Origin of the sequence: Streptomyces sp. SAI-135, from assembly GCF_029893805.1 — a bacterium.
Classification (GTDB): domain Bacteria; phylum Actinomycetota; class Actinomycetes; order Streptomycetales; family Streptomycetaceae; genus Streptomyces.
In genome coordinates this window covers 920,808-1,033,327 of sequence record NZ_JARXYP010000002.1, presented here as the reverse complement: position 1 = coordinate 1,033,327, position 112,520 = coordinate 920,808, and the positions used below count along the sequence as shown (strand labels likewise).

Below are 112,520 nucleotides of genomic sequence, written 5' to 3'. Positions count from 1 at the left end.
GCCTTGAAGGCCTCGATCGCCGCGGCCGGCACGTCCTGCCCGCCGTACGTGCGCACCTCCCCGTCGATGAGCACCACGTCCTGGGTGTCCCCGAACGCCAGCCGGGTACGGCCGCCGTCGCGCAGGTTGCGCCCCGTGGGATTGGTGATCCGCGTGGACAGCCAGACGGACCCGCCGTCCCAGACGAACCACAGCGCCACCAGGCACGGCAGCCCGTCGGCGTCCGCCGAGGCCACCCAGATGTCCCTCTCCCGCTCCAGTCGGTCCAGTACGTCCCGCTTGCGCTGCTCGGCGCTGCGGCTCCCGATGATCGTCATGCCGGGACGCTACCGCCCCCCACCCCTCCACCGCCTCGGCCCAGAGCCCTACGACCACCGGGAGCGGCTGCGAGGGGACTCGGCGGCCGGGGGGCGTCTTCTCGTGTTCGCCCGTGTGCCGAGCCGGTGCTGGGGGCGGTGGGGGCGCGGTGCGTCTGCCAGGGGGTGCCGCTGTCTGTCGCGTCCGTTCTCACCCACAGTGAGCGCAGTCTTTCGGGCTCATCCGGGTGCCGAGCCGGTCGCGCGGCCCGAGGGCCCCTGTGAGGGGCGCCGCCCTGCCCCGCGTCCGTCTCCGCCGGCCGCCTCCCCCTTGTCGCCGGCACCCCTGGCACCGACCCGGCGGACCGTTATGGTCGCGCGCGGCTCGACGCCCTGAGGTCCCGGCCGACTGCCCTCACGTACGGCCTCACCGGTCGGCGTCGCCTCCGCGCACGGATCGACGGCACGCACCCGCCGTCGCCGTGCCGCTGGACGGGCCGGGCTCGCTTGACGACTGTGCGGCTGAGGTCTCCAGGCCCTCGCCCGTCCCCCTGCCTGCGGGCGGGCCTGCGGGTGCCGGCGCCTGTGAGTCCGGGACAGGTCGGGCCGGGAGGGCGGACCTTGCCGTCGGTCGGTGCGCCGCGGAGCGGAGCGGACGGTTGTGGCCGGAGGCCGGCCCCTGGCCGGCGGGCGTCGGGGCTGCGCGGAGGACTGGCCGACTGGGTCACCGGGTTACATCGGAGTCTGCGACTACCCCAGCCGCTCGTGCAGGAAGGGCACCGTGGCCTGCCACGCGCGGGCGGCGGACCCGGGGTCGTGGACCTCCGGGCGGCCGTCGTTGAAGAAGGCGTGGTTCGCCGGGTAGAGGCGCAGGTCGGGAGTGATCCCGGACTGCTCGCGGACGGTCTCGCGCAGGGCGTCGAGGCTGTCCGCCGGGATGCTCTCGTCGAGCTCGCCGTAGTGGCCCAGGATCTCCGCCTTCAGGCCCGAGAAGTCCGGCAGCTCCCCCTGGATCACCCCGTAGAACGGCACCGCGGCCCTCACCCGGGAGTCGGCCGCCGCCAGGTACAGGACGAATCCGCCGCCCATGCAGAACCCGACCGCGCCGACGGAGTCCGAGGTGACCTCGTCCAGCGACAGCAGGTGGTCGACCGCGCCGGACAGCAGTTCCACGCCGCGCGAGACCGGCAGTTCCCGCATCATCCGCAGGGCCTCCGCGCTCTCGTGGGCCACATTGCCGCCGTACAGGTCGGGAGCGAGCGCGACGAAGCCCTCCGCCGCCAGCCGGTCGGCGACGTCGGCGATGTGGTCGGTCAGTCCCCACCACTCCTGGATCACGATGACGCCCGGCCCGCTCCCGGACGGCGGCAACGCCAGATAGCCGTGCGCGGTGGTGCCGCCGCTCGGGAACGTGACGTTCTGGCGGGCGGGTGCTCCGGTCGACTTCGGCAGTTCGGCCATGGTGCTCGACTCCTGTGCGGTCCGGTGGAAAGGGGGTGCCGGAGCCGTGACCCCGGCGGTGATCACCAGCCTGCCACGCACCCCACGGCCCGCGGGACGGAGCCCCCGGGAAGCGGACTGGCGCACCCGTAGTTTTACGTATAACCTCTCCCGTCAACCACCCGTCCCGAGAGGTTCGCATGAGACGCGTCGCCCTGGTCACCCTCGTCGTCGACGACTACGACGAGGCGATCCGCTTCTACACCGAAGCCCTCGGCTTCCGGCTCGTCGAGGACGCTCCCCGACCCGACGGCTCCCGCTGGGTCGTCGTACGGCCGGACGAGCGCGAAGGCGGCACCGACCTGCTGCTCGCCCGCGCCAAGGACGAGGCCCAGCAGGCGCGGGTGGGGAACCAGACCGGTGGGCGCGTCGGCTTCTTCCTGCACACCGACGACTTCGCCCGCGACCACGCCCGCATGCTCGCCGCGGGCGTGACCTTCCTGGAGGAGCCTCGCCACGAGCCCTACGGCTCGGTCGCCGTCTTCCAGGACGTGTACGGGAACCGCTGGGACCTGCTCCAGCCCGCCGCCTGATCCTCCGCCACCCCGCTCGCCGTTCGAAGAAAGACCCCGCCATGACCGCTACGCGCGTAGACGCCGATCTGATCCGCCGCCTCCCCAAGGCCGTCCTGCACGACCACCTCGACGGCGGCCTGCGCCCCGCCACCGTGGTGGAGCTCGCGGCGGAGGTCGGCCACACCCTGCCCACCACCGACCCGGACGAGCTCGCCGCCTGGTACTTCGAGGCCGCCAACTCCGGCGACCTGGTGCGCTACATAGCCACCTTCGAGCACACCCTCGCCGTCATGCAGACCCGCGAGGGCCTGCTGCGCACGGCCGAGGAGTACGTCCTCGACCTGGCGGCCGACGGGGTCGTGTACGGCGAGGTGCGCTACGCCCCCGAGCTGAACACCTCCGGCGGCCTGACCATGGCCGAGGTCGTCGAGACCGTCCAGGAGGGCCTGGCCGCCGGTATGGCGAAGGCCGCCGCCGCGGGCACCCCGGTGCGGGTCGGCACCCTGCTGTGCGGGATGCGGATGTTCGACCGGGTGCGCGAGGCCGCCGACCTGGCCGTCGCCTTCCGGGACGCCGGTGTCGTCGGCTTCGACATCGCAGGAGCCGAGGACGGCTTCCCGGCCGCGGACCACCTGGACGTCTTCGAACACCTGCGCCGCGAGAGCGTGCCCTTCACCATCCACGCCGGTGAGGCCCATGGCCTGCCCAGCATCCACCAGGCCGTGCAGGTCTGCGGCGCCCAGCGCATCGGCCACGGCGTCCGCATCACCGAGGACATCCCCGACCTCGCCGGCGGCAAGCTCGGCCGGCTCGCGGGCTGGGTCCGGGACCGCCGTATCGCCCTGGAGATGTGCCCGACCTCCAACCTCCAGACCGGCGCGGCCGGCTCGATCGCCGAGCACCCGATCACGGCCCTGAAGGACCTGGGCTTCCGGGTCACCCTCAACACCGACAACCGGCTGGTCTCGGGGACCACCATGACCCGCGAGATGTCCCTGCTGGTCGAGGAGGCGGGCTGGACGGTCGAGGACCTGCGCACGGTCACGGTGAACGCGCTCAAGAGCGCCTTCATCCCGTTCGACGAGCGCAGGGCCCTCATCGAGGACGTCGTCCTGCCGGGCTACGCGCTCTGAAGCAGCCCCCGCAGATAGGCGGCCTGTCCGACGTGCTGGAGATCGTCGGACAGGACGCTGACCAGCCGTACCCCGAGGGTCACCGGCGGGTCCCAGTTCTCGTCCACCACACGGTCCAGGTCCTCGGAGGTCAGCCCGCGCAGGGCTTCGAGGCTCTGGGCGTGCACCGCGTCGTAGTAGCCGGTCAGCAGGTCCGCGGAGTCGACCCGCACCTTGGCGACCTGCGCGGAGCTGTGGCCGTAGCCGATGTCACGCGGCTTCAGGTCGAGGCCGAACCGCTTCTCCCAGTCCTGCGTCAGCCACACCTGGTCGAGGCCGAGGGCGCCGGCCACGTGGTCGTCCTGGACGCGGGTGAGATGCCAGACGAGCCAGGCCACGGAGTTGGCGTCGGGTCCGGGACGGTGGTTGAGGTCGTCGGGGCCGAGGCCCTCGACGACGGCGTGGACTTCTTCCTGGATGCGGCCGAAACCGTCGATGAGGATGTCCTTTGCATGCATGACATCCACCATCGCGCATCGCGCCGCGTCGCGCGCACGAATGCCGCCCCGACGTCACGCGTCGGAACCGGCCCCGACGTCACGCGTCGGGAATCCAGCTCCCGTGGAAGCCCAGGGGCACCCGGCCCGGCAGATGGATCCGGGCCACCGGCTCGCCCGTGAAGTCCTGCGCCGAGAGGATCAGCAGGTCCGAGGCCCCGCGCTCGGGATTGTGGACGTAGGCGATCGCGTACCCGTCGTCCTCGGCGGCCCGGCCGTCGCACGGGTCCGACGGTACGAACACGGCCTCGCTCGCCGCCGCGCCCCGGGGCAGCCGGTGCACCTGCGAGGTGCCGCGCAGCAGGTCGTGCTTGATGAGCGCGTTGCTGAACGCCCGGTCGGGCGGCGGATCGCCGTCGACCGCCTGATAGGCCACCGCCATCTCCGCGGATTCCGCCGCGTACCCGTAGCGGTGCCGGCGGGACACCAGCGCCTCGTGGACCCGCGGGAACTCCTGGGGGCGGTCGTCGAGGGTCCGGGTCCGCACCCGCCCCTGCCGCAGGTCGACCGTCCAGCGGTCCAGGCGGGGGGTGCCCGCCCCGTACGGGCCTCCGGAGCCGTTGCCCGCCACCAGGAAGGGCGCGTCGAAGTTGGTCATGTCGACGACCAGGCTGTCGCCCTCCTCGTAGGCGTTGAGGGTGTGCGAGTAGTACACCGGGTCGACCTCGAACCAGCGGACCGCGCCCCCCGCACGTGGGAGGACACCGACCCGTGCCGGATGGCGGTCGTTCCAGACGTAGGGCACGACGTCGCCGCGCTCGGCGCCCGCCGGGTCGAAGGTGACCGGCATGTCGAGGACGATCACGTACCGCTCGGTGAGCGCGAAGTCGTGGATCATCGGCGCGTCCGCCACCGGGATCCGCGTGCTGCGCGAGACACGTCCCGCCGGGTCCACGACCAGGTGCCGGACGTGGTCCCAGGTCGGGTAGTAGGCGAGGGCGTGCAGTTCACCGGCGTGCACGTCGAACTTGGTGTGCGCGGTGAACGCGCCCTCCAGGGTGCCCCGGAAGTCGTAGGTGCCCACGGTGTTCAGCTCGCCGTCGAGCTCGTAGGGCAGCGGTCCGCTCTCCTGGAGCGCCAGGATCCGCCCCCGGTGGCCGATCACATGGGTGTTGCAGGGGAAGTCGTCCGGCGGCACCGGACCGGGGTAGGGCTCGCCGAGTTTCCTCGCCACCTGGGAGGAGCGCACCCAGCGGTTGCGGTACCACTCGGCACGGCCCTCGCGCAGCCGCACGCCGTGCACCATGCCGTCGCCGAGCATCCAGTGATGGGCGCGCGGGTCCTCAAGGCCCAGCACATTGGGGCCGGTGCGCAGGTAGCGGCCGTTCAGCTCGCGGGGGACGCGCCCGGTGACCGGCAGGTCGAAGGCGGTCAACTCCTCGGTGACCGGCTTGAAGGCGCCCTCCAGGAAGGGGAAGTGGCGTGCCGGCGCGGGGCGTTGGGCCGCGGCGGCGGAACCCGCCCCCACTCCCGTGCCCGCCAGGCCGCCCGCGGCGGCGAGCGCCGCCGCGCCGCGCAGCACGTGCCGTCGCGTGGGGGACGTAGATCGTGTGGAATCCGTCATCTGCCCTGCTCCTGACCGCAGTTGTCTTCGGTGACGGTCACGAGTCTGTGGCGTGCGACGGCTCGCGTCAGGAGTGGTGGACCCCGTCCTGGGGGTGGTGCCGGGCCCCCTGTTCCCCGCGGCGGCTCAAGCGTCCAGCAGGGCCATCAGGGCCCGCGCCGCCGGACTGGTGGCCTGCGGGGGCGGCAGCAGGGCGACGGTCTCGTACACGGTCTCCCCGGTGCCCTTGACGGGCAGGGCCGTCAGCGACGGCCGCTTGTGCCGGAAGTGCTGCGGTACGACCGCCACGCCGAGGTTCTCGTCCACCAGGTCGAGGAGGCTGTGCACGTCGTTGACCTCCAGCGCCACCGTCCGGCGCACACCCGCCCCGGCGAAGACGGCGTCGGTGGTGCGGCGCGGTCCCCAGTCCGGGTGGAAGTCGACGAAGACCTCGCCGCCCAGGTCCTCCGGGGTCACGGCCGCGCCGGCCGCCGCGAGCGGGTGGCTGGGGTGGCACAGGACGGTCATCGGCTCGCCGGTCAGTGGTACGGCCCGCAGCTGGTCGCTCTCCTCCCGCGTGCCCCGTACGGCGAACGCCAGGTCCAGACGGCCGGCGGCGACCTCGTCGGCGAGCGCGCCCGAACCGGCCTGCCGCAGGCAGATCTCCACGTCGGGATGCTGTCGCCGGAACGCGGCCAGCAGCCCCGCCACATGCACCCCGGCGATGCACTGCTCGGAGCCCAGCGCGAGCATCCCGCGCAGCACCCCCTGCACGGCGGCCACCGCCTCGTGGGCGGAACGCACCTGTGCGAGGATCCGCTCGGCCTCGCCGAGCAGGGCCCGCCCGGCCGGGGTGAGGGTCACCCGGCGGGTGGTCCGCACGAACAACGGGGTCTGCAGCTCCCGCTCCAGCGCCCGGATGGACGCGGACAGCCCGGACTGGGACACCAGGAGCCGCTCGGCGGCCCGGGTGAAATGCTGGTCCTCGGCGACCGCCACGAAGTGCTGGAGATGACGCAGTTCCATGATTGAGAAGCCTAGCCGCTGAATTCCATCGGATTCTTCTGTTGGACCAATGCCCCCAGGTCGCCAAAGATGGGGCGGAGGTCCATGACCCCTGGTTCCACCGTGCCAACCCCACTGGAGTCGCGTTGTACACCGCACACCCCGACCGCTACGCGGAGATGCCCTACCGGCGTACCGGACGCAGCGGCCTGAAGCTTCCCGCGATCTCGCTCGGCCTGTGGCACAACTTCGGCCCGGCGAACCGTACCGTCGAGACCCAGCGGGCCATCCTGCGCCGCGCCTTCGACCTCGGCGTCACCCACTTCGACCTCGCCAACAACTACGGTCCGCCGCCCGGCGCCGCAGAGTCCGCGTTCGGCGAGGCACTCAGGGCCGACCTCGCGGGCTACCGCGACGAGCTGATCATCTCCACCAAGGCCGGCTATCTGATGTGGCCCGGCCCTTACGGCGAGTGGGGTTCCCGCAAGTACCTGCTGTCCTCGCTGGACCAGAGCCTGACCCGGATGGGCCTCGACTACGTCGACATCTTCTACTCGCACCGCCCCGACCCGGACACCCCCCTGGAAGAGACCATGGGGGCCCTGCACAGCGCGGTCCAGCAGGGCAAGGCCCTGTACGTCGGCATCTCCAACTACTCGGCGGAGCAGACCCGCGAGGCCGCCCGGATCCTCGGCGAGCTGGGCACCCCGCTCCTCATCCACCAGCCGCGCTACTCGATGCTGGACCGGCGTCCCGAGGACGGGGGCCTGCTGGACGCGCTGGACGAGCTCCAGGTCGGCTCCATCGTCTTCTCCCCGCTGGAGCAGGGCCTGCTCACCGGCCGCTACCTCGACGGCATCCCCGAGGACTCCCGCGCGGCGAGCGACAGCCCCTTCCTGAGCTCGGACGCCCTCACCGAGGACCTGGTCCAGCAGCTCCGCGAGCTCGACGACCTCGCCAAGGGCCGCGGCCAGACCCTCGCCCAGCTGGCCCTGGCCTGGGTCCTGCGCGGCGGCCGCGTGACCTCGGCCCTGGTCGGCGCGAGCAGCCCGAAGCAGATCGAGGACAGCGTGGGCACCGTCGCCAACCTGGACTTCGACGCGGAGGAGCTGGCGAGGATCGACGCGATCGTCAATCGCTGACCCGCGCGGCCGGCACGGCCGAGGAGTCGCACGCACCGGGCACCGGCGTCACGCCGGTGCCCGGTGCGTGTTCCGCCGCGATCAGCCGGTCCGCTCCTCGATGCGCACGGTCACCGTGTCGCCGGCGTCCTTGCCGATCGCCTTCCGCACCTCGGCCTTCACGGGCAGCATGTGCGTGCCGTCCCCGAGGGCCATGAAGGAGCTCCGGAAGGGGTGCCCGTCGATCGTCCCGCGGACCTTGACGAGACCCCGGGTGCCGAAGAACTCCACGGAGGCGGGCCAGCGGACACAGGTCCACCCGCCGTTCCCCGGGTTCCTGCTCAGGACGGCGGTGAATTCCGCGTCCACCTTTCCGGTCGTGGCCATGATGTCCTCCCTCGCCGACGGCTTCCTCAGGGGAAGACTGCCGACGGGGTGAGAAATCATCGCGGCCGTCCCTCACGCCCCGGCCGGCACCCGGTCCAGAAACCCGTGCACGCTTCGGATCCGGTCGTCCCCGGCGAGCGTGACCACATCGGATCCGGCGACGGGCGCCGAACCGTCGCCCTCGCTGACGAGCTCCCAGGAGAACCGCGCCGTGTCGTGATGACCGTCGACGGCGCCGGTGATCCGGAAGACGAATCCCGGGAACTGCTCGTGGACAGCCGCGATCACCGCGGCGATCCCGTCGTGGCCCACCACGTCGGCGAGGGGGTCGGTGTAGCCGCCGTCCGCGGTCCAGGCGGCCGCCACGGCCTTGGCACGTGCCTCCGGCTCACGCGCGTTCCAGGCTTCGAAGTAGCGGGCGACGGCACTCTCGTAACGGTCGGTGTTCTCGGTCATGGCAATTCCCTCCATCGAGGTCGTCCGTGCTGGTGGGACCTGGTGGGACAACCCTGCCCGCGGCGCCCGTGACCGTCGATTACTTCCGGGGTCATGACGTTTGAACGAGGACCCGTCAGATTTCGGCCAGGAGGGTGGGTGAATATGCCAGGAGACTGGCCAAAAAGATGTGGTGACAGTGTTTCAGTAGTGAACATACTCGACTGACAGGTCCTTCACATCGAGCGAAGAGCCCGTCACATAGAGCAGCAAGAACCGCACAGCGCACATGAGACGCACGGAAAGCGAGGCCCTGCCGGCAGTCGAGGGAGCAAGCGGGGGAGTGGATCGTGCACGACGAATTCCTGTGCCATGTCACGGGGTACGGCATCTGCGACGGACGGCGCATCGGCGTACCCCTCGGAACCTATCGCGCGCCCACCCTCGCCCTCGCCCTGTGGTGGTTACGCGACCGGGCCTCCTGGATCGCCGACCGACTGGATCCCCAGCCCGAGGCCGAGTACCTCCCGGCGGGCGCCCTCGCCCCCGTCGCCGACGGTGTGCTCGACGTACCCGCCGTGATGCGGGCCTGGTGCACCGACCTGTACCAACAGGAGCTGGTCGCCGACGAGTTGGCGGCCGGGCGGCTGGTCAGGATCGCCGCGAGCGACGACACCACGGAGTACGAACTGCTCGCCGAGTCCGTGGACGCCCTGAGAATGCACCGGATGGCCTCGGCGCTGTTCACCCCTGTCGCCTGAGTCGCCCCGGCGCATCCCGCCCCCGTCGCACCCGATCACCGCCGCCGGGCGACCAGATCACCGCCACCGGGCGGCCGAAGGGGTGAATCGGTAGAATTCAGGCATGGCGGAGCGGTCGGTCGCACCGACGGCGCCCGAGCTCGTCCTGGAGACCGACACCGGCTCCACGGTGATGAGCCCGGGCCACGACTACCACGTCGGGCGCGACCCGTTGAGCGACATCGTCATCGACGATGCCCGGGTCTCGTGGCACCACGCGGTGCTGCGACCCGAGGCCGGCCATTGGACCCTCGAGGACGAGAACAGCACCAACGGCACCTATGCCGACGGCCGCCGCGTCCACGAGTGGGACGTCGGCCCCGGCAGCGTCATCCACTTCGGCAGCCCCTCCGACGGCCCCTGCGCGGTCCTGCTGGGCCGGCCCGCCCCCGAGCGCCCCTCGGCGGTCTCGATGCCCGGTCTCACCGGCACCTTCCGCAGCCCCACGGCGGTCCGCCCGCTCCCCACCCGCACGGTCCGCATCGGCCGCGCCGACGACAACGACCTCGTCGTCGACGACCTGGTCGTCTCCCGCCACCACGCCGAGCTGCGCGCCCCTCCCGGACGGCACCTACGAGATCACCGACCTCGGCAGCCACAACGGCACCTACCTCAACGGCCGGCCCGTCACGAGCGCCCCCATCGGCCCCGGCGACATCGTCGGCATCGGCCACTCCGCGTTCTGCCTCGTCGGCGACACGCTCCAGGAGTACGTCGACACCGGCGAGGTCTCCCTCGACGTCCAGGACCTCACGGTCGCCGTCGACCACGGCCGCAGGACCCTCCTCGACCACGTCTCCTTCCCGGTGGGGGAGAAGTGCCTGCTCGCGGTCGTCGGCCCGAGCGGCGCCGGCAAGTCCACCCTCCTGAACGCCCTCACCGGCCAGCGCCCCGCCGACCACGGCACCGTCCTCTACGACGGCCGCGACCTCTACCGCGACTACGCCGAACTGCGCCAGCGCATCGGCCTGGTCCCGCAGGACGACATCCTGCACGCCCAGCTGACCGTGCGCAGCGCCCTGTCCTACGCCGCCGAACTGCGCTTCCCGCAGGACACCGCGAAGGCCGAACGCCGCGAACGGGTCGACGAGGTCATCCGCGAGCTCGGCCTGGAACAGCGCGCCCGACAGCCCGTGCACAGCCTCTCCGGCGGCCAGCGCAAGCGGGTCAGCGTGGCCCTGGAACTGCTGACCAAACCCTCCCTCCTCTTCCTGGACGAACCGACCTCCGGTCTCGACCCCGGCATGGACCGCTCGGTGATGCACATGCTGCGCGGCCTCGCCGACGACGGCCGCACGATCATCGTCGTCACCCACAGCGTCCTGAGCCTCGACGTCTGCGACCGCCTCCTCGTCCTCGCCCCCGGCGGCCGGATCGCCTACTACGGCCCGCCCGAGGACGCCCTCGCCTACTTCGGCTTCACCCAGTGGCCCGAGGCCTTCGAAGCCTTCGAACGCGACCAGGACCGCGACTGGGCGGGCGACTTCCGCTCCTCGGCCTTCCAGCACCAGTACGTCGACGAGGCCACCGCACAGCCCCGCACGCCCCGCTCCGAGCCGGTCATCATCGCGCCCCCGCCCAGGCCCCGCAGCCGCGGCGCCCAGCTCGGCACCCTGATCCGCCGCTACGGCGCCGCCCTCGCCGCCGACCGCACCTTCCTCGTCATCATGGTCGCGCTGCCCTTCGTCATGGGCGCCATGGCCCGGGCCCTCGCGGGCAGCGAGCTCACCCGGGACACCGCGATGAACGCGCTGCTCATCCTGTGCGTCGGCGGTGTGCTCACCGGCGCCGCGAACGCCGTGCGCGAGCTGGTGAAGGAGCGGGTCATCTACCAGCGGGAACGGGCCGTGGGCCTGTCCAGATCGGCGTACCTGATGTCCAAGGTCGTCGTGCTGGGCACAATCACCGTCGTGCAGGCGGTGGTCCTGACCCTGGTCGCCCTCCTGGGCGTCGACCTCAACGCGCCCGGCGGCGAAGGCGTGGTGATGCCGCCCCTTGCCGAGATCACCCTCGCGGTCGCCCTGCTGGCCTTCACGGCGATGATGCTCGGCCTGCTCGTGTCCGCGCTGGTGCGCAAGGAGGAGGTGACGATGCCGCTGCTCGTGCTGCTCGCCATCGTCCAGGTCGTCTTCTGCGGGGCCCTGCTGAAGCTCGACGGCGTCCCCGGTCTGGAACAGCTGTCCTGGCTGGTGCCCTCCCGATGGGCGCTCGGCGCGATGGCCGGCACCATCGGTCTCGCCCGGATGGTGCCCGGCGACCTCACCGGCGATCCGCTCTTCGAGCACTCGGCGGGCGTGTGGCTGCTGAACATCGGCATGCTCGTCGTCCTCTCGGTGTTCTTCGGATTCCTCGTCTCCCGGCTGCTGCGCCGCCACGAACCCGCGGTCATGCGGAAGTAGGCCGCCGATGACGACCCCCGGCTTCCGGCCCACCCATGTCGTCCCCGGGTACGGCATGCCCGCCTGGGAGGCACCCGACCCCGCCCGCCCCACCGTGCCCCTCGACCCGCTCCTGCCCGTCCAGCTCGCCGAGCGGCGCGGCGACTGGGCACACGTCCTGTGCGCCAACGGCTGGTCGGCCTGGGTCGACGGCCGCCACCTGGTCGCCGTACCCCAGGACCCGCCCGCCCCCGACAGCCCCCTCACCCGCGCCGCGGACCCGCGCCCCCTGCTGTCCCGTGCCGACGAGACCCTCGCCCGCTACCGGGCCGCCGTCGAGGAGCTGGCCCGCGGCGGCCTCGACGGGGAGACCTTCCGCGGCCGCACCCGGGGACTGCGGATCGGGGTCGTCGTCGACGGGGAGCACATGTGGCTGTACGACGCCCAGCACGGACGCTGGGTCTACGCGGACGGCACCCGGCTCAGCACGTACGCCACCGACGAGGCGCCCCGCGCGGCCGCCGACGGCCCCGGTCACGCCCCCACCCAGGTGGTGACCCCCGATGGCCCGTGAGACCAGCCTCTTCTCCGGCAGCCCCTCCGAACTGGTCGGCCGACAGGTCGCGAGCTACCGCATCGAGCAGGAGATCGGGCGGGGCGGCATGGCCGTCGTCTACCGAGCCCGTGACCTGCGCCTGGACCGCACGGTGGCGCTGAAGCTGCTGGCCCCGGAGCTCGCCCGCAACGACACCTTCCGCAAGCGCTTCAGCCACGAGTCCCGGGTGGCCGCCGCGATCGACCACCCGCACATCGTCCCCGTCTTCGAGGCGGGCGAGACGGACGGCGTGCTGTACATCGCCATGCGGTACGTGGCCGGCAGCGATCTGCGCCATCTCCTGGACCGCCAGGGGCCGCTGCCGCTCCCGACCGCGCTGCGGATCGCCGCCCAGGTGGCCTCCGCGCTGGACGCGGCCCACGAGCACGGCCTGGTCCACCGGGACGTGAAACCCGGCAACATCCTGGTCTCCCGTGGCACCGACCGCGACCATCCCGAGCACGTCTACCTCACCGACTTCGGCCTCACGAAGAAGTCCCTTTCCCTGACCGGGTTCACGACGGTCGGCCAGTTCGTCGGGACCCTGGACTACGTGGCCCCCGAGCAGATCTCCGGCCGCCCGGTCGACGGCCGCTGCGACGTCTACGGCTTCGCCTGCGTGGTCTACGAGTCGCTCACCGGACACCCGCCCTTCCGCCGCGACGACGACATGGCCCTGCTCTGGGCCCACCAGTACGACGCCCCGCCCGCGCTCTCCGCCTCGCGCCCCGGCCTGCCCGCACCGCTCGACGCCGTGTTCGCCAAGGCCCTCGCCAAGACACCCGACGACCGCCACGACTCCTGCCTCGACTTCGTCGCGGCCCTGCGGTCGGCGGTGACGGGCGGCCACCCGCCGACGGAGGTCGCCGTGCGGACCGTGGAACCGCCGGAAACCCGGCCCAAGCCACCGCCGCACTGGGCCCAGCCGGTGATCCGGGGACGGTAGGCGGCCCACGTCGTACGACGGCGTCCGCGCGCCCGGCTTCCGTCAGGTGCCGTCAGCCGCCGTCAGGTCCGATCTCCCCCGTGCGCCGCACCGGCCGCGCCGCCAGCGCGCCGAGGAACCCCGCGACCAGGCCCCACAGCGCACCGAGGCCCACCGCTGGCCACAGCTGCGGGTCGAGGAAGAGCCGACCGCCCAGGCCGCCGCCGAGGTCTCCGATGCCGAGGATTGACAGACCGTAGTGGGCGGAGATCCGGCCCATGAGGCAGATCATGAGGACCGTCAGGGCGAGGGCGACCCCCAGGTGCACGGCGTGCTGCCAGGCGCGCACGCGGGCGGGGGAGCGGGCCGCCATCAGGAACGCCACCGAGAGCAGCAGGACCGCCTCCACGACCACCAGCCACCAGACCCGGCCGTCGTGCTCGGCCAGGGTGGAGAGGTTCAGCGTGGCCGTGTCCGAGGAGCGCAGGACCTCGTCCAGGAGATGCGGCATGGGCAGTCCGAACGGGCCCTCCACCCGGCCGTTCCAGGTGGCGCCGAGACCGATGGTCAGGGCGAGCCACACCAGGTTCGGCAGGCCCAGCAGGATCACCGCGAGAGTCTGTTGCGCGTGACCGCGGGTGGCGGCGACGACCAGGGCGACGAGGACGCCGAGCACCACGTGGGCGAGAAGGAACACGACCATGGCGTGTGCCGCGGGTCGCACCGACTCCTGCAGGCGCAGCAGCCGTCCGGGCAGCGGAGCGCGGCGTGGGACCAGCAGGGCCAGCACCAGGACACCGGCCATCCACAGCAGGCCGAACAGCACGGTCTGCGGCACGTCCGTGGTGAAGCCGGCCTTGGGGGAGACGCCGAAGAGATCGCCCAGGTCGTTCAGCGTGTCGTCACCGAGGGGAAGCTCGAACGTCTGGCGGGCCGCGTACGCCAGGGCGAGCAGTCCGAGCAGCCACAGAACGGCGATCCGGGCGGCCCGTCCGGCGAGCTCCCGGCCGCCGGCGACGGCCCGGTGCCGCAGCGGCCCGAGGAAGCCCCCGCCGAGCGCCAGGGCTCCGGTCAGGGTGACGGAGAGAGGGATCACGGTGAGTCCGGCCTTGCTCTCGGCGAGGCCACCCGCGTCTCCCGACAGCTTGATCGTGCCGCCGACGGCCGTGACGACGGTCGCGGCCACCACCCGGGGGAACGCGTTGTCCGGAAGATCGGCCGCCCCCGCCGCCCACAGTCCCAGCGCGGCCACCACCCCCATGGCGATCAGCGTCAGCAGGACCGTGGCCAGGGCCTGAACCCAGCTGTGGCGAGCGACGACCGCCTGGTCGAGGGGGGTTTGCCGGTTCACCCTGCCACGCTAAGCAGCGCGCGGACGGGCCGCCTGCCGGGAGGTCCGTCCGCGTCCGCTTGCGGGCGGTACCGGGCCCGAGCAGACAATGGGTGTGTCGCGGAAGAATGCGGCTAATCGGGGCAATCGGATCGCGCCGCAGGGGTCCCGCGTCGGGAAGAAGAGCTCGTGAGCGTCGAACCGCCCTCGTCGGGCCGCCCCACCGGGCCGCCCTCCGGCCCGCTGTCGGGCCCCTCGCAGCCGCCCACGGGGCCGCCCTCGCAGCCGCCGTCCCAGCCCCCGGGCAGCAGCGGGGGAGCGCCCGCGCCCGAGCCCCGCCGCCCGTGGTGGAGGTCGGCTCCCCGGGTCGCGGTGATCGCCACCCTGGTCGTCGCCGCCGTGGTCCTCGCGGTCGTTTTCACCCGCTCCGACGGCGGCTCCACCCAGGCCGGCGGTGACGGCGAGATCTTCCTCCAGGCCGCCGGCAAGACGGGCCCCGAACCCTTCACCGAGTCGACCGCCAAGGACAGCTCGGTGCCGCCGGTCTCCGCGTCCCCGACCGGCTCCTCCGAGCCCGCCAACGCCGTGCGCGGCGTGGACGGCGCCGCGCCCGGCCTCTACGGCGGCACCCGCAACGTCTCCAGCTGCGACGTCGAGAAGCAGGTCGAGTACCTGCGGGCGGACCCCGCGAAGAACAAGGTGTTCGCCTCGGTCGCCGGCGTCCGGCCGTCCGGGGTCCCCGCCTTCCTGCGCTCGCTCACACCCGTCCAGCTGCGCATGGACACCCGCGTCACCAACCACGGCTACCGTGACGGCGCCGCCACCAGCTACCAGGCCGTCCTCCAGGCCGGCACCGCCGTGCTCGTCGACGACCGCGGGGTGCCCCGCACGCGCTGCGCCTGCGGCAACCCGCTGACCCCGCCCGTCGCCCAGCAGTCCACTGCGAAGCGCACCGGCGACACCTGGGCGTCGTACCGCCCCTCGAACGTGGTCGTGGTCGCGCCCTCGACGACGGTCATCAACATCTTCGTGATCTACGACCCCGACAGCCGTGACTGGATCGCCCGGCACCGCGGCGACACCGGGGGAAAGGACCACAAGACCCACCCGCCGGCCAGGCCCTCCCCGCCGGTGAGCGTGTCACCGCCGGCGACGCCGAGCACGCCGACGTCCCCGTCGCCCTGTGTCTCCACGTCCACCGGAGCACCCACCAAGCCCCCCTCCGGATCGCCGGGCGCCTGTCCGCCCGCTCTGGTCAACCCGTCCTCGCCGCCCCCGAGTTCGCCCTCGTCGCAGCCGCCCGGCAGTGAATCCCCAGGTGAGTCCGTCACACCCGATTCCTCGACACCGCAGCCGCCCCTCGCCTCCGACACCACGCCGACGAGCAGCCTGTCCGCGCCCGTGGCCGGCGCGGCGGTGTCCTGGACGGTGTGACGCGTCTCCTGGACTGGGGAGGCCGACTCGGGGTACGAGGACTGGTGCAGCAGCGTCCGGCCAGTCCGGCTTCCGAGAGAGAAACGCATGATCGATCACCTGGACGGGGCAGTGATACCGACTGGTTTCGACGTGCCCGTGGAACCCCTGCGGGAGGCGGCGCACTACACCGGGGAGCCGGGCAGCATCGCCGAGGCGCGGTCGTTCGCCGCGGGCTTCCTCGGCAGGCTCCGCACCGAGTGGTGTGCCGCGATCGGTGACCGTGCCGAGGAGGAGGTGCTCCTCGTGGTCAGCGAACTCGTCACCAACGCCGACCGGCACAGCAACGGACCGTACATCCTCGAGCTGGAGGGCACCGACAGCACGGTCGCCGTCACCGTCTACGACAGCAGCGCCACCCTGCCCCGCAGGTTCCCGCGGGATCCCGAGCGGGTCGGCCGCCACGGCCTGGAGATCGTGCACGTCCTGGCGCGCGAGGTCGCGGCGGAACGCGTACCGGTGGGCAAGCGGGTCAGGGCCGTGCTGGCGTTCGGCGCCAAGGACTGAGCGAGCGTGTGAACGTGCAGCGGGTGCCGTCCACCAGGACGGCACCCGGGTCGTTCACTGTCCGTGTGTGTCAGGCGCAGCCGAGCTCGCCCAGCATGCCCTCGCGCAGCCGCGTGATGATCCGCTTGATCAGCCGGGACACGTGCATCTGCGAGCAGCCGAGCCGCTCACCGATCTCCGACTGGGTGGCCTCCTCCACGAACCGCATGTGGATGATCTGCCGATCGCGGTCGCTGAGCTCGGCCATCAGCGGGGCGAGCGACTGGAAGTCCTCGACCAGGCGCAGCCCGTCCTCCTCCACGCCGATGAAGTCGGCGAGCACCGCTTCGCCGCCCTCGGGGCCGTCGCCGGTCAGGGCGGCGTCCAGGGACGAGGAGTTGTAGCCGTTCGAGGCGATCTGGGCCTCGATCACCTCGTTCTCGGAGATGTTCATCAGGGTGGCGAGTTCGGCCACCGTCGGGTCGCGGTCCAGCCGGCTGCCCAGTTCCTCACGGGCCTTGGCCAGCTCGACGCGCAGCTCCTGAAGGCGCCGCGGGACGTGCACCGCCCAGGTGGTGTCCCGGAAGAAGCGCTTGATCTCGCCGACGATGTAGGGCAGCGCGAACGAGGTGAACTCGACCTCACGGGACACCTCGAACCGGTCGATGGCCTTGATCAGGCCGATCATGCCGGTCTGGACGATGTCCTCCATGTCGTCGCCGCGGCCGCGGAACCTTCCGGCCGCGAAGCGCACGAGCGACATGTTCATCTCAATGAGGGTGTTGCGCGCGTACTGGTACTCGTGCGTGCCCTCCTCGAGCTCGGTCAGACGCTGGAAGAACTGGCGGGACAGCTCCCGTGCGTCCCGCGGGGCGACGGACCGCGGTTCCTCGACTCCCGGCAGGGGTGTCCCACCCGTCCTGGTCCCGCTGGCGTGCTCGGCGACGTGTGCCTCCGAACGGTTCACGGCGGTGACGGCGGTATGCATTACCTCTCCCACGAAAGTCACGGCTCGACGTCTGCCTCTTCGGCCTGGGTTGTCTCGGGTCCTGCAGGTGTGGCCTGCCGTGTACCCGGATGGTGACAACATATGCCTCCCCGGACCACCGGCTGAATCCACCGCCCGCAGCTCCCTCGCCCTGCGCGTACCCGAAGAGTGACGAGGCATGCCCGGCAAGTGGACCAGTGGCCAGAAGTCGCCGGTCCCATGGGCAATCCCAGCGTTGGTAGTGCTCCTGTGCCCGTCGTCGATTCCACCCAGGGCAGAATGCCGACCCCTTCCCCTGACGGCCACGGAATCTAGGCTGATCCGGTGAGCAACGAAGCGCCGAACCAAGCCCGCGTGATCCCCCTGCGCCCGCAGTCCGCGCGCCCGGGGACCGTCCGCCCGGTGTCCGACCGCCCCGCCGCCACACCGCCGAAGGAGTCGGCCACCAGGGAGACCAGAGAACCCCTGTGGCGTGACCTCGTCGGAGACGTCCTGCGCCGCGAGCGGCTCGCCCAGGAGCGCACGCTCAAGGACGTGGCCGACGCGGCCCGGATCTCGATGCCCTACCTCTCCGAGGTCGAGCGCGGCCGCAAGGAGGCTTCCTCGGAGGTCCTCGCGGCCGCCGCCCAGGCCCTCGGCCTCGGCCTCGGCGATCTGCTCTCCCTGGCCCAGGGGGAGCTCACCCGGCACTCCGCACGCAGCCGCCGCGCGGTGCCGGGGTCGCCGTACAACAACGGGATGTGCCTGGCGGCCTGACGCGGCGCGGCCGGTGCCTCAGACCGTCACGAGGCGCCGGCTGACCACCTCGTCGGCCAGCCCGTACTCCACGGCCTCCTGCGCGGTGAACACCTTGTCGCGGTCCATGTCCGCGCGCAGGGTCGCGATGTCGTGGCGGGTGTGGCGGGCCAGCACCTCCTCGACCTGGGAGCGGATGCGGACCATCTCCTTGGCCTGGAGGGCGAGATCGGAGATCGCGCCGCGGCTGCCGCCGGAGGCGGGCTGGCCGAGCAGCACGCGCGCGTGCTCCAGGACGAGCCGCCGCCCGGGGTCCCCGCCGGCCAGCAGGACGGCCGCGGTGGAGGCCGCCTGCCCCACGCACAGCGTCGAGATGGGCGCCTGCACATAGGTCATCGTGTCGTAGATCGCCATCAGCGAGGTGAACGATCCGCCGGGGGAGTTGATGTAGATCGAGATCTCGTTCTCCGGCGCCGCCGACTCCAGGTGCAGGAGCTGCGCGATCACGACGTTGGCGACCCCGTCGTCGATCTCGGTGCCGAGGAAGATGATCCGCTCGGAGAGCAGCCGGCTGAACACGTCGGAGGACCGCTCGCCGTGCGCGGTGCGCTCGGTGACGTACGGAATCGTGTAGTTCGCCATGTCAGAGCCCCATCCGTCGCCTGGAGGCGGCCGGGCGGACGTCCGCGAGGGACTCCACGACCCGGTCCACCATGCCGTACTCCCTGGCCTCCTCGGCCGTGAACCAGCGGTCGCGGTCGCCGTCGCGGGCGATCGTCTCCGGAGTCTGGCCCGTGTTCTCGGCGAGGAGGCGCTCCATCGTCTGCTTGCTGTGATCCAGGTTCTCCGCCTGGATCAGGATGTCGGCGGTGGTCCCGCCGATGCCCGCGGAGCCCTGGTGCATCATGATCCGCGCGTTCGGCAGGGCGTACCGCTTGCCGGGGGTGCCCCCGCAGAGCAGGAACTGGCCCATGCTCGCCGCGAAGCCCATGGCCAGCGTCGACACGTCGTTGGGGATCAGCCGCATCGTGTCGTAGATGGCGAGGCCCGCGTACACCGAACCGCCCGGACTGTTGATGTACAGGCTGATGTCGGTGCGCGGGTCCTCCGCGGACAGGACCAGCAGCTGGGAGCAGACGCGGTTGGCGGAGACCTCGTCGACCTGGGTGCCCAGCAGCACGATGCGCTGGGCGAGGAGCTGGGCGGCCAGTTGGTCGTCGAAGCGGGTGGGAGGGGTGTCGCCGTCCTCGGCCCGGAGGGAAGTCATGGGCGGTCCTCGTGGTCGTAGGGATGCCGTCGGCTCCACTGTCGACCTCGGGCGACGCCCGGCAGCGGTTTCTCTGCCGGTGGCAGATTCGCCACCGGCAGAGCACTGCCCCGGGGGTGTGCTCAGCCCGTCTCGCGCAGCTGCCGGAAGAACGCCCGCACGTCGCCCACCAGCAGGTCCGGCTCCTCCATCGCCGCGAAGTGGCCGCCCCGGTCGAACTCGGTCCAGCGCACGAGGTTCTCGGTGCGCTCCGCCCTGTGCCGCAGCGGGACCTGGATCTCGGCCGGGAAGACGGCGAGGGCGGTCGGCACGGTCGACGGCTCGGTGGGCCGTGCCGCCCGGTCACCGGTGGCGTGCGCCCGCTCGTAGTAGATCCGCGCGGCCGAACCGGCGGTCCCGGTCAGCCAGTACAGCATCACGTTGGTCAGCAGCCGGTCCCGGTCCACGGCCTCCTCGGGCAGCTCCGCGGAGTCCGTCCACTCCTGGAACTTCTCCACGATCCAGGCGAGTTGGCCGACCGGCGAGTCGGTGAGGGCGTAGGCGAGGGTCTGCGGCCGGGTGGAGTGCAGGACGGCGTACCCGGTGCCCTCGCCGGACCAGGCGCTCCAGCGGCGCCACGACTCCAGGGCGCGCTCCCGCTCCCCGGGTCCGAGCGCGGCGAGTTCCTCCTCGGTCGGTTCACGGGTGGCCTGCGCGCCCGGCAGCAGATTGAGGTGGACGCCGATGACCCGCTCGGGACGGGCGCGGCCCAGCTCCCGGGAGATCGCCGCGCCCCAGTCACCGCCCTGCGCGCCGAACCGCTCGTAGCCGAGCCGGGTCATCAGCTCGGCCCACGCGGCGGCGATCCGGCCCGCCTCCCAGCCGGTGTCCGCGGGCGGCCCGGACAGTCCGAACCCCGGAACGCTCGGTACGACGACATGGAAGGCGTCGGCCGGGTCGCCGCCGTGGGCCGCCGGATCGGTCAACGGGCCCACCACGTCCAGGAACTCGACGATCGAGCCGGGCCAGCCGTGCGTGATGACGAGGGGGGTGGCGTCCGGCTCGGGGGAGCGGACGTGGGCGAAGTGGACGGTCGTGCCGTCGATGACGGTCGTGAACTGCGGCCATTCGTTCAGCCGGGCCTCGGCCGCGCGCCAGTCGTAGGAGTGCCGCCAGTGGTCCGCGAGCTCACGCAGGTAGCCGGCCGGCACGCCGTACGCCCACCCCGTGGCCGAGAGGTCGTCGGGCCAGCGAGTGCGGTCGAGGCGCTCGTGGAGGTCGTCGAGGTCGCGCTGCGGAATGTCGAGGCGAAAGGGCGTGATGCTGCCGGTTGACGTCATGCGGGGATGCTAGGTCGCACCGGTGTACAAGCCACATGGATTAACCGGCCGCCCGACCGATGAGTTCTGCGCCGGGGACCGGTCCACAGAGATGACCGCACCACGACCCTTCGGGAGGACCCCATGGCGAGCAAGCCTTTCACCACGTGTCTCTGGTTCGACGGCCAGGCCGAGGAAGCCGCGCACTTCTACGTCTCGGTCTTCAAGGACTCCACCATCGGCAGGGTCACCCACTATCCCGAGGGCGCGATGCAGCCCGCCGGGACCGTCCTGACGGTGGACTTCACGGCCAACGGGCAGAACTTCGTCGCCCTCAACGGCGGACCGCAGTTCACGTTCACCGAAGCCGTCTCCTTCCAGATCTTCTGCGCGGACCAGGAGGAGATCGACTACTACTGGACCAAGCTCACCGAGAACGGCGGCGAGCCCGGCCCCTGCGGCTGGCTCAAGGACCGTTACGGGCTGTCGTGGCAGGTCGTGCCCGAGGGGCTCGCCGACATGGTGGGCGACCCGGACCCGCAGAAGGCGGCCCGCGTCACCAAGGCGTTCATGGCGATGAGCAAGTTCGACGTGGCCGCCCTGGAGAAGGCGTACGCGGGCGAGTGAGCGTCAGCCGGCTGGCGTCCGGCCGACCACCCGTGTGATCTCCCGGGCGATCCGCAGGATCCCGGGGGAGCGCGCCGGGCAGGGCCGGGGCGTGGAGGTCGTGGGCGCCAGGCAGAAGTGCAGGTAGTCCTTGTCGAGATGCAGGGCGGTGCGATCGCGGTCCGGCTGGGTGCAGTAGTCGGGATGCTCGTGCTCGTAGGAGGTGCACGGCAGGTACTGCACCCAGGAGTAGCGGGATCCGGCGGGCGCCACCGTCGCGCCCGCGTCGGCGACGACGTCGCCCGAGGCGGCAGCCTGCTCGGCGTACAGCTCGTTCACGCGCCGGACCCGGTCGGGGGTGATCGGGTCCGGGCCCTGCGCCACCCACACGATCCGCGGCCGACGCTCACCGCCGGCCGCGGCGATCTGACCGGTCAGCCTCCGCAGGTCCGCCCGGTACCGGCTGAAGTACTGCTGCGGCGAGGCGGCGTGGCTGATCCCGTCCATGCACCAGGTGTAGTCCCACGCGTTGCCCCAGAACTGCAGCACCACGAAGTCCGGGTGCCGGGCCCGGACCAGCGCGGCGGCCTTGTCCCGGTCGGGCACCAGCGACTTCTTCCCCGTGTCCTCCAGGTAGTCGCACAGTGTGGTGCCCGAGTAGGGCGCGCTCGTGTACGTGGCCCGCAGTTCCCGGCGCAGCTCCTGCCCGAGCACCCGCTGGGCCTCCATGGCGAGCGAGTCGCCGAGATACAGCACCCGCGGGGCGACCACGGCCGCGGAGGCGTGCGGGGAGGACTGGGCGCGCTGGTGCGTGGTGGCCGCGCGGGGGACGTCCGGCGTCGGGGGCGCCGGCTCGGGCCCGTCGGAGGGGTCGCCGCAGGCGCCGAGCAGCAGCACTGCGGTCAGTAGTCCCACGATCCACCGTGTCCGCATGCGCGACTCCCGCCCCGGTCGCCGAAAAACGGTTCCCCAGGCAAGCACAGCCGGGTCCAGGGGGGAAGACGCGCGGCACGGTTCAGCCGCCGTCCCGGCGCTCCAGGACGTCCGTCAGTTCGGTCAGCGGCAGCGGCTTGGTCAGATGGGCGTCGAACCCGGCCGCCCGGGACAGCGCGCGGTCGGTGCCCTGGCTGAAGCCGGAGAGCGCGATGAGCCGCAGCCGCTCGCCGCCCGGCCTCGCCCGCACCCGGCGGGCGACCGTGTGACCGTCGATGTCCGGCAGGCCCAGGTCGCACAGCACCACGTCGAACGCCTGCGCCCCGGTCGCGGTGAGTGCGGCGGTGCCGGTGTGCACGGTCGTCACCCGGTGGCCCTGCCGTTCCAGCAGCGTGTGGTAGGTCGCGGCCAGGTCCTCGTTGTCCTCGACGATCAGCACGGCCAGCCCGCGGGACGCGGACCGGGCGGGCGTCGAGCGGGGCAGCGGCAGCGCCGGGGCGCCGTCCGCCGGCAGGACCACCGTGAAGGTCGCCCCTGTGCCGGGCCCGTCGCTGTGCGCGCCGACCCGGCCGTGGTGCAGTTCCGCGATCGTCCGAGCGACGGCGAGCCCCAGCCCCAGGCCCTCCGGCGTGTCGGGACCGGCGGGCGCCGCCCGCATGAACACCCCGAACAGCTCCTCGGCCTGACCGGGCGCGAAGCCGATGCCGTCGTCCCGCACGGTCAGCCGCGCCTCACCGCCCCCGTCGGCGAGCTCCACCTCGGTGCGCCCGCCGGGCCGGGTGTACTTGAGCGCGTTCGACAGCAGGTTGGTCAGGACCTGCGCGAGCCGCAGCCGGTCGCCGTCGACGACCAGGGGCGCGTCGGGCAGTCGTACGTTCAGGGTGCGGCCGTCGTGCGCGAAGAGGCCGCGGATGTCCGCGCAGGCCCCCTCGACGACCGAGCGCAGGTCGACCGGTTCCCGCACCAGCTCCAGCCGGCCGGTCACCGCCCGGGTGCCGTCCAGCAGGTCGTTGCTCATCCGGGCCAGCGTCCCCAGTTGCCGCTCCAGGACGGCCAGCGCCGGATGCCCCTCCGGCATGTCCAGGGCGAGCAGTTCGGTGGCCGCGGTCGCGGCCGCGAGGGGATTGCGCAGCTCGTGCGAGAGCGTGGCGATGAACCGGTCCTTGGCCCGCTGCTCCTCCCGCAGCCGGCGCCCCGAGGCGTCCAGCTCGGCGTTGACCCGGTTCAGCTGCTCGTTCACCTCGCGGATCTCCCGTGCCCGCACGAACAGGTCGATCTCCATGCCCTCCGCGCGCATCTGCGCGTCGGCGACCGCCCGCTGCTGCTCCCGCCCCACCCGCCGCAGATGCACGAACTCCGTGACGTCCTCGACCCGGTGGATGATGTGCGTCAGCCGGCCCTCGTCGTCCAGCACCGGCGCGTTCACCGGGCTCCAGTACCGCTCGGCGAAGACGCCCGGCTCGCTCGTCGGGATGTCGTAGCGCTGCAGGGCCATGGTGTCCGTACGGCCGCTCGCCACGACCGTCTCCAGCGAGCGGCGCAGATTGGCCACGCCGTCGGCCGACGGGTCCTCGGGGTTGTCCGGGAACACGTCGAAGATGGGCCGCCCGACGATGGAGCGGTCGGTGCGCGTGGCCGTCAGATAGGCGCGGTTGACCTCGACGATGACGAAGTCGGGGGTGAGGACGAGCAACGGGGACAGGTTCGAGTCGAACAGACGCCGGAAGTCCGGGGTGTCGGGCATGGGCGGACCTCCTGGCCGGGCCGTGTCTGAGGAACCCCCGTCCCGGGGATCCCCGTCTCAGGGGTCGAGGCGGTAGCCGTAGCCGCGGACGGTGGTGATCCGCGGTGCGGGGGCGGGCAGTTCGGCGAGCTTGCCGCGCAGCCGGTACACATGCTCGATCACGGTCGCGGGCTGCTGCCAGGACGCACCCCAGATCCGCTCCAGCAGCTGCGCCGCCGAGAAGACCCGGCCGGGCGCGGCGGCCAGCATCTCCAGCAGGGCGAACTCCTTGGGGCGCAGGGTCAGCGGGACGCCGTCGACGGAGACCTGCCGGGCCGCCGTGTCGACGAGCAGGGAACCGGCCTGGATCACGCTCGGCGGCTCCGGGGGCTGCGAGCGGCGCAGCACGGCATGGATCCGGGCCACCAGCTCGCGCTGGGAGAACGGCTTGACCAGGTAGTCGTCCGCGCCGATCTCCAGCCCAGCCACCCGGTCCGCCTCCGCGCCGCGCCCCGAGACCACGATGACGGGCAGGCGGCTCGTCGACCTGAGGGCCCGCAGCAACTCGAGGCCGCTGCCGTCCGGGAGTCCCAGGTCCAGGATCGCGAGGTCGACGCGGCTCTCGTACAGCACGGACTTTCCGGCGCGGGCGTCCATGGCCCAGGTGACGGTGAATCCGGCCCGCTCCAGATAGGAACGGCACATCAGTGCGAAGTCCGGCTCGTCCTCGATCAGGGCGAGGTGCGGGCGCATTCCGCATCACCTGGCCCGCCCGGTGCCCGCCCGTTGTGTCGCTGGTGAGGGGGCGTTGATGCCCAGACCATGTGGCGAAGGTAGAACAGTAAGCACCACGGTTCAAGGGGGGAGCCGCCCGGGGGGTCCGGAGCGGACACGTGCGGCGCGGGGAACGTGAAACCGCCGCACGCGTCCGCGCCGGAGCGCAGGTCCCGGCGCGGAGGCACCGGCACGCGAGCGGGGACGGTACACAGTGCACGACAGCGACCCGCCCCCCGTCGTCACGGCGTCCTGGCCACCGCCGCCCGGAGACCACGGACTCGTGCGCGACCCGGACGGCCTGGTGCTCGCCGAACTGCACGGCGACATCGACCTCGCGACCGCCCATCAGCTGCGCTGCTGGCTCGACTCCCTCGTGGCCCTCGCCGCGCCGGCCTACGTCGTCGACCTGCGCCCGGTCTCCTTCGTCGACTCCACGGGCCTCAACCTGCTGCTCCGGCTGCGTCGCCGGGTGATCGAGGGCGGCGCGACCTTCTCCGTGCTGTGCGGCCCCGGTACCCGGCGGCTGCTGAGGGCGCACGGCACGCTGGACGTGTTCGACCCGGCGACCACGTGGGACGAGGTGGCGGGCCGCTGACTCAGACCCGGTCGGCTGCGATCAGCAGGTACTGGAAACTGCCGTTCCGGTAGGCGGTCACAAAGGTCTCCTCGATCCCGGTCATCAGATGGTCGGCCTCCTTGCGCAGCTCCCAGTAGGGCAGGGCCGCCTCGGTCAGGTCCTCCACGTGCACCGGCACCAGCCGGTTGCGGGCCATCGCCCGGAAGTACGCCGAGCGCGGATGGATGTCGCAGATGTAGTGGGCGTTGATGAGCGAGACCTCACGGGAGGCCTGTCCGTAGGTGTCGTTGTAGCAGCCGGTGATCACCACATAGCGTCCGCCGCGGCGCAGCAGCCGGGCGTGCTCGGCGAACAGCAGGTCCAGCTCGACGTACATGGTCGACTCGTTGTTCCAGGAGGCCGCGTAGGCGCCCGACGGGAGCCCGGTGTCGAGCATGTTGCGGTGGTGGTAGCGCACCCGGTCGTCGATGCCGCGCTTGCGGGCCTGGGCGTTCGCGAACTCCGCCTGCTTCTCGGAGATGGTGACGCCGTCGGCGTGGCAGCCGTAGGTCAGGTGCGCCACGACACTGCCGCCGCCGCGCCCGCACCCGGCGTCGAAGACCCGGTCCTCGGGGCCGAGCGGGCCGAGCCGGGCGGCGAGGAGCTCGGCCTGGGCGTGTTCCAGGCGGTGCAGTTCGGCGGTGATCCGCTCGCGCCGCCGCACCGGATCGGGTTCGTCGAGGACGGAGCGGTCGGCCGCTCCGATGCCGTAGTGGTGGTGGTAGAGGTCGTCGAGCTTGCCGAGTTCGAGGTTGACCGGGTTCTCCTCGGCGTTCCAGTAGTCCGCGACACGGTTCTGGTACGTCGACTGGGTCGGCACCCGGGTGGTCCCGGTGCCGGTGCGGGGGGCGGTGGTCAACGGTGACTCCTCGTGCTGGTGCATGTGGCGTTGCGTCATGTGCGGTCGGGTTACCAGTAGTTGGGCAGGTGGTAGCGGTGGCTGTTGGTGGCGTGCCACTCGTGGTTCCCGGCGACCCAGTCGGACAGGCTCCGGGTGTAGCGCTCCACGAGCGGCGAGCCGGCGGACAGCAGGGCCGACTCCTCGTCGAAGGCCGCCATGATCCGGTTGTGGATCTCGACGGACTTCAGGTAGGCGGCCTTCAGCCCGCAGCGGTCGTTGGCGGCGACGACCTGCGGCAGGTTGAGGTGGGTGGGGTCGCTCGCCAGTTCCTTGGTGAAGGAGTAGAGGTCGTTGACGATGGTGGTGGCGTTGCAGGCGAGAGCCGTGACGCGCTGGATCTCGGGCCGGGCGTAGAGCGCCTCGGGCAGTTCGCAGCCGTCGACGGCGTCCACGATCGACAGACAGGGCCGGAAGTTGTTGAACTGCCGCATGACGAGGTACTCCCAGACCCGCGGCATGTACCGGGTCTCCGCCCAGGCGGCCTCGGCGAGGTAGCCCAGGTGCAGCCGGGCGATGTCGTGGACGAAGCGGTCTCTCTGGCTCGGGGTGGCGAACGCGGAGTAGTCCTCGAGGGCGAAGTGGTAGGAACGCAGGGGCCCGTCGGCGCGTACGCCCTCGCGCCACTCCTCCTCCAGTTCGGGGATGCCGTGGTACGGGTCGATCGCGGACTGGGCCATGACGAGCCGGCCGCCCAGGCCCCGGCGGGCTCCGCCGCGGCCCTCGTCCTCCTCGCAGTAGCAGGAGTCGACGACGTTCTCCGCGAGCAGCAACTCCCCGGCGACCGTGAGCCGTTCGAGATCGACGGCCCGCGGATGCTGGAGGACCACGGCCCGGCCGAACTGGAACCCCGAGAAGTCCCCCTTCCAGGCTTCGGGGAACAGGTCCAGGCGACGGGCCCAGGCCTCCAGCCTGCGGTCGATCTCCGCGGCCTTGACCGGATCGGCGGGCGCGACCTGCCGGTGTCTGAGCCCGGGGACCGCCCCGCCGCGCCGAGGGGTGCGCAGGCTGCTCGCGATGTCGGGCGGGCCGGGCAGGGGCCGGGTGTTCGTCGCGGTCACTCTGGCGTCCGGCCGATCTGGGCGTTCTCCAGGATCCCCACCGCGTCGGGGACGAGGATGGCCATCGAGTAGTAGGCGGTGACCAGGTAGCGGATGATCGAGTTGGCGTCGATCCCCATGAACCGCACGTTCAGGCCCGGTTGGTACTCCTCGGGGATGCCGGTCTGGTAGAGCCCGATGGCGCCCTGATCGCCCTCCCCGGTGCGCAGCGCGATGATGCTGCTGGTGTGCTGCCCGCTGACCGGGATCTTGTTGCAGGGGAAGATCGGCACACCACGCCAGGCGGGGATCTCGTGTCCCTCGACGCTCGCCGTGCCCGGCACCAGACCGCGCCGGTTGCACTGCCGGAAGAACGCGGCGATGGCCTTGGGGTGGGCGAGGAACAGCTTGGTCTTGCGGCGCATGGCGAGGAGTTCGTCCATGTCGTCCGGGGTCGGCGGGCCGGTGAAGGTGCTGATGCGCTGGCTGTGGTCGGCGTTGTGCAGCAGTCCGAACTCCCGGTTGTTGACCAGCTCCCACTCCTGGCGCTCCCGGATCTCCTCGATGGTCAGGCGCAGTTGCTGCTCGGTCTGGTCCATCGGGTTGTTGTAGAGGTCGGCGACCCGGGTGTGGACCCGCAGCACGGTCTGGGTCAGGGACAACTCGTACTCGCGTGGGGAGAGTTCGTAGTCGACGTAGCCGCCGCTGATCGTCGGTTCCCCGACGTGGCCGGCCTGGACGGGGACGTCGGCCTCGCCCTTGCGGTTCATCGGCAGGCTCTGCCGGCGCGCGTAGGCCTCCAGGTGGTCCGCGAGGGACGGCACCCGCTCGGTGAACTCGGTGACCACGGACCAGGGCAGGACCAGCACGGTGCCCGCGGTCTCCGCCCGCACCGAGCTCAGCCACAGCGGGTCGGGCCGGCCGATGGCCTCGTCGCCCATTTGGTCGCCGTCGGTGACGACGCCGACGATCTCCTCCTCGCCGTACTTGCCCTCGGCGAAGCGGGTGAAGCGGCCGTGCACCACGAGGTAGGCCTCCGTGACCGGCTGCCCGGCCTCGACCAGGACCTGGCCGGCGCGGATGTGCCGGATCCGGAAGCGGGTCGCGATCTCCTTGAGCACGTCGATGTCGCAGTAGCCGCGCAGGGCGGGCAGTTCGGTGAGCGTCCGGGGGATGACCCGGATGTCGTCGGCGCCGTTCTGCTCGAACTGCACCCTGCCCCGGCCGACCCGGAGCTGGAGGCGCCGGTTGACCCGGTAGGTGCCGCCCTTGACGTCCACCCACGGCAGCATGCGCAGCAGCCAGCGCGAGCTGATGGCCTGCATCTGGGGTTCGGACTTGGTGGTGGTGGCGAGCTGTCGGGCCGCAGTGGTGCTGAGGCTGGTGAACTGGGCTTCGGCGGGCGGATCGGGTTCGTCGACGGCGGGGCCGGTGGCGCTGTCCGATGTGGACACGTTCCCTCCTGGGAGTGAGCTGGGTGGCCAGGCGCGTGTACCAGCCAAACAGCCGGACGGGCCGCCTGAGCAGGGCGTGAAGGGGGCGGCTTCGCGGGTGGGAAGGTGTAAACCCCGCCGGTGAGGCAGTCGGCGCCTCATGAGCGCTCCCGCGCTCCTCAGGACAGGTGAGGTGTGCGCGCTCGCGCACAGCCCGTGCCGGTCTGTCCGGTCTGGAGTGGAATCGTCTGTTCGGCGCGCGGTCGGGCGCGCCCGTGACTAGCGTGTGGAGACGGACCGACCAACGATTCGGGAAGGGCCGCGATCATGGCCGTACAACCTGAGGGAACCCCCTGTTGGGCCGACGCGATGTTCAGTGACGTCGAGGGAGCCAAGAGCTTCTACGGTGACGTCCTCGGCTGGACCTTCGGCGAGGCGTCGTCGGAGTACGGCAACTACACGCAGGCCTACGCGGACGGCAGGGCCGTCGCCGCCGTCGTGCCGCCCATGCCCGGCCAGGAGGGTCAGTCGCAGTGGTGCCTGTACCTGGCCTCGCCGGACGCGGCCGCCACCGCCGGCAAAATCCGTGACAACGGCGGCGAGGTGCTCATGGAACCGATGCAGGTCGGCGACTTCGGCACCATGTGCCTGGGGCGCGACCCGAGCGGCGTGGTCTTCGGTGTGTGGCAGGGTGGCACCCACGAGGGCTTCGAGGCACCGCCCGAGCAGCCCGGCGCGTTCTGCTGGGCCGAGATCTTCACCCGCGAACCGGAGAAGTCCGACGCGTTCTTCCCCGCCGTCTTCGGCTACAGCGCCAAGCAGATGCAGGACGACGCCATCGACTTCCGCATGTTCGACCTCGGGGAGAACACCGTCCTCGGCCGCATGAGGATGACCGACGACTTCCCGCCCGAGGTTCCGGCGTACATCAACGTCTACTTCACCGTCGACGACTGCGACGACGCCGTGGCCCGCGCCACCAAACTGGGCGCCGTCCTGCGGTTCGGGCCCATGGACTCGCCGTTCGGCCGGTTCGCGGCCCTCAGCGACCCGCAGGGCGCGAGCTTCTCGGTGATCGACGTGACGACGACCCAGGGCGAGATGCCGCAGATCTCCGACGTGCCCTAGCCGGTGCGCACGGCCGTGACCACCACGGCCGTGTAGTGCAGGGAGAAGCTCCCGCCCAACGCGTCGACCGCCTCGCCGAGGCAGCCGAGCAGGGCGTCGAGCTTCTCGGCGGGCAACTGCCCGTGGCCGCCGAAGGTGGGCACCTGGTCCAGCCACTCGGCGCGGGTGTAGACCCGGTCCCACTCGAAGCGCCACTCCTGCGGCTCGTCGAACGCCGACGCCGCGCGGATCCCGTCGGCCGCCCTGGCGCAGACGCCCGCGTAGGCGTCGGGGCCGGTCATCCGGCGCCAGTCCATCGGCGTGTCGGGCAGGACGCGGGCGTAGGCGTCGGCGAATGCCGCGGCCACGTCCTCCGCAGGCTGGAAGGCGTTCCAGAACAGGGCCAGCCGTCCTCCCGGCCGCAGCACCCGGGCCGCCTGCGCGGCACCGGCGACGGGGTCGACCCAGTGCCAGACGGTGCCCGCGACGACCGCGTCGAAGTCCCGGCCCGCCGGATCCCACTCCTCGAACCGGGCTGTCTCGACGTCCAGCCCCTTCCGACGCGCGAACGCGGCCATCCGCGCGTCGGGCTCGACGCCGAGGACCCGGCAGCCGCGCGCCCGGAACGCCAGGCCGGCGATTCCGGTGCCCGTGCCGACGTCCAGCACCTCCCGCCCAGGGCTCCCTGCGACGATCCGGTCCACCAGGGCGTCGGGGTAACGGGGGCGGGTGCGGTCGTAACGCTCGGCGTCCGCACCGTACGACTCGGCGATCTCGCGGTGTCTTCCAGCAGAAGTGGGCATGCGCCCACTCTAAGTGGGCGCATGCCCACTCGACAAGAATCAGGGAGGATGTCCGAGGAAGAGCGAGAGGTGGGCCGTGCCGACAGGGATCGCCATCCGTGATGTGCGGGAGCAGCTGTTCGACGCGGCCGAGCGGATCCTGCTCCGGGACGGGGCCAACGCGCTGACCAGCCGGGCCGTCACCACCGAGGCGGGAGTGGCCAAAGGGGTGCTCCACCGCCACTTCGAGGACTTCGACGCCTTTCTCGCCGACCTCGTGCTGGACCGTACCGGCCGGATCGAGGCGCGGTCCCGGAGCCTGCGCGAGGCGGCGGGGACCGGTGACGTCGTGGACAACCTCGCCGCCGCCCTGACCGATCTCTTCGGGACGGTCGCCCTGCGGATCGTCGGCCTGGTCATCGCGCGGGACGCCCTGCGCGCCCGGCTGCGCGAGGCGCGGGGCGGGGGAGTGCCGGTACTGCGGGAGGCCACGGCGATGGTGGCCGGCTATCTCGCCGCCGAGCGCGAACGCGGGCGCGTCCCGGCCGACGCCGACGTGGACCTACTCGCGCCCACCCTGATCGGGGCCGCCCACCTGCTCTTCGCCGACGCGGAGGGCGCGGCGCCCGGGGGCGAGGAGGTCCGCAGGGTCGTGGCCGCGGTCGTCCCGGTGGGGTGAAGGGCGCCCCTGCGCTCATGGCATGATCGGGCGCATGCGTGAACGACTGGTGGCCGCGTGCGACGGGGCTTCGAAGGGAAATCCGGGACCCGCGGCGTGGGCCTGGGTCATCGCGGACGAGTCCGAGACCCCGGACCGCTGGGAGGCCGGCCCGCTCGGCCGGGCCACCAACAACGTCGCCGAACTCACCGCACTGGAACGGCTGCTCGCCGCCACCGACCCGGACGTCCCGCTGGAGATCCGGATGGACTCCCAGTACGCCATGAAGGCCGTCACCACCTGGCTGCCGGGCTGGAAGCGCAACGGCTGGAAGACCTCCGCGGGCAAGCCGGTCGCCAACCAGGAGCTCGTCGTGCGCATCGACGAACTGCTCGACGGGCGCGCGGTCGAATTCCGTTACGTCCCCGCCCACCAGGTCGACGGCGACCCGCTGAACGACTTCGCCGACCGCGCGGCCAGCCAGGCGGCGATCGTCCAGGAGCCCGCGAGCAGCGAACTCGGCTCCCCCGAGCCGCCGCCGTCGCCGGACACCCCGAAAAAGACCGACCGCCCCGCCCGGGCCAAGTCGCCCAAGCGGAGCGGTGGTTCGTCTTCCCGCACGATCAAGGCCAAGTTCCCCGGCCGGTGTCTGTGCGGACGTTCCTACGCGGCGGGCGAGCCCATCGCCAAGAACGCCCAGGGCTGGGGGCACCCGGAGTGCCGTACGGAGGCGGCCGGTTAGCGGTCGGCCGGGACGCGACCGTCAGAGGACCGCGCCGCGCCACTCGCCGGTCTCCTGACCGCGCTCCTCGATGAATGTCTTGAAGCGCTCCAGGTCGCCCTTGGTCTGCCGCTTCACGAACCCGAGCTTGTCGCCCACCTTCTCGGTGATGCTGTCCGGATGGAAGTCCATCTGGAGCATCACCTTGGTGTGGCCGTCGTCGAGCCGGTGGAAGGTCACCGCACCGGCCTGCTTGGCCTCCCCGGCGATCGTGGTCCACGCGACCCGCTCGTCCGGGATCTGCTCGGTGATCTCCGCGTCGAACTCCCTGTGCACCCCGTTGACGTTGGTCACCCAGTGCGTGAGCGTGTCGGTGCGCTGTTCGATGCGCTCGACCCCGCTCATGAACTCGGGGAACGTCTCGAACTGCGTCCACTGGTTGTAGGCGGTGTGCACCGGCACGCCGACCTCGATGGATTCCTCGACCTGCGACACGGGTGAATCCCTCCTTCGTCTTCTCGGTGTGTGCGGCGCGGGTACCGCAGCGCCCGGAGGGCAAACCACCGCAAGCCGACTCCTATGCGGTGTCGAAGGTGTAGAGGGGGGTGTGGTCCAGCAGGTCCGAGGGGCGCACGTCGTTCCACGGCTTCATGGTCTCGTCGAGATCGACGACATCGGGAGTGCCGCCCGCCGGGACGTAGCGGGAGTCCGGATGCCTGCGCTGCCACCGGGCCCACAGCTTGTCCACGTAGGCGTGGTGGAGCCAGAACACCGGGTCGTTGGGGGAGACCCCGGTCGCCATCTGCCCGCCCACCCAGACATGGACCCGGTTGTGCAGGTTGACCCCGCGCCAGCCCTCCAGATGGTTGCGGAAGCCGTCCGACGCGCTGTTCCAGGGGGCCGTGTCGTACGTCGCCATGGACAGCACCGACTCCACCTCGCCCGGGGTCGGCAGCTCCCGTACCCCGCTGCCGAGCGAGCGCCGCAGATACGTCCGGCCGTCGACGCGTACGGTGATCGGCCAGTTTCCGGTGTCCGCGGCGAACGGGCCGTCCATCACCCGTCCGTCCCGGCTGCGCCCGGTGCCGCCGAGGAAGTCGGGGCCCCACAGCGAGGCGCGGGGGGAGCGGTCGGTGCTCCAGTCCCAGTAGGGGAGCGTGACCGAGGAGTCCACCGACTGCAGGGCCTGCTCGAAGTCGAGCAGGAATCTGCGGTGCCAGGGCAGGAAGGAGGGCGAACGGTGGCCGGTGCGCTCCGTGTTGTCGGTGTCGGCCATGATGAATCCGTTGTGCGTGGTGACGAACGTGTCGTAGCGGCCGCTGCGCTTCAGCTCCAGGACGGCGGCGACGAACCGGCGCTTCTCGTCGGTGGTCAGGGCTGCCTGGTTCTTGCGGACGGTCATGTGCGGGTGCTCCAAAAAGGCGTACGGGACGGTCAGTTGGCGGGGAAGGGCAGCAGTCGCGCGCCCTGGAGCTCGTCGACGGCGGCCCGTGCGGCGGCACGCGGGGTGGGCACCGGGTCGTAGTGGCTGACGACGCTGATCCAGGTGCCGTCGGCGTTGCGCATCACGTGCAGCTCCACGCCGTCGACCGTCACCCGGTAGCCGCCGTGGTGGCCCCCGGTGGACCGGCCCTGTATCCGGCGGCCCTTGTAGACCTCGTCGAAGGGGCCGGGGGAGTCGAGGTGGCCGGGGGAGTCGTGGTGGTGCTCATCGGCCACAGCGCGCGGGGCGGCGACGGCCGTCGCGGCGAGGGCGGCCGTCGCGGTGAGGGCGGTACGGCGGGTGAGTTCCGGCATGCGGTGTTCCTCCTGAGTCGTCGGACTCCGCATGCCTATCGGCCCTGGTGAGAGCGGGAGAAATCGCTCGTGGCCGGTTGGCTGTGATCCAGACAATTACCTACATGTCGTACAGCGTTGAACAAAGATGATCTTGCTGTGGAGAGGGCTTGCCGGTACCCGGACGGAGGAATTCCTTCTCCCGCGAGTGGCGGATCCGAAGATCCTTTGCGGGTGAACGCCCTGGTAGTGGCCCGCCTCACGTGCCGAAAGTGGCGCGAACCGGAGCAAGGGTCCGGCAAGCCCCTGCTGCTACTCTGCGTTGCCAATTGACCGCTTTGGGTAATTCCTAGGGGTGCTTGTGAAGGTCGCCTGCGTCGGCGGCGGGCCCGCCGGCCTGTATCTCTCGATCCTGCTGAAACGGCAGGACCCGTCCCACGACATCACGGTCCACGAGCGCGACCCGGAGGGCTCGACCTACGGCTGGGGCGTCACCTACTGGCGCGGACTGCTCGACAAGCTCCACGTGCACGACCCCGAGTCGGCCCGCGCGATCGAGGAGGCCTCCGTCACCTGGAACCAGGGCGAGGCCCGGGTGCGCGACCTGGTCACCCGGCGGCCCAGCGACGAGGGGTTCGGCATCGGCCGCCACCGCCTCCTTGAGATCCTCGCCGCCCGGGCCCGATCGCTGGGGGTGCGGCTGGAGTTCGAGCACGAGATCACCCTCGGGAACCTCCCCGCGGCCGACCTCGTCGTGGCCGGCGACGGCGTGCGCAGCGCCCTGCGCACCGGGCACGCCGAGCACTTCGGGGCCGAGGTCGAAGCGGGCCGCAACCACTACATCTGGCTCGGCACCAGCAAGGTCTTCGACTCCTTCACCTTCGCCTTCGTCGAGACCGACCACGGCTGGATCTGGTGCTACGGCTACGCCTTCAGCCCCGAGCGCAGCACCGTCGTCGTCGAGTGCGCACCGACGACCTGGACCGGCCTCGGCCTCGGCGCCGCCGAAGAGGCCGACGGACTCGCCCTGCTGGAGAAGCTGTTCGACGACGTCCTCGACGGCCACCCGCTGATCGGCCGCTCCACCGGCTCCGGCAGCGCCCAGTGGCTGAACTTCCGCACCCTCACCAACCGCACCTGGCACCGCGACAACCTCGTCCTGCTCGGCGACGCCGCCCACACCACCCACTACTCCATCGGCGCCGGCACCACCCTCGCCCTGGAGGACGCCATCGCCCTGGCCGACGCCCTGTGCACGCACGGCGAGCTTCCCCAGGCGCTCGCCCGGTACGAGCGGCAGCGCAAGTCGGAGCTGCTCTCCGTCCAGAGTGCGGCCCGCCACAGCGCCCAGTGGTACGAGAACCTGCCCCGCTACATCGACCTGCCCCCGGAGCAGATGTTCGCCCTGCTCGGCCAGCGGCACTCGCCGCTGCTGCCCTACGTCCCGCCGCAGCTGTACTACCGGATCGACCGGGCCGCCGGGCGCCTTGAGGTGCTGCGCAGGTTCAAGCGCTGGCTCGGACCGAGGATCGCGCGCGGCGTGCACGCCCGGGAGCTGGCCTCCCGCAAGTAGCCGCAGAACCCGGCAGGAGTTGGGGTGAATGGTGATTCACCGCTAAAGTGAATTGCCATTCACCCGCTGTTCTCCTTTTCGAATCCGGAGCGCCGATGGATCAGCAGGGCCCGATATCCCCGCCCCGCGGAAGCGGCCTGCGGGCCCGGCTCACCGTGCCGGTGCTGGCGATGTGCGGCATGCTCATGGCCGTCATGCAGACCGTGGTCGTCCCCCTGCTGCCGGACCTGCCCCGGCTGACGCACTCCTCGGCGGGCGCGGTCTCCTGGATGGTCACCGCGACCCTGCTGGCCGGAGCGGTCCTCACCCCGGTGCTCGGCCGCGCCGGTGACATGTGCGGCAAGCGCAAGGTGCTGACGGCGTCCCTGGTCCTCATGACGGCCGGCTCGGTGATGTGCGCCCTGTCGTCCGACATCACCGTGCTCATCGCGGCCCGCGCCCTCCAGGGTGCCGCCGCCTCCGTGGTGCCGCTGTCGATCAGCATCCTGCGCGACGAGCTGCCGCCCGAGCGCCGGGGTTCGGCGGTCGCGATGATGAGTTCCACCGTCGGGATCGGTGCCGCGCTGGGCCTGCCGCTGGCCGCCATGGTCGTCCAGTACGCCGACTGGCACACCATGTTCTGGATGACCGGCGTCCTCGGCGCCCTCGGCGTCGCGGCCGTGTCGTGGGCGGTCCGCGAGTCCCCGGTGCGCCGGCCGGGCCGCTTCGACGTCCCGGGCGCCCTGGGACTGGCCGTCGGCCTGGTCAGCCTGCTGCTCGGGGTCTCCCAGGGCGGCCAGTGGGGCTGGGGCAGCCCCCGCGTCCTCGGCCTCTTCCTGGTGTCCGTCGCCGTCCTTGCCCTGTGGTGGTGGCGCCAACTGCGCACCGAGCAGCCCCTGGTGGACCTGCGGCTGGTCACCCGGCCGCGGGTGGGCCTGTCCCATGTGGCCGCCCTGCTCACCGGTTTCGCGTTCTACGCCAACTCCCTGGTGACGGCCCAACTCGTCCAGGCACCGAAGGCCACCGGCTACGGACTGGGCCTGTCGATCGTGGCCACCGGCCTGTGCCTGCTGCCCGGCGGCGTCACCATGCTGCTGTTCTCCCCGCTCTCCGCCCGGATCTCCGCCTCCCGCGGCCCGCGCGTCACGCTCGCCCTCGGCGCCGCGGTCATCGCGTGCGGCTACGGGGTGCGCATCGCGGACAGCCGTGACCTGTGGATGGTCATCCTGGGCGCGACCGTGGTGTCCACCGGCACCACCCTCGCCTACTCGGCCCTGCCCACCCTGATCCTGCGTGCCGTCCCCGCCGAGCAGACCGCCTCCGCCAACGGCGTCAACGTCCTGATGCGCACCATCGGCCAGGCCACCTCCAGTGCGGCGGTCGCAGCGGTACTGGTCCACCACACCAGCCCGGTGGGCGGCGCCCCCATGCCCACCCTGCACGGCTATCTCCTGGCCTTCGCCATGGCCGGTGCGGTCGCCCTCGCGGCCTGCGCGGCAGCCCTCACCATCCCCGGCGACGCCACGCCCGGGGGCCCCCGCCGGGCCGGTGGCGGCACCCGGGGCGCGCGGGACGGGGCGATGGAGGGAGCATGAGTGCGGTGAGGTCGCTGGTTTCGACCGCCGCACCTGGCCGCTACGTGGTGGCCCTGACGATTCCCGGTGACTCCGCGTCCGGGGGCGGTACCCCGGGTGCGGGGGACAGGGTCATGGAGGGAGCATGAGTGCCGTGAGCCCCACGCCCCCCACCGCCGCACCCGCCCGTCGGGACGCCGAGGCGACCCGGGCCGCCATCCTCAAGGCGGCCCGCTACCTCCTGGCCCGCACCCCCCACGCCGACATCACCCTCAAGGCGGTCGCCGAACGGGCCGGTGTCAGCCCGCCGTTGATCGTGAAGTACTTCGGCAACAAGGACGCCCTCCTCGCGCGCGTCATGTCCTTCGCGTCCGACGCGACGGCCCTGCTGGACGCACCCCTGGACGAGCTGGGCCGCCACATGGTCCGCCACGTCCTCACCGGCCAGATCGAACGCGGCGCCGACCCCCTGCTCCGGATCGCCTTCGCCCCCGTCCAGGGCGAACACGGCGACATCCTGAGGGTCAACTTCCGCGCCCAGGTGGTCGACCGCCTCGCGGAGCGGCTGCCGGGCCCCGACGCAGGCCTGCGCGCCGAACTGGCGGTGGGCACCCTCCTCGGCCTGGGCGTGATGTACGGCATCGCCCGGGGCGCCGAGCTGCGGGCGAGAGCCGTGGACGACCTCGTGGACCGCTACGCCCCCACGGTGCAGGCCCACTTGACGCCCTAGCGGAACAGCCGGTCCAGGAAGGCGTTGCCGAACACGCCGTGCGGATCGAGCCGGTCCAGCACGCCCGCCGCCTGCCCCCACACCGCCTCGCCGAACGACCCGGGAATCGTCGTCCCCAGCACCTCCTCGTCCGCCCACACGTCGTCGTCGGTGTAGGCCCAGCCCTTGGACCACTCGACACGCGTCCCCTCCCAGCCCTCGAACAGGAACTGCTCGATCTCCCGCAGGAAGGCCTCCGCGTACGGCGTCCCCGGCAGCGTCAGGATGTCCAGCCACACCGCCGTGTCCCACTCGGGACGCGCCCGGTCCTCCCGCAGCGCCGACAGCAGCGGGGCCCGCGCCCCGTCCAGCTCGGCCTCGGCCGGATCGTCGAGCCCGGTCACCCTGATCTCCACCGTCCCGTTGACCGGGAACTTCCCCCGGGCGGTGTAGGCGGCCAGCCGCTCCCGGTAGAAGTCCGTGAACTCGGAGACCACCCGCTGCACCTGGTCCCGGCCGGTCAGGACCGCGTACCCGTTCGCGGTCACCCGCAGCGTGGTCGGCCTGATGTAGAGCAGCGTGTTCTTGGACGGCCCCCAGATGTCCGCCGACAGCGTCGCCGTGAGCCCCACGGCCGCCACGTCGAGCTGCGCGTTCCCGAGCACCGGAGCCAGGTACCAGGCCGCGTCCGACACCATTCGCCCGGCCAGGTCCGCCACCACGGTCGGGACGTTGTCGGAGAAGGGGTAGTTGTACGGTGAGGTCACGCGCCGCGAGGTCAGCGGCCTGGTCGGCGCCACGCTCCACACCTTCAGCCACGGGAACTCCGTGTAGGCGAACCAGATCGCCTCGACGCGTCCGGCATTCTCCAGGAAGCTCGCGAAGGTCCGCCCGTCGCCGCCGGGCGCGGCGAAGAGCTCCGCGGCCGGGATGTCGACCCGGCTCACACAGCGCAGATTGCTGTTCGCGCCCACCCGCAGCACGACCTCGGTGACGAAGGTCCGTCCCAGATGGGTGAGCAGGGCGGCGCTGTCGGCCTCGGCGCGGCTGAAGGTGCGCAGCGCGTACGCCCCGCTCTCCTCGTCCCACACCACCGCCGTCAGCGACAGGATGCGATTGCTCAGCGAGCCGTACGTCTGTCCCGGCTGCCGTTGCTCCCCGGCGGCCGGTACGGCGGTGCCGTGCGCGTCGATCGCCAGGGCCCCGCCCAGCGTGAGGTCGCCGGGTGCGGGCGCGGCGGTGACCCCGAGTCCGTGCTCCTCCAGATAGGTGAGCAGTTCCTCCAGCGTGACACCGGTGCCGGCCCGCACGGCGGAGGCGGAGTCCAGTGACAGACCGGTGAGGTGGGAGGCGGTGTCGACGAGGAGGACGGGCGCGTCCGAGGTGGTGCCCTCGGTCACGGTGAGGGGTGACCAGCCGTGCGAGGAACCCCGCGCGCGGACCCGCCAGCCGTGCCGCCAGGCCCAGTTGACGACCTCGACCACCTGGTCGGGGCCGGTCGGCGAACAGGCCCACAGCCCGTCGGCGGTGATCTCGCCGACCCAGTTCCGGTACGCCGAACGCCGCAGGGCCACGCCCGCCGGGAAGTCGGGCAGTTCCGCGGCCGCGGCCGCGGGATCGGCCGGCAGCAGGATCGGTACGGCAGTGAGGGCGGCGGCGCTCATGAGGAAGCCGCGACGGGTCCAGGACGGGTTGTCCTGCGGGTGGTTGCTCACGAAACGATCAGTCACGGGGTCACGCTAGGCGGACGTTGACACGTGCATGCCCCACGGGGCTGCGTATCACCCGTGCGAGTGAACAATGCACAGGTCCCGCCCCGGAGCGACCCGTTCCGCGCAGATCGGTGGCGGATGACACACTGACCCCATGGACGAGCGCACATTCGGCAGGTCGCAGCAGCACGCATCCGTCGTCGGACTCGGCACCTGGCAGCTGGGGGCCGACTGGGGGGACGTCGACGACAAGGAAGCCCTCGCGGTGCTGGAGGCGGCCGCCGAGTCGGGGGTCACCTTCTTCGACACGGCGGACGTGTACGGCGACGGACGCAGCGAGCAGACCATCGCCACCTTCCTCAGCAGCCGGCCCGACCTGCATGTGCTGGTCGCGACGAAGATGGGCCGCCGCGTCGACCAGATCCCCGAGAACTACGTCCTCGACAACTTCCGCGCCTGGAACGACCGTTCCCGCCGCAACCTCGGCGTCGACCGCATCGACCTGGTCCAGCTGCACTGCCCGCCGACGCCCGTGTACTCCACCGACGAGGTCTTCGACGCCCTCGACACCCTGGTCGAGGAGGAGCGCATCGCCCACTACGGCGTCAGCGTCGAGACCTGTGAGGAGGCGCTGACCGCGATCGCCCGGCCGGGTGTGGCGAGCGTGCAGATCATCCTCAACGCCTTCCGCATGAAGCCGCTGCGCGAGGTGCTGCCCGCCGCCCAGGAGGCCGGCGTCGGCATCATCGCCCGCGTCCCGCTGGCCTCGGGCCTGCTGTCCGGCAAGTACACCAGGGACACGGTCTTCCCGGAGAACGACCACCGCGCCTACAACCGGCACGGCGAGGCCTTCGACGTCGGCGAGACCTTCTCCGGCGTCGACTACGCCACCGGTGTCGAGGCCGCCGCCGAGTTCACCGCTCTCGCGCCCGAGGGCTACACCCCGGCCCAGCTCGCGCTGCGCTGGATCATCGAGCAGCCCGGCGTCACCACCGTGATCCCCGGCGCCCGCAACCCCGAGCAGGCCCGCGCCAACGCGGCCGCCGCCAAGCTGCCGCCGCTGTCCGAGGACACCCTCGCGGCCGTCCGCGACCTCTACGACCGTCGCATCAAGGACCAGGTCGAGAACCGCTGGTGACCGCCGCCCGGCTCCGGGACCCGGCAGCTCGCCGGTCCCGGAGCCGGGCTGTTTGAACGATCAGCCACCGGATACCCGTACCGCATGGTCGACACGGTGAGACGGACAGGCCGCGACGAGACCGAGGAAGAGCGCGCGGACCGCATGTGGGGCGAACTCATCCAGGAGATACGGGTCGCGCAGACGGGTGTGCAGATTCTGTTCGGCTTCCTGCTCACCGTGGTGTTCACCCCGCGGTACACCCAGCTGACCGACACCGACCAGGTCATCTACATCGTGACGGTCGTCCTCGGCTCCTGCGCCACCGGTGCCCTGATCGGACCGGTCTCCCTGCACCGCCTGGTCTCGGGGCGGCGCATCAAGCCCCAGGCCGTGCGGATCGCCTCCCGGCTGACCTTCGTCGGGCTGGTCCTGCTGCTGACGACGATGACCTGCGCCCTGCTGCTGATCCTGCGGGTCGCGACCCACGACGACTGGGTGCCCTGGCTGGTCACGGGAGTAGTGGCCTGGTACCTGACGTGCTGGTTCGGCGTGCCCCTGTGGACCCGGCGCCGCTACACGACGGAGTGACGCGCAGGCCCTCCAGTTGCCGGTCGTGCGGGCGGCCCAGCACGAGCACGGACACCGTGGCGCCGATCAGCGCGCAGAACATGTCCCACTGGGTGTCCCACACATCGCCCTGCGTGGCCAGGTAGGCGTCCGCCGCCTGACCGCCGGTCACCGCGGCCGCCCACTCCAGCATCTCGAAGACGGCACTGAAGGCCAGGCACGCGCACACCGTCAGCGGTGCCGACCAGCGACTGCCCCGCAGCGGGGACGTACGGACGAGGAGCTCGCGTACGAGGACCGCCGGCACGAAGCCCTGCATCAGGTGGCCGAGACGGTCGTACGGATTGCGGTCGAGCCCGAAGGTGTCGCGGACCCAGTCGCCGAGCGGGACCTGCGCGTAGGTGTAGTGACCGCCCACGATCAGCACCAGCGCGTGGACCGCCAGCAGACAGCACAGCAGGTCGGTCAGCGGGAAACGGCGCCACGTCAGCACGATCAGGGGCAGTCCGACCATGACCCACACGGTCTCCAGGAACCAGGTGGTGCGGTCGCGCGGCCCCCACGCGGACAGGGCCAGCGCGGCGACCACGGCCCAGGCGAGCAGGACCGGCAGGGGCCGGCGCACAGCGGTCATGAGGTGCTCCTTGTCGTAGGAGCACCCATCGTCGGGGCAGGGGGCGGCAGCGGCATGAGTACGGCTACTCAGGCCCGCGTGCGCACCGGACCCGGTCTCAGCCGCCCGCGATGACCGAGGCCAGGAAGTCGTCCACTCTGACCTCCTCCTGGCCCGGCGGCACGATCTCGCGGGTCTCGCGCAGGAAGGACGCCAGCGCCGGGGCCCACGCGAAGACCACGGCGTGCTGGCGGCCCCCGTCGGAGCGGGCGTCACCGAAGAACTCCATGCGCAGTTCCTCCCAGACCCCGGTCGAGACCGGGCTGAACCGCACGTCCCCGACGCCGACCGGACCGCTCAGACCCTCGGCGAGCATCTCCCGGTCCAGCCGCCACCGCGCCAGCACCCGGCCGTCATGGCTGAACACCGCGGTGACGGCGAACGGGTCCGTGGCGTCGTACCCCAGGTGGGCGAGCACGGGGCACCGGCCCGTACCGCCCGCTTGCAGCTGCACGACGAGGGTCTTGTGCGCGGTCCTGTGGACGAAGCGGTTCACCTGGGGGCCTCCGGGGAAACGACGTAGAGCCCTCTAGTACCCCTCCCACGGCCAAGATGCTCAGCCGTCCGGGTGATTCCCCTTCGCGGTGCGCAGGGCCGTGATGCACGAGGCGATGGCCTGCTGGAGTTCCTCCAGCTGCTGGACCATGTCGTCCTCGTAGAAGTCCTGGGCGTCGTCGAAGGTCAGCTCCTCGAACACCTTGGTGGCCTTCTGGAGGCTGTTGTAGAACTTCGTCCGCCGCTCCTGGACCCGGAGTTCGGGATCGGCCTCCACGGCCTCGGCGACGAGGGACTTCATGGTGTCGAACGCCTCGGCCGCCCACTCGCCGGTGTCCTCGTCCTCCTCCAGCTCCTCCAGGAGGGACAGGTGCCGCTCGGCCTCCTGGCGCAGGTCCACGGGTGCGTCGATGGTCTGCCCGGCCGGCGTCTTCACCTGCCCGGACTCGGCGATCTGCCGGACGTATCCGATCCGGTCGGCCGCCCTGCTCTCGGTGGCCACGGCCTTCTTCAGATCGTCGGTGCGCACCACGTCCCGGGCCAGCGAGGCCTGGAGCTCCGGGTCCTCCTTGATCCGGTCGAGCAGGGCGCTGCGCGCGGCCCGGGCCGTGGAGGGGTCGGCGAGGATCGCGGCGCGCAGCGCGGTCGGGTTCTCGGCGACCTCCAGGGCCTTCGTCGGGCGGATGCCCTCGGCCTCCGCGGCCTCGGCGATGGCGGTGCCGCGCTCGGATGCGGCGCTGCTGCGGGAGACGTAGTAGCCGAGCCACACGTCCGCGTCCGGCAGCTCCACCTCCTGGCCCGGCGCCAGCGCCTCGAAGTGCGGGACCATGCCGTCGTCGGCGGCCCGGTCCCAGGCCTTGTAGTAGCGCATCACGCGCTCGGGCGAGCAGCCGGCGAGCTCGGCGAACTCCTTCGCGGACACCTTCGGCGTCTCGTCCGCGCTCTGGCCGCCGGGCCGCACACTGCGCGCCACCATCAGGCCGAAGGCCCATCCGCCGGTCCGCGCGTACACCCCGAACTCGCGGGCGTCCCGCGCGACGAGGTCACTCAGGGGCGCGGGGGACGCCTCCCGCGGTGGTTCGGAGGAGGAGACGGGGGCCGACGCCTCGGACGGGTCGATCGCTAGGCTCACGGGTGTTTCTCCTGGTCAGGCTCGTTCGGACCGCACGACGTGCGAGTCGGAAAGCCTATTGCACCCCAGGGGACCGCCTCGGCAGGCCCACCGCTCAGGCGAACGCGTCACGCAGCGCGGGCAGCAGGGTCTTCTCCGACCAGTCCAGGAACTCGGGCTGGGACTCGCCGCCGATCTGCACCAGCGCGATCTCGGTGAAGCCGGCCTCCGCATACGGGCGTACGGCCTCGACGAAGGCGTCGGGGTCGTCGCCGCACGGAATCGACGCCGCCACGTCGTCAGGGGTGACGAACTGCGTGGCCGACTCGAAGGAATCGGGGTGCGGCAGCTCCGAGTTGACCTTCCAGCCGTTGCCGAACCAGCGGAACTGGGAGTGCGCCCGCTTGATCGCGGTGTCCCGGTCGGGGTCGTAGCAGACGGGCAGCTGCCCCACCCGCGGCTTGCCCTCGCCGCCATTGCGGTCGAACGCGTCGAGGAGGCCCGCCTTGGGCTCCGTGGCGATGACGAGGTCGGCGAGACGGCCGGCCAGGGCGCACGACTGCTCGCCGGAGACCGCCAGACCGATCTGCGGCGGCTCGTCCGGGAGGTCCCACAGCCGGGCCGACTCCACGTCGAAGTGGGTCCCGCGGTGGTTCACGTGGCCGCCCCGGAACAGCGCGCGGATGATCTCCACCGCCTCTTCCAGCATCTCGTGCCGTACGTCGGCCGAGGGCCAGCCGCCGCCCACCACGTGCTCGTTGAGGTTCTCGCCCGAGCCGAGGCCCAGCCGGAACCGGCCCTCCGAGAGGAGCTGCATGGTCGCCGCCTTCTGTGCCACCACCGCCGGGTGGTAGCGGAAGGAGGGGCAGGTCACGTACGTCATCAGCGGAATGCGCGAAGTCGCCTGGGCAGCCGCCCCGAGCACGCTCCACGCGTACGGCGAGTGTCCCTGCGACCGGAGCCAGGGGAAATAGTGGTCCGAGGTCACCGAGAAGTCGTAGCCGACCTCCTCGGCCCGCACCACATGGCCCACCAGCTCACGGGGGCCGGCCTGCTCGGTCATCATCGTGTATCCGATTTGCACCATGGGGCCCGAGTCCCCGGTGGCCGCAGGAGAAAACGGGCTTCCGCAACACACTCGATCAAGGGCCGGTGGACGGGAGAGGATGCGGCCATGAGTTCCCTGCCCACGAGCACCCCCGCCGCCCAGGGCGTCGACGCGTCCGGCGTGGCGGCCTTCCTCGACGCCCTCGAAGCCGACCCGCACCTCGAACCGCACAGCCTGATGCTGCTGCGCCACGGCCAGGTCGTGGCCTCGGGCTGGTGGGCCCCGTACGCCCCGGACCGGCCCCAGCTGCTCTACTCGCTCAGCAAGAGCTTCACGGCCACGGCCGCCGGGTTCGCCGTCGCCGAGGGGCTGATCCGGCTGGACGACCCGGTGATCTCGTACTTCCCGGAGTTCGAGGCCGAGATCACCGACCCGCGCAGCCGCGCGATGCTCGTACGGCATGTGGCGTCGATGGCCAGCGGTCACGCGGAGGAGACCCTGGACCGGGCCCGCGCCCTGGACCGCGACGAACTGGTGCGGGGCTTCCTGCTGGTCCCGCCCGACAAGGACCCCGGCACCGTCTTCGCGTACAACCAGCCCGCCACCTACACCCTCGCCGCGATCGTCCAGCGGGTCACGGGCGAGAGGCTCACGGAGTACCTGCGGCCCCGGCTGTTCGAGCCGCTCGGCATCGGCGAGGCGGCCTGGATCGCCGACCGCAGGGGCCGCGAGCTCGGCTTCAGCGGGCTGCACGCCACGACCGACGCGATCGCCCGGCTCGGCGAGCTGTATCTGCGCGGCGGGGTGTGGCAGGGCGAGCGGCTGCTGCCGGAGTCGTGGGTGGCCGAGGCGACGCGGGTCCAGATCGCGCACGAGACGGCGACGGTGAACGGCTGGGCGGACTGGCAGCAGGGCTACGGCTTCCAGTTCTGGATGGCCCGGCACGGCTACCGCGGTGACGGGGCCTACGGGCAGTTCTGCGTGGTGCTGCCCGAGCAGGACGCGGTGCTCGCGATCACCTCGGAGACCGTGGACATGCAGCGGGTCCTGGACCTGGCCTGGGAGCACCTGCTGCCCGCCTTCGGCGCCGGCCCGCTGCCCGGCGGTGGCGCGGCGGACGCGGCCCTGGCCGACCGGCTGGCACGGCTCGCCCTGCCGCCCGCCGAGGGCAAGCCCGTCCCGGCCGGCCGCGCGGAGGACTGGAACACCTCCTTCACGCCCCACGGCGGTACGTGCGCCGACCGGCCGGCCCTGACCGGGATCGAGGTGGACCCGGGCGGCCGGGTGGTCCTGGTCGACGACGGCGACCGGCTGGAGGTGCGGTTCGGAGCCGGGGGGAGCGGCTGGACGGTCGTCGACGAGCCCGTGCCCGTCGCGGTGAGCGGCGGCTGGACCGACACGGAGACCCTTGCCCTCGACATGGCGTTCCTGGAGACCCCGCACCACCTGCTGGTGACGTGCTCGCTCGGGGACCGGACCTTCACCGCGCGGTGGCGGACCCAGCCCCTGCACGGCGGTCCGCTGCGGCGGATGCGGGCGCCGCGCTCAGCCTGAGGGCACCCGGAACGTGCTCAGGAAGGTGTCGAGCGCCTCCTGGTTCGCGTCGTCGTTCCAGTCGGCCGCGGGGGCCGAGAAGCGCAGTGAGTAGCCGCGGCCCCCGCCGATGAGGAAGCCCCGGCCGAACGTGCGCACCCGGGTGCCGTCGACGTCCTCCACCCACTGCATGTCGGCGGCTTCGCGGCCCTGGTAGGTCGTGGCCCGGATGTCACCGAGGCGCTCGTAGCCGGGGTCGTCCGCCAGCCCCGGCTCGACGGTGTCGCGCCACACGGCCACGGGGTCCGTTCCGACGGCCTCGCTGTAGGTGACGGCGAGTGTGCGCGGGTCGCCGGAGGCCCCGAAGACGACGCGGTAGGCCAGGTCGTCCTGGCGTGAGGTCTCCAGTGGCTTCCAGCCCTCGGGGAGGGCGAGGGAGAAGCCCTCGGGGGAGTGGTACGTGCGGTATCCGGCGGGCAGGCCCGTGCCCGCGGTGGGGCCGGCCGTCCTGCTCGGGCTCGGGGTGGGCGTCGGGGAGGCGGGCGGGGCGGAGCTCTGGTCGGTGCGGTTCCCGGGCGCGGTGACCGACGGGGAGGGGGCCGGTGGCACCGGGGCGGGGGTGGCGGCGGAGGCCGAGGCGGAGGGGGCGGCCGCCTCGCCGGTGGTCCCGCTGTCGCCGCCGGGCAGCACCTTGGTGACCGTGAGGACGGCCGCGGCCACCGTGACGACGGCCAGGGCGGTCCCCGCGACGAGCAGCCTGCCGCTGCGGCCCGGGGGCATTGCGGTCAGGGCGGCGCGTAGCCGTGGCGCGGGCTCCTCCGGCGCGGCCGCGCCGGGGTCCTCGTCGAGGACGCGCAGCAGCGCGGTGCGGACGGCCGTGCGGCTGAGGCGTTCGTGGGAGTTCTTGCGCAGCAGCCCCTGCACGGTCGGGGTGAGCGGTCCGGCCCGCACCGGGGCCCGCAGCGGCAGCCGGTCGACGCCCTTGAGGGTGGCCGCGGGGCGGTCGCGGTCGCGGAACGGCGGACGTCCCTCGACCAGCGTGTAGAGGATCGCGCCGAGCGCCCACAGATCGGCGGCGGGCCCGATGCGCTCGTCGCGGGCCTGTTCGGGGGAGGCGTACGACGGTGCCGACAGCCGCGGGGCGAGGGTGGCCCCGGCCAGGCCGAAGCCGGTGACGACGACGGTGCCCCGGTGGTGCACGAACACCTGGCCCGGGCTGAGTTCACCGTGGGTGATGCCCTCGCCGTGCGCCGCCTCCAGCACCTCGAGGAGCTCCAGGCCGACACGGGCCGCCCGCCCGTGGTCGAACGTCCCCTGCCGGGCGAGGAGTTCGCCCAGCGGGATGCCGTCGACCGGCTCGGTGACGGTCCACAGGACGCCCTGCTGCGCCACGGCGTCCACGACCGCGGCGATCCGGCCGGGGGACACCACCCGCATGGTCTTGGACATCCGGACCACTCCCGCGGCGGTGCGCGCAGCGGTCTCCTCGGCCGTGCCGGCCGGCAGCGCGATCTCGGTGAGCAGGCAGGAGCGTTCGGCCGAGACGTCCTCGCCGTACCAGCAGGTCCGGTTGGTCTCGCGGTGCAGGACGTCCAGGGGCCGGTACCGTCCGGCGACCAACTCGTGTGTGGAGACGTGCGCCTTGACCATGGTCATCCCTCGCTGAACCCCTGGCTCTCACCTTTCACAGAGGTACGGCGGGTGCGGCGGGGTGCGTTCAATCAAAACGGCAACCGGGGGAATCCGCTTCCTGGTTGCTCGATTTCTGACTCACAGGTCAGTAGAACGGCCGGAATCGATCGCCGCGGTCAGCGCAGCCCGAACCGCCCGGCCCAGTCCATGACGTCGGCGGTGGTGGCGTTCCCGCCGCACACGACGAGGCCCAGCCGGCAGCCGTCGCCGACCCGCTCCAGCACGGTCCGGGCGGCGGGCAGGAGACATCCGGCCGCGGGCTCGCCCCACACCTTGGCGTGGTCGGCGAGGTCGAGGCAGCCCCGTACCGCCTCGCGGTCCGGGACCACGAGGACCTCGGTGACCAGGGCCGCCACGTGGTCGTAGGTGAGCTGTGAGACGGACGGGGCGCTCAGGGTGGACACGACGGAGGACAGCGGGACCGGCACCGGCCCGCCCGCGGCGAGCGCCCGGCTCATGGCCTCGGCGCCCTCGGTCTCCACACCCCAGACCCTCACACCGGGCCGCCGCGCCCGCAGGGCCGCCGCCACCCCGGCGATCAGGCCGCCGCCCCCGACGCTGACGAGGACGTCGGTGAGCTCGCCCGCGTCCTCGGCGAACTCCGTTCCGACCGTCCCCTGCCCCGCGATCACCACGGGGTCGTCGAAGGGGTGGACCAGCGTCAGCCCCTCGTCCCGCAGCCGGTTCACGAGGGAGAAGGCGCCGTCCATGTCGTCCGTCAGCCGCAGCGAGGCCCCGGTCGCCTCGACGATCTCCACGGACCGGGCGGGCGCCGAGCGCGGCATGACCACCGTCGCCTTGACGTCGAGGGCCGCCGCCATGTGTGCGAGGGCGATCCCGTGGTTGCCGCCGCTGACCGCCACGACCCCGGCCGCCCGCTCCGCCTCGCTCAGCGACAGCAGCTTGGCCGTCGCCCCGCGCGCCTTGAACGAGCCGGTGCGCTGGAGCAGTTCGAGCTTGACGGTGACGGGAGCACCCAGGAGCGCGGACAGACCGGGGCTGGGCAGGGTCGGTGTGCGCACGACGTGGCCGGCGATCAGCCCGGCCTGCCGCTCGATGTCCGTGATCCCGATCAAGACGGTTTTCCTTCCGCGAGGTGAGCTCTCCCCGCACCCTGTCCCCCCCTGCGGCGCAGGTCAACTCGGTGTCAGAGATCGCGCCGCACGAGGTAGTCCAGCAAGGGCCGCAGCTCGTGGGCCGTCCCCGCGGACGCCAGGTGACGGCGGGCCTCGGCGAGGGCGGCCGCTCTGCCGCCGCACTCCTCGATCAGGGCCGCCGTCTCCTGCGGGGCCCCGTCCGACTCCAGGAGCCGCGCCAGGCGCGCCGCCTCGGGAGTTGGCGCGTCGAGCGCGCAGAGCACCGGGAACGTCTTCTTCCGTTCCCGTAGATCGCCGTGCACCGGTTTGCCCGTGACCTGCGGGTCGCCCCAGATGCCCAGGACGTCGTCGACGATCTGGAACGCGACGCCCAGGTGCCGTCCCGCCCGGTCCAGCGCGGCCACCCTGCTCGGCGGCGCCCCGCCGAGCAGAGCGCCCAGTGCGGCCGCGCAGCCCAGCAGTGCCCCGGTCTTGTGCTCGGCCATGGCCCGGTACTCGTCGGGCCGCACCCGCTCCGGACCCGTCCAGGGGCGGGTCGCGAACAGGAGGTCGTCCGCCTGGCCGCGCACCAGGCCGGACAGGGCCGCGGACAGCAGCCGCAGGGCGCCGGAGCCGGCGCCGGCCAGCGTCTCGACGGCGAGGGCGAACAGGGCGTCGCCCGCGAGCACGGCGGGTCCGGTGCCGTAGGCCTTCCACACCGTGGCCCGGCCGCGCCGAGCCGGGTCGTCGTCCATGATGTCGTCGTGGAGCAGGGAGAAGACATGCACCAGCTCGACCGCGACCGCCGCGGGCACCCCGGCCCGCCCGGGGGCGCCGGCCCCCTCGGCCGCCAGCACGGCGAGCGCCTGCCGCACCCCCTTGCCGCCGGACGCCGTGGCCGGAGCGCCGCCGACCTCGCACCAGCCGAAGGCGTAGGCGGCCATCTCGCCCACCCAGGGGTGCAGTGTGCCGACGGCCTCCTGGAGTGCGGGGCGCACCAACGCGCGGCACCGGGTGAGGACTTCGGGAGGGGCGACCGTCGTCACAGCACCGCCTCCGTGGCCACGCCGAACTCCTCCTGGGCCCGGGCCACCATCTCGCGGGCGTGCCGCAGCCCGGTCCGCTCCAGCACGCGTGCCAGATCGGCCAGTTCGGCCGCGGTCTCGGCACGGTCGCGGCCGAGGCGGGCCAGCGCCTTGGCGAGCCCGAGCCGCGCCAGGGCCTCACCGCGCGGTTCGCTCATGGCACGGAACTCGGCGAGCGCCCGCTCGTACAGGTCGCGGGCCTCGGCGCAACGCCCGGCCCGGTACAGGACGTTGCCGCGCATCTTGTGGTTGTAGGCCAGCGCGCTGGACAGGTTCATCTCCCGGCACGTCACCTCCGCCTCGGACAGCAGGGCGAGGGCCCGCTCGGTGTCGCCGTCGCGCACGGAGGCGAGATCGGCGAGCCCGCGCAGCGCCCAGGCGTGACCGCGGTGGTCGTCGGCGGCCTCGGCGATCCGGGCCGCCTCCTCGAACATGGCGAACGCGGTGTCGTAGGACCCGGTGTTGCGGTGCATCTGCGCGATGCCGGACAGCGCCCACACCGTGTGCCGTGCCTCGCCGCGCCGCCTGGCCTCGGCCAGCAACTGCTCGTGCAGCCGGCCCACGGCCTCGTAGTCGCCCTGGATGCGCCCGGTCTCGGCGAGACCCGCCAGCGAGTAACCGCGCACGACGACGTCCCCGCCACGCTCGCCGAGCTCGGCCGCGAGCCCCAACAGCCGCCGGGCCAGGGCGAATCGGCCCCGCTGCCGGGCCAGGGTGCCGCCGCTCCACAGCGCCCAGGCCATGCCCGCGGTGTCCCCCGCCCGACGGGCGGCCCGGTAACTCGCCTTCCAGGTCCGGTCGGCGTCGGCGACCTTGCCGAGCCGGCGCTGCGCCTCGGCGACCGCGAGCCCCGAGCGCGCCGCCTCCCCGTGCCGTCCGGCCCGCTCGGCCGCCCTCAACTGGGCGGTGCCGGCGGCCAGGACGTCGTCGAGCGAGGAGTTCACGGAGAGGGCGGTGAGCGCGCCCTGGTACTCCGGGGCGAATGCCTTGCCGTACATGTATGCCTTTCCTTCCGTATACACCTCATCTATACGCGCTGTGTATACATGGTGTGCATAGTGCCTTGAAAAGAAGCCCCGGCCCGGAGGCCGGGGCTCATCCGTCGCCGGTCAAGACGTGGACGGAGTCGGACGGGTTGCCTGTGAGGCGCAGATCACTGCCCGGGACCTCAGTGCTGCTGCGCCTTCTGCGGGGTCGCCTCGCTCGGCCGTACCACGACGTACCCGTTGCCCTGGAGCATCAGCTGGACGGCCTCCCCGGAACCGCCGCGCAGCATCGACCCGATGGACTGCGAGCGGTGCAGCGAGGTGCCCAGGCCCGCGGTCCAGCCGACGACCGCGTCCGTGTCGACGTACACCGGGTACTCCGGCGAGACGGGGATCACCAGCGGGTTGCCCTCGCAGACGAGACCGAGCCTGCCGTGGCCCGTGAAGACGCTGTTGAACAGGCCGCCGCCCGCGATGCCGGCGCCCTTCACGGTCGAGATGCGGTAGGCCAGCGAGGCGTCGAAGCACAGGACGTTGCGGCCGTTGACCGTGAACTCGTCGCCCGGCTCCACGTCGACGATGAAACAGTTCTGGGCCTCGTGCGCGAACCAGGCCTCGCCCTGCCCGCGCACCGCCATCAACGGCAGCCCCTCCCCGGTGACGGCCCGCTTGAGCATGCCGCCCACGCCCTGGCCCTTGCGCTCGAACTGGAGATTGCCGCGGTAGGCGACCATCGCCCCCTGGCGGGCGAGCATCTCGCCGTGCACCGCGTACCTGATGCACTTGGCGTTCTCGACCGTCATGCCCGGCGCGGTGGCCGGCTGCACCATGTGCTCACTGGAAAAGAGGTCACCCTTCATGAGGGCATCCTGGCCCGGAGGGATCCCCTCCGCCAAGATCCCCTCCCTGCGGGAATCAGGCGCCGAAGAGCTGGGTCCAGTAGGTGCCCGCCGGGCCGCCGCCCGCGAACCCGATCCCGATGTGGGTGAAGCCCGGCCTGAGGATGTTGGCGCGATGGCCTGGGCTGTTCATCCAGCCCTCCACGACCTCGGCGGCCGAGCGCTGGCCGCACGCGATGTTCTCTCCGATCGAACGGCGGCCGGAGCCCGCGGCGGCCGCCCGGTCCCAGGGCCGGGTGCCCTCGGGTGAGGTGTGGGAGTAGAAGGCGCGGGCCGCCATGTCGGTGCTGTACGCCTGCGCCGCACGGCCCAGGAGCGGGTCGACGGCGAGCGCCGGCAGGCCGGCCCGGGCGCGCTCACGGTTGGTGAGGCCGACGACCTCGTCGGCGGTCCGGGCGAGGGCGGCGGGCGTGAGCGGGCTCGCCCACAGCGCCGTCCAGTACGTGTCGCCGGAGCGGCCCTTGCTTGCGTGAGCCAGGCCGACGTGACAGACGGCCGGGTCGTGCAGGGTCCGCCGGGGCTGCTCGGCGCGCAGGCAGTACTCGACGAGCTCGGACGCGTTGCGCGGGCCGGAGACGAGGTGCTCGCCGACGGTGAGATACGCGTACCCGGTGGCGGTGAGCCGCTGGAAGACGGACACGCCGTCGGCGCCCTCGACACCGAGACGGCCCGCGGTGGCCATGGCCGAGGCGTGGAGGCGGGCGGCTTCACCGAGCCGGGCGTCGAACGTGACCGGGGGTGAACCAACCCTGGAGCGCGCCGAGTTGACCAGGCTGACGAAGGCGGCCGCTTCGGGGGAGGGAGCGGGCGAGGGAAACGCCGGTGCCGGGCGTGCCGTGGGGGAGGGGGCCCGGGCGGCCGGGAACGCGGAAGCGGGGGCGGCGGATGCCCCCACGGCCGTCGGGGAGGTGAAGGGCGGCCCGGCCGTCGGGGATGCGGAGGGAACTCGGGTCGGCGGCGCTGCTGAGGGCACTCCGGTCGTCGAGGATGCGGAGGGCGCCGCGGTCGTCGGGGTGTCCGCCATGACGTCCACCCCGAAGTCCCGTGCCAGCCCCGCCAGTCCGTCCGCGTACCCCTGCCCGAGGGCCCGCACCTTCCAGCTGTCGCCGCGCCGGTAGAGCTCCGCGAGCAGCAGCACGGTCTCCTGCCGTGGCCGCGGTGGCGCGAACCGGGCCAGCGGCCGGCCGCCCGCATCCGTGACCTGGAGGACCGGGGCGGGCAGCAGGCCCAGGGGAGTGCCGGGATCGGCCGCGGTGACGACCACCGTGACCCTGGTGGCGCCCGCGCGCAGCCGCCGGGGATCCACGGTCAACGTGTCACCGGAGAGTCGGGCCCCGGGAGCGGAGGGCTGGTTGTAGAACACGAAGTCCGCGTCGCCCCGCACCGTGCCGCTCTCGTCGGTGACGAGCGCGCACACGTCGAAGGGGCCGGGCACCCGCACGGTGACGGCCCCTTCGGGGAGGGGCAGATTGCCCCCGGGGACCAACTCGCTCATCGTGCCGCCCTGGTGTCGTCGTCCGCCGGGAGAACGCACACCGGGGGCGAGGGGTTCCCGGCCCTTGCTCAGTTCAGCGTGAGCCCCGGCGCCATGTCCTCGTGCCGCTCGACCGGTGCCTTGCCGCGCGGAGCCCTGACCGCCTTGAGGGTCTTTCCGCAGAACGCGGAGTCCAGGGTGCGCAGCATCGTGTTGAGGACCGTGCCGTTGTTGGACGTGTTCGCGACCGCGGCGAGAGCACGTCCGCCGTCCTTGGAGGCGAACGCGTAGGTGTAGAACCCCTGTACGGCGCCGGTGTGGCCGTACACCGAGATCCCGCACGACAGATCGCGACGGCGCAGTCCGAGTCCGTACGCCTGACCGCTCCCCGTCGACGGCAGCCACCGCTCCATCTGCGCCAGCTGCGCCGCCGAGGTGAGCCGGCCGCCGAGCAGAGCGGACAGGAAGGTGTTCAGGTCCCGGGTGCTGGAGATGAGCGCGCCCGCGCTCTGCGCCCACGACACGGTCTGCTCGGTCGCGTCGACGAGGGGGGCGCCCGCCTGGTCCGGGGTGAGATAGCCGCGGGCGTGCCGGCCGGGGATCGTCATGGTGGGGTGCACATAGAAGGTGTCGCTCAGCTTCAGCGGCCCGATGATCCGGTTCTCGTACTCGGTCCGCACCGGGTTCCCGGTCAGCTTCTCGATGAGCATCCCGGCGACGACGAAGTTGGTGTTGGAGTACGAGTACACCGCGCCCGGCGCGCTCGTGCGCGGACGGGCGAGCGAGAGCTTCACCAACTCCCGGGGCGTGTAGACCTTCTTGCGGACCGCCTCGAACCCCGGGACGGTCCTGGCGAACATGTCGTTGGTGTAGTCGTACAGGCCGCTGCGGTGGCCCAGGACGTGCCGCACCGTGATCCGGTCGTCCGGGAGCAGTCCGGGCAGGTACCGGTCGACGGGCGCGTCGAGACTCAGCTTCCTCTCGTCGACCAGTTGGAGCAGTACGACTGCGGTGAAGGTCTTGGTGACGCTGCCGATGCGGAACCGGTCGGCGTCGTTCATCGCCCGCCCGCTCCCTCGGTCCGCGACGCCCACCGCGGCCCGGTACACCGTGCCCCCGTCGTCGATCCTGGCCATGGACCCCGGTGCGCCCTGCGCCTGCGCGGAACGCAGCACGCCGCGCACACCTGCGAGATCCACCGCGGGCGCGGTGGGCGAGTCGGCGTGGGCGGGGACCGCGAGAAGGGGCAGCAGGACCGCTCCCGCCACCGCCCCGACCCTCACTCGTGCTGATGCCATCCGGCTGATCTCCTGTCGCCTCGTCAGTTCCGGTAAGGATGCGGAGAGTATCGCCGTGAAAAGTGCGAAAAGTGATGATTGGCCGCCTCGGTCGGCGCGGATGTCTCCTCGGAAACGCACAGCCGATTCCTGCTTCTTTTATTGACGAAGGAAAAGAACCCCTCTAAGTTCCCGGCCATGCGCCCCACCCCTCGCGCCGAGACCTTCCCCGCCAACACACCCGCCGCCTCACAGGTGTTCACCACCGTGCTGTCCCAGGGCCCCCTGCCCCGCCTGGAGGTGGCCCGGCGCGTGGGCCTGTCCCCGGCCGCCGTCACCAAGGCGGTCCGCCCGCTGCTCGAGGCCGGATACCTGGTGGAGGGTGTGGACGAGGGCGCCCGTCCGGCGCTCGGCCGACCCGCGAACCTCGTGCGCGTCGACGGGGGACGGGCCCTGTTCATCGGCGTCAAGGTCACCGGCGACGAGATCATCGCGGTCCTCACCGACCTGTGCTGCCGTATCCGCGAGGCCCGGCACCTGCCGCTGCCCGACCGTGAACCCCGGACCGTGCTCGCGGGCATCTCGGACCTCGTCCAGCGGCTGATGGCCGAGGCGGACGGCACCACGGCCGCGGTCCAGGGCCTCGGCATCGCGGTCTCCGGAGACGTCGACCGGGGCGAGGGCACGGTCCGGTATTCGCCGTTCCTTCAGTGGCGCGACGTACCGCTCGCCGAACTCGCCGCCATGACCACGGGGTTGCCGGTCACCGTCGACAACGACGTACGCGCCCTGACGGTCGCCGAGCAGTGGTTCGGCGCCGGGGTGGGCCTGTCCGACTTCGCCGTGGTCACCGTCGGCGCCGGCATCGGCTGCGGCCTGGTGGTGCACGGCCGGGTGGTGGCCGGGGCGCACGGCGTGGCCGGGGAGATCGGCCACGTGACCGTCGATCCCTCCGGCCCGCTCTGCCACTGCGGCAACCGCGGCTGCGTCGAGGCCATCGCCGGGGAGGCCGCGATCCTCCGGCAGGTCCGCGAGGCCACCGGCGCCGAACTCCCCGACGCCGAGGCGGCCCTGGCCCTGGCCCGCGAAGGCGTCGCAGGCGCCCGGGACGTCTACGCGCGCGCCGGCGAGGCCATCGGCCGGGGCATCGCCACCGTCGCCAACCTCCTCGGCCCCGAACGCGTGATCATCTCCGGCGAGGGACTCGCCGCCCACGACCTGTTCGCCGAGCAGATCCGTGACGCCTTCGTCGCGGCCGCGTTCGGCTCCGCCGCCCAGTGCGACGTCCGCACCCACCCGCTGCCCTTCGACGAGTGGGCCCGCGGCGCCGCCGCCACCGCCATCCAGTCCTTCATCGGCCCGGACACGAGCCGATAGCAACCCGCACCCCATTGGAGGCACGACCCATGCGGTCATCCTCGTACTTCGCCCTGCCCGCCAGAGCCCTGCTGGTGCTCGCCCTCACCGCGGTCGCCGTCCCCACCGCCCACGCCGCCGACACTCCGGCGCCCGCCCCCGCAGCCAAGCCCTACATGGGCTGGTCGAGTTGGAGCATGCAGTCGTCCAAGTACCCCGGCCTCAACCCGGACGGCGACTACAGCTACCTCACCGAGGCCAACGTCCTCAAGCAGACCGACGCCCTGGCCGCCAAGCTGAAGAAGTACGGCTACGAGTACGTCAACATCGACGCCGGCTGGTGGATGGACAAGACCTGGAAGTCGGGGTTCGACCAGTACGGCCGCCAGAAGCCCGACCCGGGCCGCTTCCCGCACGGCATGAGGGCCGTCGCCGACCGCATCCACGCCAAGGGCCTCAAGGCCGGCATCTACCTCCCGGCCGGCCTGGAGAAGGGGGCCTACGGCGACGGGAAGACGCCGGTCTGGAACGCAGAGGGCTGCACCACCGCCGACATCGTCTACGACGACCTGCGCACCACCAACGGCTGGGACAGCGCCTACAAGCTCGACTTCTCCAAGCCCTGCACCGACAAGTACATCGACTCCCAGGCCCAGTTGATCGCCGACTGGGGCTACGACTTCCTCAAGCTCGACGGCGTCGGCCCCGGCTCCGGCAAGAGCGGCGACCAGTACGACAACGTTGCCGACGTGGCCGCCTGGCACCGGGCCATAGCCGACACCGGCCGTCCGATCCACCTCGAACTCTCCTGGTCCCTCGACATCGGCCACGCCGCCGACTGGAAGAAGTACTCGCAGGGCTGGCGCATCGACACCGACGTCGAGTGCTACTGCAACACTCTCGTGAGCTGGGAGAACTCCGTCGACGACCGCTGGGACGACACCCCGGCCTGGACCCGGCACGCCGGACCCGGCGGCTGGAACGACCTCGACTCCCTCGACGTCGGCAACGGACAGATGGACGGCCTGACCAAGGCCGAACGGCAGAGTTACGCCACCCTGTGGGCCATCGCCAAGTCCCCCCTCTACACCGGCGACGACCTCACCCGACTCGACTCCTACGGCCTCTCCCTGCTGACCAACCGCGAGGTCATCGCGATCGACCAGGGCCCCAACCCGCCCGCCCAGCCGGTCACCCCGTCCGACCCGCAGCAGGTGTGGGCCGCGAAGAACACCGACGGCACCTACACCGTCGCCCTGTTCAACCTCGCCGACGCCCCCGCCGCCGTCACCGCCGACTGGACCACCCTCGGATTCACCGGCAAGGCGTCCGTCCGCGACGTGTGGAACCACGAGAACCTCGGCACCTACAAGAACAAGGTCACCCAGGCCCTGCCCGCCCACGGCTCCCGCCTGTTCACCGTCACCCCGCGCGGCACCGCGCTCGCCCTCACCGGCTACGAGGCCGAGTCCTCCGGCAACACCCTCGCCGGCAACGCCTCCGTCGGCGACTGCTCCGCCTGCTCGAACGGAAAGAAGGTGGGCAACCTGTACCTCGGCGGCAAGCTGACCTTCAACGACGTCATGGTCGCCAAGGCGGGCACCTACCAGATCAAGGTCTCCTACATCAGCGGTGACGCCCGCTCCGTGGACGTCTCCGCGAACGGCGGCGGCGCCACCCGCCACAAGCTCCCCGCCACCGGCGACTGGGGGACCGTGGCCGCCGTGTACGTGCCCGTGACGCTCAGGGCAGGCGCCAACACGATCACCTTCGACAGCGGCACCGGCTACGCGCCGGACATCGACCGGATCGACGTACCGAAGTCCTGACCGAGCCACCAGGAGCCGCCATGACCCCCACCCCCTCCAGACGCGGTGTCCTCGCGCTGACCGCCGCGCTCACCGCCCTGCCCGCCTTCAGGGCGACCGCCGCGCCGCAGCGACCCGCCGCGTCACCCACCCCCGACACCGACGCACGCCACCGGCTCTGGTGGCAGGCCCCCGCCGACGAGCACTCGATGATCGAACAGGGCCTGCCCGTCGGCAACGGCCGCCTCGGCGCCCTCGTGAGCAACGACCCCGGCCGCGAGCTCCTCCTCGTCACCGACGCCACGATGTGGACCGGCGGCCTCAACGACACCCTGGACGCCGACGGCCAGTTCCCCTACGGCCGCCAGGACTTCGGCTCCTTCACCCTGCTGGCCCGGCTCACCGTGGACCTCCCCGACCACGACCTGTCCGCCGTCTCCGGCTACCGCCGCACCCTCGACCTCGCGCGCGGCGTGAACGAGACGTCGTACGTCCGCCACGGTGTGACCTACCGGCGTGAGATCTTCGCCAGCCGTCCCGACGACGTCATCGTGCTGCACTTCACCCAGAGCGGGGGAGGCCGCTACACCGGCACGCTCACGCTGGCGGGAACACACGGCGAGGAACCCGCGCCCTCCTTCGGCGCCACCCTGCCCAACGGCCTGCGCTACGGGGCGGCGATCACGGCGTACGGCTCCGGCGGCAGCGTCGCCGTCGACGGGCCGCACATCGCCTTCAGCGGGTGCAGGGACCTCACCGTCGTCCTGAGCGGCGGCACCGACTACGCCCCCGACGCCGCCGCCCACTACCGCGACCCCTCCCTCGACCCGCAGAAACTGGCCCGCAGCAAGGTCCGTGCCGCCGCCCGCCACTCGGCGGCCACCCTGCTGCGCACCCACACGGCCGACCACCACGCCCTGTTCGGGCAGCTGGACCTCTCGCTCGGCACCTCCTCCGCCGAGCAGCGCTCCCTCGACACCTGGGAGCGCCTGCACGCACGCGCCAGGGACGGCGTGCCCGATCCGGAACTGGAGGCCCAGTACCTCCAGTTCGGCCGCTACCTGACGATCGCGGCCTCCCGCGGCAGCCTGCCGCTGAACCTCCAGGGGCTGTGGCTCGACGGCAACGACCCCGACTGGATGGGGGATTACCACACCGACATCAACATCCAGATGAACTACTGGGCGACCGACCGCGCCGGCCTGTCCCAGTGCTTCGACGCGTTCACGGACTACTGCCTCGCCCAGCTCCCCTCCTGGACCGACCTCACCCGCAGACTCTTCAACGACCCGCGCAACCGCTACCGCAACTCCACCGGCAAGAACGCGGGCTGGACGGTCGCCATCTCCACCAACCCCTTCGGCGGAGGCGGCTGGTGGTGGCACCCGGCGGGCAACGCCTGGCTGTGCAACTCCCTGTACGAGCATTACGAGTTCACGGCCTCCCGCGCCCATCTGGAGAAGATCTACCCCCTTCTCAAGGGCGCGTGCGAGTTCTGGGAGGCACGGCTGCTGACCATGACCCTCCCGGGCACCTCGCGGGAGGTCCTGGTCGCCGACAGCGACTGGTCGCCCGAGCACGGCCCCCTCGACGCCAAGGGCATCACCTACGCCCAGGAACTCGTGTGGGCCCTGTTCGGCAACTACTGCACGGCAGCGGCCGAGCTGAAGAAGGACACCGGCTTCGCCGCCACGATCGCCGGCCTCCGCAAACGCCTCCACCTCCCGCAGGTCAGCCCCACCACGGGCTGGCTGGAGGAGTGGATGTCCCCCGACAACCTCGGCGAGACCACCCACCGGCACCTGTCCCCGCTCGTCGGACTCTTCCCCGGCGACCGCATCCGCCCCGACGGCTCCACCCCGGCGGGAATCGTCGAGGGCGCCACCGCCCTGCTCACCGCCCGCGGCATGGAGAGCTTCGGCTGGGCCAACGCCTGGCGCGCCCTGTGCTGGGCCCGCCTGAAGAACGCCGACAACGCCTACCAGCTGGTCGTCAACAACCTGCGGCCCTCCAGCGGCGGCAGCAACGGCACCGCTTTCAACCTCTTCGACATCTACCAGGTGGAACAGGGCCGAGGGATCTTTCAGATCGACGCAAATCTGGGTACCCCTGCAGCGATGATCGAGATGCTGCTCTACTCCCGCCCCGGCCACCTGGAACTCCTGCCGGCCCTGCCCGACGCCTGGGCCGCCTCCGGCTCCCTCAGCGGAGCGAACGCCCGCGGCGGCTTCGTCGTCGACCTGCGCTGGCGGGACGGCACACCGACCGAAGCACGGATCCGCAGCACCGGCGGCCGCACCACGACGGTCGCCCACGCGGGAAGCACCCGCACGGTGACGCTGAGGCCGGGCGAGACGGTCACCCTGAAGGGCTTCGACCGTTGAGCCGCCGGACCGTGCGCCGGGCCCGGCTGGTCGCCGTCACGGTCGTGGCGGCGGCCCTCCAGGCCACGCCCGCACCGGCCGCCGTCAGCCCGCCCGACGGGGTGATCACCTGGGGTGCGAGCGCCTACGCCCTCGGTGAGTCGGCCGCCGACCGCGGCTACCGCATGGTCGTCCACACCAGCGTCGGCGGCCGTGACCTGCGCGTGCGGCTCTCCAACGCCTTCGGCCACCAGCCGGTCACCTTCGACAGCGTCTACGCCGGCCGCCGGCTGGAGGGCGCCGCCCTGGTGCGCGGCTCCAACCGGCGTCTCACCTTCGACGGCTTGTCCTCCGTCACCGTGGAACCCGGCGCCACGGTGTACAGCGACCCGCTGCCCGGCACCCTGGCCGCCGGCTCGGACCTGGTCGTCAGCCTGCACACCCCGGACGCGGCGGGCCCGGTCACCGGCCACGGGATGGCCCTGCAGACGTCGTACGCCACCCGGGGCGACCACACCGCCGAGGAGAGCGGAGCCCACTGGACCGAGCCGATCAGCTCGTGGTTCTACCTCGACGCGGTCTCCGTGCGGACACCCGCCGCCACCGGGGCCGTCGTCGCGCTCGGCGACTCCATCACCGACGGCTGGCAGTCCACCGGCGACCGCAACCGCCGCTGGCCCGACTACCTCGCCCGCCGTCTGCAGAAGGCGCACACCACGATCAAGGGCGTGGCCGACGAGGGGATCTCCAGCAACAGGGTGCTGTCCGACGGCACCGCGCCGAGCGCCCTGAACAGGCTGGACAGGGACGTCCTGTCCCAGCCGGGCGTGCGTACCGTGTTCCTCTTCGAAGGTGTCAACGACCTCAAGGCGCGCAGCGGCGTCACCGCCGCGGACCTGATCTCCGGCTACCGCGAGATCGTGGACCGGTCCCACGACGCCGGCAAGTGCGTGGTCGTCTCCACCATCGCCCCCTTCAAGGGCTGGCCCGAATGGAACGCGGACGCCGAGGCGGTACGCCAGGAGGTCAACGACTTCGTCAGGAGCCACGCCGACGAGTTCGACGCGGTCAGCGACTTCGACCGCGTCCTGCGCAGCCCCTACGACCACGAACGGATGCTCCCCGTCTTCGACGGCGGGGACCACATCCACCCCAACGACAAGGGCATGCAGGCCATGGCGGACTCCGTCGACCTGAACAGCCTGGAGTGCGCACGCCGCTGAGGGACCGTCAGCCGTGGGCCGTCGTCTCGGGGGCGATCAGTCCCTCGCGGTAGGCGACGGCCACGGCCTCGGTGCGGCTCGCCGCGCCCAGCTTGGCGAGGATGTTGGAGACGTGCACGCTGGCCGTCTTGCCGGTGATGAACAGCTCCTCGCCGATCTGCCGGTTGCTGCGCCCGCGCGCGAGCAGCCGCAGCACGTCCTGCTCGCGGGCCGTGAGCGGCGGCGCGGTGGGCGCGGCCTCGGCCGGGCCGCCGCGCCGGAGCAGCTCGTCCGTCCGCTCCAGGAACACGGTGGCACCGAGCCGGGCGAACACCGCACGCGCCGCCCGCGCCTCGGTCACGGCCTCATCACGTCGGTCCGCGGTGAGCAGGGCCTCGGCGTACCGCAGGCGGCAGCGCGCCTGCTCGTACACGTCACCGAAGTCGAACGCGGCGACCGCCCGCGCCCAGGCCTCGGCGTCCGGCCCCGACACGGCCCGGGTCCACTCCGCCTCGGCGCGGGCCAGCCAGGCCTGGCCCTCGGGCCCCTGCGGCACTCCGTCGTGCACGGCGAGGGCCCTGGCCGGCGCCAGCAGCTCGGTGGCGGTCTCCGCCCACCGGCGGGCTCCCTCCTGGTCTCCCTCCAGACGCAGGCCGGTGGCCCGGTCGGCGACCGCCGACAACGCGAGGGCGGCGAGCCGCACGGTGACGTGGGGAGGGGTGCCCGCGTCGTCGGTGAGGACCGTGACGGTGGACCGCATCCGCTCCACGGCCGCCTCCGCGTCACCCTTCAGGGCAGCCGCCTCGGTCAGCGCGATGCCCGCGACGAGCGCGGCCATCCAGTCGAACGGCCCCTCCAGGAGCGTCCTGGCCCGGTCGGCGGCCCCGAAGTCACCGCGTGCGAGCGCCACGTAGAGGGCGGGCGCGATCCGGTACCCGCCGGCCGCGGGCAGCACCGCGGCATCGGTGTCCGCCGCCCGGACGCACTCGTCCCAGCGGCCCAGCGTGTACAGCACCAGCAGCTGGAGATAGCGCATCTCCATCGGATACGGCGACGACAGCAGCCCGGCCCTGCGGGCGCGGTCCAGTCCCTCCGTGATCCAGGGCAGGCACTCGTCCAGGTGCCCGGCCTCGAAGGTGCCGATGGCGAGGTTGAACAGCGCGCGCATCTCGACCGCCGCGTTGCCCGAAGCGCGGGCCAGCTCCCGAGCCCGCCGCAACCGCTCCCGTCCCTCCTGCGACCTGCGCCCACCGCCCTCGACGACCGCCAGGGAGATCAGCAGGTCCGCCTGGGCGTCGGTCACGCCCAGCTCCTCCGCCGTCTCCAGGGCCTGCCGCGCGACCCGCAGCGCGGTCTCGTTCTCCCCCACGTGACGGGCCGCCAGCACATGGGTCGCCGCGGCCCACACCCAGGTACGGGACGGGGGGTCCGCGGGGATCATGTCGAGCGCCTCGCTGCTGTAGGCGAAGGCCGCGGTGAGGTTGTCGACGGTCATCAGGTTCCCGGCGAGCGTGTAGCGCACCCGGGCGGCGAGCTCGGAGTCCTCCTCCTGGCCGACGCCGGCGAGCGCGGCACGTGTGAGCGAGACCGCCCGGTGCAGTTCGCCGGCGTGCGCGGCCGCCGCCGAGGCCCGCAGCATCAGCCGGACCCGGTCGACCCCCTCGCCCGAAGGACGCGCGGAGGGCTCCACCGCCGACCACAGGTCCAGGGCCGTCTCCAGATGACGTAGCTCCTCGGCCGGCGCCCCGACCCGCTCGGCGTGGTCCGCGGCCTCCAGGGAGGCGGCGAGCGCGGGGGCCAGGTCATGGCTCTCCCGGTAGTGATGGGCCCGCTCCGCCGCGCTCTCGGCCCGGTGCGCCCGCCCGTCGAGCAGCCGGGCGAACGCCCCGTGCAGCCGGGCCCGCTCACCCGGGAGCAGATCGGCGTACACGGCCTCACGGGCGAGGGCGTGCCGGAACGCGTACGTGTCCCCTTCCCCGGACACCAGGACCTGCCGTCCGACGGCCTCGCGCAGGGCCGACTCCAGCTCCTCCTCGGGCAGTCGTACGGCATCCCGCAGCAGGTCGTGCTCGACGCGCCGCCCGGCCACGGCGGCGGTGCGCAGCACCTCCTGGGCGGTGTCGGACAGCTGCTCGAAACGGATCAGCAGGACGTCGGCCAGCCCGCTGGGCACCCCGCCCTCCCCGCTCCCCGTGGCGGCCAGCAGTTCCTCGGCGTAGAAGGCGTTGCCCTCGGCCCGCTCGACGATCCGCCGCACGGTGGTGTCCGGCAGCGGCCCCTCGCGCAGGGCCCGCACCAGCCGCGCCACCTCGCCGTCGGCCATCGGCCGCAACTCCAGCCGCTCGACGGCGGGCAGCCGCACGAGCTCGGCGAGCAACGGCCGCAGCGGATGCCGGCGGTGCAGGTCGTCCGCCCGGTACGAGGCGAGAACGGCCAGCCGGTGCGTGGGCGCCCCACCTGCCGAGCGCTGGAGGATCCCCCGGCTGAGCAGGAACCGCAGCAGGTCCCGGGACGACTGGTCGGCCCAGTGCAGATCCTCCAGGACGAGCAGCAGGGGAGCGATGTCGGAGAGATCGGCGAGCAGCGCGGCGATCGACTCGAACAGCCGCAGCCGCCCACCGGAGTCCCCGGCGGAGCCGCCGCCCAGCAACCGCTCCACCACCGGGTACGCGGCGAGGGCACCGGTGAACCGCTCGTCCTGCGCGATCGCCCCGAGCACCTCCGTGAAGGGGAGGTAGGGCAGGCCCACATCACCGAGATCGACGCAGTGCCCGCCGAGCACGGTCATCCCGGCCGCCGCGGCCCGCCCCTTGAGCTCGTCCAGCAACCGCGTCTTGCCGACCCCGGCGTCCCCGGCGACGAGCACGGCCCGGGCTTCCCCGCCCCGGGCCCGTCCCAGCACCCCGGAAAGCCGGGCAAGCTCGTCGTCCCGCCCGATGATCGGCGTACTGATGGAGATCTGCGACACGACTACATCCTGGCACGCCACGCCGACAGCGCATGTGGTCCGGCGGCGCGGTGACCTACCCCAGGGGCGCGGGGAACCGCGCGATCAACCCCAAACGGCCCGCAGCCGCCGTAGGACAAACCGAACCGAGCCCGTGGGCGCTCAACGCCGCAGCACCCGCACCCAGTCGGCAGGCACCCGCCCCTCGGGACCCGGCGCGGGCTGGCTCTCGGGGTGGCTCCCCGGCCCGGCCAGCTCCGGCCCCGCCTCGAACATCTCACTCGTCTCGAAGTTCCAGAACCACTCCTCACCCGGTTCGAAACTCTGCACCAGGGGATGCCCCGAGTCCCGGAAGTGCCCGGTCGCGTGCTGCCCGGGGGAGGAGTCGCAGCACCCCACGTGCCCGCACTGCGCACACCGCCGCAGATGGAACCACCAGCCGCCCGCCGCGTCGCACTCCACACACCCCTCGCCGCTCGGCGGGACGCTCGGGTCGATCCCCTTGACGTCGGTCATGCGGTCTCCTCGGTCGAGTCGTTGTCCACGGCGGTCAGCGGAAGCAGCACCTGGAAGCGGGTGTCGCCCGGCACCGACTCCACCTGCAGTGTCCCGTGGTGCTTGTTGACCACGATCCGCCAGGAGATGTCCAGTCCGAGCCCCGTCCCCTCGCCCACGGGCTTGGTGGTGAAGAAGGGGTCGAAGATCCGGCCGCGGATGTCCGGCGGCACCCCGGGCCCGGTGTCCCGGAACTCCACCAGCAGCCGGTCGTGGTCGAGCGCGGTCCGGACCGTCAACGTCCCTTCCCCGCCGACGCTGTTCATGGCCTGCACCGCGTTGTCGATGAGGTTCGTCCACACCTGGTTGAGCTCGGCGGGATAGGCCGGGATCCTCGGCAGGGTCCGGTCGTACTCCTTGACGACCTTGATCTGCTGCCCGATCTTCCCGGACAGCATCAGCAGCGTGCTGTCGAGGAGTTCGTGCACGTCGGCCACCTGATAGGGCGCCCGGTCCAGCTGGGAGTACTGCTTGGCCGCGTCGACGAGATGGGAGATGCGGGCCGTGGAGTCGTTGATCTCGTCCATCAACAGCTCGGTCTCGACGGTGTAGTTGAGCCAGCCGATCGCGTTCGGCAGGATCTCCTCGCCCACGGTCGCCGCGACCTGGTCGAGCCAGTCCACGTCGAGGCCGCCCTGCACGAAGGTCGGCGCGATCCGCCAGCCCTCCTGGATGCCGTGGTCGTCGAGCCAGTCGGCGAGGGCGTCCTCCCGGTCGGAGGCCTCAAGAGGGCTCAGCGTCGGCGCCTTGGCGACGCGTTCGGCCGTGCGCTCCTGCATGTCGATGAGGTTCGCCATCACCTCGGGGCTGTAGGAGCCCTGGGCGATGACGGCGAGCTTGTGCCGCATCTTGCCGACCCGCTCGCGCAGCGTCGACGTGGCCCGTACGGCCGCGGCCGCCGGGTTGTTGAGCTCGTGGGTGAGACCGGCCGACAACGAGCCGAGCGCCAGCAGCCGTTCCCGCTGGCCGATGGCCCGCTGGGTGTTCTTCGAACCGAAGAAGAGCCCCTCCAGCAGGTGCACGGCCATCGGGAACCACTCCTGCATGAAGGCCGCGAACGTCTCCGAGGGCAGGACGAAGAACCGCGAGGGTTCCGTGACCCGCATGGAGCCGGCGTAGGTCTGCTGCACCCGGTCGCCCAGGTAGGCCTGCATGGAGCCCGCGTACACCCCGCGCTGCGAGGTGCGGTTGATCTCGATGTCGTCGCCGCCGACCCGGCGGGAGAGGACGACCGTGCCCTCGATCATCACGTAGAAGCAGGTGGCGGGTTCACCCTCGTTGTACACCGGGCCGGGTTCGAACTTCTCGACCCGTCCCGCGGCGCACAACTGCCCGAGCTGTTCCGGGCTCAGCTTCTCGAACAGGAACAGCGACCCGATCTCCCCGGGACTGCACGGCATCAACTGGCCGCTCACGACTGCTCCAGGTACCGGTGGACGAGCATCACTGCCATGGCTCCCTCTCCGACGGCGGACGCGACCCGCTTCGCGGACTCGGCGCGCGCGTCGCCCGCGACGAACACGCCCGGAATGTTGGTCTCCAGGTGGTACGGAGGCCGGTCCAGCTCCCAGTCCGCCGGTGGCCGTCCGTCGGGGGTGAGGTCCGGCCCGGCCAGGATGAAACCGTGCTCGTCCCGCAGCACCGTGCCGTCCAGCCAGCCGGTGAGCGGGGCCGCGCCGATGAACACGAACATCCACTGCGCGTCGACGAGTTCGGTCTCCCCGGTGTCCACGTCGCGCAGGGTGAGCTGCTCCAGGTGGTCGGAGCCGTGCGCGGCCTCGACGACGGTACGCGCCCGGACCGAGATGTTGGGCGCCTCCTCGATCTGCTGGATCAGGTAGTGCGACATCGACGCGGCGAGGTCGGGCCCGCGCACCAGCAGGGTCACCGACTTGGCGCCCCGGGACAGGTACATGGCCGCCTGTCCCGCCGAGTTGGCGCCGCCGACGATGTAGATGTCCTGACCCTGGCAGGAGGCGGCCTCGGTCAGCGCCGAGCCGTAGTACACCCCGCAGCCGGTCAGGTCCGTGCAACCGGGCGCCTCCAGCTGCCGGTACGACACACCGGTCGCCAGGATCACGCTGTGCGCGGCCACCGCCGACCCGTCCGAGAAGCGCACGGTGCGGGCCGCGCCGTTGACCTCCAGACCGGCCACCTCGCGGGCGGTGAGGATCTCGGCCCCGAACTTCGTCGCCTGCCGCCGGGCCCGGTCGGTGAGCTGGGCACCCGACACGCCGTCCGGGAAGCCCAGGTAGTTCTCGATCCGTGAGCTCTGACCGGCCTGTCCGCCGGTCGCCGAGCGCTCCACGAGCACGGTCCTGAGCCCCTCCGAGGCCCCGTACACCGCCGCGCCCAGCCCGGCCGGACCACCGCCGATGACGACGAGGTCGTAGAAGTCGGCGGTCGGGGTCGTGGCGAGACCCACGTGGGCGGCCAGGTCGGGTGCCTCCGGCTCGACCAGGGGAGTGCCGTCCGGGGTGATCACCACCGGCAGCCGCCGGCCGTCCTGCCCCGCGGCCGCCAGCAGCCGCTGCCCCTCGGGCTCGTCCGTGGAGTACCAGCGGTAGGGCACCTGGTTGCGGGCCAGGAACTCCCGCACGTCCGAGGAGCGCGCCGACCAGCGGTGTCCGATGACCTTGGTGGCGGGCACGGGGCGGTAGTCGCTGCACCGCCACGCCTCCAGGAGGTCGTCGAGGACCGGGTAGAGCTTCTCCTCGGGCGGGTCCCACGGTTTGAGGAGGTAGTGGTCGAGGTCGACGACGTTGATCGCGTCGATCGCCGCGTTGGTGTCCGCGTACGCCGTCAGCAGCACGCGGCGGGCCCCCGGGTACACGTCCAGGGCCTGTTCGAGGAACTCGATGCCGTTCATCTGCGGCATGCGGTAGTCGGCCAGGATCACCGCCACGAGGTCACCGCGCAGCTTCAGCTCCCGCAGCGCCTCCAGCGCGGACTCACCGGACTCCGCGCGCACGATCCGGTACGACTCGCCGTAGCGCCGCCGCAGATCGCGGGCGACGGCACGGGAGACCCCCGGGTCGTCGTCCACGGTCAGGATGACGGTCCGCGCCGATTCGGCGGCCTGTGCCATGCGTCTCCCCACGCCGGGCGGTCGGTCGGGGCCCGGCGCCCCCCGTGGTCACCGGCCCGGTCCCGCCCATCGTATGTTCGATCGCCCGGCTGTGCGCAGATATGGCTGACCCTGCCCTTGTCAGGCTCGGCGCTCGCCCAGCACGCAGAACTCGTTGCCCTCGGGGTCCACGAGCACCACCCAGGGCTGCTCACCCTGCCCCACGTCCGCGTGGCGGGCGCCCAGGGCGAGGAGACGGGCGACCTCGGCGTCCCGGTCCTCGGGCCGGAAGTCGAGGTGGAGCCGGTTCTTGACGGTCTTCGGCTCCGGCACCGGCACGAACAGCAGTCCCGGCGTCCGGTCCTTCTCGGGGCGGATCTCGAACTCGTCCGGTGAGTCCCCGACCACCACCCAGCCCAGCGCCTCGGCCCACCAGCGCCCGAGGGCGGCCGGGTCGGCCGAGTCCACGATGACTTGTTCCCACTCCAGTGCCATACCGGCAGCGTAGTGAAGACTGGACCGCACGCACGCGACCACGACCACGGAGGCCACCGTATGACCCGCCCCATCACCGCAGGCATCGACGGAACCGAGGAGAGCCTCGCCGCCCTGGGCTGGGCCGCCCGGGAGGCGGTCCGGCGGGACACGGGGCTGCGGGTGGTGCACGCCTGGCGGTTCCAGCCGTACGAGGGCGTCGACGCCGGGGACCGGGACACCCAGGCGGGCTGGGCGCGGGACGCCATGACCGAGGCGGTCCGAACCGTCACCGGGCGGTACGCCGGCCTGGAGGTGGACACCGACCTGGTGGAGGGCGGCAGCGTCGACGTGCTGGTCTCGGCCGCGGCCGACGCCGAGATGCTGGTCCTGGGCTCCCGTGGGCACGGACCGGTGGTCGGCTTCCTGATCGGCTCGGTGGGCCAGCAGGTGATCGCCGAGGCGACGCGGCCCGTGGTGCTCGTGCGGGCCGGCGACCAGGCGAGCGCGGAGGCCGCGGGGCGCGAGATCGTCGTGGGCCAGGAGGGCGACCCGGAGGACAGCGCCGAGACCCTGCGGTTCGCCTTCGAGACGGCGGCGGCCCGGGGAGCGGCCGTGCGCGCCGTGCGGGCCTGGACGCTGCCGCCGGTGTTCGCCTACAGCCCGGGCTCGCTGAAACTCCTGGACGAGGCCGGCGGGCTGGAGCCGTACGAGAAGAAGGCCCTGGCCGCGGCGCTCCAGCCGTGGCGGGAGCGCTTCCCCGACGTGCCGGTCGTCGAGCACGTGGAGATGGGCAGCGCGGGCCAGGTGCTGCTGTCGGTGACCGCGCGGGCCCAGCTGATGGTCGTCGGCCGGCGGGCCCGCCGTACCGCCGTGGGCGCGCGGATCGGTTCGGTCGCCCACGGGGTGCTGCACCACGCGGACTGCCCGGTGGCCGTGGTGCCGCACGCGTGAGTCAGTCCTCGGCGGCGAGAGTGGGCTGGAGCGTCTCCCGGGCTCTGGGGAGGATGTTCTTGATGTAGTCGTCCACCACCGTGTCCAGCCCGATGTCGTGCTGGGCCCGCTCGGACAGGTACCAGCGGTGCTCCAGGAGCTCGTGGTAGATCTCGGCCGGGTCCATCGAGCCGCGCATCTCCAGCGGTACGGCCCGCACCGTGGGCCGGAAGACGTCCCGCACCCAGCGGTGCGCGAGCACCTCCGGGCGGGCGCCGAGGGGGTCGCCCGGGGCGTAGTCGTCCTGGGTGGCCATCCAGCTCTCCAGGTCGTTCAGCAGCCGCCGGGCCTGGTTCTCCTCGGTGTCCAGGCCCGTCAGGCGCAGGAGTTGGCGCTGGTGGTGGCCCGCGTCCACGACCTTCGGCACGAACGTGACCGAGTCGCCGTTGGGCGCGTGCTCGATCTGCATCTCGGCCACGTCGAAGCCGAGGTCGTTGAGCCGCCGGATCCGGCGCTCTATGTAGTGGTACTTGCCCGCCGGGTACACGGACCTGCGGGTCAGCTCCTCCCACAGGCTGCCGTAGCGCGAGCAGATCTCCATGCCGAACTCGATCGCGTCCACCGAGGGATGCAGTGCCCCGGAGGCCTCCAGGTCGAGCAGCTCACCGCTGATGTTCACGCGGGCGAGGTCGAGGTCGTAGTCCCGCTGCCCGGGGCTGAGCTGCGGATGCAGGTCGCCGGTCTCGGCGTCCACGAGGTAGGCGGCGTAGGCACCCGCGTCGCGCCGGAACAGGGTGTTGGACAGGGAGCAGTCGCCCCACGCGAATCCGGCCAGGTGCAGACGGACCAGGAGGACGGCCAGGGCGTCCATCAGGCGGTGCATGGTGGCGGGCCGCATGGTCGTCTCGAACATCGAGCGGTACGGCATCGAACCGCCCAGGTGCCGGGTGACCAGCACCGGTTCCAGCGGGGCCTCCTCGGCGTCGGTGCGCCCGGTGACCACGGCGAGCGGGTCGACGGCGGGGATGCCGAGCCGGTCCAGGTCGCGCAGCAGCTCGTACTCGCGCAGCGCCGGCCGCTCGGCGAGTTCCTTCACGGCGATGACCTCGTCACCGGCACGGGCGTAGCGCACCACGTGCCGGGATATGCCGCGCGGCAGCGGGACCAGGACCTCCTCCGGCCACTCCTCCAGCGGCAGGTGCCACGGCAGTTCGAGCAGGAGCGCGGGGTGCTCCGGGTTCGTCGCGCTGATCTGCAGTGCCATGGTGCGGTGTCCTTGTCAGGCCGGTGATCGTCACCTCACCTTAGAGCGCGCGCTCCTTGGCCTGAAGTGCCGATTCACGGACTGGACCGCGGTGGGCCGGGCCGTGTCCGGGCACGAGGAGATCGCCCTCCAGCTCCGCGAACACGTCCAGCGACGCCACGGCCCGCGCGCGCTCGTGGTGGAACATGTCCGGCAGCAGCTGGGGCCCCTTGACCCGTGAGGTGGGGTGGCCGCTCACCAGTCCGTCGCCGGAGATCACCACACCGCGTTCGGGGAGGTGGAAGGCGCAGTGCCCGTCGGTGTGGCCCGGCGTGTGCACGGGCACCGGCCGGCCCGGCAGGTCGAGGGCGCCCGCCACCGGGAAGGGCTGCGGGGCGGCGACCGGCACATGGGCGGTGCCGCCCACCCGGATCGCGTGCACCGCCCACGGCAGGACCCCGGGGCGCCAGCCGTTCTTCAGCACTGTCCCGACGGAGACCTGGTGGAGGAACTCCCGCCGCGCGTGCGGCACTTCGGCCTCGTGCAGGTAGACCGGCGTGCCGTAGGCGGAGCGCAGGTACTCGGCGGACCCGAGGTGGTCGTTGTGGGCGTGCGTGATGAGCACGGCGGTGAGCGCCTCCGGTGAACTCCCCACCTCGGCGAGGGAGGCGAGCAGCTGCTCCCGGTCGCCCGGGTAGCCGGTGTCCACCAGCGTGGCGGAGCTTCCCTCGGTCAGGATCACCCAGTTCGTGTTGCTGCCGTGCACCAGATAGATGCCGTCCGCGACTTGCTGCACGCCTGCGCTCATGATCGCCCCGCCCGGTGAGTACCTGCCCGACGGCACACAGCAAAGCAGACGCTCAGGCCAATCGGAGCGGCGGGTACCGGTCTTCCAGCGCTCAACTTCCTTGCCACCGGGGCGTCCTCGGGCACCGTCCACGCAGCCGCGGCGCGCGCCGGCCGTAGGGGGTGCATCGGGCCGGCGCACCCGCCGGGCCGTCTCGCTGCGGCGGGCTGCCTCCAGCGCCGCCCGGCGGGGTCGGCTTCGCCCGCCGGCCGTGGGAGCCCCACGGGACCGGCGCACTCGCGGAGACCTGTACCTCGGGCTCCCGGCCCGCGGTAGCCGCTGCTCGCCGGTCCGCCCCGTCCGGCCCCTGGCGGCGCGGTCCGAGTGGCTACCGCGCGCCGTGCCGGGCGGTGGGGCCCGTCTTCCTCTTCTGCACGAAGACCACGGGTCAGGCGTGCACGTCGGATCGGGTGCGCTCGTGGAGACCTGCGTCTCGGTCTCCCGGCCCCCCCACGCCCCGGTTCTCGTGCTCCCGGCCTGCTGCCGCAGCCGAGCCCGTCCTGCCCGTCCGGCCCCCGGCGGGGCGGTCCGAGTGGCTACCGCGTGCCGTGCCGGGCGGCGGGGGCCCGTACTCCGTCAGGCGCGCACGTCGCACCAAGTGCGTTCGCGGAGACCTGCGCCTCGGTCTCCCGGCCCCCCCACGCCCCGGTTCTCGTGCTCCCGGCCTGCTGCCGCAGCCGAGCCCGTCCTGCCCGTCCGGCCCCCGGCGGGGCGGTCCGAGTGGCTACCGCGTGCCGTGCCGGGCGGCGGGGGCCCGTACTCCGTCAGGCGCGCACGTCGCACCAAGTGCGTTCGCGGAGACCTGCGCCTCGGGCTCCCGGCCCCCCACGCCCCGGTTCCCGTGCTCCCGGCCCGCTGCCGCAGCCAAGCCCGTCCTGCCCCCGGAGGGACGAGGCCGCGCTTCAGCGCACGCCGTGCGGGCGGAACTGGATGCTGATGCGCGGTCCCGTCGCGCGCGAGGACTTCGGTACGGCGTGCTCCCAGGTGCGCTGGCAGGAGCCGCCCATCACGATCAGGTCGCCGTGGCCCAGCGGCCGTCGCAGCGTCTCGCCGCCACCCCGTGCCGGCCGCAGCAGCAGGTCGCGCGGGGCCCCCACGGAGACGATGGCGACCATGGTGTCCTGACTCGCCCCGCGCCCGACCCGGTCGCCGTGCCAGGCGACGCTGTCCCGGCCGTCGCGGTAGTAGCAGAGCCCGGCGGTGGTGAACGGCTCGCCGAGCTCGTCGGCGTAGTGCGCGGTGAGTGCCTCCCGGGCCTCGTCCAGCACGGGGTGGGGCAGGGCGTCGTCCGCACCGTAGAAGGCCAGGAGTCGCGGTACGGCGACGACGTGGTCGTACATCTTGCGGCGCTCCGCGCGCCACGGCACCTCGGTGGCGAGCTGTTCGAACAGGGCGTCGGAGCCGCGCAGCCAGCCGGGCAGCACGTCGATCCAGGCGCCGTGGGCGAGCACGGTACGGCGGATTCCGTCGAGCGGGCCGAGCCGGAGCTGGTCGGTCTGGTCGAAGAGGGAGCCCTGGAGGTGCGCGGTCATGGATCCAGCGTACTCCTCGTTCGAAAATCTGTTCCCATAAGATCCGCGAGGCGCCCCGCACTTTCGATACATCGCTGTATCGGATACATTCGCGTATCGAACGGAGGGCCGACATGGCGACACAGGACACGGCCAGGCGCGTGACCAGGCGCCGGGTCCGCACCCGTGCCAACCTCCTGGACGCAGCCTTCGCCGTGTTCGCCGCCAAGGGCTTCGGACGGGTGTCGATCGAGGAGGTCTGCGAGGCCGCCGGATACAGCCGAGGGGCCTTCTACTCGAACTTCGACAGCCTCGACGAGCTCTTCTTCGCCCTCTACCAGCAGCGCGCCGACCTGATCGCGGACCAGGTCTCCGGAGCCCTCGCCCTCGACGGACCGGGACTCGACGTGCCGGCCGCCGTCGACCGGGTCACCGAGGTGCTGCTCCTGGACCGCGACTGGCTGCTGGTGAAGACCGACTTCCTGGTGCACGCCGCCCGCGCTCCCGAGGTCGCCCGCACCCTGCTCGAACACCGGGCGAGGCTCCGGCGCGCGATCGCCGACCGGCTGGCACGCGCGCGTGGACACGCCGAACTGCCCGCCGTCCTGGGCGACGTCGAGGGTGCAGCCCACGCCGTGGTCGCCGCCTACGACGGGGTCACCGTCCAACTGCTGCTGGACGCGGACCTGGAGCGGGCCCGGGTCTGGCTCAAGCAACTGCTCACCGCGCTGCTCACCGACGGCAGCGACACCACCGCATGAGGGAAGGGACGGTCGCCATGGATGCCGACGTCATCGTCGTCGGAGCGGGACTCGCGGGCCTGGTCGCCGCGCACGAGCTCACCAGCCGCGGCAGGAGGGTCGCCCTGGTCGACCAGGAGAACGCCGCCAACCTCGGAGGGCAGGCCTTCTGGTCCTTCGGCGGGCTCTTCCTCGTCGACTCCCCGGAGCAGCGCCGCCTCGGCATCAAGGACTCCTTCGACCTCGCCTGGAACGACTGGCAGGGCAGCGCGCAGTTCGACCGCGTCGAGGACGAGGACTCCTGGGCGGTGCGCTGGGCGCGCGCCTACGTCGAGTTCGCGGCGGGGGAGAAGCGGTCCTGGCTGGAGGGGCACGGCATCAAGTTCCTGCCCACCGTCGGCTGGGCCGAGCGCGGCGACCTCACCGCCCACGGCCACGGCAACTCCGTGCCCCGCTTCCATGTCGCCTGGGGCACCGGCACCGGGGTGGTCGAACCGTTCGTCGGTTACGCCAAACAGGCCGCGCGCGAGGGACTGCTGACCTTCTACCACCGCCACCAGGTGGACGCGCTCGTCGTCGAGGACGGCACCGCGCGGGGTGTGCGCGGGACCGTCCTCGCCGAGGACACCTCCGCGCGCGGGGTCGCCTCCAACCGCGACCGGATCGGTGACTTCGAACTCACCGCCCAGGCCGTCGTCGTCACCACCGGCGGCATCGGCGCCAACCACGACATCGTCCGCCGCTACTGGCCCGAGCGGCTCGGCACCCCGCCCGCCGAGATGGTCACCGGCGTCCCCGCCTACGTCGACGGCCGGATGCTCGACATCAGCGCGGACGCGGGTGTCCGCCTGGTCAACCGCGACCGTATGTGGCACTACACCGAGGGCATCCAGAACTGGGACCCGATCTGGCCCGGCCACGGCATCCGCATCCTGCCCGGGCCGTCCTCGATGTGGTTCGACGCCCTGGGCCGCAGGCTGCCGGAGCCTTGTCTGCCCGGCTACGACACCCTCAGCACCCTCAGGCACCTGCGCACCACCGAGGACATCGCCGAGCACGGCCACTCCTGGTTCGTCCTCACCCAGAAGATCATCGAGAAGGAGTTCGCGCTCTCCGGCTCCGAGCAGAACCCCGACATCACCGCCAAGGACCGCGCGGGCTTCCTCAAGGAGCGCATCCTCGGCAAGGGCGCCCCGGGACCGGTGGAGGCCTTCCTGCGCGAGGGCGCCGACTTCGTGACCGCTCCCACCGTCGAGCAGCTGGTCGAGAAGATGAACGCCCTGACGGACAAGGCCCTTCTGGACGCCGCCTCGATCCGCCGCCAGATCGAGGCCCGCGACCTCCAGATCGCCAACTCTTACAGCAAGGACGCCCAGGTGCAGGGCATCCGCAACGCCCGCCGCTACATCGGCGACCGCCTCGGCCGGGTCGCCACGCCGCACCGCATCCTCGACCCGGCCGCCGGCCCCCTGATCGGCGTCAAGCTGCACATCCTGACCCGCAAGACCCTCGGCGGCATCCAGACCGACCTCGACTCCCGCGCCCTGGGTGCCGACGGCAAGCCCCTCGAAGGGCTCTACGCGGCGGGCGAGGTCGCCGGCTTCGGGGGTGGCGGCGTGCACGGCTACAACGCGCTCGAGGGCACCTTCCTCGGCGGCTGCCTCTTCTCCGGACGCGCGGCGGGGCGGGCGGCGGCGCAGCAGGTCGGCTAGGACTCCAGCAGGCGCACCAGCACGGTGGCGTGGCTCTGCTCCGGCGTCTTGGACGCGGTCAGCAGGGTCACGTCACCTTTGCGTGCCAACTCCCGTACTCGATCCAGGAGTTCGACGGCTGCGGGATCGGCCAGCTCCGCCTCGTAGCGCTCGGCGAACTCCTCGTACGAGCCCTCGCCCGCGTGGTACCAGCGGCGCAGCTCGGTCGACGGGGTGAGTGCCTTCGGCCACTCGTCCACACGGGCCGACTCCTTCGACAGACCGCGCGGCCACAGCCGGTCGACCAGGACGCGGACGCCGTCCGCGGGCTCGGGCGGTTCGTAGACACGGCGGATGCGCACGCTCACGGGCGGCCTCTCGACGCAGGGGCGGGTGCGTCGGAGCGTACTGCGCGGCCCCGCCGGGACTTGACCTGATCAGGGGTGAGTTGCGGGGAGGGGGCCTTTAGTGTGAAGCAGTTGTCCACCCCCCGACCGTAGGAGAGCACGTGCCGAAGGCCGTCAGACGCACCTTCGTCCTCGTCACCACCCCCCTCGCACTCACCGCTGTGCTGGGGGCCGCGGCGCCTTCGCCGACGGGCTCCTCCGGAGCCGGCGACCCCTACTTCCCGCTCGCCGGGAACGGCGGATACCACGTCGGCCACTACGACCTGACACTCCGTTACGACCCCGCCGGCCGTCACCTCGACGGCAAGGCGGTCCTCACCGCCCGTGCCACCCAGCGTCTGACCCGCTTCGACCTCGACTTCAAGGGCCTGACCGTCACGGGCCTGACGGTCGGTCGTGCCAAGGCCGGATTCCGCCGCTCCGGACAGGAACTCGTCGTCACCCCCCAGCGCGCCCTGCGCAAGGGGGAACGATTCACCATCACCGTGACCTACCAGGGGAAGCCCGCCCCCGTCACCGACCCGGACGGCTCGCTCGACGGCTGGATCCCCACCGACGACGGAGCCTTCGTCGCCGGGGAACCGCAGGGCGCGATGACCTGGTTCCCGGCGAACAACCACCCCACGGACAAGTCGTCGTACGACTTCACGATCACCGTCCCCCAGGGACGCACCGCCGTCGCCAACGGCGTCCTCCTCTCCCGGCACACCACGCACGGCAGGACGACGTTCCGCTGGCGCCAGAGCGAGCCCATGGCCGCCTACCTGGCCACCGCGACCGTCGGCAAGTTCACGGTGGAGCAGTTCACCACCAGGAACGGGATCCGCGTCTACAACGCCGTCGACTCGCGCGAGGCCGCCGCCGCGGCACCCGTGCTCAGGAAGCTGCCCTCCGTCCTGGAATGGGAGAGCAAGCTGTTCGGGCCCTACCCCTTCCGTGCCGCCGGATCGATCGTGGACCACGCCCCGAACGTCGGCTACGCGCTGGAGACCCAGAGCCGTCCGGTCTACGACCGCGCGCCCGACCTGAGCACCCTCGTCCACGAGAACGCCCACCAGTGGTTCGGCGACTCCGTCTCGCTCACCTCCTGGAAGGACATCTGGCTCAACGAGGGCTTCGCGACCTACGCCGAGTGGCTCTACGCCGAGCAGCACGGCGGCGACAGCGCGCAGAAGACCTTCGACGAGCTCTACGCGAAACCCGCGAGCGACGGCCTGTGGGAGTTCCCGCCCGGCAACCCCGGCAGCGGCGCCAACATCTTCGGCACCCCCGTCTACGCCCGTGGCGCGATGACCCTGCACGCCCTGCGCACGGCCGTCGGCGACCGGGCGTTCTTCCTGGTGCTGCGCGCCTGGGCGTCCGGGCACCGCTACGGCCACGGGACCACCGCCCAGTTCGAGCGCCTCGCGGAACGGGTGTCCGGGAAGGACCTGGACGGCCTGTTCCGGACCTGGCTCGACACCCCGGGCAAGCCGAACCGGCCCTAGAACCTGACGAGTTCCTCAAAAGTGTCGGTCAGAGTCGCCTCATGATCACACGCAGAACCCATGTCACCCTGCTCGCCGCGTCCCTGCTGCTCACGGGATGCGGCGGCGGTGCCGTGGCCGGCACGCAGACCGCGCCCACGCCGTCCCTGGCGCCTGCCAGGGCCACTCCCTCGCCGGAAATCTCCGTCGAGGTCGCGCCCCAGCAGATACCCGGCCTCGGCCCGAGGACCCGGGCGGGCATCCCGGCCGGCGCCCGGCAGGCCGTCGTGGTCACCGGGCGGGGCCGCGACTCGCCGCTGTCCACGGTGGTGCTGTACGAGCGCACGGAGGCCGGCTGGCGGGCCGGCGCGAGCTGGCCCGCGCACAACGCCCTCAAGGGCTGGAGCGACCACCACTTGGCCGGAGACCTGCGGTCACCGATCGGCGTGTACACCCTCACCGACGCCGGGGGACTGCTGAAGAATCCCGGCACGAAGCTGCCGTACGACCGCGGTGTCGGTTTCACCGCACCCGGCACCGGCTTCGAGGGCGAGCCGCTGGCCGGGTCCTTCGACTACGTGATCGCCATCAACTACAACCGCCGGCCGGGTACCTCACCGCTGGACTGGACACGGCCGCTGGGCGCCGGGCGGGGCGGCGGGATATGGCTGCACGTCGACCACGGCGGCCCCACCCACGGCTGTGTGAGCATCGCGGAGAAGCACATGAAGGAGCTGCTCCTCGCCCTGGACCCGGACCTGCACCCCGTCGTCGTCATGGGCGACGCGAAGTCCCTGCACCGCTGAGCGCCTAGGATCCGCCGGGTGTGCGCACATGTGCTGGTCGCAGAGGACGACGAGATGCAGGCCGAACTCATACGGCGGTCCCTGCTCGCGGAGGGCCACACCGCCACCGTGGTCCACGACGGGCGGGCCGCCCTGGACGCGGCCCGGCGGCTCGCCCCCGACCTCGTCGTCCTGGACCTGATGCTGCCATTGATCGACGGCTTCGGCGTGTGCCGGGTGCTGCGCCGCGACGCGGACATCCCCGTCGTGATGCTCACCGCACGGTCCGCCGAGGACGACGTCCTGCTCGGCCTGGAGCTGGGCGCCGACGACTACGTGACCAAGCCGTACAGCCCACGGGAGCTGATGGCCCGCATCCGGACCGTCCTCCGGCGCAGCGGGCGGGCCGCGGTGGCCGACCGGCGCGAGGATCCCGTCGTCCGTGCCGCGGGCCTCGCCGTCGATCCCGTACGGCATGAGGTGCGGTGCGAGGGGGCGCCCGTGGAGTGCACCCCGGCCGAGTTCGAGATCCTGCTGGCCATGGCCGCCGAACCCGAACGGGTCTTCTCGCGGCGGCAGTTGCTGGAGGTCACCCGGGGCACCGACCGGGCCTCCACCGAACGGGCCGTGGACGTGCACATCATGAACCTGCGCCGCAAGATCGAGGCCGATCCGCGCCGGCCGGCGCGGCTGCTGACGGTGTTCGGCGTGGGCTACAAGCTCAGCGGCGGCCGTGGATGAGCGCGCGGATACCGCTGCACAAGCGGCTGCTGGTCCGCCTGCTGATCACGTCCGGGCTCATCGCCGTGTGCTCGGTGGCCGCGACGGCCTGGCTGGCCGTGGCGACCACCACCCAGGCCCTGCGCGAGGAACAGGGACAGGCCCTCGCCGACGACATGGACGTCCTGGCCGAACTCAGCGGCTACGCGGCCACCCACCCGGACTGGTCCCAAGTGAGGGGGACAGTACGGGAGCTGTCGGCGAGGACCGGCCGCCGCATCGCCCTGACCACCTCGGACCGCCGGGTCATCGCCGACTCCGCGCCGCTCGGCACCTCCCTGCCCCCGAGTGCCGCTGCCGCCGTCGACCCCCTGCACACGGACACCTACAGCGAGCGCGGCGCCCAGATCTCCGGCATCGACCCGCGAGCGGTGGGCCCCTACCGGCTCCCCGAGGCGGAACGCGCCAAGGTCGGCGCCCTGGCCCGCAAGCGACAGCTCTGCTTCGCGCGTTTCGGTGTGGAGACCCGGCTGAGCCGCCGACCGAGCGGGCGGACGGTCCTCACCGACCCGGACACCGGTGCCGCCCCCGACCACGTGCCCGACGCCTGCGCCGACGGACTGCTCAACACGCCCACCCCGACCGAGGCGAAGGCCGTGAAGGAGCTCCAGGGGCTCGCCCGCGAGTGTCTGACCAAGGCCGGACTGGAACCCGGCATGGCCGAGCTGGTGGGGATCGAACCGACCGGGCTGGATCTGCGCGGTCCCCTCGCCGGCAAGCTCGCCGCCAAGGAGGCCCGCCTGGTCCAGCCCTGCCTCGACAAGGCCCGCCGCGCCCAGCTGGACCCCTACGTGGCGCCCGCGGCCGAGCTCTTCCTGGGCACCGGGGACACGCCCGCCGTGCTGTTCGACATGTCCCCGGCCAACAAGGCCAAGGTCGTCGGCACCGCGGGTCTCGTGCTCGCTGTCACCGTCGCCGCGACGGCCCTGGTCGCCACCCGGCTGGTGCGGCCGCTGCGCGCGCTCACCGCGGCGGCCCAGCAGCCGCCCGAACTGCATGTCCGCGTCCCCGTCACCACCCGGGACGAGACCGGGATCCTCGCCCTCGCGTTCAACGACCTGACCGAACGACGCGAACGCCTGGAGGCCCAGCGCAAGGCGATGGTCAGCGACATCGCCCACGAACTGCGCAGCCCGCTCACCAACATCCGCGGCTGGCTGGAGGTCACCCGGGACGGGGTCGTCCACCCCGACCAGGTCCTGCTGGCCTCCCTGCACGACGAGGCCCTCGTCCTCCAGCGCGTCATCGACGACCTCCAGGACCTCGCGGACGCCGACGCCGGCACCCTGCGCCTGCACCGGGAGCCCGTCCGCTGCGACGAACTCCTCCAGCAGGTCGCCGCGGCCCACCGCGTCGCCGCCGACGCGGCCCGGGTCGAGCTGCGCACCGACGTCGGCGGCGAGCCATGGCTGGACGCGGACCCGGTCCGCATGCGGCAGGCCCTCGGCAACCTGGTGTCCAACGCGCTGCGCCACACGCCGGCCGGCGGCAGGGTCACCCTGTCCGCGCGGCGGGACGGCGAGGACACCGTCCTGGAGGTCGCCGACACCGGCACGGGCATCGCGCCGGGCGATCTGGCGCACGTCTTCGACCGGTTCTGGCGCGCGGAGAAGTCCCGCAGCCGTCGTACCGGCGGCTCGGGTCTGGGGCTGCCCATCGTCCGGCATCTGGTCGCGGCCCACGGCGGCACGGTCGCCGCGGCGAGCGAGCCGGGCACCGGCAGCGTCTTCACCCTGCGGTTGCCCGGGCGTCCCGCGCCGGGGGCGGACGCCTGATTCCTCTCGTGGCCTGCGGGTACCCCGTATGCCCACGGAAGGAAAGGGAGGACGTGAGATGACCGTGTCGGACGGGCTGCCGGTGGTGCGGACACTCGCCGAACTCGCGGGCCTGGCCGAACGGCACGAGCGTCTGTACGTCCGCTGGTCGCGCGGTCCCGGCGTCGATCTGGCCCGCGCCTCCAGCACCGACGAGCTCACCGGACTGTCCCTGCCGGGACTGTCGGCGAACCCGCTCGACGTGGAGGACTGGTGGCAGGGGCGGCCGGTACAGCTGTGGGTGGCCCGGCGCCTGTACGACTACTCCCATCTGCCGCACGAGAAAGGCCCCGGCGTACGTCCCTGGGTCCTCCAGGGCCGTGAGCGGGGCCGGGGCCCGGACAACGAGCCGCTCGTCGCGGACGTGCGGCCGATGTGCTGGATCGACCCCCGGGTGATCGAGGAGGCACGGGCCGCGGTGGCCCGGCAGGACAATCCCTGGGGTCCGCTGCGCCGCGCGGCCGACAGCTGAACGGGCCCGGTCGACCGGGCCCGTTCAGGCTGCTCGCCCGTCAGCCGGACCTTCTCCGCGCGGCGGCCGCGCGCCGGGCGAGCGCCCGGCGTTCCGTCTCACTGGTGCCGCCCCAGACGCCGATGCCCTGCCCCGTGTCCAGGGCCCACTGCAGACACTGCTCCTGGACGGGACAGCGTCGGCAGACCGACTTGGCCTGCTCCGTCTGGACCAGCGCGGGGCCCGTGGTGCCGATCGGGAAGAACAGATCGGGGTCCTCGCGGCGGCACGCGGCATGGGTTCGCCAGTTGTCCATCAAAGTCACCTGCGATCGAAGTCGTACGTGCCCTCGTGCATGCCTTACTCGCTTTCGGGTCACCTGTCGATGCGCGGTGAAACAACCGAGTCCCATGGGACGCGGCGCCCGGTCACTGCTCCCGCAGGCCCCACGGAGAGCCGTACGCGGTCAGCAGATCCAGGAAGGGGCGGGCCGGGAACGCCTCAGGGCCGAGCACTCCGGCGCCGGACCAGGTGCCGCCGGCGAGGAGTTCGAGGGCGACGACCGGGTTCACCGCGGTCTGCCACACCACGGCCTGGCAGCGGTACTCCGCCATGGACCACTGGTTGTCGACCACGTGGTAGAGGTACACCTCGCGCGGCGCCCCGTCCCTGACGCCCTTCACCCAGGTGCCCGCGCAGGTCTTGCCGTGCATCCGGTCGCCCAGGGTCGCCGGGTCGGGCAGGCACGCGGCCACGACGTCCCGCGGTGAGACGGCGACCGGCCCGGCCGGGCTCGGCACGGTCACCGGCCGGGTGCTGTCCAGGCCCAGCAGGTGCAGGGTTCTCAGCGTCTCGACGAACTCGCGGCCCAGGCCGTACTTGAAGGTGACACGGCGGGCGCCGACCCAGCGGGGGACCAGCAGCACCTCCTCGTGCTCCACGTTCACGCACTCGACCGGGCCGATGCCCTCGGGGAAGTCGAAGACCTCCGGTTCGCTGAAGGGTTCCGTGGTGAACCAGCCGCGGTCGGCCTCGTAGACCACCGGCGGGTTGAGGCACTCCTCGATGGTGGTCCAGATGCTGAAGGAGGGGGCGAAGTCGTAGCCGTCGACGGTGAGGTTCGCACCGTCGCGGACCCCGATCTCCTCGATCACGTCGAACAGTTCGTCGGCCGCGTACCGGGCGAAGACGTCCGACAGGCCCGGTTCCACGCCCATGCCGACCAGGGCCAGCGCGCCCGCCTTCTCCCACTCCTCGGCCTGCGCGAACTGCTCGTCGCCGAGCTTGACCCCGCACTCCTCGTACGGGCGCTCCGGATGCGGCCGCGACAGGGACATCGCCATGTCGACATAGGTCGCCCCGGCGGAGCGCGCCGCCCGGAACAGGGGCATCACGAAGCGCGGGTCGGTGGCGTTGAGGAGGACGTCGCAGGCGTGCCGTTCCAGCAGGGCGGTCACGGCCGGCTCGTCGCCCGCATCGACGCGCTCCGCGAGGAACCGGCCGGCCCGGTCGCCGAGCCCGGCCACCGCCGCCTCGGCGCGGGCCGGGTCGTAATCGGCGACGACCATGGTGTCGAAGAACGGCCGCCGGGCGGCGATCCGGGTGATGGCGGTGCCGACGCCGCCGGCGCCCACGAGCAGGACACGCATGACAGAACACTCCCTCACGGGTCGAAGGTCACAGATGTGCGGGGCCCTTGGGCGAGATACAACGCCGTGCGGTCGTTTAAGGTCAATGGCGTTGGCATAAGGAGGCCGGCCATGCCCAAGCCCGTGGTCCCCGAGGAGAAGCGCCGTCGGCGCAGGCCCACCAGGAGCGGGACCGTGCTCTCCGAGGAGCTGATCGTCGCGACCGCCCTGCGCATGCTCCGCGAGCACGGCAGCACCGGCCTCACCGCGCGCCGCCTGGGCCTGGCCCTGGACGCCGACCCGAGCACGCTCTACCGCTACTTCCGCGGCATGGACGACCTGACCCTGGCGATCGGCGACGCGCTGATCGGCCAGGCGATGGAGGGCTGGGAGCCGACCGGGCAGTGGCGGCGGGACCTGCGCGAGGTGGGGCTCCGCATCCACGACGCGTACGTGGCCCATCCCCAGGCCGCCCTCCTGACCACGAGCAGGGTCACGGGCCGGGCCAACGAACTGGCCGCGGACGAGGCGGTCCTGGGCATCCTGCGCACGGCCGGTCTGCCGCTGCCCGACACCGTCCGCGTCTACCACGCCTTCATCGACCAGACGCTGGCCTTCGCGGCCCTGGACGCGGCGTCCCTGGCCCTGCCGAGCGCGGCACTGCGCGCGGACGAGAACCAGTGGCGCTCGACCTACGCCCACCTGCCGGACGACCGCTACCCGCGCATCGCGGAGGCGGCACCCCTGCTGGCGTCCCGCATGGTCACCAGTGCCTATCCGACGGCCCTGGACATGTTCCTGGACAGCGTGGAGAAACAGCTCGGCGCCGCCCTGTCATCGCAGACTTCCTGACGCCGCCGCGGCCACGGCCTCGGCGACCGCGGCCAGCGCGGGGGAGTCCAGCTTCCACTGCTGCCAGTACAGCGGCACGTCGACGGGCCGGTCCGGCGCCAGCGCGATCAGCCGCCCCTCCCGGAGCAGTTCCACGGCCTGCGCCTCGGGCACCATGCCCCATCCCAGCCCCAGCGCGACCGACTCCACGAACCCCTCCGACGTGGGCACCGCGTGCCGCACCCGACTCGCCCCACCGCACCCCAGCCCGCGCAGAAACCCGTCCTGGATGTCGTCGCTCCGGTCGAACGTCACCACCGGCGCCTCGGCGAGCGCCTCCCGCAAGGGCCCGCCGAGGTACCGCGAGGCGAACTCCCCGCTCGCCGCCGCGAGGTACCGCATCCGCCCCAACGGCCGTACCGAACACCCCGCCACGGCCTGAGCCGAGGACGTCACCGCCGCCATCACCACGCCCTCCCGCAGCAGCTGTGCCGTCCGCGTCTCGTCCTCGCGCCGCAGCTCGAAGCAGAGCCGCCCCCGCCCGGGAACCCGCGCCAGTGCCTCCAGGAACCACGTCGCCAGCGAGTCCGCGTTCACCGCGACCGAGACCCGCGTGACCTCCCCCTCGCCCGGCAGCCCCAGTTCGGCGAGCGCGTCCCGTTCGAGCCGGGCGAGCTGGCGGGCGAACCGCACCACCACCTCGCCGGACTCGGTCGCCCGCACCGGCTTCGTGCGCACCAGCAGCACCCGTCCTGTGCGCTGCTCCAGGGCCTTCACCCGCTGGCTCACCGCTGAAGGAGTCACGTGCAGAGCGGCCGCCGCCGCGTCGAACGTGCCCTCGTCGACCACCGCGAGCAGCGTCCGCACCTGATCCAGGGGAAGCTCGTTCATCATCACGACAGCTAATGATAGGTAAGAATCTTTAGCTGTACGGGCAGTGATCGTCTCCGTACCGTCGCATCCATGCCCGCTTCTTCTCTGTCCGCCGCGGCCGCAGGCTTCGGCACCGGTCTGTCGCTCATCGTCGCCATCGGCGCCCAGAACGCCTTCGTCCTGCGCCAGGGGATCCGCCGGGAGTCGGTCCTCGCCGTCGTCGGCATCTGCGCCCTGTCCGACGCCGTCCTCATCGCCCTCGGTGTCGGCGGTGTCGGGGCGGTGGTGGTCGCCTGGCCCGGCGCGCTCAGCCTGGTCGGCTGGATCGGCGGCGGATTCCTGCTCTGCTACGGCGCCCTCGCCGCCCGCCGGGTCCTGCGGCCGGGGGACGCGGGCCTGCGCACGGAGGGCGAGGCGACCGGCTCCCGGAGGCGGGCGGTGCTGACCTGTCTGGCGATGACCTGGCTCAACCCGCACGTCTACCTCGACACCGTGTTCCTGCTCGGTTCCGTGGCCGCCGACCGCGGTCCGCTGCGCTGGACCTTCGGCCTCGGTGCCGTGTGCGCCAGCCTGTGCTGGTTCGCCGCGCTCGGCTTCGGGGCCCGGCTGCTCAGCCGCTTCCTGGCCGGACCGGCCGCCTGGCGCGTCCTCGACGGACTGGTCGCCGCCACGATGATCGCCCTGGGCGCCACGCTCGTGGCCGGGGCATGAGAACTCCGGGCGCGCGTACCGAGGGCTGAGACGCCACGTCCCGAACTCCCGGGCGGTGCTGCGATAGTGAACCCTGGACCCGTTAGATGTATCGAGCAACCAGGAAGCGCGTGGACACCGGCGAGAGCAGCACCGAACCAAGGACACAGGCCGCGGCCGAGGCGCCGCCACCCCGGCGCGGCTGGCGTCGCTGGGCGATGGACACCCGTCCGCTGCGCATCCCGGCCTACCGCCGGCTGTGGAGCTCGACCATCGTCACGGCCGTCGGCAGCCAGCTCACCGCCGTCGCGGTGCCCAAGCAGATCTACGACATCACCGGCTCCTCGGCCTGGGTCGGCGCCGCGAGCATGGCCGGACTCGTGCCGCTGATCGTGTTCGCGCTGTGGGGCGGCGCGGTCGCCGACAGCATGGACCGCCGCAAGCTGCTCCTGATCACCAACACGGGCATCGCCGTCACCTCGGTCCTGTTCTGGCTCCAGGCGGTCGGCGGACTCGACTCGGTGGCCGTCCTCATGCTCCTGCTCGCGGTGCAGCAGGCGTTCTGGGGCCTGAACGCCCCCGCCCGCAACGCCTCCATCGCCCGCCTGGTCCCCGAGGGGCAACTGCCCGCCGCCAACGCCCTCGGCTCCACCGTCATGCAGACCGGGCAGGTGGTCGGCCCGCTGCTCGCGGGTGTGTTGATCCCGGTGATCGGACTGCCCGAGCTGTACCTCATCGACGCCCTGGCCCTGTGCGTCACGGTGTGGGCCGTGTACCGGCTGCCCTCCCTGCCGCCGCTCGCCGGCTCCGCGGCACGCCGGGCGGGCGTACGCGAGATCGCCGAGGGCTTCCGGTACATCTCCGCGCACAAGGTGCTGCTGCTGTCCTTCCTCGCGGACATCATCGCCATGGTCTTCGGCATGCCCCGGGCCCTGTTCCCGCAGCTCGCCTCCGAGACCTACGCCCCCTACGGCGAAGGGCTCGCGCTGGGCCTGCTGTTCGCCGCCGTCCCGATCGGCGCGGTGGTCGGCGGGCTGTTCTCCGGCACGTTCTCGCGGGCCCGCCGGCACGGCTGGATGGTCATCGGCGCGGTCGTCGCCTGGGGCGTGGCCATCACCGGGTTCGGGCTGAGCAGCAGTCTGTGGCTCGCGGTGGTGTTCCTGGCCGCCGCCGGGATCGCCGACATGGTCTCCATGGTCTTCCGCGGGGCGATCCTGCTGTCCGCCGCCACCGACGAGATGCGCGGCCGGATGCAGGGCGTCTTCACCGTCGTCGTCGCGGGCGGTCCCCGCCTCGCCGACGTCCTGCACGGCACGGCGGGCTCGGTCTTCGGCGCCCGGCCTGCTGTCGCCGGCGGCGGCCTGCTGGTGGTCGCGGTCATGCTGGCCCTGGCCTTCGCCGTGCCCGCCCTGCGCCGCTACCGGATCTGAGCCCTACAGCACCCCCCTGCGGTGCGAGCCGTACTGCTCCATGAGCTTGCCCCGGGTCGTCTCCAGGCGGTGGGCGAGGATCTCGGCGACGCTGCGCACCAGGGTCATGCCGAGCTGCGGGTCCTCCTCGCACAGCCGCAGCACCGCCGCCGCGTCGAACTCGTAGGCCCGCACCGGGCTGAACGCCTCCGCGCCGAAGTCCCACCGGTACGGCGGGAACAGCCAGGACCAGCCGAGCAGGTCGCCCGCACCGAGTCCGGCGACGGTGACCAGGTGGTGACTGGTCACCTGCTGGGTTAGCGAGACCGCCCCGGAGCGGATGACCCAGAAGCGGTCGGCCGTACCGCCCGCCTCGAAGATGTGGAAGTCCTCGGGGAAGGAGACCTCCTTGGCGAGCGTCATCAGGCTCTGGCGCTGCGGCTGCGGCAGAGCGGTCAGCAGTTTTGTCGCTTTGGTCATGACGCGGGGCTCCTCGCCGGCGATGGATTCCGGTGTTGTGCCTACGCCCATTTCAGCGGCTGCCGCCGTCCGGGGCACCTCGGCGGATGTGAGGATCTGCGCCGGGCATGAAAAAGCCCTGGCTGGACGGGGGAGGCCAGCCAGGGCAGTCAGAGGTGGTGTCGGAGGACGGTGTGTCGACCCCGTCACCACGTATGGATGAACCGTAAACCATCGATGGCGATTCCGCGCAATCCGATCCGGGGTGCGTGACCGGTTTCACTCGGCGGCCGTGGCCACCACCCTGATGGTCTCCAGCTTCGCATCGGCCGGGTCGGGCAGGTTCATGCCCGCGGCCAGCCCGCTGCGCAGATACCCGAGAACCGGCTCGGTCAGCTGCTCACCGGGCAGGACGGCCGGGATCCCCGGCGGGTACGGCGTGATCATCTCGGCCGCGATCCGCCCGGCGGCCTCGGCCACGGGCACGTTCTCGGCCGGCCCGAAGAACGCGTCCCGGGGCAGCCTCGCCTGCTCCATCCGCAGCTCGGACGGGGACGGCACCTCCACCCGCGGGGCCGGGCCCAGCCCCGGGGCGGCCCGGGAGAGGTCCCGGAGCGCCGCCAGCAGCTCGTCGGCCGTCTCCTCGTCGTCGCCGTGGGTGATCTGCATCCCGATGCGCCGGTGGTCGTTGAGGTGGGCGTCGATGTGCCGGTGCTCGTGCAGCCAGTCCGCGGCCTGGAACCCGGAGATCCCGAGTTCCGCGAGGTCGATGACGCCGGGCAGCGGGTCGAGATCGTCGGCCAGACCGGGCCCGCAGAAGTCGTCGCGGTCGTTGACGTGCATCCCGTCGATCTCCTCGATCGCGGCACGGACACGGGACGCGAGATCCAGTGCCCCGCCCATCAACTCCTTGCCCCGCAGCGCCATCTGCCGGCGCCAGCCGTCCAGCCCCGCGTACAGCAGCACCGAAGGGCTGGTGGTGCCCAGCAGGTCGGCGCGCATCTTCAGCAGGTCCGGCGGGACGAGATCGCCCCGCAGATGGAACACGGACCCCTGCTCCAGACCGCTGCCCATCTTGTGGATGCTGGTCACGCAGATGTCGGCGCCCGCGTCCATGGCCCAGGACGGCAGATCGGGATGGAAGGGCAGATGCGCGCCCCACGCCTCGTCGACGATCAGCGGGACCGAACGGCCGTGGCACACCTCGGCGATGTCCTCGAGGGCCGCGCAGGTGCCGTACGGGGTCGGGCTGGTGACCAGGGCACCCTTCGCGTCCGGGTGGGCCTCGAAGGCCTGCTCGTACTCCGCGGCGGACGGCGGGTGCGCGAGGTGCCGTTCGGCGTCCCACCGCGGTTCGACCCAGACCGGCTCGATCCCCGACAGGATCAGCCCGGACACCACCGACTTGTGGGCGTCCCGACCGATCAGCAGCTTCTCGTGCGGGCCCGCGACGGCCAGCATCGCCGCCTTCACCGACAGGGAACTCCCGCACGTGGTGAAGAAGGTGTGGTCGGCGTGCACGGCGTCGGCCATCAGCTCCTCGGCCCGCTCCAGCACCCGCCCACGGGTCAGCCGGTCGTCCAGGCCGCCCGACGCCAGCACGTCCCCGAGGAAGACCGCGTCGCCCAGCACCTCCCGCACCGCCGGATCGGCCCCCCGCGCCTGCTTGTGTCCGGGCGGCGCGAAGGACAGCTGTCCCCGGCGGTGGTAGTCCGCCAGGGCTTCCAGAACCGGTGCTCGGGTGTGATCCACAGTCATGGCCCCCGGGTGCCCGGCCCGGACACAGGTCAATCAGGCCGGACCGGTGCCGGAGGTCAGCGACTGCCCGGCCTGAGCACCTCGTCCAGCACCCTGGTCACCGCCTCGTAGGCCAGGGTGCGTACGGCGGCGTCCCGCGCGGCCGCCGGATCCGTGGGCGCCAGCTCGTCGCTCCGCGCCCGCCAGGACTGCTCCTCCTCCGCGGCGCAGGCCCGGGCGCGCTGGATTCGGCGCAGCAGTTCGTCTGAGTCCACGACATCCGTCATACAGACCGCGTACCCACGGAACGCGATCGAATGGCCCGCTGCCGCGCCCGGAACGGGGAGGTTTGACCCGGCGCGCTGAGGTCAGCCGATTACTGGAGGCCTACGGAGGGCGCGCACCGTACAGCACGGTCACCGTGTCCGTGGGTCCGGCCGGGCCCGGCTTCTGTTGCACCGATCCATGCACCTTCAGCCGATTTCTTGATCAGGAGCCACGTCATGTGCGACGAGCACAGGACCGAAGCCGCCCCCCAACCCTCCGTCGCGCGCCGGCGCGCACGGCCCCACCCCTGCAAGCCGGACGAGGCCCGCCGAGCGGTCGAACGGGCCGTGTCCGAACGCTGCCGCGCCACGCACACCCCGTGCGACGCGCAGGCGCTCTCGGACGCCCTGCTGGTCGCCTCGGAACTCACCACCAACGCCATCCTGCACGGGGGCGGCATCACCGACTTCCATGTCACCGTCGAGGGCCGTGGTGTGTGCGTCTCGGTCAGCGACCGCAGCACCGCGCTGCCGGTGGCCAGGGAACCCGTCGACCCGCACGGCCGGTGGCGGCCCGGCGGGCACGGCTGGCCGATCGTGTGCCGGCTGGCCCGCGACGTCCGCGTGACCGACCTGCCCACGGGCGGGAAGCGCATCACCGCCGTGGTGCCCCTGAGCTAGTGCGGCACCTCTGGGGAACCAGCCGGAAAACCGGATTCCGTCGACGGAGTTTGGGCCCCATGGAGCAGGGCAGACGCAGTTTCGTGCTTCGGACCGGAGGCGCGCCAGCGGGAGCGTTATGGCTGCTGCGGGCCCCACTTCGGCGGCCCCGGCGTCCTTCCTCCCGCGGTCAGTCCCTGAACCCGTTCTTCAGGAGCGAATCCGCATGCTCACCGACACGTCGACCAGCCGTCCCACCACCCAGGACCGTCCCTCCACGCCCGGCAGGCGGCGGCACGACGACGCCCCCGACACCATGGCCCTCTTCGCCCGGCTCGCCGGGCTGGAGGAAGGACCCGAGCGCGACGCCCTGCGCGACGAACTCGTCACCGCCTGGCTGCCCATGGCCCACCGCATCGCCGGCCGGTTCCGCGACCGCGGCGAGTCCATCGAGGACCTGCGCCAGGTCGCAGCCCTCGGGCTCGTCAAGGCCATCGACCGCTTCGAACCGGAGCGGGGAGCCTTCGAGAGCTACGCCGTGCCCACCATCACCGGCGAGGTCAAGCGCCACTTCCGCGACCGCATGTGGGCTCTGCGAGTGCCTCGCCGCGTGCAGGAACTGCGCAACAAGGTGCGGGTCGCCCGACGCGAGCTCACCCAGAACCCCGGTTCCCCCGAACCGACACCCGCCGACATCGCCGCCCACACCGGCCTGACCGAGGACGAGGTCACCACCGGCCTCGAGGCCCTCGAGAGCTTCAGCACCCTCTCCCTGGACGCCGAACTCTCGGCCGGCGACGACGGCTACAGCCTCGCCGACACCCTGGGCGGCCCGGACACGTCGTACGACGTCGTGGTCGACCGGGAGTCCGCCAAGGAAGGGCTGCGCAAGCTGCCCGAACGCGAGCGCGCCATCCTCTACATGCGCTTCTTCGAGGACATGACCCAAAGCCGGATCGCCGACCAGCTCGGCATCTCGCAGATGCACGTCTCCCGGCTCATCAGCCGCAGCTGCGCCCGTGTGCGCGACGAGGCGCTGGCCGACCGGGCGAGGCGCCAGGGCGACGGCCCTGCCGAGGCCTGAGAGCACGAGGAGGGGGAAGGATGCTGATACCCGATCGTGCGTTCCTGCGGCGGCTCGTCCAGGACTACGAGGCACTGCGGGCCGAGGAGTCCGCGACGGCGGCCGAACCGAGCCCACGGGCCCGGGACCTCGCCTACACGCTCTGTGTCTCCACCGGCACGCGCGACGTGCGGCTGGCGCTGGAGACGGCTCACCGCCTGCTCGCCGCCGTGCCCGAACCCGCGCGACTGGCCGACTGACCGCATTTCCGCGTGACCGCCCGCCTGGACGGTCCGGACTTCCCAGGGGGGACGAGATGACCACGAACTCCACGGCAGGAACCGCCCGGTTCCAGGCCAGACGAGCGGCACGCGGCTCGGTGACGGAGTACGCGGCCCGCGCGGGGTTCACCGCCCGCGGAGTGATCTACCTGCTGGTCGGTGTACTGGCGCTGCAGATCGCCTTCGGCGACGGCAAGCGCCAGGCCGACCGCGGCGGCGCCCTCGCCGCCCTCGCCGACAAACCGTTCGGGTCCGTCGTCCTGTGGGCGCTGGGCGTCGGGCTCGTCGGCATGGCCCTGTGGCGCCTGTCCGAGGTGGTGTTCGGCGCGGTCGGCCCCGACGGCGGCAAGGCCACGAAACGTCTGCTGTCGGCGGCCCGCTGCCTCTTCTACGCCTTCGTCGCCTACTCCGTGCTGTCCTTCGCCGTCGGTTCCGGCAGCGGCGGATCGAGCGACAAACAGTCCAAGGACGTCACCGCCCGGGCCCTGGAGTGGCCCGGCGGGCAGTGGCTGGTGGGCATCGCGGGGGTCGGCGTCGCGGTGGCCGGTGTGTGGATCGCCGCCCAGGCACTGCGCCGGTCCTTCCACGACAAGATGAAGCTCGCCCAGATGGGCCCGCGGGTCAGGAAGCTCGTCGACGTGACGGGCGTGGCCGGCGGAGTGGCGCGGGGTGTGGTGTTCATCGCCGCGGGCGCCTTCGCCGTCCGTGCCGCGGTCGACTACGAGCCCAAGAAGGCCAAGGGCCTCGACGACACGCTCCGCTCGTTCGCGGACACCCCGCTGGGGCCGTGGCTGCTCGTCCTGGTCGCCGTGGGTCTGGTGCTCTTCGGAGTGTTCTCGTTCGCCATGGCCCGCTGGCGGCGGGTCTGAGCCGCCCGTCACGGGGAACCCGGGCTTCATGAACGAACCCGAGCTTCCGCCCGACGGTAGGCCCGTGGACGTCTACCTGGACCTTCTGCGCATCCGCATGGCCTCGGAGGACTACGAGCTCCTGCTCAGCGTGGTCCGCCCGGTCCTGCGGGCCATCGACGAACACCAACTGCCCGCCCTGGACTTCGCGCTAGAGGACAGCCAGCAGGACGGGCTGCCCCAGGAGATCCGCGACGAGGCCGCCCTGGTCATCGCCACCGCGGTGACCGGGCGCATGGACAACAAGGTGATCGAACTCCATGTCGACGAGAGCACCAGCCCGATCAGGGTGGTCACCGACGCGGACACGGCCTCCGACCCGGTCCGCCTCGGAGAGATCGCCGACTACATCCGCGAACGCAGGCGGCTCGACGACGAGCTGCGGGGCATCGCCGAGGTGAGCGGTCTGCCGACGGACCTCTGAGCGGCGAACAGCGCCCTGACTAACGCCTGGGCGCCGCGACCGGCACGTTCAGCGGCCGGGCCAGACCCACCAGGGTCTCGTCCAGCCGCTGGACGTGCCGCAGCACGCGGTCGGTGACCCGGCCGAAGCGCGGGGTGCCGGGGACCTCGGTCTCCAGGAGCGAGGCGATGCTCGGACCGGTCTCCACCCGGGCGGTGGAACGCTCGTCGGCGACGTGCGCGGCGATGGCCCCGATGTTGTCCCCGATGCGCCGGCCCGCCCGGCGCAGCCGGGGATCCGCCGCGATCGAGGGGTGCGTGGGCAGCAGTTCGGCCGTGGCCGCCAGTGAGCGCGCGTGGTAAGCGCACGTCTCCAGGAGCGCCACGACATAGCGAGCCGTGTCGCGCCGGGCCCGCAGCGGTGTGATCGGGTGGGTGAGCGGCTGGGTGGCCGCCCGCAGGTCGGCCAGCGCCTGGTCCAGGTCACGCGCCTGGTCGAGCAGTTCCACGGGCGTGCCCCCGCTGAGCTGGTCCACCGCGGCCTCGGTGACGTCGTCGAGCCGTTCCAGGACGGTGACGAGCAGGTCGTTGGTACGGCGGTCGGTGCGCACCGGCAGCACGAACGCCGCCGCGATCACCCCGCAGGCCGCGCCGAGCGCGGTCTCCTCCACACGCAGCACCAGCACCGAGAGGCTGTAGGTGTGCAGCAGCGTGTAGAGCAGCCCCAGCGCCGCGGTGACGAAGAACGACATCAGCGTGTAGGACAGCGGCGCGGTGTAGAACATCGCGAACACCAGCACCAGCACCAGGGCGAACGCCGTCCAGGTGTGCTGCCCCACCGCCCCGGCCAGCACGATTCCGGCCAGTACGCCGAGGACGGTGCCCAGCAGACGGCGGTAGCCCTTGACGAGGATCTCGCCCGTGGACGCGGTGTTGATGAAGACGATCCAGCAGGTCAGCACGGCCCAGTACCAGCGCTGGCTGGAGAGGAACTCGCCGCCGGCGATGGCGAGCGAGGACCCCACGGCGACCTGCACCGCGGCCCGGGTCGTGGGCCGCGCGAGGCCCGTGGGCTCCTCCTGCGGCGTCCCGCCGTCCTCCTCGCGGGCGTCGATGACGGCGTCCTCGGCGTCCAGCTCCTCGCGCGAGCGGGCCGTGGCGGGGGAGTCGTCCGACTCGTCCTGCGGGCCGTCCAGGGCGATCCTGAGGCCCAGGACCGCGCGGGCGGTCTCGCCGATGCCCCGGAAGACGTCCTGGACGGCCGGCGGCACCGGCGGCAGGTTGTCCTCCTCGCGGTATCCCAGGAGGCGGTTGCGGACCTGGGACAGAGCGGTGCCCGACCGGGCCGCCACCGGCCGCAGCACCAGCAGCCGCAGCGCCTCCAGATCCCGGCGCACCCTGGCCATCGCCTCGTCCCGCCCGGGCATCCGCCCCGCCCGCGGGGCCGGCGCTCCCGGCAGATGCAGGGTGAGCGTGTCCGCGCGCTCGGAGCTGCGGGCCGTCAGCAGCAGCAGGCCGAGCCGCTCGGCGGCGATCTCGGCGTCCGCGACCCGCCGCTGCACGAGCCGCGCCGTGGCCGCGCCGGAGGTCCCCTCCTCCAGCCGCCCCTGGATCATCAGGGCGGTCTCGTGCAGCCGCGCGGTCCCCTCACGTACGTCCTTCAGCGCCTGGTCGATCTCCTCCGGCCCGGCGTCCAGCAGCTGGAGCTGCGCGGTGACGAGCTGGGCCAGCCGGGCCCGGAAAGCCTCCCGCAGGCGTTCCAGGAGGCCCGCCGGGGTCTCCCGCACCAGCAGGAAGCGTGCCGCCGCGCTGCACAGGAAGGCGACGCAGAGGACGACGTACAGCTCGGGCAGGCCGGAGACGGTGGCGCCGACGAACAAGGACACGAAGTAGATCTGGAAGCCGATCAGTCCGAGCGCGGTGCCCCGGTCGCCGAAGCGGCGGCTGTAGACGGCGCAGAAGATCAGCACCACGAAGAAGAGGTCGCCGGCCACCACCCGGGAGCTCAGCAGCGCGCCCAGCGACAGAGAGGCCAGCGCCACCGGCAGGCCCAGGGCGAGGGTCACGGCCTGCGGGCCGCGCTGCTTCTCCCGGATGGCGAAGGTCGCGACCATCGCCGCGATGGCGCCCGCCACCAGGTGCGGGACGCTCACCCCCAGCAGACCGAGCACGGCCAGGGTGAGGGCGATCGCCCCCACCGTGCGCAGACCGGCGGCCAGCCGGAGCAGGCCCGGGTCCGACGCCGCGACCCGGTCGCGCAGCCTCGCTGTGTTCACTCCGCCGTACTCACTCCCGTGTCACGTCATGATCCGTTCCAGCATGGCACGGCGGGGTGAGTCACTCGCCCCTGGCCTCGGGGCCCTTCACGGTCTCGGCCAGGGGAGTGTCCTTTCGGGAAAGCGCTGTGCTGTCCCTCCTACGACCGCCGACCGGCTGGAAACCGATCGGCGGCCCGGCGTGACGTGTGCCACACCTACTGGTCCACCTGCCGTGTCCCCTCGACCTGCGCCCTGACCTGTTCCGGCGTCAGGTACGCGTCCGTGTACTCGAAGTCCTTCAGCTTGGCGGGCTTGCGGGCCTGGAAGCCGGTGCGGACGAAATCGTCGCCCGCGATGGCGTTCAGCGTCCAGTTCGTGGCCACGCGGACCTTGGCGACGTTGGTGCGCAGCGCCGCCCAGTGGTAGCCGCGGGCGGCGAACTGGGCGGGCAGTCCGCGCAGTTCGATGCCGAGCGGCTTGGAGACGGCGTCCGTGCCGCCGAGGTCGACCACGAGTCCCATGTCCTTGTGGACGTACGGCTGGAGCGCCTGGCCCCGCAGCGTCGCGATGACGTTGTCGGCGACCGTCCTGCCCTGACGCATGGCGTGCTGCGCCGTGGGCGGGCAGATCGCGCTCTCGTCGTCCTTCGCCTTGTCGGGCACGGCCGCGGAGTCGCCGAGCGCGAACACGCCGTCCTGGCCCGGCAGGGTCATCTCGGCGGTGACCGCGAGCCGTCCGCGAATCGTTTCGGCACCGAGGGTGGCGATGAGCGGGCTCGCGACGACGCCGGCCGTCCAGATCAGGGTCCGGGTGGGGATCACCCGGCCGTCGGTGAAGGTGACCTCCTCGGGGCCCGCCTTCTCGATGGAGACACCGAGCGACACGTCGATGCCGCGCCGGCGCAGGATCTCCTGCGCGCTGCGGCCCAGCTTGTCGCCGAGCTCCGGCATCAGCTTCGGGGCGATGTCGATCAGGTGCCACTTGATCAGCGCGGGATCGATGCGCGGGTAGCGCTTGACCGCCGCGTGGGTGAGCTTCTGCAGACAGGCCGCGGTCTCGGTACCGGCGTATCCGCCGCCGACGACCACGAACTGGAGCCGGGCCGCGCGCTCGGCCGGGTCGTGGCTGGCGTCCGCGAGGTCCAGCTGGGAGATGACGTGGTCCCGGATGTAGGCCGCCTCGGCAAGGGTCTTCATGCCGAAGGCGTGCTCGGTGAGACCGGGGATGTCGAAGGTCCGGGTGATGCTGCCGGGAGCCAGCACGATGTAGTCGTACGGCTCGTTGACGATCTCGTCGGTGATGGTGCGGATCACGCAGACCTTGGCCTTGAGGTCCACGCCGATCGCGCCGCCCGGGATGATCCGGGTGCGGTACTTCTTGCTGCGGCGCAGGGAGACGGCGATCGACTGGGGCGTCAGCACGCCGGAGGCGACCTGGGGCAGCAGGGGGAGATAGAGCTGGTAGGCGAACGGCGTCACCAGGGTGACGTCGGCTTCGTCGGGGGAGAGCTTCCGCTCCAGCCGGCGCACGCACTCGACTCCGGCGAAGCCGGCGCCAACCACCAGGATCCTGGGTCGTGTCACGGTGTTCATCCCTTTCTGCGGCTCCAGGCGGTCTGCCTCGAACGCCCTTCGTCTGCCCATGTGGGCGCGACGAATGCGTCGATGACCACCTTGCCCGTCCTGACCTGAAAGTGCACCGGGAGAAAGGTGAAGGAGGTGCGCGGACCGGACGCGGGGAAACCGCTTGTGCGGGTGCCGCTCGCCGAATGTGTGTGCGGCCAAGGGGTATGGGGGTGCTGTGGGCCCGCTCGCAGCGAGGAGGCGGGATCCGTGCAGTGCTCGGGAGGGAAGGACCAGCGTGACCACTGACAGAATCTGGTCGTACGCGCCGCACAGCGGATACGTCGAGGGACAGGACCTGACCGGCTTCACCGTCGTCGCGAGCGACGGCACCATCGGACACGTGGACCGGCAGGCCGCCCCCGAGGGCATGGAGCACCTCGTCGTCGACACCGGCGTCTGGATCTTCGGCCGCAGCGTCCTGGTCCCGGTGGGCGTCGTCACCCGCGTCGACACCGAGGACCGGCGGATCACGCTGGCCTGCACCGGGTCGGAGGTGAAGGCGGCCCCCCGCTTCCGCACCGACAGCGAGACCAGGGACCGTGAGTACCTCGCGGCGGTCGGTGCCTACTATCTGCGGCTCACGGCGACCGCCTGACCGGACCGGGGGAGGTCACCACGGCAGGAAGACGTGCACGTCCTTGCCGCGCTCGTCGGTCACCACGCTGACCTGGTCGCACAGGGCGTGCACCAGATGCCAGCCGATGCCGCCGCCGCCCGTGCGCGGATCGAAGGAACGGGGGGCCGGCGGTGTCGGGTTGGTGTCGCGCAACGTCACGTGCACGCCGTCGAAGGTGCGGCGCATGCGCAGCACGAAGGGGCCGGGCGCGTACTGGACGGCGTTGGCGGCCAGTTCCGTGACCACGAGCAGGATGTCGTCCCAGTGCTCGGGGGTCGCGGGTGGCACGCTCTGGCTCAGGTCGTCCAGGAATTCTTCAGCGGCGAGCCGCGCACCCGTCACGCATTGCGGCTCGCCCGCGAAACGGGTGGTGCGGCTCGGAATCGCCTCGGAAGTCAGTGTCTCGTCCCAATGCAACTCGGTGCCGTGCCGCTTGCACGGCCCGGCGTCAACGGGTTGTCGTACTCTCTCATGTCGCCACTGAGCCGTGTTCCCGAGGGCAGGCCGCCCAATCGTCCTCACCTCGGGGAAGGCGGCCGACAAAGGCGGTCTCACCGGAACACGTTGTCCGAGTCGTCCCAGCTCAGCACGTCTTCCGTCGAAACGCGCCGGGCGCCGGCCGAGCGGGCCTGGTACATCGCGTCGATCTCCGTCGCGTACCGGCGCACGATCTCGTCGCGGCGCAGCTTCATCGACGGCGTCAGCAGGCCGTTGGCCAGGTCGAACGGCTCCGACAGCACCCGGAACACCCGGATCGACTCCGCGCGCGAGACCGTGCTGTTGGCGGCGGCCACGGCCCGGGCGATCTCCTCCCGCAGCGCGTTCTCCTCCCGGGCCTCACGCGCCGAGGGGTCCTGCTGGGCCGCCATGACCCCGCGCCAGTGGGCCAGGAACACCGGGTCCAGGGTGAGCAGGGCGCCCACGCAGGGCCGGTTGTCGCCTACCACCACGGCCTGGTGGATCAGCGGATGCATCCTCAGCCGGTGCTCCAGGGCGGCCGGGGCCACGCTCTTGCCGCTGGTGGTGACGATGATGTCCTTCTTGCGGCCGGTGATCGTCAGATAGCCGTCGGCGTCCAGCCGCCCCAGGTCCCCGGTGGCCAGCCAGCCGCCGTACAGCGCGGCCCGGGTGGCGGCCTCGTCGTTCACATAGCCCTGGAACACGGACGGGCCGCGCACCAGGATCTCCCCGTCGTCCGCCACCCGCAGATCCACGCCGGGCAGGGGGCGGCCGACGGTCCCGGACTTCTCCCGGCCCAGCGGTTGCATGGTGATCCCGCCGCAGGTCTCCGTGAGGCCGTACCCGTCGTGCACGTAGACGCCGATGCCCTCGTAGAACAGGGAGAGCTCACGGCCCAGGGTGGAGCCGCCCGAGGTGGCGCGGCGGGCCCGGCCGCCCAGCGCGGCCCGCAGTCTGCGGTACACCGTGCGTTCGTACAGGGCGTGCTGGAGCCGCAGGTCGAAGCCGGGACCGGGGCCCTCGCCGAGGCGCTGCCGCTCGCAGGCCAGGGCGAAGTCCCGGGCCGTGTCGGCGGCCCGTTCGAACAGGGCGCCGCGGCCGGCCTGCTGGGAGGCGCGCAGGAAGTTCTTGTAGATCTTCTCGAAGACCGAGGGGACGGCGTAGAAGTAGGTGGGGCGGAAGGACTGCAGGGAGACCGCCAGGGCCTCCTCGCTCAGGTCGGGCTCGTGGGCCATGAGCAGGCCGCCGCGGATGCACAAGCCCTGGATCATGAGGCCGTACACATGGGAGAAGGGCAGGAAGGCGAGGACGGACGGCTGTTCTCCCGGGGCCGCCGTGATCTGGCGCCAGCCCTCCAGGAGGGTGTCGACCGGGCTCGCCAGGCCGCGGTGGCTGAGCGCGCAGCCCAGCGCGTGGCCCGTGGTTCCGGAGGTGTAGGCGATGGCTGCCGTGGAGTCCGGCAGCACGATACGGCGCAGCGACTCGACCGTGGCCAGCGGGATCAAGCGGCCCCGCTCCGTCAGGTCCTCCAGCGCCCCCGCGTCCAGCTGCCAGACGTGGCGCAGCCGGGGGAGCGAGGCGCACACCGATCCGACCGTCATGACCGCCTGCTCGTCCTCCACCACCACGGCCACGCAGTCGGCGTCGCGCAGGATCCACTCGACCTGCTCGCGGGCGGACGTCGGATAGATCGGTACGACCTCGGCGCCCACCGTCCACAGGGCGTAACTGAGGACCGTCCACTCGTAACGGGTGCGCGCCATGATCGCCACCCGGTGGCCGGGCGAGATCCCGGAGGCGACCAGTCCCTTCGCCAGGTCCACGACCTCGTCGCGCAGCTCGACGGCCGTGACCTCCTGCCAGCCTCCCGTGGAGCCCTCGGGACGGCGGGCCAGCACCGGCAGGGTGGGATCCGATTCCGCCCGCTCGAACACGCTGTCTGCCAGACCGCCGCTGGAGCGCGAGATGGTCCGGGGAGCGAGGGCGAAGTCGCGCATGCGCTGCTCCTGACGTGTACGGGCTGTGACGGCGCGGACGAGCTCGGTCATCCGCGGTGCTCGAATCTAGCCCAGGCGCGAGCGAGTGGTACCTGGAATGCGGAAGTAAGCGGTCACCCGTGATCTCGTCGAGATCGGGGCACTCGGACCGCATGAGTTACACGAACCCCGATCCCGAACCCGAGCGCACCACCGGACTGGAACCGGGCGGCGGCGTACCCCCGGGCGAGACCCCGCCCGCCGAGAGCAGCCTGCCCGAGGCCGGCCCCCGGGAGACGCACAACCCCACCAAGGGCTGGGCCAAGGGCCCACTGGCCCTGATCCTCGTCCTGGTCGTCCTCGTCGCCGCGTTCTTCCTGGTGTACGCGATCGTCCTGGCCCTGTGAGGACTACGACTGGGTCAGCCGCACGCACTCGGTGACCACGCTCCGCAGGCTCCCGGTGCGTTCCAGCAGCTCGCGCTGCACCCGGGCGCCGTTGCCGTGCCGCAGCAGTTCGGCGCACGACTCGCGCGCCCGGTCCAGGTCGCCGCTGTCGGCGAGCGCGTCCTCGATGTGCTCCAGCAGGGCCCGCACCACCGTCTCCGCCGGCATGCGGTGCATCGTCGCCGGGTGGAGCAGCTCCTCCGACAGACCGGAGCGCGCCGCCTGCCAGGCCGCCAGCCGCAGCAGGCTCACACTGTGCGTCACCGGCTGCCGCTCCGCCCGCCACTCGCGCGCGGCCGTCTCCACCAGCCCGCGGGCGAGGGTCGCGAGGAGCACGGCGGTGTCCGCGTGCAGGCAGACGTCCGCGACCCGGATCTCCACCGTCGGGTAGTTCCGGGACAGCCGGGCGTCGAAGTAGATCATCCCCTCGTCCAGGATGACACCGGTGGCCACCATGTCCGCGACCCGCCGGTGATAGCGCTCCGCCGAGCGGAACGGCTCGGTCGGGCCGGCCGAGGGCCAGCGCTGCCACACCCGGCTGCGGTAACTGCTGTACCCGGTGTCCTTGCCCTGCCAGAAGGGCGAGTTGGCGCTCATCGCGGCCAGCACGGTCAGCCAGGGCTGGATCCGGTCGACGACGGCGACGGCCTCCTCGTCGGACTCCACCGACACATGGACATGGCAGCCCATGACGAGCTGCTCCCGGGTGGCGATGCCGTACTGCTGCGCCATCCACTGGTAGCGCCGGCCGACACCCACCGAGGGGCTGACGGGCAGCGGCGAGGTGGCGAGGGAGGCCACGGAGCACCCGCTGTCGCCGGCGAGCCGGGCCGCCTCCTTGCGGCAGCGCACGATCTCCGCGCGCAGTTCGTCCATGCCCGACTGCGGGTGCGTGGCGAACTCCAGCATCTGGTTGTGCAGTTCCTTCTCGAAGACGTCCTGGTCGGGCTCGTCCTGCTCGGCCCGCGCGAGTACGGCCGCGGACAGTGCCTGCGGCTCGCCGGTCTCGGGGTCGACCAGGAGGAGTTCCTCCTCCACTCCCACGGTGCGCACGTGATGCAGCCCTTTCTGTGGCCCTCGGCGACGACGAGGATGCGGGTTCTCGTACGACCCCGACTGCCCCTTCGGGACGGTCGGACACCTCCGCGTCGCCTGCGGCCTCAGCCGGGCACCGGGACCAGCCACACCGTCGCCAGCGGCGGCAGGGTGAGCCGCAGCGCCCCGTCCTCCGCCTTGACCGGGTCACGCAGGACGACGTCGCCGCCGCCGTACCGGGCGGCGTCGGTGTTGAGGGACTCCTGCCACAGGGGGTGGCCCTCGGGGACGGTGAGGCGGTAGTCCTCGCGCACCACGGGGGAGAGGTTCGAGACCGCGAGCAGCGGCCCGCCCGCCGTGTCGAACCTCAGGAAGGCGAAGACGTTGTCCTCGGCCGCGTCGCCGACCACCCAGCGGAAGCCGCCCGGGTCGGTGTCCCGCTCCCACAGGGCGGGGGTCTGCCGGTAGACGGTGTTCAGATCGCGCACGAGATCCCGGACGCCCCGGTGGTCGGCCTCGGCCCCGTAGCCCGGGTCGAGCAGCCACCAGTCGGGCCCGTGGGCCTCGGACCACTCCGCGCCCTGGGCGAACTCCTGGCCCATGAAGAGGAGTTGCTTGCCGGGATGCGCCCACATGAAGCCGAGGTACGCCCGGTGGTTGGCGCGCTGCTGCCACCAGTCGCCCGGCATCTTCGACACCAGCGCCTGCTTGCCGTGCACGACCTCGTCGTGGGAGATCGGCAGGACGTAGTTCTCGCTGTACGCGTACACCATCGAGAAGGTCATCTCGTTGTGGTGGTACTTGCGGTGCACCGGCTCATGGCTGATGTAGCCGAGGGAGTCGTGCATCCAGCCCATGTTCCACTTCAGGCCGAAACCCAGGCCCCCGCTGTCCGTGGGGCGGGTCACGCCGTCCCAGGCCGTGGACTCCTCGGCGATGGTGACGACACCCGGCGCCCGCCGGTACACGGTGGCGTTCATCTCCTGGAGGAAGGCGACCGCGTCGAGATCCTCCCGGCCCCCGAACACGTTGGGGCTCCACTGGCCGGAGTCGCGCGAGTAGTCGAGGTAGAGCATGGAGGCGACCGCGTCGACCCGCAGGCCGTCGATGTGGAACTCCTCGCACCAGTACACGGCGTTGGCGACCAGGAAGTTGCGCACCTCGACGCGCCCGAAGTCGAACTCGTACGTCCCCCAGTCCGGGTGCTCGGCCCGCCGGGAGTCCCCCGGCTCGTACAGCGGGTCCCCGTCGAAGCGGGCCAGCGCCCAGTCGTCCTTGGGGAAATGGGCCGGCACCCAGTCCATGATCACACCGATGCCGGCTTGGTGGAGGGCGTCGATCAGGTACTTGAAGTCGTCGGGGGTGCCGAGGCGTGCCGTGGGCGCGTAGAAGCCGGTGACCTGGTAGCCCCAGGAGCCGCCGAAGGGGTGCTCGGCGACCGGCATCAGCTCGACGTGGGTGAAGCCCAGGTCCTTGACGTAGGCGGGCAGCTGCTCGGCGAGCTGACGGTACGTCAGGCCCGGTCGCCAGGACGGGAGGTGGACCTCGTAGACCGAGAACGGTGCCTGGTGCACCGGGAGCTCGCCGCGCCGGGCCATCCACTCCTCGTCGCTCCACTCGAAGTGCGAGGCGGTCACCACCGACGCGGTCGCGGGCGGCACCTCGGTGCTGCGCGCCATCGGGTCGGACTTCAGGAACCGGTCGCCGTAGCGGGAGGTGATCTCGAACTTGTAGCGGGCACCCTCACCGATCCCCGGCAGGAACAGCTCCCACACGCCGGACGCACCGAGCGAGCGCATCGGGAAGGCCTGGCCGTCCCAGAAGGTGAACTCCCCTGCCACCCGGACGCCCTGGGCGTTGGGCGCCCAGACCGTGAAGCGGGTGCCGGTCACCCCCTCGTGGGTCATCGGCTCGGCACCGAGGGCCTTCCACAGCTGCTCGTGACGGCCCTCGCGGATCAGATGCAGGTCGGTCTCGCCGAGCGCGGGCAGGAAACGGTAGGGGTCGTGCACCTCCTGCTCGCCGTCCGCGTACGCCACCAGCAGGGTGTAGTCGGGGATCGCGTCCAGGGGCAGCAGACCGCAGAAGAGCCCGTCGCCCTCCGAGGCCAGCCGTCGGCGCTCGCCGTCGATCACGACGCTCACCCCGCGGGCGAAGGGGCGCAGGGCCCGGAAGACGATCCCGCCCGCCACCGGGTGGGCGCCCAGCAGGGCGTGCGGGTCGTGGTGGGCGCCGGCCAGCAGCCGGCCCCGGTCACCGGGGTCGAGCGCGGGGGCCGGGGCGCAGTGCGCCGGTCCGGACGGCTCGGGCAGTGAGGTGTCGCGCAAAGCCACGGCTCAGTCTCCTCTCACGGCGAGACGCTCGATCGCCGCCATGGGCACCGGCAACCAGTCGGGCCGGTGTCGTGCCTCGTACAGGACTTCGTAGACGGCCCGGTCGGTCTCGTAGGCGCGCAGCAGGCCGTGCTTCTTGCGTGGATCCCATCCGGCGAGGGCGGCATAGCCCCCGCAGAAGGCCTCCCGGCAGCGGCGCGCCCACTCCGGGCGCCAGGGCCGGCGCTGCCGGGCCGCGTAGTCGAAGGACCGCAGCATGCCCGCGATGTCCCGTACCGGGGACTGCGCGGTGCACCGGTCGGCGAGCGGGCGCGACGGCTCGCCCTCGAAATCGATGACGAACCACTCCCGGCCGGCCCGCAGCACCTGCCCCAGGTGCAGGTCGCCGTGGACGCGCTGGGCGGGCGGCCCGGAGTCGCAGGTGGCGAGCGCGCCGAACGCGCCCCGCAGACCGGGCACGAACGGCCGCAGCGCCGGCACGCTGTGCGCGGCGGAGTCCAGGCGCTCGGTCATCGCGGCCGCGGTGGCGCCGTTGTCGTCGTGGCCGGTGCCGGGGAAGGCGGCGGCCAGCGCGAGGTGCACCTCGGCCATGGCCCGGCCCAGCTCATGAGCCTGCACGGTGAAGTCGTCACCGGAGGCGAGCGCCTGCAGCGCCAGTGCCCAGCCGTCGGACGCGTCGCGCAGATACGGCTGGAGCACGCCGAGCGTGGCCTCCTGCGGATGCGTGGTGCGGAACCAGGCGACCGGCGCCGGCACCCGGCGGCAGCCCTGTCCGGCGAGCGCGACCGGCACCTCCAGGTCCGGATTGACTCCGGGCTGGATGCGGCGGAAGACCTTCAGGATGAACTCGTCGCCGTACACCAGCGAGGAGTTCGACTGCTCGGCGTCCAGCAGCCGCGGTGGGAGCCCGGCGGGCACCGGCATCGAGGGGGCGCCCTCGAAGCGGAGCGGGCCGGCCGTGCCGGGCTGCCGCAGCCGCTCCAGCAGCAGTTGCGCCGAACGGGGGTCGTGCAGGGCGTCGTACACCGTGAGACCGGCCAGCGGGCCCCGCTCGGGCCGTCCGACCAGGGCGCGGCCCAGCCGCGGCGAGAGGTGTTTGCGCACGCCGAGCAGCAGCTGGTAGCAGTCACCCGCCGGGGCACCGCCGCCCGGCGCGGGCACCCCGCCGTGCCCGGTGTGGACCAGCAGGTGCAGACAGCCCGGGAACAGCTCGGTCATCGACAGCAGACCGAGCTCGCTCACGGGCCGGTCCTTGCCCGCGAACCAGCGCTGCCGCGGCAGCCATTGGCGCAGCAGGTCGCCGAGCGAGTCCATGAGATCGGTCGCGGGCGCGGGTCTCGGGCTGAGGGGTGCGGTCTTCGGCATGGTGACGCGTCCTTTCGTCGGCACGCTCAATGGCGTCGGCCGATGCGGGATGCGACTCGGGAGAGCCGGAACCAGTAGAAGCCGTGCCCGCCGAGGGTCAGCAGGTACGGCAGCTCACCGATGGCCGGGAAGCGCACTCCGCCGAACAGCTCGACCGGGTGCCGGCCGTCGAACTCGCGCAGGTCCAGTTCGGTGGGCTGCGCGAAGCGGGAGAAGTTGTTCACGCACAGGACCAGGTCGTCCTCGTACTCCCGCAGGAAGGCCAGCACCGCCGGGTTGGAGGAGTGCAGCTCGGTGAAGGTGCCGAGGCCGAACGCCGGGTTCTGCTTGCGGATCTCGATCATGCGGCGGGTCCAGTGCAGCAGGGAGGACGGGGAGGCCATCGACGCCTCGACGTTGGTGACCTGGTGCCCGTAGACCGGGTCCATGATGATCGGCAGGTTGAGCCGGCCCGGGTCGGCGGTGGAGAAGCCCGCGTTGCGGTCGGGGGTCCACTGCATGGGGGTGCGGACGGCGTCCCGGTCGCCGAGCCAGATGTTGTCGCCCATGCCGATCTCGTCGCCGTAGTAGAGGATCGGCGAGCCCGGCAGGGCCAGCAGCAGCGCGGTGAACAGCTCGATCGTGTCACGGTCGTTGTCGAGCAGCGGGGCGAGCCGGCGGCGGATGCCGATGTTGGCGCGCATCCGTGGGTCCTTGGCGTACTCGGCCCACATGTAGTCGCGTTCCTCGTCGGTGACCATTTCGAGGGTCAGCTCGTCGTGGTTGCGCAGGAAGATGCCCCACTGGCAGTTCTGCGGGATGGCCGGGGTCTTGGCCAGGATCTCCGAGACGGGGTAGCGGGACTCGCGGCGGACCGCCATGAAGATGCGGGGCATGACCGGGAAGTGGAAGGCCATGTGGCACTCGTCGCCGCCGGCCTGGTAGTCGCCGAAGTAGTCGACGACGTCCTCCGGCCACTGGTTCGCCTCCGCGAGCAGCACCGTGTCCGGGTACATCGCGTCGATCTCGCGGCGCACCCGCTTCAGGAACTGGTGCGTGGCGGGCAGGTTCTCGCAGTTGGTGCCCTCCGCGGCGTACAGATAGGGGACGGCGTCGAGACGGAAGCCGTCGATGCCGAGGTCGAGCCAGAAGCGGAGGGCGGCCAGGATCTCCTCCTGGACGGCCGGGTTCTCGTAGTTGAGGTCCGGCTGGTGCGAGAAGAAGCGGTGGAAGTAGTACTGGCCGCGCACCGGGTCGTGGGTCCAGTTGGAGACCTCGGTGTCGACGAAGATGATCCGCGCGTCCTCGTACTGCTTGTCGTCGTCGGCCCACATGTAGTAGTCGCCGTAGGGGCCGTCGGGGTCCTTGCGGGACTCCTGGAACCACGGGTGCTGGTCGCTGGTGTGGTTCATGACGAAGTCGATGATCACGCGCATGCCGCGCTGGTGGGCGGCGTCGACGAACTCCACGAAGTCGGCGAGGTCACCGAACTCCGGCAGCACGGCGGTGTAGTCCGAGACGTCGTACCCGCCGTCCCTGAGCGGTGACTTGAAGAACGGCGGCAGCCACAGGCAGTCGACACCGAGCCACTGGAGGTAGTCGAGTTTGGCGGTCAGGCCCTTGAGGTCGCCGACGCCGTCGCCGTTGCTGTCCTGGAAGGAACGGACGAGGACCTCGTAGAAGACGGCCCGTTTGAACCAGTCGGGATCCCGGTCCTTGGCGGGGGTGTCCTCGAAGGTGTCGTGGACGGGCTCGTTGACAGTCACGCTGTGGATCCTCCGATCTGAGGCGCCGACCTACGGAACTGGAACAGGTGCGCGGGAGCCCGGCCGGGCTCCAGGCGCACGTAGTTGTTTCTGCTCCAGTGGTGGGTCTCACCCGTCAGTTCGTCGTGGACGGACAGGGACTCGTGCCATTCCAGGCCGAGTTGCGGCATGTCCAACGAGACCGTGGCCTCCTGGGTGTGGTGCGGATCCAGGTTCACGACCACCAGGACGGTGTCGTCGCCGGTGCGCTTGCTGTAGGCGATGACCATGTCGTTGTCGGTGTGGTGGAAGCGGATGTTCCTGAGGCGCTGGAGGGCGGGGTGCCGGCGCCGGACGGTGTTGAGCTGGGTGATCAGCGGGGCGAGGGAGTCGGGGGTGTCCCAGTCGCGGGCCTTGAGCTGGTACTTCTCCGAGTCGAGGTACTCCTCGCTGCCCTCGCGCAGCGGGGTGTTCTCGGCGAGTTCGTAGCCGGAGTAGATGCCCCAGGTCGGCGAGAGGGTGGCGGCCAGCACCGCGCGCAGCGCGAACGCGGGCCGGCCGCCGTGCTGGAGGAAGGCGTGCAGGATGTCGGGGGTGTTGGCGAAGAAGTTCGGCCGCATGTAGGAGGCCGCCTCACCCGACAGCTCGCTCAGGTACTCGGTCAGCTCCTGCTTGGTGTTGCGCCAGGTGAAGTACGTGTACGACTGCTGGAAACCGATCTGCGCCAGGGTGTGCATCATCGCCGGCCGGGTGAACGCCTCCGCCAGGAAGATCACGTCCGGATCGGTGGCGTTGATGTCGGCGATCACCCGCTCCCAGAACACCACCGGCTTGGTGTGCGGGTTGTCCACCCGGAAGATCCGCACCCCGTGACCCATCCAGTGCCGCAGCACCCGGCAGGCCTCCGCGATCAGCCCCTCCAGATCCGCGTCGAAGGCGATCGGGTAGATGTCCTGGTACTTCTTCGGCGGATTCTCCGCATAGGCGATGGTGCCGTCCGGGCGGTGGTGGAACCACTCCGGGTGCTTGTGCACCCAGGGATGGTCCGGCGAGCACTGCAGCGCGAAGTCCAGCGCGATCTCCAGACCCTGCCCGGCCGCCTGCTGCACGAACCAGTCGAAGTCCTCGATCGTGCCCAGATCCGGGTGGACGGCGTCGTGCCCGCCCTCCGGCGAGCCGATCGCCCAGGGCACCCCCACGTCCTGGGGCCCGGCGGACAGCGTGTTGTTGCGGCCCTTGCGGAACGTGGTCCCGATCGGGTGGATCGGCGGCAGGTAGACCACGTCGAAGCCCATCGCCGCGATCGCCGGCAGCCGCCGCGCCGCGGTACGGAACGTGCCGTGCGGCCGCTCGGGCGTGCCCTCCGAACGCGGGAAGAACTCGTACCACGAGCCGAACAACGCCCGCTCCCGCTCCACCAGCAGCGGCAACGACTCCGACGCCGTGATCAACTCCCGCAGCGGATGACGGGCGAGGACCGCGTCCACGTCAGGAGTCAGCGCTGCGGCCAATCGGGTGGCGACCGGCAGGGAGTCGTCCGCGAGCGTCTCCGCCGCGGCCAGCAGCACCGCGTGCTGCGGTCCCTCGGGGACGCCCGCCGCCGCACGGGTGTAGAGCTCCGCGCCCTCCTCCAGGACCAGCCCGGTGTCGAGACCTGCGGGAACCTTTATGCGGGCGACGCGGCGCCAGGTGCCGACCGGATCGCTCCAGGCCTCGACGCGGTACGTCCAACGCCCCTCGACGTCAGGGGTGACCTCCGCGCCCCAGCGGTCGCTGCCGGGCGACAGTTCGCGCATCGGGGTCCAGGGGCCGTGCCGCCCTTCCGGGTCGGTCAGGACGACGTTCGCGGCGACCGCGTCATGGCCCTCGCGGAACACCGTCGCGGTGACCTCGAAGGTCTCTCCCACGACCGCCTTCACCGGACGCCTGCCGGAATCGACGGCAGGGCGGACGTCCCGAACCGGGATGCGGCCGATGACCGGGGTGGAACTCATGCTCTCGCCTCCGCCGTGCTCGAGGCCGGACGCTGACTGCGCCCGGCCGGGGATCGAAGCTGCGCCGGAAGGGGGCTACCTCCCCGCGGGGGAACGTTCCGCCGAGACCGGCGGACCGCGTCTCGCGACCGCTCCCGCGCGGGGGAGGTCGCTCTGCTCCTGGAGATAGGCCACCACGCTGCTGCGCAGATAGCGCTCGGCCGCCTCGGCCGCCTCACGCGCGCACCGCTTGCCCATCAGCACGCACAGCGTGTAGCCGGAGTCCTCGAAAGTGGCCCGGACGTCGCGGTCCGCGGGGGAGGCCAGCATGACGCGCTCCCAGGCGCGGTAGCGCCGCAGTTGCCGGGCGACTTCGGCTTTGGCCGGTAGCAGCATGGCGCCGTCCACCTTTCGGGCTGGAGCAGATCCGGGGCTCGCGAGATCTTCACTCATGGTGCACGCGTAACGACTCAGCGTCTTGTTGGCTCTTCAACTACCTCAGCGGTCGCTCGTGTTGCACGAATGGCGTAGCACTCCCACTCTGGAGTGACTCTGAAGCGATCAGCGCTCACGCTCCGTGTTTCGGGGCCCGGTCCCGCGGGGGCCGGGGGGAGCGTGAGCTTCGCCGGTGAGGAGCGAGCGACGATGAAGACCGCAGTGCCCTGCTACTACCACCTCGACGTGGAGGTCAGCCCGGAACGGGTCGGGCAGGTCAGGCGCATCCTGGCCGCCCACCTACGGCTCTGGGACCTGGACACCCTGGTCGAGCCCGTCTGCCGCGGTGCCGAGCTGCTGCTCAAGGCCATCGACGAGCACGCGACGGACAAGAACACCTCGATCGAGCTGTGGTGGAACGGTCAGCACCTCATCACCGCCGTCGCCGAGAACGACTGCGACCTGCGCCCGGACCTGGATCTGCGCGCCTGCCTCGAACGGATCGCCGCGATGAGCGACGGCTGGGGCTGCTGCGCCACCGACACCGGCAGCAAGGTCATCTGGTTCTCGCAGCGGGCCCGCGCCGGCGAGCGCGTCCCGCTCGTGCCGACGGCCCCCGCCCCGAGCCTGCGGGAGGTGCTCCAGGTGCCGCGCGAGATGCCGGTCGCGGCCCTGGCCGCCGCCGCCGACGACGGCGGGTGCTGAGCATGGCGTCGTCCAGGAAGAAGCCGGGCGGGAACGGGAAGCGGGTGCCGGCCTGGAGCGGGCACCCCTACCCGCTGGGCGCCTCGTTCGACGGAGAGGGCACCAACTTCGCCCTGTTCAGCGAGGTCGCCGAGCGTGTCGAACTCGTTCTGGTGGACGAGCGGGGCGCCCACACCGGCGTCCCGCTGACCGAGGTCGACGGATTCGTCTGGCACGGCTACGTGCCGGGCGTGGGACCGGGCCGGCGTTACGGCTATCGGGTGCACGGACCCTGGCAGCCCTCGTTCGGCCATCGGTGCGATCCGGCGAAACTGCTCCTCGACCCGTACGCCAAAGCGGTGGACGGGCAGGTGGACAGCCACCCCTCGCTGCACACCCCCCAGGCCGACAGCGCCGGGCACACCATGCTCGGCGTGGTCACCGATCCGGCCTTCGACTGGGGCGACGACCGGCCGCCCCGGCGGCCGTACGCCGACAGCGTGATCTACGAGGCCCACGTCCGCGGGCTCTCCCGCACCCACCCGGACGTCCCGCCGGAACTGCGCGGCACCTACGCCGGTCTCGCGCACCCCGCGGTGATCGACCACCTGACCTCGCTCGGGGTCACCGCCGTCGAGCTGATGCCGGTGCACCAGTTCGTCCAGGACGGGGTGCTCCAGGACCGCGGCCTCGCCAACTACTGGGGCTACAACACGATCGGTTTCTTCGCCCCCCACAACGCCTACGCCGCCCACGGCACCCGCGGCCAGCAGGTCACCGAGTTCAAGGCGATGGTGAAGGCGCTGCACGCGGCCGGCCTCGAAGTCATCCTCGACGTCGTCTACAACCACACCGCCGAAGGCAACGAGAAGGGTCCCACGCTCTCCTTCCGGGGCATCGACAACGCCTCGTACTACCGGCTGGTGGACGGGGACTGGGAGCACTACTACGACACCACCGGCACCGGGAACAGCCTGCTCATGCGGCACCCCTACGTGCTCCAGCTGATCATGGACTCACTCCGGTACTGGGTGACCGAGATGCATGTCGACGGTTTCCGCTTCGACCTCGCGGCCACCCTGGCCCGGCAGTTCCACGAGGTGGACCGGCTGTCGGCGTTCTTCGACCTCATCCAGCAGGACCCGGTGATCAGCCGCGTCAAACTGATCGCCGAGCCGTGGGACGTGGGGGAGGGCGGCTACCAGGTCGGCAACTTCCCTCCGCTGTGGTCGGAGTGGAACGGCAAGTACCGGGACGCCGTACGGGACTTCTGGCGGGGCGAGCCGCACACGCTCGGGGAGTTCGCCTCCCGGCTGACCGGCTCCTCCGACCTGTACCAGCACAGCCGGCGGCGCCCGCGTGCCAGCGTCAACTTCGTGACCGCGCACGACGGTTTCACCCTGCGCGACCTCGTGTCGTACAACGACAAACACAACGAGGCCAACGGTGAGGACGGTCAGGACGGTGAGAGCACCAACCGGTCCTGGAACTGCGGGGCCGAGGGCGAGACCGACGATCCCGCGATCCTGGAGCTGCGGACCCGCCAGCAGCGGAACTTCCTCGCCACCCTGCTGCTCTCGCAGGGCATCCCCATGCTCTGCCACGGCGACGAGCTCGGCCGCACGCAGCGGGGCAACAACAACGCCTACTGCCAGGACAACGAGATCTCCTGGATCGACTGGGAGCTGAGCGAGGAGCAGCGTGAACTCGCCGAGTTCACGCGGTACGTGATCGGTCTGCGCACGGCACATCCCGTTCTGCGCAGGCGCCGGTTCTTCCGGGGCGAGACCGTGACGCACGCCGGGCAGCCGCTGCCCGACCTGGTCTGGCTGCTGCCGGACGCCCGAGAGATGGCCGAGGCGGACTGGCAGCGCTCCGACGCCCACGCGGTCGGTGTGTTCCTCAACGGCGACGCCATCGCCGAACCCGACCCGCGGGGCAACCGGGTGGTCGACGACTCGTTCCTGCTGCTGCTGAACGGCCACTGGGAGCCCGTCGACTTCCGGCTGCCGGACCCGGCCTACGGCGAACGCTGGACGACCGTGCTCGACACGGCCGAACCCCAGGGAGCCGACGAGGCGGAACACAAGGCCGGCACGGAGATGACGGTCGAGGCCCGCAGCCTGGTCCTGCTGTCGCGCCCCTCCCGCGGGGGTCCGTGAACGGCGACACCGCAACGCGCGGTGCACGAATGAAGGGCGAGGCCCCCGGGCCTCGCCCTTCATCGCGGGTGATGTGAGGTGATGGTGCGCTGGGGCGCCGGTCAGGCGTCGGGTGCACCCGGTACGAAGGCGACGGCGGGGCGCGGGGTCTCGGGTTGCTCGGCAGGGCGTTTCTCACGGGCGCAGGGCAGGCGGGGCCGCGGGGCCATCGTTCCGATCGTGCGGTGCGGGCCGAGGCCGGGGCGCCGGTGCGGGCCCATGGGCGTGCTTAGGACGAAAGCGCCGGCGACGTGCGGTCCTCGGCCTCGGCTGCCTGGCGGGCGTTTCTCGCGGGCGCAGGGCAGGCGGGGCGCCGGGCCTTGTCCTGGACGTGCGGTGTGGGGGGTCGTGGGAGCCGGGGCCGAGGCTGCGCAGTACGGCTTGGGGGCCCCGTGTTCAGCGGGTCCGGCGGGTCGTGATCGTGAACTGGGCGCCGTCCGGGTCGCGCAGTACGGCCTCGGACGGCTCGTGGGAGAGGACGCTGCCGCCGTGGACCTCGGCCGCCCTGGCGCAGGCCGCCACGTCGGCGACCGCGAAGTGGACCTGCCAGTGCGGCCGGATCGCGGGATCGGGCGCCGAGCCCAGCGCCCCCGACTCGATGCGTGCGACCACGTCACCCCCGCTGCGCAGCACCACCTCGCCGCCCTCGTAGCGGACCTCACAGCAGTCGGGGCGCTCCGTGGCCCAGTCCAGGACCTCGCCGTAGAAGATGGCGGCGTCGAACGCGTCGCGGGTGTGCAGCCGGACGAAGGCGGGCTGGGCCCGGCGCCAGACCTCCCAGCTGGCGACGAGGTCTCCCTCCCAGACACCGAAGGTTGCCCCGTCGCGGTCGGAGAGCAGGGCCGCCCGGCCGGGCGGGAAGGACAGCGGGCCGACGGCCAGCGTGCCGCCGCGTTCCTGCACGCGGGCCGCCGCCTCGTCGGCGCTGGGCACCGCGAAGTACGGCGTCCAGGCCACCGCCATCTGCCACATCGACGCCACCGCGGCGATCCCGGCGACCGGCGTGCCGTCCGCCAGCGCGACCCGGAAGCGCTCGCCGAGCTTCGCGGGCTTCCACTCCCATCCGAGGACGGCCCCGTAGAAGTCCTCCGTGGCCTGCTGGTCGCGGCTGGTCAGGCTCACCCAGCAGGGGGCCCCGAAGACAGGGTGGGTGGAGACGACGTCCGCGGTCGCGGTGGGATGTCTCGGATCGTGGTTCATGGCAGTCGCGTCCTGCTCTCGTCGGCCGGCGGCCCACCGGGCGGTCTTCCCCCAGTGTCCGTCCGGATCCGCCTCGGGCGCCTGCCGAGTACCCCGGGGGCGCCGCCGAAACGGTGGCCCGTTCGCCTCCGCCCGGTGGCGGGG

General features: G+C 72.0%; 104 protein-coding genes and 1 pseudogene (1 of these 105 only partly in view). 45 read left to right on the top strand and 60 right to left on the bottom strand.

Annotated elements, in window-relative coordinates; translation table 11 throughout:
- A protein-coding gene (locus M2163_RS09080; RefSeq protein ID WP_280893678.1) for a pyridoxamine 5'-phosphate oxidase family protein crosses the window boundary here: on the bottom strand, positions 1-317 show its 5' portion. Its footprint begins 139 nt before the window's first position; only the first 317 of its 456 coding nucleotides appear in the window; its start codon is at positions 315-317; its stop codon lies off the left edge, out of view.
- 729 nt (positions 318-1,046) lie between these two features.
- Positions 1,047-1,757, bottom strand: coding sequence for a dienelactone hydrolase family protein (locus M2163_RS09075; RefSeq protein WP_280893677.1), 711 nt, complete (start codon positions 1,755-1,757; stop codon positions 1,047-1,049).
- Between the two features lie 179 nt (positions 1,758-1,936).
- On the opposite strand from M2163_RS09075, the gene M2163_RS09070 reads away from it, so the two are divergent.
- The gene (locus M2163_RS09070; RefSeq protein WP_280893676.1) at positions 1,937-2,329 is read left to right on the top strand and encodes a VOC family protein; all 393 of its coding nucleotides are present in this window, start codon (positions 1,937-1,939) and stop codon (positions 2,327-2,329) included.
- 41 nt (positions 2,330-2,370) lie between these two features.
- Positions 2,371-3,444, top strand: a complete 1,074-nt coding sequence (locus tag M2163_RS09065) for an adenosine deaminase (RefSeq protein ID WP_280893675.1) — start codon at positions 2,371-2,373, stop codon at positions 3,442-3,444.
- On the opposite strand, the gene M2163_RS09060 is transcribed toward M2163_RS09065, so the two are convergent.
- The 3 genes from M2163_RS09060 to M2163_RS09050 all read right to left on the bottom strand — a co-directional run bounded on the left by M2163_RS09060 (position 3,432) and on the right by M2163_RS09050 (position 6,549).
- The gene (locus M2163_RS09060; protein WP_280893674.1) at positions 3,432-3,941 is read right to left on the bottom strand and encodes a DinB family protein; all 510 of its coding nucleotides are present in this window, start codon (positions 3,939-3,941) and stop codon (positions 3,432-3,434) included. The two genes, M2163_RS09065 and M2163_RS09060, sit on opposite strands and share 13 nt — an antisense overlap.
- 79 nt (positions 3,942-4,020) lie before the next feature.
- A complete protein-coding gene (locus tag M2163_RS09055) occupies positions 4,021-5,544 on the bottom strand; it encodes a carotenoid oxygenase family protein (RefSeq protein ID WP_280893673.1) in 1,524 nt (507 codons plus the stop codon).
- A gap of 126 nt (positions 5,545-5,670) precedes the next feature.
- Entirely contained in the window at positions 5,671-6,549 is an 879-nt protein-coding gene (locus M2163_RS09050; RefSeq protein ID WP_280853319.1) for a LysR substrate-binding domain-containing protein, read from the bottom strand.
- 125 nt (positions 6,550-6,674) lie between these two features.
- On the opposite strand from M2163_RS09050, the gene mgrA reads away from it, so the two are divergent.
- Entirely contained in the window at positions 6,675-7,670 is a 996-nt protein-coding gene (gene mgrA, locus M2163_RS09045; RefSeq protein WP_280893672.1) for an L-glyceraldehyde 3-phosphate reductase, read from the top strand.
- An 81-nt stretch (positions 7,671-7,751) separates the two neighbouring features.
- Here the strand turns inward: mgrA and M2163_RS09040 are convergent, their stop codons facing one another.
- On the bottom strand, positions 7,752-8,036 hold the full coding sequence (locus M2163_RS09040) for a DUF1905 domain-containing protein (protein ID WP_280853321.1): 285 nt from the start codon (positions 8,034-8,036) through the stop codon (positions 7,752-7,754).
- A 72-nt stretch (positions 8,037-8,108) separates the two neighbouring features.
- A complete protein-coding gene (locus tag M2163_RS09035; protein WP_280893671.1) occupies positions 8,109-8,492 on the bottom strand; it encodes a nuclear transport factor 2 family protein in 384 nt (127 codons plus the stop codon).
- A 329-nt stretch (positions 8,493-8,821) separates the two neighbouring features.
- Between M2163_RS09035 and M2163_RS09030 the strand changes: the two genes are divergently transcribed.
- The 4 genes and pseudogenes from M2163_RS09030 to M2163_RS09015 all read left to right on the top strand — a co-directional run bounded on the left by M2163_RS09030 (position 8,822) and on the right by M2163_RS09015 (position 13,190).
- Positions 8,822-9,232: a hypothetical protein gene (locus M2163_RS09030; RefSeq protein ID WP_280853323.1), complete on the top strand. Its 411-nt coding sequence runs from the start codon at positions 8,822-8,824 to the stop codon at positions 9,230-9,232.
- A gap of 103 nt (positions 9,233-9,335) precedes the next feature.
- Positions 9,336-11,670 (top strand): annotated as a pseudogene (locus M2163_RS09025) (FHA domain-containing protein).
- Between the two features lie 7 nt (positions 11,671-11,677).
- Positions 11,678-12,223 (top strand): hypothetical protein, encoded by a 546-nt coding sequence (locus tag M2163_RS09020; RefSeq protein ID WP_280853325.1) that lies wholly within the window; start codon positions 11,678-11,680, stop codon positions 12,221-12,223.
- A complete protein-coding gene (locus tag M2163_RS09015) occupies positions 12,213-13,190 on the top strand; it encodes a serine/threonine-protein kinase (protein ID WP_280853326.1) in 978 nt (325 codons plus the stop codon). The genes M2163_RS09020 and M2163_RS09015 overlap by 11 nt, the downstream gene beginning before the upstream one ends.
- A gap of 52 nt (positions 13,191-13,242) precedes the next feature.
- Here M2163_RS09015 and M2163_RS09010 read toward each other — a convergent pair whose 3' ends face one another.
- Positions 13,243-14,520 carry a streptophobe family protein gene (locus tag M2163_RS09010; protein ID WP_280893670.1) on the bottom strand — a complete coding sequence of 426 codons (1,278 nt, stop codon included), beginning with the start codon at positions 14,518-14,520 and terminating at the stop codon, positions 13,243-13,245.
- 168 nt (positions 14,521-14,688) lie between these two features.
- On the opposite strand from M2163_RS09010, the gene M2163_RS09005 reads away from it, so the two are divergent.
- Positions 14,689-15,933 (top strand): DUF6777 domain-containing protein, encoded by a 1,245-nt coding sequence (locus M2163_RS09005; protein WP_280893669.1) that lies wholly within the window; start codon positions 14,689-14,691, stop codon positions 15,931-15,933.
- 87 nt (positions 15,934-16,020) lie between these two features.
- A complete protein-coding gene (locus M2163_RS09000; RefSeq protein ID WP_280853329.1) occupies positions 16,021-16,479 on the top strand; it encodes an ATP-binding protein in 459 nt (152 codons plus the stop codon).
- A 70-nt stretch (positions 16,480-16,549) separates the two neighbouring features.
- Here M2163_RS09000 and M2163_RS08995 read toward each other — a convergent pair whose 3' ends face one another.
- On the bottom strand, positions 16,550-17,446 hold the full coding sequence (locus M2163_RS08995; RefSeq protein WP_280853330.1) for an RNA polymerase sigma factor SigF: 897 nt from the start codon (positions 17,444-17,446) through the stop codon (positions 16,550-16,552).
- Positions 17,447-17,770: 324 nt separating this feature from the next.
- Here M2163_RS08995 and M2163_RS08990 point away from each other — a divergent pair, with 324 nt between their 5' ends.
- Positions 17,771-18,202, top strand: coding sequence for a helix-turn-helix transcriptional regulator (locus tag M2163_RS08990; protein WP_280853331.1), 432 nt, complete (start codon positions 17,771-17,773; stop codon positions 18,200-18,202).
- Positions 18,203-18,220: 18 nt separating this feature from the next.
- Here M2163_RS08990 and M2163_RS08985 read toward each other — a convergent pair whose 3' ends face one another.
- The 3 genes from M2163_RS08985 to M2163_RS08975 form a co-directional block, all read right to left on the bottom strand.
- The gene (locus M2163_RS08985) at positions 18,221-18,823 is read right to left on the bottom strand and encodes an ATP-dependent Clp protease proteolytic subunit (protein WP_280853332.1); all 603 of its coding nucleotides are present in this window, start codon (positions 18,821-18,823) and stop codon (positions 18,221-18,223) included.
- A gap of 1 nt (position 18,824) precedes the next feature.
- Positions 18,825-19,448, bottom strand: coding sequence for an ATP-dependent Clp protease proteolytic subunit (locus tag M2163_RS08980; RefSeq protein ID WP_280853333.1), 624 nt, complete (start codon positions 19,446-19,448; stop codon positions 18,825-18,827).
- Between the two features lie 122 nt (positions 19,449-19,570).
- The gene (locus M2163_RS08975) at positions 19,571-20,767 is read right to left on the bottom strand and encodes an epoxide hydrolase family protein (RefSeq protein ID WP_280893668.1); all 1,197 of its coding nucleotides are present in this window, start codon (positions 20,765-20,767) and stop codon (positions 19,571-19,573) included.
- 123 nt (positions 20,768-20,890) lie between these two features.
- On the opposite strand from M2163_RS08975, the gene M2163_RS08970 reads away from it, so the two are divergent.
- Complete coding sequence (locus tag M2163_RS08970; RefSeq protein WP_280853335.1) at positions 20,891-21,373, top strand: VOC family protein; 483 nt, start codon at positions 20,891-20,893, stop codon at positions 21,371-21,373.
- A 3-nt stretch (positions 21,374-21,376) separates the two neighbouring features.
- On the opposite strand, the gene M2163_RS08965 is transcribed toward M2163_RS08970, so the two are convergent.
- From M2163_RS08965 to M2163_RS08955, 3 genes are all read right to left on the bottom strand, one after another.
- Positions 21,377-22,285: an SGNH/GDSL hydrolase family protein gene (locus M2163_RS08965; RefSeq protein WP_280893667.1), complete on the bottom strand. Its 909-nt coding sequence runs from the start codon at positions 22,283-22,285 to the stop codon at positions 21,377-21,379.
- Positions 22,286-22,367: 82 nt separating this feature from the next.
- A complete protein-coding gene (locus M2163_RS08960) occupies positions 22,368-24,029 on the bottom strand; it encodes an ATP-binding protein (RefSeq protein WP_280893666.1) in 1,662 nt (553 codons plus the stop codon).
- Between the two features lie 57 nt (positions 24,030-24,086).
- Positions 24,087-24,761 (bottom strand): response regulator transcription factor, encoded by a 675-nt coding sequence (locus tag M2163_RS08955; RefSeq protein ID WP_280853338.1) that lies wholly within the window; start codon positions 24,759-24,761, stop codon positions 24,087-24,089.
- 235 nt (positions 24,762-24,996) lie between these two features.
- Between M2163_RS08955 and M2163_RS08950 the strand changes: the two genes are divergently transcribed.
- On the top strand, positions 24,997-25,380 hold the full coding sequence (locus M2163_RS08950; RefSeq protein WP_280893665.1) for an STAS domain-containing protein: 384 nt from the start codon (positions 24,997-24,999) through the stop codon (positions 25,378-25,380).
- A 1-nt stretch (position 25,381) separates the two neighbouring features.
- Here the strand turns inward: M2163_RS08950 and M2163_RS08945 are convergent, their stop codons facing one another.
- The 3 genes from M2163_RS08945 to M2163_RS08935 are packed head-to-tail and all read right to left on the bottom strand — an operon-like array spanning position 25,382 to position 28,793.
- Positions 25,382-26,260, bottom strand: coding sequence for a geranyl diphosphate 2-C-methyltransferase (locus M2163_RS08945; RefSeq protein WP_280893664.1), 879 nt, complete (start codon positions 26,258-26,260; stop codon positions 25,382-25,384).
- A 50-nt stretch (positions 26,261-26,310) separates the two neighbouring features.
- Positions 26,311-27,360 (bottom strand): family 2 encapsulin nanocompartment cargo protein terpene cyclase, encoded by a 1,050-nt coding sequence (locus tag M2163_RS08940; protein ID WP_280893663.1) that lies wholly within the window; start codon positions 27,358-27,360, stop codon positions 26,311-26,313.
- Positions 27,357-28,793 carry a family 2B encapsulin nanocompartment shell protein gene (locus tag M2163_RS08935; protein WP_280893662.1) on the bottom strand — a complete coding sequence of 479 codons (1,437 nt, stop codon included), beginning with the start codon at positions 28,791-28,793 and terminating at the stop codon, positions 27,357-27,359. Before M2163_RS08935 ends, M2163_RS08940 begins: the two co-directional genes overlap by 4 nt.
- A gap of 306 nt (positions 28,794-29,099) precedes the next feature.
- Here M2163_RS08935 and M2163_RS08930 point away from each other — a divergent pair, with 306 nt between their 5' ends.
- Positions 29,100-29,900 (top strand): VOC family protein, encoded by an 801-nt coding sequence (locus M2163_RS08930; RefSeq protein WP_280853343.1) that lies wholly within the window; start codon positions 29,100-29,102, stop codon positions 29,898-29,900.
- On the opposite strand, the gene M2163_RS08925 is transcribed toward M2163_RS08930, so the two are convergent.
- Positions 29,897-30,682 (bottom strand): class I SAM-dependent methyltransferase, encoded by a 786-nt coding sequence (locus M2163_RS08925; protein WP_280893661.1) that lies wholly within the window; start codon positions 30,680-30,682, stop codon positions 29,897-29,899. The genes M2163_RS08930 and M2163_RS08925 overlap by 4 nt on opposite strands.
- A 76-nt stretch (positions 30,683-30,758) precedes the next feature.
- On the opposite strand from M2163_RS08925, the gene M2163_RS08920 reads away from it, so the two are divergent.
- Positions 30,759-31,340 (top strand): TetR family transcriptional regulator, encoded by a 582-nt coding sequence (locus M2163_RS08920; protein ID WP_280853345.1) that lies wholly within the window; start codon positions 30,759-30,761, stop codon positions 31,338-31,340.
- A gap of 22 nt (positions 31,341-31,362) precedes the next feature.
- On the top strand, positions 31,363-32,061 hold the full coding sequence (locus M2163_RS08915) for a ribonuclease H (RefSeq protein ID WP_280893660.1): 699 nt from the start codon (positions 31,363-31,365) through the stop codon (positions 32,059-32,061).
- 21 nt (positions 32,062-32,082) lie between these two features.
- On the opposite strand, the gene M2163_RS08910 is transcribed toward M2163_RS08915, so the two are convergent.
- From M2163_RS08910 to M2163_RS08900, 3 genes are all read right to left on the bottom strand, one after another.
- The gene (locus M2163_RS08910; RefSeq protein ID WP_280893659.1) at positions 32,083-32,535 is read right to left on the bottom strand and encodes an SRPBCC family protein; all 453 of its coding nucleotides are present in this window, start codon (positions 32,533-32,535) and stop codon (positions 32,083-32,085) included.
- Positions 32,536-32,617: 82 nt separating this feature from the next.
- Positions 32,618-33,442, bottom strand: coding sequence for a tyrosinase family protein (locus tag M2163_RS08905; protein ID WP_280893658.1), 825 nt, complete (start codon positions 33,440-33,442; stop codon positions 32,618-32,620).
- A gap of 32 nt (positions 33,443-33,474) precedes the next feature.
- Positions 33,475-33,837, bottom strand: coding sequence for a tyrosinase cofactor (locus M2163_RS08900; RefSeq protein WP_280893657.1), 363 nt, complete (start codon positions 33,835-33,837; stop codon positions 33,475-33,477).
- A 334-nt stretch (positions 33,838-34,171) separates the two neighbouring features.
- Between M2163_RS08900 and M2163_RS08895 the strand changes: the two genes are divergently transcribed.
- The 3 genes from M2163_RS08895 (at position 34,172) to M2163_RS08885 (ending at position 37,672) form a co-directional block, all read left to right on the top strand.
- The gene (locus tag M2163_RS08895; protein WP_280893656.1) at positions 34,172-35,389 is read left to right on the top strand and encodes an FAD-dependent monooxygenase; all 1,218 of its coding nucleotides are present in this window, start codon (positions 34,172-34,174) and stop codon (positions 35,387-35,389) included.
- Positions 35,390-35,484: 95 nt separating this feature from the next.
- A complete protein-coding gene (locus tag M2163_RS08890) occupies positions 35,485-36,963 on the top strand; it encodes an MFS transporter (protein ID WP_280893655.1) in 1,479 nt (492 codons plus the stop codon).
- Between the two features lie 124 nt (positions 36,964-37,087).
- On the top strand, positions 37,088-37,672 hold the full coding sequence (locus tag M2163_RS08885) for a TetR family transcriptional regulator (RefSeq protein WP_280893654.1): 585 nt from the start codon (positions 37,088-37,090) through the stop codon (positions 37,670-37,672).
- On the opposite strand, the gene M2163_RS08880 is transcribed toward M2163_RS08885, so the two are convergent.
- Positions 37,669-39,315: a cholesterol oxidase substrate-binding domain-containing protein gene (locus M2163_RS08880; protein WP_280897235.1), complete on the bottom strand. Its 1,647-nt coding sequence runs from the start codon at positions 39,313-39,315 to the stop codon at positions 37,669-37,671. The genes M2163_RS08885 and M2163_RS08880 overlap by 4 nt on opposite strands.
- A 202-nt stretch (positions 39,316-39,517) precedes the next feature.
- Between M2163_RS08880 and M2163_RS08875 the strand changes: the two genes are divergently transcribed.
- Positions 39,518-40,501 carry an aldo/keto reductase gene (locus M2163_RS08875; RefSeq protein WP_280853351.1) on the top strand — a complete coding sequence of 328 codons (984 nt, stop codon included), beginning with the start codon at positions 39,518-39,520 and terminating at the stop codon, positions 40,499-40,501.
- A gap of 84 nt (positions 40,502-40,585) precedes the next feature.
- A complete protein-coding gene (locus M2163_RS08870; protein WP_280893653.1) occupies positions 40,586-41,071 on the top strand; it encodes a DUF6328 family protein in 486 nt (161 codons plus the stop codon).
- Here M2163_RS08870 and M2163_RS08865 read toward each other — a convergent pair.
- The 4 genes from M2163_RS08865 to M2163_RS08850 form a co-directional block, all read right to left on the bottom strand.
- Complete coding sequence (locus M2163_RS08865) at positions 40,992-41,684, bottom strand: DUF2238 domain-containing protein (RefSeq protein WP_280893652.1); 693 nt, start codon at positions 41,682-41,684, stop codon at positions 40,992-40,994. The genes M2163_RS08870 and M2163_RS08865 overlap by 80 nt on opposite strands.
- Before the next feature lie 97 nt (positions 41,685-41,781).
- Entirely contained in the window at positions 41,782-42,219 is a 438-nt protein-coding gene (locus M2163_RS08860) for an SsgA family sporulation/cell division regulator (protein WP_280893651.1), read from the bottom strand.
- Between the two features lie 60 nt (positions 42,220-42,279).
- Positions 42,280-43,269 (bottom strand): hypothetical protein, encoded by a 990-nt coding sequence (locus M2163_RS08855; RefSeq protein ID WP_280854281.1) that lies wholly within the window; start codon positions 43,267-43,269, stop codon positions 42,280-42,282.
- Positions 43,270-43,444: 175 nt separating this feature from the next.
- The gene (locus tag M2163_RS08850; protein WP_280853356.1) at positions 43,445-44,416 is read right to left on the bottom strand and encodes an LLM class F420-dependent oxidoreductase; all 972 of its coding nucleotides are present in this window, start codon (positions 44,414-44,416) and stop codon (positions 43,445-43,447) included.
- Between the two features lie 87 nt (positions 44,417-44,503).
- Between M2163_RS08850 and M2163_RS08845 the strand changes: the two genes are divergently transcribed.
- Entirely contained in the window at positions 44,504-45,931 is a 1,428-nt protein-coding gene (locus tag M2163_RS08845; RefSeq protein WP_280893650.1) for a serine hydrolase domain-containing protein, read from the top strand.
- Here M2163_RS08845 and M2163_RS08840 read toward each other — a convergent pair.
- The 7 genes from M2163_RS08840 to M2163_RS08810 all read right to left on the bottom strand — a co-directional run bounded on the left by M2163_RS08840 (position 45,923) and on the right by M2163_RS08810 (position 54,420).
- A complete protein-coding gene (locus M2163_RS08840; RefSeq protein WP_280893649.1) occupies positions 45,923-47,566 on the bottom strand; it encodes a serine/threonine-protein kinase in 1,644 nt (547 codons plus the stop codon). The genes M2163_RS08845 and M2163_RS08840 overlap by 9 nt on opposite strands.
- 152 nt (positions 47,567-47,718) lie before the next feature.
- The gene (locus tag M2163_RS08835; protein ID WP_280893648.1) at positions 47,719-48,678 is read right to left on the bottom strand and encodes a threonine/serine dehydratase; all 960 of its coding nucleotides are present in this window, start codon (positions 48,676-48,678) and stop codon (positions 47,719-47,721) included.
- 71 nt (positions 48,679-48,749) lie between these two features.
- Complete coding sequence (locus M2163_RS08830; protein ID WP_280893647.1) at positions 48,750-49,724, bottom strand: polyprenyl synthetase family protein; 975 nt, start codon at positions 49,722-49,724, stop codon at positions 48,750-48,752.
- Positions 49,721-50,761, bottom strand: a complete 1,041-nt coding sequence (locus M2163_RS08825) for a tetratricopeptide repeat protein (RefSeq protein ID WP_280853360.1) — start codon at positions 50,759-50,761, stop codon at positions 49,721-49,723. The genes M2163_RS08830 and M2163_RS08825 overlap by 4 nt, the downstream gene beginning before the upstream one ends.
- A 170-nt stretch (positions 50,762-50,931) precedes the next feature.
- Positions 50,932-51,609, bottom strand: coding sequence for an AIM24 family protein (locus M2163_RS08820; RefSeq protein WP_280893646.1), 678 nt, complete (start codon positions 51,607-51,609; stop codon positions 50,932-50,934).
- Between the two features lie 55 nt (positions 51,610-51,664).
- Positions 51,665-53,143 carry a CAP domain-containing protein gene (locus M2163_RS08815; RefSeq protein ID WP_280853362.1) on the bottom strand — a complete coding sequence of 493 codons (1,479 nt, stop codon included), beginning with the start codon at positions 53,141-53,143 and terminating at the stop codon, positions 51,665-51,667.
- A 68-nt stretch (positions 53,144-53,211) separates the two neighbouring features.
- Positions 53,212-54,420, bottom strand: coding sequence for a serine hydrolase domain-containing protein (locus M2163_RS08810; RefSeq protein ID WP_280853363.1), 1,209 nt, complete (start codon positions 54,418-54,420; stop codon positions 53,212-53,214).
- 177 nt (positions 54,421-54,597) lie between these two features.
- On the opposite strand from M2163_RS08810, the gene M2163_RS08805 reads away from it, so the two are divergent.
- The 4 genes from M2163_RS08805 to M2163_RS08790 are packed head-to-tail and all read left to right on the top strand — an operon-like array spanning position 54,598 to position 61,149.
- Positions 54,598-55,776 (top strand): ROK family transcriptional regulator, encoded by a 1,179-nt coding sequence (locus M2163_RS08805; protein ID WP_280893645.1) that lies wholly within the window; start codon positions 54,598-54,600, stop codon positions 55,774-55,776.
- A 29-nt stretch (positions 55,777-55,805) separates the two neighbouring features.
- The gene (locus M2163_RS08800) at positions 55,806-57,584 is read left to right on the top strand and encodes a carbohydrate-binding protein (protein WP_280893644.1); all 1,779 of its coding nucleotides are present in this window, start codon (positions 55,806-55,808) and stop codon (positions 57,582-57,584) included.
- Between the two features lie 20 nt (positions 57,585-57,604).
- Complete coding sequence (locus tag M2163_RS08795) at positions 57,605-59,947, top strand: glycoside hydrolase N-terminal domain-containing protein (RefSeq protein ID WP_280893643.1); 2,343 nt, start codon at positions 57,605-57,607, stop codon at positions 59,945-59,947.
- Entirely contained in the window at positions 59,944-61,149 is a 1,206-nt protein-coding gene (locus tag M2163_RS08790) for an SGNH/GDSL hydrolase family protein (RefSeq protein ID WP_280893642.1), read from the top strand. Before M2163_RS08795 ends, M2163_RS08790 begins: the two co-directional genes overlap by 4 nt.
- Before the next feature lie 7 nt (positions 61,150-61,156).
- Here the strand turns inward: M2163_RS08790 and M2163_RS08785 are convergent, their stop codons facing one another.
- The 5 genes from M2163_RS08785 to M2163_RS08765 form a co-directional block, all read right to left on the bottom strand.
- A complete protein-coding gene (locus M2163_RS08785; protein WP_280893641.1) occupies positions 61,157-64,096 on the bottom strand; it encodes a helix-turn-helix transcriptional regulator in 2,940 nt (979 codons plus the stop codon).
- 141 nt (positions 64,097-64,237) lie between these two features.
- The gene (locus M2163_RS08780) at positions 64,238-64,591 is read right to left on the bottom strand and encodes a UBP-type zinc finger domain-containing protein (RefSeq protein ID WP_280853369.1); all 354 of its coding nucleotides are present in this window, start codon (positions 64,589-64,591) and stop codon (positions 64,238-64,240) included.
- Entirely contained in the window at positions 64,588-66,045 is a 1,458-nt protein-coding gene (locus M2163_RS08775; RefSeq protein ID WP_280853370.1) for an ATP-binding protein, read from the bottom strand. Before M2163_RS08775 ends, M2163_RS08780 begins: the two co-directional genes overlap by 4 nt.
- A complete protein-coding gene (locus tag M2163_RS08770; protein ID WP_280853371.1) occupies positions 66,042-67,718 on the bottom strand; it encodes an FAD-dependent oxidoreductase in 1,677 nt (558 codons plus the stop codon). Before M2163_RS08770 ends, M2163_RS08775 begins: the two co-directional genes overlap by 4 nt.
- A gap of 120 nt (positions 67,719-67,838) precedes the next feature.
- The gene (locus M2163_RS08765; protein WP_280853372.1) at positions 67,839-68,192 is read right to left on the bottom strand and encodes a VOC family protein; all 354 of its coding nucleotides are present in this window, start codon (positions 68,190-68,192) and stop codon (positions 67,839-67,841) included.
- A 60-nt stretch (positions 68,193-68,252) separates the two neighbouring features.
- Between M2163_RS08765 and M2163_RS08760 the strand changes: the two genes are divergently transcribed.
- Positions 68,253-69,125: a universal stress protein gene (locus tag M2163_RS08760; protein WP_280853373.1), complete on the top strand. Its 873-nt coding sequence runs from the start codon at positions 68,253-68,255 to the stop codon at positions 69,123-69,125.
- 1 nt (position 69,126) lies between these two features.
- On the opposite strand, the gene M2163_RS08755 is transcribed toward M2163_RS08760, so the two are convergent.
- The 3 genes from M2163_RS08755 to M2163_RS08745 form a co-directional block, all read right to left on the bottom strand.
- Positions 69,127-70,368: a DUF4032 domain-containing protein gene (locus tag M2163_RS08755; RefSeq protein ID WP_280893640.1), complete on the bottom strand. Its 1,242-nt coding sequence runs from the start codon at positions 70,366-70,368 to the stop codon at positions 69,127-69,129.
- 40 nt (positions 70,369-70,408) lie between these two features.
- Positions 70,409-71,155, bottom strand: a complete 747-nt coding sequence (locus tag M2163_RS08750; RefSeq protein ID WP_280853375.1) for an MBL fold metallo-hydrolase — start codon at positions 71,153-71,155, stop codon at positions 70,409-70,411.
- Positions 71,156-72,096: 941 nt separating this feature from the next.
- Positions 72,097-72,726 carry an alpha-ketoglutarate-dependent dioxygenase AlkB gene (locus tag M2163_RS08745; RefSeq protein ID WP_280893639.1) on the bottom strand — a complete coding sequence of 210 codons (630 nt, stop codon included), beginning with the start codon at positions 72,724-72,726 and terminating at the stop codon, positions 72,097-72,099.
- 113 nt (positions 72,727-72,839) lie between these two features.
- On the opposite strand from M2163_RS08745, the gene M2163_RS08740 reads away from it, so the two are divergent.
- A complete protein-coding gene (locus M2163_RS08740) occupies positions 72,840-73,466 on the top strand; it encodes a TetR/AcrR family transcriptional regulator (RefSeq protein WP_280853377.1) in 627 nt (208 codons plus the stop codon).
- 17 nt (positions 73,467-73,483) lie between these two features.
- Positions 73,484-75,157: an FAD-binding dehydrogenase gene (locus M2163_RS08735; RefSeq protein WP_280853378.1), complete on the top strand. Its 1,674-nt coding sequence runs from the start codon at positions 73,484-73,486 to the stop codon at positions 75,155-75,157.
- Here the strand turns inward: M2163_RS08735 and M2163_RS08730 are convergent.
- On the bottom strand, positions 75,154-75,504 hold the full coding sequence (locus tag M2163_RS08730; protein ID WP_280893638.1) for a DUF488 family protein: 351 nt from the start codon (positions 75,502-75,504) through the stop codon (positions 75,154-75,156). The genes M2163_RS08735 and M2163_RS08730 overlap by 4 nt on opposite strands.
- 140 nt (positions 75,505-75,644) lie before the next feature.
- On the opposite strand from M2163_RS08730, the gene M2163_RS08725 reads away from it, so the two are divergent.
- From M2163_RS08725 to M2163_RS08705, 5 genes are read left to right on the top strand one after another with little or no spacing between them, the layout of a single operon-like run.
- Positions 75,645-77,030, top strand: coding sequence for a M1 family metallopeptidase (locus M2163_RS08725; RefSeq protein WP_280893637.1), 1,386 nt, complete (start codon positions 75,645-75,647; stop codon positions 77,028-77,030).
- Positions 77,031-77,071: 41 nt separating this feature from the next.
- Positions 77,072-77,815 carry a L,D-transpeptidase family protein gene (locus M2163_RS08720; protein ID WP_280893636.1) on the top strand — a complete coding sequence of 248 codons (744 nt, stop codon included), beginning with the start codon at positions 77,072-77,074 and terminating at the stop codon, positions 77,813-77,815.
- An 18-nt stretch (positions 77,816-77,833) separates the two neighbouring features.
- Positions 77,834-78,535 (top strand): response regulator transcription factor, encoded by a 702-nt coding sequence (locus M2163_RS08715; protein ID WP_280853382.1) that lies wholly within the window; start codon positions 77,834-77,836, stop codon positions 78,533-78,535.
- The gene (locus M2163_RS08710; protein WP_280893635.1) at positions 78,532-80,349 is read left to right on the top strand and encodes a HAMP domain-containing sensor histidine kinase; all 1,818 of its coding nucleotides are present in this window, start codon (positions 78,532-78,534) and stop codon (positions 80,347-80,349) included. The genes M2163_RS08715 and M2163_RS08710 overlap by 4 nt, the downstream gene beginning before the upstream one ends.
- Positions 80,350-80,407: 58 nt before the next feature.
- Positions 80,408-80,860: a DUF6098 family protein gene (locus M2163_RS08705; RefSeq protein WP_280853384.1), complete on the top strand. Its 453-nt coding sequence runs from the start codon at positions 80,408-80,410 to the stop codon at positions 80,858-80,860.
- A gap of 40 nt (positions 80,861-80,900) precedes the next feature.
- Here the strand turns inward: M2163_RS08705 and M2163_RS08700 are convergent, their stop codons facing one another.
- Both M2163_RS08700 and M2163_RS08695 read right to left on the bottom strand, forming a co-directional pair.
- Complete coding sequence (locus tag M2163_RS08700; RefSeq protein WP_057611382.1) at positions 80,901-81,155, bottom strand: WhiB family transcriptional regulator; 255 nt, start codon at positions 81,153-81,155, stop codon at positions 80,901-80,903.
- A 112-nt stretch (positions 81,156-81,267) separates the two neighbouring features.
- Positions 81,268-82,488, bottom strand: coding sequence for a saccharopine dehydrogenase C-terminal domain-containing protein (locus M2163_RS08695; RefSeq protein ID WP_280893634.1), 1,221 nt, complete (start codon positions 82,486-82,488; stop codon positions 81,268-81,270).
- Positions 82,489-82,599: 111 nt separating this feature from the next.
- Here M2163_RS08695 and M2163_RS08690 point away from each other — a divergent pair, with 111 nt between their 5' ends.
- The gene (locus M2163_RS08690) at positions 82,600-83,319 is read left to right on the top strand and encodes a TetR/AcrR family transcriptional regulator (RefSeq protein WP_280893633.1); all 720 of its coding nucleotides are present in this window, start codon (positions 82,600-82,602) and stop codon (positions 83,317-83,319) included.
- Here M2163_RS08690 and M2163_RS08685 read toward each other — a convergent pair.
- Positions 83,302-84,192, bottom strand: a complete 891-nt coding sequence (locus M2163_RS08685; RefSeq protein ID WP_280897234.1) for a LysR family transcriptional regulator ArgP — start codon at positions 84,190-84,192, stop codon at positions 83,302-83,304. The genes M2163_RS08690 and M2163_RS08685 overlap by 18 nt on opposite strands.
- Positions 84,193-84,261: 69 nt before the next feature.
- Here M2163_RS08685 and M2163_RS08680 point away from each other — a divergent pair, with 69 nt between their 5' ends.
- Entirely contained in the window at positions 84,262-84,882 is a 621-nt protein-coding gene (locus tag M2163_RS08680; RefSeq protein ID WP_280893632.1) for a LysE/ArgO family amino acid transporter, read from the top strand.
- A gap of 86 nt (positions 84,883-84,968) precedes the next feature.
- Positions 84,969-86,291: an MFS transporter gene (locus M2163_RS08675; protein WP_280853388.1), complete on the top strand. Its 1,323-nt coding sequence runs from the start codon at positions 84,969-84,971 to the stop codon at positions 86,289-86,291.
- A 3-nt stretch (positions 86,292-86,294) separates the two neighbouring features.
- Here M2163_RS08675 and M2163_RS08670 read toward each other — a convergent pair whose 3' ends face one another.
- From M2163_RS08670 to M2163_RS08660, 3 genes are all read right to left on the bottom strand, one after another.
- A complete protein-coding gene (locus tag M2163_RS08670; RefSeq protein WP_280893631.1) occupies positions 86,295-86,750 on the bottom strand; it encodes a cyclic nucleotide-binding domain-containing protein in 456 nt (151 codons plus the stop codon).
- Positions 86,751-87,008: 258 nt separating this feature from the next.
- On the bottom strand, positions 87,009-88,487 hold the full coding sequence (locus M2163_RS08665; RefSeq protein ID WP_280853390.1) for an aminotransferase class I/II-fold pyridoxal phosphate-dependent enzyme: 1,479 nt from the start codon (positions 88,485-88,487) through the stop codon (positions 87,009-87,011).
- Positions 88,488-88,543: 56 nt separating this feature from the next.
- Positions 88,544-88,753: a hypothetical protein gene (locus tag M2163_RS08660; protein ID WP_280853391.1), complete on the bottom strand. Its 210-nt coding sequence runs from the start codon at positions 88,751-88,753 to the stop codon at positions 88,544-88,546.
- A gap of 216 nt (positions 88,754-88,969) precedes the next feature.
- Here M2163_RS08660 and M2163_RS08655 point away from each other — a divergent pair, with 216 nt between their 5' ends.
- The 5 genes from M2163_RS08655 to M2163_RS08635 all read left to right on the top strand — a co-directional run bounded on the left by M2163_RS08655 (position 88,970) and on the right by M2163_RS08635 (position 92,068).
- The gene (locus M2163_RS08655; protein WP_280853392.1) at positions 88,970-89,413 is read left to right on the top strand and encodes an ATP-binding protein; all 444 of its coding nucleotides are present in this window, start codon (positions 88,970-88,972) and stop codon (positions 89,411-89,413) included.
- 205 nt (positions 89,414-89,618) lie between these two features.
- Complete coding sequence (locus tag M2163_RS08650) at positions 89,619-90,476, top strand: SigB/SigF/SigG family RNA polymerase sigma factor (RefSeq protein WP_280853393.1); 858 nt, start codon at positions 89,619-89,621, stop codon at positions 90,474-90,476.
- A 20-nt stretch (positions 90,477-90,496) separates the two neighbouring features.
- A complete protein-coding gene (locus M2163_RS08645) occupies positions 90,497-90,715 on the top strand; it encodes a DUF5133 domain-containing protein (RefSeq protein WP_280853394.1) in 219 nt (72 codons plus the stop codon).
- 56 nt (positions 90,716-90,771) lie between these two features.
- Complete coding sequence (locus tag M2163_RS08640) at positions 90,772-91,605, top strand: DUF1206 domain-containing protein (RefSeq protein WP_280853395.1); 834 nt, start codon at positions 90,772-90,774, stop codon at positions 91,603-91,605.
- Positions 91,606-91,633: 28 nt separating this feature from the next.
- On the top strand, positions 91,634-92,068 hold the full coding sequence (locus tag M2163_RS08635; RefSeq protein ID WP_280853396.1) for a hypothetical protein: 435 nt from the start codon (positions 91,634-91,636) through the stop codon (positions 92,066-92,068).
- A gap of 19 nt (positions 92,069-92,087) precedes the next feature.
- Here M2163_RS08635 and M2163_RS08630 read toward each other — a convergent pair whose 3' ends face one another.
- Entirely contained in the window at positions 92,088-94,322 is a 2,235-nt protein-coding gene (locus tag M2163_RS08630) for an FUSC family protein (protein ID WP_280893630.1), read from the bottom strand.
- Positions 94,323-94,519: 197 nt separating this feature from the next.
- On the bottom strand, positions 94,520-95,896 hold the full coding sequence (locus tag M2163_RS08625) for an NAD(P)/FAD-dependent oxidoreductase (protein ID WP_280853398.1): 1,377 nt from the start codon (positions 95,894-95,896) through the stop codon (positions 94,520-94,522).
- A gap of 268 nt (positions 95,897-96,164) precedes the next feature.
- Between M2163_RS08625 and M2163_RS08620 the strand changes: the two genes are divergently transcribed.
- Complete coding sequence (locus M2163_RS08620; protein ID WP_280853399.1) at positions 96,165-96,524, top strand: PRC-barrel domain-containing protein; 360 nt, start codon at positions 96,165-96,167, stop codon at positions 96,522-96,524.
- A gap of 15 nt (positions 96,525-96,539) precedes the next feature.
- Here the strand turns inward: M2163_RS08620 and M2163_RS08615 are convergent, their stop codons facing one another.
- Both M2163_RS08615 and M2163_RS08610 read right to left on the bottom strand, forming a co-directional pair.
- Positions 96,540-96,944: an ATP-binding protein gene (locus tag M2163_RS08615; RefSeq protein ID WP_280854283.1), complete on the bottom strand. Its 405-nt coding sequence runs from the start codon at positions 96,942-96,944 to the stop codon at positions 96,540-96,542.
- A 152-nt stretch (positions 96,945-97,096) separates the two neighbouring features.
- Entirely contained in the window at positions 97,097-99,001 is a 1,905-nt protein-coding gene (locus M2163_RS08610; RefSeq protein ID WP_280853400.1) for an AMP-dependent synthetase/ligase, read from the bottom strand.
- A 152-nt stretch (positions 99,002-99,153) separates the two neighbouring features.
- Between M2163_RS08610 and M2163_RS08605 the strand changes: the two genes are divergently transcribed.
- Positions 99,154-99,387, top strand: a complete 234-nt coding sequence (locus M2163_RS08605) for a DUF6480 family protein (RefSeq protein WP_280853401.1) — start codon at positions 99,154-99,156, stop codon at positions 99,385-99,387.
- A 3-nt stretch (positions 99,388-99,390) separates the two neighbouring features.
- Here M2163_RS08605 and M2163_RS08600 read toward each other — a convergent pair whose 3' ends face one another.
- The 6 genes from M2163_RS08600 to M2163_RS08575 all read right to left on the bottom strand — a co-directional run bounded on the left by M2163_RS08600 (position 99,391) and on the right by M2163_RS08575 (position 108,252).
- On the bottom strand, positions 99,391-100,479 hold the full coding sequence (locus M2163_RS08600) for a glutamate--cysteine ligase (protein ID WP_280853402.1): 1,089 nt from the start codon (positions 100,477-100,479) through the stop codon (positions 99,391-99,393).
- Positions 100,480-100,586: 107 nt separating this feature from the next.
- On the bottom strand, positions 100,587-102,794 hold the full coding sequence (gene glgB, locus M2163_RS08595; protein WP_280893629.1) for a 1,4-alpha-glucan branching enzyme: 2,208 nt from the start codon (positions 102,792-102,794) through the stop codon (positions 100,587-100,589).
- Positions 102,795-102,797: 3 nt separating this feature from the next.
- Positions 102,798-104,159, bottom strand: a complete 1,362-nt coding sequence (locus tag M2163_RS08590; protein WP_280893628.1) for a maltokinase — start codon at positions 104,157-104,159, stop codon at positions 102,798-102,800.
- Between the two features lie 26 nt (positions 104,160-104,185).
- Positions 104,186-105,904, bottom strand: a complete 1,719-nt coding sequence (treS, locus tag M2163_RS08585; RefSeq protein WP_280853404.1) for a maltose alpha-D-glucosyltransferase — start codon at positions 105,902-105,904, stop codon at positions 104,186-104,188.
- On the bottom strand, positions 105,901-107,877 hold the full coding sequence (locus M2163_RS08580; RefSeq protein WP_280893627.1) for an alpha-1,4-glucan--maltose-1-phosphate maltosyltransferase: 1,977 nt from the start codon (positions 107,875-107,877) through the stop codon (positions 105,901-105,903). Before M2163_RS08580 ends, treS begins: the two co-directional genes overlap by 4 nt.
- 75 nt (positions 107,878-107,952) lie before the next feature.
- Positions 107,953-108,252: a DUF5133 domain-containing protein gene (locus M2163_RS08575; RefSeq protein ID WP_280893626.1), complete on the bottom strand. Its 300-nt coding sequence runs from the start codon at positions 108,250-108,252 to the stop codon at positions 107,953-107,955.
- Between the two features lie 249 nt (positions 108,253-108,501).
- Between M2163_RS08575 and M2163_RS08570 the strand changes: the two genes are divergently transcribed.
- Positions 108,502-108,996: a pep a2 gene (locus tag M2163_RS08570; RefSeq protein ID WP_280853407.1), complete on the top strand. Its 495-nt coding sequence runs from the start codon at positions 108,502-108,504 to the stop codon at positions 108,994-108,996.
- 2 nt (positions 108,997-108,998) lie between these two features.
- Positions 108,999-111,137 carry a glycogen debranching protein GlgX gene (gene glgX, locus M2163_RS08565; protein ID WP_280893625.1) on the top strand — a complete coding sequence of 713 codons (2,139 nt, stop codon included), beginning with the start codon at positions 108,999-109,001 and terminating at the stop codon, positions 111,135-111,137.
- 435 nt (positions 111,138-111,572) lie between these two features.
- Here the strand turns inward: glgX and M2163_RS08560 are convergent, their stop codons facing one another.
- On the bottom strand, positions 111,573-112,376 hold the full coding sequence (locus M2163_RS08560) for a VOC family protein (RefSeq protein ID WP_280853409.1): 804 nt from the start codon (positions 112,374-112,376) through the stop codon (positions 111,573-111,575).
- Between the last annotated feature and the right edge of the window lie 144 nt (positions 112,377-112,520).

Bases quoted from the DNA above. Each gene is read 5' to 3' on its own strand.
- M2163_RS09075 (WP_280893677.1), bottom strand. From the start codon at position 1,757: ATGGCCGAACTGCCGAAGTCGACCGGAGCACCCGCCCGCCAGAACGTC.
- M2163_RS09070 (WP_280893676.1), top strand. From the start codon at position 1,937: ATGAGACGCGTCGCCCTGGTCACCCTCGTCGTCGACGACTACGACGAG.
- M2163_RS09065 (WP_280893675.1), top strand. From the start codon at position 2,371: ATGACCGCTACGCGCGTAGACGCCGATCTGATCCGCCGCCTCCCCAAG.
- M2163_RS09060 (WP_280893674.1), bottom strand. From the start codon at position 3,941: ATGCATGCAAAGGACATCCTCATCGACGGTTTCGGCCGCATCCAGGAA.
- M2163_RS09055 (WP_280893673.1), bottom strand. From the start codon at position 5,544: ATGACGGATTCCACACGATCTACGTCCCCCACGCGACGGCACGTGCTG.
- M2163_RS09050 (WP_280853319.1), bottom strand. From the start codon at position 6,549: ATGGAACTGCGTCATCTCCAGCACTTCGTGGCGGTCGCCGAGGACCAG.
- M2163_RS09040 (WP_280853321.1), bottom strand. From the start codon at position 8,036: ATGGCCACGACCGGAAAGGTGGACGCGGAATTCACCGCCGTCCTGAGC.
- M2163_RS09035 (WP_280893671.1), bottom strand. From the start codon at position 8,492: ATGACCGAGAACACCGACCGTTACGAGAGTGCCGTCGCCCGCTACTTC.
- M2163_RS09020 (WP_280853325.1), top strand. From the start codon at position 11,678: ATGACGACCCCCGGCTTCCGGCCCACCCATGTCGTCCCCGGGTACGGC.
- M2163_RS09015 (WP_280853326.1), top strand. From the start codon at position 12,213: ATGGCCCGTGAGACCAGCCTCTTCTCCGGCAGCCCCTCCGAACTGGTC.
- M2163_RS09000 (WP_280853329.1), top strand. From the start codon at position 16,021: ATGATCGATCACCTGGACGGGGCAGTGATACCGACTGGTTTCGACGTG.
- M2163_RS08995 (WP_280853330.1), bottom strand. From the start codon at position 17,446: ATGCATACCGCCGTCACCGCCGTGAACCGTTCGGAGGCACACGTCGCC.
- M2163_RS08985 (WP_280853332.1), bottom strand. From the start codon at position 18,823: ATGGCGAACTACACGATTCCGTACGTCACCGAGCGCACCGCGCACGGC.
- M2163_RS08980 (WP_280853333.1), bottom strand. From the start codon at position 19,448: ATGACTTCCCTCCGGGCCGAGGACGGCGACACCCCTCCCACCCGCTTC.
- M2163_RS08975 (WP_280893668.1), bottom strand. From the start codon at position 20,767: ATGACGTCAACCGGCAGCATCACGCCCTTTCGCCTCGACATTCCGCAG.
- M2163_RS08970 (WP_280853335.1), top strand. From the start codon at position 20,891: ATGGCGAGCAAGCCTTTCACCACGTGTCTCTGGTTCGACGGCCAGGCC.
- M2163_RS08965 (WP_280893667.1), bottom strand. From the start codon at position 22,285: ATGCGGACACGGTGGATCGTGGGACTACTGACCGCAGTGCTGCTGCTC.
- M2163_RS08960 (WP_280893666.1), bottom strand. From the start codon at position 24,029: ATGCCCGACACCCCGGACTTCCGGCGTCTGTTCGACTCGAACCTGTCC.
- M2163_RS08955 (WP_280853338.1), bottom strand. From the start codon at position 24,761: ATGCGCCCGCACCTCGCCCTGATCGAGGACGAGCCGGACTTCGCACTG.
- M2163_RS08930 (WP_280853343.1), top strand. From the start codon at position 29,100: ATGGCCGTACAACCTGAGGGAACCCCCTGTTGGGCCGACGCGATGTTC.
- M2163_RS08925 (WP_280893661.1), bottom strand. From the start codon at position 30,682: ATGCCCACTTCTGCTGGAAGACACCGCGAGATCGCCGAGTCGTACGGT.
- M2163_RS08915 (WP_280893660.1), top strand. From the start codon at position 31,363: ATGATCGGGCGCATGCGTGAACGACTGGTGGCCGCGTGCGACGGGGCT.
- M2163_RS08905 (WP_280893658.1), bottom strand. From the start codon at position 33,442: ATGACCGTCCGCAAGAACCAGGCAGCCCTGACCACCGACGAGAAGCGC.
- M2163_RS08900 (WP_280893657.1), bottom strand. From the start codon at position 33,837: ATGCCGGAACTCACCCGCCGTACCGCCCTCACCGCGACGGCCGCCCTC.
- M2163_RS08890 (WP_280893655.1), top strand. From the start codon at position 35,485: ATGGATCAGCAGGGCCCGATATCCCCGCCCCGCGGAAGCGGCCTGCGG.
- M2163_RS08885 (WP_280893654.1), top strand. From the start codon at position 37,088: ATGAGTGCCGTGAGCCCCACGCCCCCCACCGCCGCACCCGCCCGTCGG.
- M2163_RS08880 (WP_280897235.1), bottom strand. From the start codon at position 39,315: ATGAGCGCCGCCGCCCTCACTGCCGTACCGATCCTGCTGCCGGCCGAT.
- M2163_RS08875 (WP_280853351.1), top strand. From the start codon at position 39,518: ATGGACGAGCGCACATTCGGCAGGTCGCAGCAGCACGCATCCGTCGTC.
- M2163_RS08870 (WP_280893653.1), top strand. From the start codon at position 40,586: ATGGTCGACACGGTGAGACGGACAGGCCGCGACGAGACCGAGGAAGAG.
- M2163_RS08865 (WP_280893652.1), bottom strand. From the start codon at position 41,684: ATGACCGCTGTGCGCCGGCCCCTGCCGGTCCTGCTCGCCTGGGCCGTG.
- M2163_RS08850 (WP_280853356.1), bottom strand. From the start codon at position 44,416: ATGGTGCAAATCGGATACACGATGATGACCGAGCAGGCCGGCCCCCGT.
- M2163_RS08845 (WP_280893650.1), top strand. From the start codon at position 44,504: ATGAGTTCCCTGCCCACGAGCACCCCCGCCGCCCAGGGCGTCGACGCG.
- M2163_RS08840 (WP_280893649.1), bottom strand. From the start codon at position 47,566: ATGACCATGGTCAAGGCGCACGTCTCCACACACGAGTTGGTCGCCGGA.
- M2163_RS08825 (WP_280853360.1), bottom strand. From the start codon at position 50,761: ATGTACGGCAAGGCATTCGCCCCGGAGTACCAGGGCGCGCTCACCGCC.
- M2163_RS08820 (WP_280893646.1), bottom strand. From the start codon at position 51,609: ATGAAGGGTGACCTCTTTTCCAGTGAGCACATGGTGCAGCCGGCCACC.
- M2163_RS08815 (WP_280853362.1), bottom strand. From the start codon at position 53,143: ATGAGCGAGTTGGTCCCCGGGGGCAATCTGCCCCTCCCCGAAGGGGCC.
- M2163_RS08810 (WP_280853363.1), bottom strand. From the start codon at position 54,420: ATGGCATCAGCACGAGTGAGGGTCGGGGCGGTGGCGGGAGCGGTCCTG.
- M2163_RS08805 (WP_280893645.1), top strand. From the start codon at position 54,598: ATGCGCCCCACCCCTCGCGCCGAGACCTTCCCCGCCAACACACCCGCC.
- M2163_RS08800 (WP_280893644.1), top strand. From the start codon at position 55,806: ATGCGGTCATCCTCGTACTTCGCCCTGCCCGCCAGAGCCCTGCTGGTG.
- M2163_RS08795 (WP_280893643.1), top strand. From the start codon at position 57,605: ATGACCCCCACCCCCTCCAGACGCGGTGTCCTCGCGCTGACCGCCGCG.
- M2163_RS08780 (WP_280853369.1), bottom strand. From the start codon at position 64,591: ATGACCGACGTCAAGGGGATCGACCCGAGCGTCCCGCCGAGCGGCGAG.
- M2163_RS08770 (WP_280853371.1), bottom strand. From the start codon at position 67,718: ATGGCACAGGCCGCCGAATCGGCGCGGACCGTCATCCTGACCGTGGAC.
- M2163_RS08765 (WP_280853372.1), bottom strand. From the start codon at position 68,192: ATGGCACTGGAGTGGGAACAAGTCATCGTGGACTCGGCCGACCCGGCC.
- M2163_RS08760 (WP_280853373.1), top strand. From the start codon at position 68,253: ATGACCCGCCCCATCACCGCAGGCATCGACGGAACCGAGGAGAGCCTC.
- M2163_RS08755 (WP_280893640.1), bottom strand. From the start codon at position 70,368: ATGGCACTGCAGATCAGCGCGACGAACCCGGAGCACCCCGCGCTCCTG.
- M2163_RS08750 (WP_280853375.1), bottom strand. From the start codon at position 71,155: ATGAGCGCAGGCGTGCAGCAAGTCGCGGACGGCATCTATCTGGTGCAC.
- M2163_RS08745 (WP_280893639.1), bottom strand. From the start codon at position 72,726: ATGACCGCGCACCTCCAGGGCTCCCTCTTCGACCAGACCGACCAGCTC.
- M2163_RS08740 (WP_280853377.1), top strand. From the start codon at position 72,840: ATGGCGACACAGGACACGGCCAGGCGCGTGACCAGGCGCCGGGTCCGC.
- M2163_RS08735 (WP_280853378.1), top strand. From the start codon at position 73,484: ATGGATGCCGACGTCATCGTCGTCGGAGCGGGACTCGCGGGCCTGGTC.
- M2163_RS08720 (WP_280893636.1), top strand. From the start codon at position 77,072: ATGATCACACGCAGAACCCATGTCACCCTGCTCGCCGCGTCCCTGCTG.
- M2163_RS08710 (WP_280893635.1), top strand. From the start codon at position 78,532: ATGAGCGCGCGGATACCGCTGCACAAGCGGCTGCTGGTCCGCCTGCTG.
- M2163_RS08705 (WP_280853384.1), top strand. From the start codon at position 80,408: ATGACCGTGTCGGACGGGCTGCCGGTGGTGCGGACACTCGCCGAACTC.
- M2163_RS08700 (WP_057611382.1), bottom strand. From the start codon at position 81,155: ATGGACAACTGGCGAACCCATGCCGCGTGCCGCCGCGAGGACCCCGAT.
- M2163_RS08695 (WP_280893634.1), bottom strand. From the start codon at position 82,488: ATGCGTGTCCTGCTCGTGGGCGCCGGCGGCGTCGGCACCGCCATCACC.
- M2163_RS08690 (WP_280893633.1), top strand. From the start codon at position 82,600: ATGCCCAAGCCCGTGGTCCCCGAGGAGAAGCGCCGTCGGCGCAGGCCC.
- M2163_RS08685 (WP_280897234.1), bottom strand. From the start codon at position 84,192: ATGATGAACGAGCTTCCCCTGGATCAGGTGCGGACGCTGCTCGCGGTG.
- M2163_RS08680 (WP_280893632.1), top strand. From the start codon at position 84,262: ATGCCCGCTTCTTCTCTGTCCGCCGCGGCCGCAGGCTTCGGCACCGGT.
- M2163_RS08675 (WP_280853388.1), top strand. From the start codon at position 84,969: ATGTATCGAGCAACCAGGAAGCGCGTGGACACCGGCGAGAGCAGCACC.
- M2163_RS08670 (WP_280893631.1), bottom strand. From the start codon at position 86,750: ATGACCAAAGCGACAAAACTGCTGACCGCTCTGCCGCAGCCGCAGCGC.
- M2163_RS08665 (WP_280853390.1), bottom strand. From the start codon at position 88,487: ATGACTGTGGATCACACCCGAGCACCGGTTCTGGAAGCCCTGGCGGAC.
- M2163_RS08660 (WP_280853391.1), bottom strand. From the start codon at position 88,753: ATGACGGATGTCGTGGACTCAGACGAACTGCTGCGCCGAATCCAGCGC.
- M2163_RS08655 (WP_280853392.1), top strand. From the start codon at position 88,970: ATGTGCGACGAGCACAGGACCGAAGCCGCCCCCCAACCCTCCGTCGCG.
- M2163_RS08650 (WP_280853393.1), top strand. From the start codon at position 89,619: ATGCTCACCGACACGTCGACCAGCCGTCCCACCACCCAGGACCGTCCC.
- M2163_RS08645 (WP_280853394.1), top strand. From the start codon at position 90,497: ATGCTGATACCCGATCGTGCGTTCCTGCGGCGGCTCGTCCAGGACTAC.
- M2163_RS08640 (WP_280853395.1), top strand. From the start codon at position 90,772: ATGACCACGAACTCCACGGCAGGAACCGCCCGGTTCCAGGCCAGACGA.
- M2163_RS08635 (WP_280853396.1), top strand. From the start codon at position 91,634: ATGAACGAACCCGAGCTTCCGCCCGACGGTAGGCCCGTGGACGTCTAC.
- M2163_RS08625 (WP_280853398.1), bottom strand. From the start codon at position 95,896: ATGAACACCGTGACACGACCCAGGATCCTGGTGGTTGGCGCCGGCTTC.
- M2163_RS08610 (WP_280853400.1), bottom strand. From the start codon at position 99,001: ATGCGCGACTTCGCCCTCGCTCCCCGGACCATCTCGCGCTCCAGCGGC.
- M2163_RS08605 (WP_280853401.1), top strand. From the start codon at position 99,154: ATGAGTTACACGAACCCCGATCCCGAACCCGAGCGCACCACCGGACTG.
- M2163_RS08590 (WP_280893628.1), bottom strand. From the start codon at position 104,159: ATGCCGAAGACCGCACCCCTCAGCCCGAGACCCGCGCCCGCGACCGAT.
- M2163_RS08580 (WP_280893627.1), bottom strand. From the start codon at position 107,877: ATGAGTTCCACCCCGGTCATCGGCCGCATCCCGGTTCGGGACGTCCGC.
- M2163_RS08575 (WP_280893626.1), bottom strand. From the start codon at position 108,252: ATGCTGCTACCGGCCAAAGCCGAAGTCGCCCGGCAACTGCGGCGCTAC.
- M2163_RS08570 (WP_280853407.1), top strand. From the start codon at position 108,502: ATGAAGACCGCAGTGCCCTGCTACTACCACCTCGACGTGGAGGTCAGC.
- glgX (WP_280893625.1), top strand. From the start codon at position 108,999: ATGGCGTCGTCCAGGAAGAAGCCGGGCGGGAACGGGAAGCGGGTGCCG.
- M2163_RS08560 (WP_280853409.1), bottom strand. From the start codon at position 112,376: ATGAACCACGATCCGAGACATCCCACCGCGACCGCGGACGTCGTCTCC.